Source organism: Neptuniibacter marinus (genome assembly GCF_965223595.1).
GTDB classification, from domain to species: domain Bacteria; phylum Pseudomonadota; class Gammaproteobacteria; order Pseudomonadales; family Balneatricaceae; genus Neptuniibacter; species Neptuniibacter marinus.
Genome location: NZ_OZ245004.1, coordinates 692,059 through 807,401 on the forward strand (window position 1 = coordinate 692,059; position 115,343 = coordinate 807,401).

The following is a 115,343-nucleotide window of genomic DNA, read 5'->3' on the forward strand; positions in this document are numbered from 1 at the left end:
GTCATCCTTGATATACCTGTGACTTTATCAATGGAAGTAGGTCAGACAGATATACCTATTAGTAATTTATTGCAGTTAAATCAGGGCTCTGTTATCGAGCTTGATCGGGTTGCTGGTGAGCCATTAGATGTGATGGTTAACGGGACTCTAATTGCACATGGTGAGGTTGTCGTAGTGAATGATCGCTATGGTATCAGGCTTACAGATGTTATTAGTCCGCAAGAACGTATTAAACGGCTGAAATAACGGGATATGCGGCCAATACTTTTCTTAGCGCTCCTGATGCTGCCAAGCTCTGTTTTTTCAGGGGATGCTGCATCCTCAGCAAATACTTCTATGCCCAGTTCTATACCTCCTGTGTTTAAGGAGCCTTTTTCTGGAGAGGCTTTGATTCAGCTTGTAGTAGGCTTGTGTGTTGTCGTTGCAATCATATTTATCTTGTCTTGGGTATTAAAGCGTTTCTCTGGCATATCTTCTATGACAAAAGATATGCGTGTCGTCGGTGTTTTGCCATTGAGTGCACGTGAAAAAGCAGTTTTAGTTAAGGTAGGTCAGCAACATTTATTGTTAGGTGTTGCGCCTGGGCGAGTGTCCCGTCTGCATGCATTTGATCAAGGTGAGATCGAGAACGCGAGTAGTAAGAAAACAGATAGTTTTTCCAATCGTTTAGCTGAGGTTGTGAAGCAGCGCGGAGTTTCTGAAGAGAAGAGCGGAGGTGGAGATGAATAAACTGTTTTCAGTACTTCTCTTTGTTGCTTTGGGATCGACTGCATTTGCAGTAGAGGCTGCAGATGTTGGTATACCTGCACTCACATTGACGACAGGTGAAGGCGGCGAAACAAACTATAGCGTAACACTACAAGTGCTTGCGTTGATGACTATGCTGACGTTCTTGCCAGCTATGTTCATCATGATGACTTCATTTGCGCGAATCATTATTGTGTTTTCCATCTTGCGTCAAGCGTTAGGGTTGCAGCAAACGCCATCGAACCAAATTATGGTAGGTATGGCGATGTTTCTTACGCTTTTCATTATGACGCCTGTTCTGGATAAAGTGTATGTTGAGGCGGTGCAGCCTTATGCAAATGAGGAGCTGCCAATGTTAGAAGCGTTTCAGAAAGCGAGTGTTCCTTTTCGTGACTTTATGATGCTGCAAACACGAGAGAGTGATCTGGGTCTTTTTATGAAGATATCAGCAACCCCTGAGGTTGCTAGTGCGGACGAGATTCCATTTACTGTTCTGGTGCCTGCGTTTGTTACGAGTGAGTTGAAAACGGCTTTTCAGATAGGGTTTATGTTGTTTATTCCTTTTCTGGTTATAGATCTTGTAGTGGCGAGTGTCTTAATGGCGATGGGTATGATGATGTTGTCGCCAGTCATTATTTCCCTTCCTTTCAAGATAATGTTATTTGTTCTTATAGATGGTTGGGCGCTGGTCATTGGTACTTTGGCGGCGAGTTTTGGAATTTAAAAGTGTAGAATCGGGACGTCGTCTATGACTCCAGAGGTTGTACTTAGTATATTTGGTGAGGCTTTTTGGCTAATTGTTCTTTTAGTCTCGGTGATTATTGTGCCGAGTTTGATTGTTGGTTTAATTGTTTCCACTTTTCAGGCTGCTACACAAATTAACGAGCAGACCTTGAGTTTTCTTCCTCGCTTATTGATGACGATTCTTGTCATTATGTGGGCGGGGCCTTGGATCCTGAATACCTTGATGGAGCATTTTTCAGGATTGATCAAAAATATTCCATATCTTATAGGTTAGCCCTTTGTTCGAGCTTAGTGTTCTACAGGTTGAACAGTGGATCTCTGCTTTCCTTATGCCCTTTTTTCGTATCGCATCATTTTTTATGGCTGTGCCTTTGCTGGGTAGTCAGTTAATTAATGCCCGCGTTCGGTTAATGCTTGCTCTGGCTGTCTCTATTGTTGTTGCGCCTTTGTTGCCGGATATGCCTCCACTTGATAGCTTGAGTGTTAACACCTACCTTGTTATCGGTCAGCAGATTTTAGTTGGTGCAATGCTGGGATTTCTGTTTCAGGTTTTTTACCAGGTTTTTGTGCTGGGCGGGCAGATTATCGCTATGCAGATGGGTTTAGGTTTCGCATCTATGACGGATCCCTCTAACGGTATATCTGTGGTTATGTTGGGGCAATTTTACCTAACGTTGATTATGATGATATTTATATCGCTCAATGGTCATTTGGTGATGATTGAGATTATTGTGCGAAGCTTTGATGTTGTACCGGTTAGCCTTTCAGCTTTAGATCGTGATGCTTATTGGAGGGTCGCTATGGCGGGTAGCTGGATGTTTTCTGCTGCAATGCTTATGGCGCTCCCGGCAGTAACTGCATTATTAGTGGTTAATATGGCGTTTGGTATTATGTCTAGGGCTGCACCTCAGTTGAATATCTTGGCGGTTGGCTTCCCTTTTACTATGGTGTTGGGGTTATTTATTAACTGGGTGAATTTGGGAGGGTTTCTTGATCAATATATGAGAATCTCTAGTTTTGTATTAGATTATATTGAGCAACTGTTTATTTAAGGGTGTTTAATGGCAGAAGATTCTGGTCAAGAGAAAACCGAAGACCCCACCCCCAAGCGAATACGTGAAGCCCGAGAAAAAGGCGATGTTCCGCGATCTAAGGAACTTGCGACAACCTTGGTTTTGATGGCCGCTGTTTTCTCAGTCATTATTTTTGGCTCTCAACTTGCTGAGCATATGCTTGGTATGATGGAGAGTAATTTTGTGCTTGATAGACAGGCTGTTTTTGATCCGAATAAAATGCTCGCCCACTTTGATCTGTCGGTATGGGATGCATTGCTGGGTTTAGCCGGTGTCTTCTTCTCTCTTCTTATCGCCTCTATTGTTGGCCCTATCGCTTTAGGCGGGTGGAACTTTAGTGCTGATTCTATTGCGCCAAAAGGTAGTCGCATTGACCCGTTGGCGGGTATTAAGCGCATGTTTTCCCTGAAGTCTTTAGTCGAGTTGTTCAAAGCTATAGCGAAATTCTCTTTGGTGGGTGGGTTTGCCATTCTTATTCTGTGGAATATAAGGGGAGATCTTTTGGCTTTGGCTACGTTCGAGCCTAGGCCGGCAATAGACTCTGCCTTAGAGATCATTATCTGGGTCTTTATGGCATTGAGCGCGGTGTTGATCTTGGTGGCTATGGTTGATGTGCCTTATCAGCTCTATGAATACACAGAAAAAATGAAAATGACCCTTCAAGAAGTTAAAGATGAGTTAAAAAATACGGAAGGTAAGCCTGAAGTTAAAGGGCGTATTCGGCAGTTGCAGCGTGAAATAGCGCAAAGGCAGATGATGAGTGCTGTGCCTGAGGCTGATGTTGTCATTACCAACCCGACCCACTATGCCGTCGCTCTTAAATATGAAGGCGATGATCGTAATGCGCCGATTATGGTGGCTAAAGGCGTAGATTTTGTTGCTCTCAAAATCAGGGAGATAGCTGAAGCCAATGATGTACCTATACTCTCTGCTCCGCCCTTGGCGCGTGCTATTTATAACTCTACTGAAATTAATGATGAGATCCCTTCTGGGCTATATATGGCTGTGGCTCAAGTGCTGGCTTATGTGTTTCAGCTTAAGCGTTTTAAAAGTCGACAAGCTGAGCGACCTACAGAGGTTAAGGTAGATGAGTTGCCTATTCCTGATGAGTTTAAAGATGATCTATAAATGGCTCGAAAATTGCATTTTCTTGCCATTGTGTGATTGTTCGTCAAAAAAACAGCGTATTTTTTGTTTGTCTGTGTAAGTATGTGCTGTGTTGGTCGAATGATACTTTTAAATGATGTTTTTTTGACGGTTTGGGGTTTGGGTGGATAAAGCGGTAATTCTCGATAATGTTCGCGGATTAAGTAAAGGCAATATAGGTGTGCCTTTGCTGCTGCTTGTTATCTTGGCGATGGTGACACTGCCCGTTCCGCCTTTTTTGTTAGATGTATTGTTTACGTTTAATATTGCTCTTTCTATTGTTGTTCTGCTGGTTTGTGTCTACTCCGATCGCCCCCTCGATTTTGCTATTTTTCCGACCATTATTCTGATTGCAACATTGATGCGCCTCTCTTTGAATGTCGCGTCAACCCGTGTGGTTCTCTTGGCTGGCCATGAGGGTGGTGATGCTGCCGGTAAGGTCATCGAAGCCTTTGGTGAGGTAGTTGTTGGCGGTAACTATGTGGTTGGTTTTGTTGTCTTCCTTATTCTGATTATTATTAACTTTGTTGTAGTGACTAAAGGTGCGGGGCGTATATCAGAAGTAAGTGCGAGATTTACATTGGATGCGATGCCCGGCAAGCAGATGGCGATCGATGCTGATTTGAATGCAGGTCTTATAGGTCAAGAGGAAGCGCGCGCACGTCGTCAAGATGTGACCCAAGAAGCAGATTTTTACGGATCAATGGATGGTGCCTCAAAGTTTGTTCGAGGCGATGCTGTTGCGGGTATTTTGATTCTAGTGATCAACTTGCTGGGCGGTTTGGGTATAGGGATGCTTCAGCATGACCTTGATTTTGAAACGGCTATGCGTTTCTATTCACTGCTGACCATTGGTGATGGCTTGGTTGCACAGATCCCGTCACTGTTATTGTCTACTGCGGCAGCGATCATGGTAACTCGACAAAATGTTTCCCATGATATGGGTAAACAGGTTATCTCGCAGATGTTTGCTTCGCCTAAGGCACTTGCAGTTTCTGCGGGGATTATGACCATTATGGGGATAATCCCCGGTATGCCCCATGTGGCGTTTTTGTCACTGGCTGCAGCTTCAGGCGGGGGAGCATGGTGGGTTATACAGCAAGAGAAAAAGAAAGCTTTAGCGGAAGCGCAGCAGGTAAAAGAACAAGCAGAGTTACCGCAAGAGGATGAGGCAGAGAAGAAAGACCTTGATTGGGATGATGTGATGCCTGTGGATATGATCGGCCTTGAGGTGGGATACCGTTTAATTCCTATGGTCGATAAGATGCAGGGAGGTCAGTTATTAAGCCGAATCAAGGGTGTTCGTAAAAAGCTATCGCAAGATCTTGGTTTTTTAGTCCCGTCGGTCCATATTCGAGATAATCTTGATCTTTTGCCCGGTGCGTATCGCATTACCTTAATGGGTGTTGTAGTGGGGGAATCTGAAGTTTATCCAGATAGAGAACTTGCGATAAACCCCGGTCAGGTCTTTGGTAAGTTGCAGGGGGTTGAAGTAAAAGATCCTGCTTTTGGTCTCGACGCGATCTGGATTGAACAGTCACAAAAAGAGCAGGCGCAATCTCTAGGTTACACGGTAGTTGATGCATCCACGGTCGTAGCTACACATTTAAATCAATTGCTTCAAGTGCATGCGCATGAGTTGTTGGGGCATGAAGAGGTGCAACAGCTGCTGGATATGTTGACCAAAACCTCACCTAAGTTAGTGGAAGAATTGGTCCCAGGAAAGCTCTCTTTCAGTGTGTTGCTGAAGGTATTGCAGAACTTGCTAATGGAACAGGTCCCTTTAAAAGATTTTCGAACGATTGCGGAATCTCTTGCTGATGCCGTGAGCCGTACTCAAGATCCCCTCGGATTAACAGCGGCAGTCCGAATCTCCTTAGCTCGTTTAATTGTTCAGAATATTAATGGTTCAGAACCTGAGCTGCCTGTTATTACTTTGGCTCCACAGCTGGAGCAACTATTGTTGAATTCTGTGCAGCAGGGGCAAGATAACGGTTTAGTTTTGGAGCCGGGTATGGCGGAGCGATTACAAACGTCTTTGTCTGAAACAGCTACACAGCAAGAGATGATGGGGCGTCCTTCAGTGCTATTGGTCGCAGCGCCTGTTCGACCGTTAATGTCCAAGTTTGTTCGTTATGGCGAGCATCAGATCCATGTGCTCTCCTATCAGGAAATTCCTGAAAATAAAAAGGTCACTATCGTTGCAACGGTGGGAGGTGAAGTTAATGGTTAAGTATATTTTAGCTGAGCCTTATTTGGCCGATAAGGAATTGATATGAAAGTAAAACGTTACTTCGCACCAGATATGCGCCAGGCCATGCGTAGGGTCCGGGATGAAATAGGTCCTGATGCCGTCATTGTATCGAACCATCGCGTTGCGGGTGGTGTTGAGGTTGTTGCTGCCCATGAAAATGATTATGAGGCGGCACAACACGAGTTTTCTCGTAAGAAGAAAGTAGAGCAAAAACGGCAAAGCCAAATTGACGTCTTAACTCATGGTCAAAAAGGGGATCTGGCAAGTGAATTGCAAAAGGCCCGAATGCAGATCGCTGAAGCTGAGATGGGGAGTGGTCAAAATTATGACACATCTGGCAAAGTTAACCGGCAGCTTGATAATGATGATGATGAGCTGCGCGCAATCTTAGCCTCACTTAAAGAGAGGCAGAAGAAGAAAGCGGATGCCGCTCACCGAAACTTCATGACAGGTTCGGTGCTTGATGATGCTGATCTTGGTCTTGATCTGCGTGAAGAACTATCAATCCCTCAGCCTGAAGAGGAGAGGGGAGGTAGCTTAATTAGATCAATGCAGAATGAAATTGAGCAGCTCAAAAATCTATTAAGTCAGCAGGCTTTATCAGGATCAAATGTTAATTCTGGTTTTTCAAAACCCCCATTACAGCGAAAGTTGGAAATGTTAGGTGTTAGTGAAAAATTATCAGCCCATCTTTTAGGTTCAATGGAGGTGGGGCTGCCGCCTAATAAAGCATGGAAAAATGCGTTGTCTCGCTTATCGGATTCTATTCCTGTACTAGGCGAGGATTTTATTGAACGTGGTGGTATGGTTGCATTTGTAGGGCCTACAGGTGTAGGTAAAACAACCACTATAGGTAAGCTAGCGGCGCGCTATGTATTGAAATATGGCAGTTCTAGCTTAGCCTTAGTGACAACTGATACCTTCCGTATAGCAGCCCATGAACAGTTGCGTACATTTGGGCGTATCTTGGATGTCCCCGTCAGGGTCGTTGATGCAGCAAATAGCTTAGATGATGTTCTACACTCTCTTAAGAATAAACGCCTCGTGCTGATTGATACGGCGGGATTGAATGCGCAAGAGCCGCATAGCGAGGCGCAGCTGGAAATGCTTGAAAGTGTCACTTTGCGATTAAAAAAACTATTAGTCGTTTCTTGTAGTAGTCAGCGCCGAGTCGTTGAACAAGCTTTTAATGTTTATAAAAACCTTGGGTTGAATGGTTGTGTCTTAAGCAAAATGGATGAGTCAGGTAGTTTGGGCGAGGCGATCTCGCTAATTGTGGAAAAACGCTTACCCGTGACTTATGTCACTGATGGGCAGCGAATACCTGATGATATCGATATTGCTCAAAAACATGAGCTTGTAAGTAGGGCTGTGATTACGGCGCAAAGAGCAATTGAAGCTGAAAAAAATGCGGTCGCGTTAGACTCAGCGTATAAAATGGGTTAGTGGTGAAATAATGATTGATCAACATAAGCCCGTTAAAGTAATTGCTGTGACAGGTGGGAAAGGCGGGGTTGGTAAAACAAATGTCTCTGTGAACTTAGCTATGGCGTTAAGCGACATGGGACATCGTACAGTGCTAATGGATGCCGACTTGGGCTTGGCTAATGTTGATGTGTTGCTTGGTTTGCGCCCGAAAAAAAATATTGCAGATGTTTTAAGTGGTGAGTGTGGGCTAAAAGAGGTCATGCTGGATGTCTGTGAAAATTTAAAAATTGTACCCGCTTGCTCCGGTACGCAGGAGATGACAGCGCTTTCCCCTCATGAGCATGCGGAGCTAATCCATGCTTTTAATGAGGTTTCTGATGATATTGATGCGTTAATCATTGACACCGCGGCAGGTATTTCGGATTCTGTGGTTAGTTTTGTGAAAGCTGCTCAGGAAGTGCTAGTTGTTGTATGTGATGAGCCTACGTCGATTACAGATGCTTACGCTTTAATTAAACTGTTAAATCGGGATTATAAAATGACGCGCTTTCGTGTCCTTGCCAATATGGTAAGAACGGACAATGAAGGTAGAAATATGTTTGGTAAGTTATTAACGGTTACTGATCGGTTTCTTGACGTCACGCTTCAATATGTGGGTTCAATCCCTTATGATGAAAATGTTCGTAAAGCGGTGCAACGCCAAGTCGCTGTTTTAAAAGCTTTTCCAAAGAGCAAAGTATCCTTGGCATATCGTCAATTAGCGAATAAAGTAAATGGGTGGCCAGTTCAAGCTGTGCCCCGAGGTCATTTAGAGTTTTTTGTTGAGCGGCTTGTACAAGGAGCTCGCCCATCGGATTGATAAAGAGGCAGTATGTACAACCAGCTGCAATTACAATCGAGTGATGAGTTAATTCAGCAGTATGCGCCGCTAGTTAAACGTATCGCCCATCACTTACTGGCTCGATTGCCAGCCACAGTGTTGCTCGATGACTTAATTCAAGCGGGTATGATTGGCCTGCTTGAAGCGGCTAAGCGATACGATGCTGCAAAAGGTGCTAGCTTTGAAACTTATGCAGGGATCCGCATTCGTGGCTCTATTATTGATGAGGTGCGCCGAGGAGATTGGACTCCGCGGTCAGTACACCGAAATAGTCGGCGAGTGACTGAGGCAATTCAGCAGATAGAATCGCGGACAGGCCGAGATGCTAGTGATGCTTCAGTAGCAAAAGAGTTGGGGATCTCTGTGGATGAATACCACAATTTGTTAAAAGATACTCTTGATAGTCGTTTGTTTAGCTTTGAAGAGATGATTAATCCTCAGCACGAAGGGCCAGGAGAGACATTTGCTAATGATGATCCCGGGCCAAATCAGCATTTTGAGCGAGAATCGTTTTTAAAAGCACTAAGTGGCGCTATAAGTAATTTGCCGGAACGGGAAAAATTAGTATTAGCGCTCTATTATGATGAAGAGCTTAATTTAAAAGAGATTGGTCAGGTTTTAGGGGTTAGTGAATCTAGGGTAAGCCAGATTCATAGTCAGGCAGCATTAAGATTGCGATCGCGATTAAGTGAATGGCAATAATAAGTTGCTAAGGCTCAACGTAATTGCGGTAATTTAGTGTAGACTCACTGGGTTGTGCAGAGTTAATTGGAGGCTGGTCTTGAATAAAGACATGAAGATTCTTGTAGTGGATGATTTCTCCACAATGAGACGAATTATAAAAAATTTACTACGTGACTTGGGCATGACAAATGTTCTTGAAGCGGATGATGGGCAGACTGCTTTGCCAATTCTGAAACAAGGCGGTATTGATTTCTTAGTGACTGACTGGAATATGCCAGGAATGACAGGGATCGATCTCTTGAAAGAGGTTCGTTCTGATCCTAACTTGGCCGCAATGCCAGTATTAATGGTTACTGCTGAAGCTAAAAAAGAGCAAATCATTGCTGCCGCTCAGGCTGGGGTGAATGGTTATGTTGTTAAACCGTTTACTGCTGCGGTACTTAAAGCAAAGATTGATAAAATCTTTGAGCGCCTGAGTTAAATAATAAAAGGTCAGTTTTAAATGATTTCAGAAACAGGCAATGGCTTAAGTCACTTTGAAATGGAATTGCAGTTGAAGGCGCAGGAACTTGTTTCTGTTCTCAACGAAGGTAAATTACCTGATGCGATGGAGATTATTCGCGAACTTCATGAGTTTCGTCACCAAACGTTTTTTAGTGAAGTAGGGCATTTGACACGTGGACTTCATGAAGCAATTAAATCGTTTTCAAGTGAACTTGGGCGTAGCCTAGAAATTGATGGCACTGCTCAGCCTGATACTGATGCAGCTGATCACTTGAACTATGTTATCGAAGTGACTGAAAAAAATGCCCACGAGACCATGGACCGAGTTGATAAAGCGCTTGTTCTGGTTGATAAATTAGATAAGCAAAGCGAGCGGTTTAAAGACTTATTGTTATTAGTTGGGCAGTTGGAAAAAGAGCATAAATCGCTTAATGGCGTTTACGATAGAACCTGTGCAGTCAAAGAAGAATCAGAACAAACAATCAGCACATTACGTGAAGAATTAACGGATATTGTTGTCTCTCAGAGTTACCAAGATATTACTGGCCAGTTGATTAGACGTGTGATCAATCTCGTCACTAATGTTGAAAGCCATCTTGTTGCATTGATGGGAATGGCGGCACAGGTGGAAAAAATATCGGGCGTCGACATGTCCACAGAGTCTGAAAATGAACAGACTAATAATAAGAATCCTATTCAGGCTGAAGGACCACAAATCAAGAAAGATAGCGCTGATGTAGTCAGTGATCAAGATGAAGTTGATGATTTGTTATCCAGTCTGGGTTTTTAAGAGGAGCGCCATATGAGTTTGGAAGTGGATCAGGAAATTCTTGAAGATTTTCTTGTTGAGGCAGGAGAGATCCTTGAGCAATTATCCGAACAGTTAGTCGATCTGGAACAACGTCCTGACGATAGTGATCTGCTCAATGCTATTTTCCGAGGTTTTCATACAGTTAAAGGCGGTGCTGGTTTTTTGCAATTAGAGCCTATGGTTGATTGCTGCCACAATGCTGAAAATCTGTTTGATATGCTGCGTAATGGCGATATTAAAGTTACCTCGGAACTCATGGATGTAGTGCTCCAAGCTTTAGATAGTGTCAATGTTATGTTTGAAGCTGTGCGCAATGGAGAGGAGCTCGAACCAGCCAATCCACAACTGATCCAAGCGTTGGTCGCCTTTACTAAGGGTGAAGCTCCTAAACCTGCTGCCGCTAAAACTGTCCCAACTCCAGACCCTGTTCCTGCACAGACATCTAGTGCGCCTAATACACAGGATCCTACAATTGATGAATTTGATATGCTGCTGGATGATCTTGGTGACTTGCCCGAGGTCGCTGCGGAAGTTAATGAAGCGCCTGTAGATGATAGCCTTATTACCGATGATGAATTTGATGCCTTGTTGGATGAATTGCATGGTCCAGGTAAAGGACCTGATGCAGCGGTAGCTACTAAAGAGCCGCCAGCTGTTGATGATTCTGCCGATCCAGAGCTAATTACAGACGATGAATTTGAAGCTTTATTAGATGAGCTACAAGCACAAGGTAAAGGCGCTTTTGTGGAAGCGCCTATTGTTGAAACAGTACATGAACCCGTCCCTGCTCCAGCGCCAGCCGCTGTTGTAACACCCGCCCCTGTTGCTGCTGTAGCGCCTACTCCAACGCCAGTGGCTGAGAAGAAAGATAACGCCGTTTCCGCCGTTGTTAAAGCGGATCATCCACAAGCCAAGCCACAGCCAGAAAGTAATGTACGTGTAGATACGCGCTTACTTGATAAAATTATGAATATGGTGGGTGAGCTAGTACTAGTTAGGAATCGGTTGGTCCGTTTAGGTGTTACCCGCGAAGATGAAGAGATGGCAAAAGCTCTCGGCACTTTAGATATGGTAACCGCTGATCTACAAATGTCGGTGATGAAAACGCGAATGCAGCCGGTGAAAAAAGTATTTGGCCGTTTTCCGCGTTTAATTCGAGATTTATCTCGAAATTTAAAGAAAGAGATTCGCCTTGAACTACGGGGTGAAGAGACAGATTTAGATAAAAATTTGGTTGAAGCTTTGGCAGATCCGCTTATTCACTTAGTACGTAATGCGGTTGACCATGGTATCGAAACGCCTGATATTAGGGAGGCTGCGGGTAAAGAGCGTGAAGGTCATGTACTTTTGTCTGCAGAGCAGGAAGGCGATCACATTCTGCTAACAATACAGGATGATGGTGCCGGAATGGATGCAGAAAAGCTACGAGAGCTCGCTATTGAGCGCGGTATGATGGATGCTGAAGCTGCTCGCAGACTGACTGAGCAAGAATGTTTTAACTTGATTTTTGCGGCAGGCTTCTCAACTAAGAAAGAGATTTCTGATGTGTCTGGCCGTGGTGTCGGCATGGATGTAGTTAAAACTAAGATTACCCAGCTGAATGGTACATTGAGTATTGATTCAGTGATCGGTCAAGGTTCACGTATAGCGATTCAGGTTCCTTTAACATTAGCTATTATGCCAACCTTAATGGTTATTTTGGAGGAGCAAGCCTTTGCTCTGCCTCTTGTAAATGTAAATGAAATATTCAATCTAGATTTAACAAAAACAAACGTAGTTGATGGACAGCAAGTAATTATCGTGCGTGATCAAGCGTTACCGCTTTTCCATCTAAAACGTTGGTTGATCGATGGTCTGCACAGTGCAGAGCTTCCTGAGCAAGGACATGTGGTTATTGTAACTGTAGGTACGCAACGAGTGGGTTTTATTGTCGATCAGCTGGTTGGTCAAGAAGAGGTAGTGATAAAACCATTAGGTACTATTCTACATGGCACTCCTGGACTTTCTGGTGCGACAATTACTGGCGATGGGCGGATTGCACTGATTATTGATATTCCCAACTTGCTTAAACATTACGCTTCTTAATAATTTCGATAGGAGCGTGATTTATGCCAGTTAAGGTGCTGATTGTTGATGATTCGGGCTTTTTTAGACATCGTATCAGCGATCTGCTTTCTGGGGATAGCCGGATAGAGGTTGTAGGCACCGCAAAAAATGGTAAAGAGGCTATAGAGCAAGCTAAGAGCTTGCGCCCTAACCTTATTACTATGGATGTTGAAATGCCGCAAATGAATGGTATTGAAGCCGTTCGAATCATAATGCGTGAATGCCCTACAAATATATTGATGCTATCATCATTAACATCTGAGGGGGCTCGAGTAACTATACAAGCGCTTGAAGCTGGAGCACTTGATTACCTTTCTAAGGATATGCGTGCATGGATGGCGCATTCCGATTCTTTAGAAAAGCAACTACGAGACAAGGTTGTAGAGCTAGGGCGCTCTCGGCATGCAGGCTTGCGGAGCCGTTTTTCTGATCCAAGTGCTAGCTCATCTAGAGTGTTTAAGTCCGAGCCGCTATTAGCATCCAAGTCACCTAGATCACCAACCTCCAGTAATCGCTTTTCATCTAATAGTGCTCAATCTGGACTGACAAAAGAGCCCGCGAAGACAGCCTCTCGTCTATCTCAAAGCTCTCATGGTAAAAAGGTCGTGCCTGATTGTAGAGTCGTTGTTATAGGCTCATCTACTGGAGGACCCGCTGCGCTACAGCAAATTTTGACACAGATTCCGGCTAACTTTCCCCATCCTATTTTACTGGTTCAGCATATGCCGAAAGCGTTTACATCAGTGTTTGCTACGCGCTTAGATCAACAGTGTGCTATTGCAGTAAAAGAAGCGGAAGATGGTGATTTGCTGAAGCCGGGTAGAGCGCTGCTTGCACCAGGCGGGTGTCAAATGATTATTGATCCGCGCGGTACTGATAAAATTAAGATCATGCTTGGTGATGATAGACTGACCTATAAGCCAAGTGTGGATGTTACTTATGCGTCTGTAGCAAAGAGCTTTGGTAAAAAAGTGTTAGCAATCATATTAACAGGCATGGGGGCAGATGGTTGTGATGGCGCAAGAATGTTAAAGCAACAGGGGGCAACAATTTGGGCTCAAAACAAAGAGAGTTGCACTATCTATGGAATGCCTCAGGCGGTTGTTAATGCGGGACTGGCAGATGCTGTTCTTGATCTAACCGAACTAGTTTCTATTCTCAGTAGTAAAAGGTCTTAATCTATGGACTTAACTGCAATACTTGGTGTTTTAATCGCTCTAGCTGCGGTACTTGGGGGTAATCTTCTTGAGGGAGGGCAGTTACAGGAATTATTGAACGTGCCAGCGGCAGTGATTGTTGTCGGGGGTACGTTAGCTGCAGCCATTATCCAGTCACCTAGTCAAGATGTTGCCAGAGCATTCAGGCTTGTCGGTTGGGCGTTTGGGCGTAACAAACAAGATCTAAGTCAGAATGTTGATAAAATTGTTAACTGGTGTGTTATTGCTAGACGAAAAGGTTTGTTAGCTTTAGAGACTGAAGCCGATAAAGAAAAAGATTCTTTTATAAAAGTAGGTTTGCTTTTGCTTGCTGATGGTAAAGGCCCCGACATTCTCCGTAGTACCTTAGAGGTTGAACTTGTCACTTTAGAACAACGAGATCTTCAGGGGGTAAAAGTGATTGAAAGCATGGGCGGGTATGCACCGACATTAGGTATTATTGGCGCTGTGTTGGGGTTGATTCATGTGATGAGTAACCTCTCAGATCCAGCTGCGTTAGGCGCCGGTATAGCTACTGCGTTTGTTGCTACAATATACGGTATTGGTATTGCGAACTTATTTTTGATCCCTGTTGCCAATAAAATTAAAAGTTTGGTGTTAATGCGTTACCAGCATCAAGAGATGATTTTGGATGGGTTGATGTCTATAGCAGAAGGGCAGAACCCAAAGGCAATTCAACAGCGTTTACAAGGGTATTTAGGTTAGATGCCTCGTCGACAAAAAATAGACAGCGGCCCAAGAAATGACCGATGGGTTATTTCTTATGCGGACTTTATTACCCTGCTGTTTGCTTTTTTTGTTGTTATGTACGCTATCTCTTCAGTCAATGAAGAAAAGTATAAACACTTAACAGAAGCGCTTTCTGGTGTGTTTGTTGGTCTGAATCAGGGTGAAGAGGCCAATAAAACCACGCCCGAAGGGAGTAGTAATAGTGGATTTGGTGTTTTTACGGGTGGAAAAACAGATGTGGATGCGCCTGAGGTAACGATTTCAGTACCGGATCAAAAAGAAACGAATGCTTTAAAGGCTTTACAAGAGGAGATGGAAGTCGATTTCTCCTCATTGGTCGACGATGGACAGATTAAAATTACAGGTAATGATCTTTGGCTTTCAATTGAATTGAGGTCAAATTACTTATTTCCCTCTGGTGGCGCATTACCTAATGCTGCAGCAGATGAATTACTAGATAAGATAGCGAAAATACTAAAGGGCAGGGAAAATCCTATCCATGTGGAAGGATTTACGGATAACCAAAAAATATCTACAGACGCATTTCCGTCAAATTGGGAACTCTCTGCTGCACGTGCAGCCGCTGTCGTCCGGTTGCTTGCGTATTTTGGTGTAGAACCTGAACGTATGGCCGCTGTAGGTTATGGTGAATTTCAGCCGGCTTACAGCAACAGAACAGCGGAAGGGCAAAGATTAAATCGCCGAGTGCTGATTGTTGTATCTCGAGATGAAAAAGTGCGGAGAACAGTCTCTTCATTTGGTAGTCAGCAAGTAAGTGCTGATGCTGTATCAACTGTTTTCGCTAATCCAGATAAAAAAGAGCTCCCAGTTATCGAGCAAATTGAAACCGGTGATGGCGAGGTCTTGTTCCGACGAGCAGAGCCTGATTCTTCACAGCAGGAAGAAAGATAAATGCATGTATGGTCTGTAGCCAATCAAAAAGGTGGGGTCGGTAAAACGACGACGGTTGTGACAGTAGCTGGGCTACTGGCCGAGGTCGGTTATCGCGTTTTATTAGTTGATCTAGACCCCCATGGTTCTTTAACAAGTTATTTCGGCTATGACCCAGATGAGTTGGAGCATAGTGTTTATGATCTGTTTGCGACCAAGAATAAAATTAATCGTGAAGGGGTTAAGCGTTTATTGTTGAAAAGTAGCCATGAGCGTATTGATCTGATTCCTGCGTCCACTGCTATGGCGACTTTAGAAAGGAAAGCAATAGGCGAGCAAGGTATGGGGCTGCAGGTGGCAAAAGCGTTGGCTCAAGTTCGTGATAGTTATGATTATGTACTGATTGATAGCCCACCTGTTTTAGGTGTATTGATGGTTAATGCTTTGGCTGCCTGTCAGCATTTATTAGTTCCCGTGCAGACAGAATTTTTAGCGTTAAAAGGCTTAGAACGTATGGTGCGTACTATTAGTATGATTAATAGGGCCCGCAGTAAAAATAAGAAACTATCATTTACGATTATTCCAACTTTTTATGATCGCCGTACCCAAGCCTCTGTTAGTAGTTTGCGTGAATTACATAATAAATACCCGAATGAAATATCCAACGCAGTCATACCAGTAGATACCAAGTTCCGTAATGCCAGTATCCGAGGACTTGTTCCCTCTGTTATGGATTCAAGCAGCCGAGGGGTTCATTCATATGCACGATTATTGCGTTCGTTGCTTGAGCGTCAAAAGCAGGAGGTTCTATGAGTAAGTCCAAAAAGAACCTAGAAACGTTGGATGAAGTTCAAGGTGTTCAGAAATTAGTTTTTGATTATTTAGAATCTCTTCTGTCGGATCCCGATGCAGGTATAGATACTGAAGCAGAGATTGCGGCCATAAATAGACAGATGGCGGCCGAAGAAAAAGAAAAGAATCAAGTTTCTGAGAGTATCGAAGAAACAGATGTTGTGATCGAAATGGCAGCTAAGGACAATACTGTAGAGCCAGAGCCAGAGCCAGAGCCAGAGCCAGAGCCAGAGCCAGAGCCAGAGCCAGAGCCAGAGCCAGAGCCAGAGCCAGAGCCAGAGCCAGAGCCAGAGCCAGAGCCAGAGCCAGAGCCAGAGCCAGAGCCAGAGCCAGAGCCAGAGCCAGAGCCAGAGCCAGAGCCAGAGCCAGAGCCAGAGCCAGAGCCAGAGCCAGAGCCAGAGCCAGAGCCAGAGCCAGAGCCAGAGCCAGAGCCAGAGCCAGAGCCAGAGCCAGAGCCAGAGCCAGAGCCAGAGCCAGAGCCAGAGCCAGAGCCAGAGCCAGAGCCAGAGCCAGAGCCAGAGCCAGAGCCAGAGCCAGAGCCAGAGCCAGAGCCAGAGCCAGAGCCAGAGCCAGAGCCAGAGCCAGAGCCAGAGCCAGAGCCAGAGCCAGAGCCAGAGCCAGAGCCAGAGCCAGAGCCAGAGCCAGAGCCAGAGCCAGAGCCAGAGCCAGAGCCAGAGCCAGAGCCAGAGCCAGAGCCAGAGCCAGAGCCAGAGCCAGAGCCAGAGCCAGAGCCAGAGCCAGAGCCAGAGCCAGAGCCAGAGCCAGAGCCAGAGCCAGAGCCACAAGCCGCAGCACGAGCACCGGAACATGCAGGTCTATCGGGTGCGACTAGCAGAGAGATCAACTGTGTCTTGGTGAAAATGCATGGGCTTAATTTGGCAATACCTTTTGATCATATAGAAGGTGCGGTGCATTTAAGTTCAGTAGCGCTGACTTTAGATGGTACTCATGATTGGTGTTTAGGACGTTTTGGTGGTGGCTTATCTGTTGAAACTAATGTTATAGATACTGCATTGTGGCTAATTCCGGAGCGCTACAAGCCGGAAATGGCAAAATACAGTGAGCTGATTATTTTACGAGGACGCCATTGGGCGCTAGCATGTGATGAACTGGTGAAGTCGGTTCGTATACCTGCAGATAAAGTGTCTTGGGCAAGTAGTGATAATCCACGCGCTTGGTTATGGGGAACATATATGGAAGAGCGTTGCGCTATTCTTGATATTCCAGAGCTTATGAAACAGTTTGATCAATCCTTTTGAATTGATAGTTAAAACAATGTTAGGGAAGCAATTAAAGTGTCTTGGTTGAGTATAGCGTCATTGATTGTTGCTATGGGAGCTTCTGCTGCCTGTTTCGTTTTATTTCGCCGTTTGCAGCAGCATGAACGTCGGCATCAAGCCCTTATTAATGTGCTCAGAAATGAGATACAAGCGATGACAAACAGCTCGATTGGTATGGGTCGCCGCTTAATTGGTGTCGAGCAGAAGCTTAATCTTACAGCGGATAAACAGCTAGAATTAGAGAATCGGGATCCAACCGCTTTAGCTTATAATCAAGCTACCCGTTTGATGGAGATGGGGGCTGATGTCGATGATCTCGTGCAGAATTGTGGTATTGGACGTCCAGAGGCTGAGTTAATGGCTCTTTTACATAAAGAGCTACACACTCCCCATCAATCTCTAGGGCGTGATGATTAGGTCCTAGGTTTATTTAATGTTCTGTTGAATTGCTTTGTTTATCATCTCTTGGTTGCCATGTTTTAGGCTGTAGGCAAATGCAATGACTTCAGCTATGGCGCGATACAGTGATTCAGGAATTTCATCTCCTAGTTCTAGCCTAATAAGAACTTCAACTAGCTCTGGGCTTTCGTGAATATGAATGTCGTTTTCTTCGGCTAATTTTATAATTTGTTCGGCAATATCTCCCATCCCTTTGGCAACGATGAGAGGGGCCTTTCCCGCACTTTGGTCATACTTTAGAGCGATGGCCTTCTTACGGTTTGTTTCGGAGTATTGATCGGACTTAGAAAATTTCATGTGTGTAGGTCCACAAGCTGTTTGTGGATAGTCTGTTTTTGTTCTGGCGCTGTTCCTTCGTGCCAGGTTACCTCTGTATTATCAAAACCACATTGGCGTAGGCGTGTAGAGAATTCTTCTGAGCGTTCGCGTAATTTGTCAGCAGTTTCTTTTAACTCACACCAAAATAGGGTGCTGATTTCATGGCCATCAGTTAGCCGTATCTCTGCATCCACTCCACCTTGCTCCTCTAAATCGAAATGTAAGCGTACGCGCCATACGGATATCATCTCTCCAGCTGCGTTGGTGCCTCCTTCTCTACTTAAACGCAACTCTAAATTATCCCACTGCTCCCCATTTTTGATCGGTAGGTCCAGTTGTAGTACACGTTCAAACCCACCATCCGGCATCTCTCGCCACTGCTGTAGGGAGTGGAGTTGTTGGCTGGTTACACGTGAATGTACACCCTGGAGTAACTGTTCTAAACGTTCTTTTTGCTCGGCAGGTAAAGAGTCCGCTAGCTTTTGAAGCTGTTGCAGTTGGCTTTTCATATCTTGAGGTTGCGGTGCTAAGCCTTTGCTTAAATTGTGCTCTGTGGATAACCCACCTAACTCAATGTTTTGTCTGATTTGATATGGCGCTTCTTGGCTTCCAGGTCGAACACCAAATAGCTGTAGCATCGATTGAACCACGCTGCTGATCTGTGTGGCTTGGCTTCCCTGTGCTTGGGCAGCGACTTGAGATAACTGGCTAAAAGCATCCGCTGTGGCTATTTGAGCAGGTAGAGCATTGCGTAAAGTCTCTTGTATTGCTGGTTTTTCTAAAGCGGAAGCGGGTGTGTTTTGTGGTTCTCTTATCTGCAATACTTGAGCTTCATTATTTGAAGTCTTAAATAATTGAAGTTGCGTGCCTTGTGGTAATGGACGGGGGGAAGTTAATTCCATCTTAGTACCGTCTGGCAGGGCGAGAGTTAATATGTGGTGTGATACAGATCCGGCTGAGCGGGTGATGTTATTAGCATTATTGGCAGATTTGGCATCAGAAGGAGCAACCGCTGTTTGTACCTCTTTAGGCGAATTTGGGTTTGTGCTTTTGTTATCTATAGGCAGTGGTGTTACTTGTGGTTCAATTTTACCAGATGTAACACCTACCGGTGGGGCTGTTTGAGTTGCAGTGTTTCCTTGAATAACTTGTTTAGGGCTCGTTGGGGGTGTATTCGTTGGGGTAGTATTTGTTGTGGCAGTATTGACGAGAGTTGATGTAGAGGCGTTTTGTGTTGTATTTGTCGCTACACTTTTTTGTCCTGCTATCTCTACGGTTTGGGTGTTCGCCGATAAGGTTGGTGTTAAGAGGGGCCCGCCGGTTGTTGGTTTAGGTACGCTATTGGCTGTCGTTGTTTGAGTGTTTTGCCCGTTATCGGTGTAAATAGGACGGCTACTAATCACCGCAGCAAGGGTTTTTATATCTATAGGCAGTTTTGCGCTGTTCTCTGGTGTTTGTATATTTAGCTTAAGGAGTTGCTCGTTTAAGCCTTTTTGTTGGGTGTTTGAGTTGGTTGAATTTATGTTTGCTTGATCTTGCTTGCTTGTGGTGTTTGGTTGATTGGGCAGTGTTATCTGAATTTGGCCATCGCTTTGGCGATTTACATTAATTTTCTGGCCGATAGGCAGTGCTTGAAATACTCCCATCTGAATTAATCGGTTGTTGACCTCTAACTTTAAACGAAAAATCTCAGGTTGAGTTTGATCTTTACTTACTGCAACAACAGTTGCGCTGACATTCCGGCCGACTGGCAAAAGCGTATTCAGATTACGGGATGAATCTGAACTAGCTTCGGTTGTTTGTAGCGGAATACCTGACAATTGAGGAAGCAAATTATAACCTATCTAAGTAATGGGCCGTCACATGATGAGCGTTAGGTATCAGAGTACATCTAAATGAGGAAGTGTTTCCAACTTTTAGAAAGCAATACAACAGTGCAGAGCTGTCTGATAATCGTATATAATCACTCGCTTATTAATCGGCCGATTTCAGTAAAAGTATAGTTTAAGGTGAAAATTTGCTCTGAAGTTTGGCTGTAGGTTGTTTATTATTTTGGAGAACGGTTTGAGTACAGCGCTGTTACATGTAGACAAACTTTATTGCGAGCGCGATGACCGTATTCTATTTGAGGATCTTAGCTTTTCAATTAATGCGGGCGAAGTGATCCAGGTCGAAGGGCAAAATGGTAGTGGGAAAACGACTCTTTTAAGAATTTTAAGTGGTCTTTCTAATCATTATGAAGGTGATATTTTTTGGAAAGGCGCTTTACTCTCAACAGTACAAGACGATTTTAGACGCGAGCTCCTATATTTTGGACATCACCCAGGTGTTAAGGCCGTTCTAACGCCAGAAGAAAATCTTCATTGGTATGCGGCAATGCATCCATCTATTGATGGTAAAAAGATTGCTATGGCATTGGAGCAAGTAGGCTTAAGAGGGTTTGAAGACTCGCCTTGTCATACATTGTCTGCAGGGCAAAATAGACGGGTCAGTTTAGCTCGGTTGTATCTGACCTCTGCAAAATTGTGGATTTTAGATGAGCCTTTTACTGCAATTGATAAAAAAGGTGTCGCACAGAAAGAACAATTGATCTTGGACCATGCAGCTAATGGTGGATCTGTTATTTTAACAACCCACCATGAATTAGCGATTAGCGAAAAGGTTCGTCGTTTTAATCTTGATGAATTAGCGGGAACTTAATGGGAATAATTGTGACAAATGAAAGCGCTAATTCTGAGGGTAGTTCTGTCTTGAGTCTTTTTGGGGCGGTTTTAAAGCGGGATTTAATGTTGGCCTATCGCAAGAAAAGCGATTTGTTTAACCCATTGATATTTTTTCTAATGGTGGCGACTTTATTCCCTCTCGGTGTAAGTCCTGAGCCAGACTTTCTTGCTCAGATTGCTCCTGGCGTTGTATGGGTCGCCGCATTATTAGCGACGTTACTCTCTATGGAGAGCGTGTTTAAGTCGGATTTTGAGGATGGGACATTAGAGCAAACGCTTTTAAGCCCTCAGCCTTTATTTGTTATTGTATTAGCTAAAGTGTTAGCCCATTGGATGATGAGTGGCTTACCATTAACATTATTAGCACCGTTATTGGCAGTAATGTTGTTTTTGCCTGCAGAGGGTATGTCGGGCTTGATGTTAAGTCTCTTGATAGGTACGCCCACGTTGAGCTTAGTGGGCGCTATTGGTGCTGCGTTAACGGTAGGGTTACGTAAAGGTGGGGTGTTGATCTCGTTGTTGGTTTTACCGCTTTATATTCCTGTACTGATTTTTGGTACGAGCGCGGTTCAAGCAGCGGTTACCGGATTGCCATTGGCAGGTTTCTTTGCTTTGTTGGGGGCTATATTAGCACTAGGTTTGGTTTTGGCACCTTTAGCTATTAGCGCAGCATTACGAATTTCCGTGAGTGGATAAGTTAAGGTTCTTATGAGTGAGAAAAAGAATTGGATGCCTCGTTGGTTCTATCAACTTGCATCACCACGTTGGTCTTATGAAATCATGGGTAAGCTATTACCTGGATTTGCGATAGCCGCATTCCTGCTTCTTATTGCAGGAACCGTTTGGGCGTTGCTGTTTGCACCATCCGATTATCAGCAAGGCAATAGTTTTCGCATAATTTATATTCATGTACCTTCCGCTCTTTTGGCCCAATCGTGCTATATGATGATGGCGATTGCGGGCGCCATTGGTTTGATTTGGAAAATGAAAGTGGCTGATATGGTGGCCAAATCTTGTGCTCCTATAGGTGCCACTATGGCTGTGTTAGCACTAGCAACAGGGGCTATTTGGGGTAAGCCTACCTGGGGATCTTGGTGGGTTTGGGATGCACGTTTAACCTCTATGTTGATTCTTCTTTTTCTTTATTTAGGTGTTATTGCTCTTTATTCAGCTATTGAGAATGAGGCCATGGCTGCAAAATCTGCGGCGGTGTTAGCGTTAGTTGGATTGGTGAATATCCCTATTATTAAATATTCAGTGGACTGGTGGAATACACTCCATCAGCCTGCCACGTTTAAATTAACAGAACGCCCAGCAATGGCCCCAGAGATGTGGCTGCCTTTATTGGTAATGGTAATCGGTTTTTACTGTTTTTTTGCTGTTTCGTTGATGATGAGAACGCGGAACGAAATTCTTGTACGTGAACGTCGTGCAAGTTGGGTAAAAGAATTAGTTGAAAAGCAGTGAGGAAAATTAAGTGAGTTTTGATAGCTTTTCGGATTTCATTGCGATGGGAGGGCACGGTTTTTATGTTTGGCTGAGTTATGCCATCGCATTAGTTGTAGTTGTAATTAATATTGTTAATCCGGCACTACAGAAGAAGAAAATTGTTTCTAATCTTGTACGTCGCCTGCGCAGGGAGAACAAATCTTTATGAACCCTAAACGCAAACAACGTTTGATCATTGTTTTGTTTATTGTATTTGGTGTTGGTATTGCTGTGGGGTTAACTATGTTTGCTCTCAGCCAAAATATTAACTTGTTTTATTCACCTACCCAGATTGCGGCAGGGGAAGCGCCTCATAATACTCGTATTCGCGCCGGTGGTATGGTGGTCGATGGTAGCGTCAATAGAGATCAGCAGAGCCTGAATGTCACGTTTGATATTACTGATTATGATCAAACAGTGACTGTTCATTATAACGGCATTTTGCCTGATCTTTTTCGTGAAGGTCAGGGCATTGTTGCACAAGGTGAACTTGATTCTAATAACGTATTGCAGGCATCAGAAGTGTTAGCTAAGCATGATGAAAACTATATGCCTCCTGAAGTGGCTGAAGCATTAGAGAAAAGTGGCAATATGCCTAAGCCTGAAGCCGAGGTTTATAACAAATGATTCCTGAATTAGGTCAATATGCACTTATTCTTGCTTTATGTATGTCAGCGTTACTGGCGGTTGTCCCTATTCTAGGAACCTATAGTAATAATGCGTTATGGATGGGCTACGCTCGGCCGCTTGCTACAGGGATGTTTGCGTTCTTATTAGTGAGCTTGATTTGCTTAGGTTATGCTTTTGTAACCGATGACTTTTCGGTCGTTTATGTTGCTACCAATTCAAATACGGCATTGCCGATTTATTATAAAGTGAGCGCGATCTGGGGGGGGCACGAAGGGTCTCTTCTACTTTGGGTCTTTATTCTTGGCGGTTGGACTTGGGCGGTTGCACTGAAAAGTGATAATTTGCCTCAGGATATCGTAGCTCGAGTGTTAGGTATAATGGGTATTATTGGGGTTGGTTTTATCCTCTTTACCTTGATGACCTCTAGTCCATTTGAACGTTATTTGCCAGACTACCCTGTGGAAGGTGGTGATCTTAACCCTCTATTACAAGATATTGGTCTGATTATTCATCCGCCTATGCTTTATATGGGTTATGTGGGATTCTCTGTTGCTTTTGCTTTCGCTATAGCTGCGCTATTAAGTGGTCGTTTAGATGCTGCTTGGGCACGTTGGTCCCGACCTTGGACTGTTGTGGCTTGGGCTTTTTTAACTTTAGGTATCGCGTTAGGTAGCTGGTGGGCATATTACGAGCTTGGTTGGGGCGGCTGGTGGTTCTGGGATCCTGTTGAGAATGCATCATTTATGCCTTGGTTAGTGGGCACTGCGCTTATTCATAGCTTGGCTGTAACAGAAAAGCGTGGTGTGTTTAAAAGCTGGACGGTGTTATTAGCTATTTTTGCTTTTTCGCTCAGTTTATTAGGCACGTTTTTGGTTCGTTCGGGGGTTTTGACGTCGGTTCATGCTTTTGCGACAGATCCTGAACGCGGTTACTTTATCTTAGCGTTATTGGCGATCACTATTGGTGGGTCTCTTTTACTTTATGCAATTAAAGCTGCCCATGTAAAAAGTGAATCACGTTTTGAGCTGATTTCCCGAGAAACATTGTTGTTAGGCAATAATATCCTATTGGTTATTGTGGCTTTGATGGTGTTGCTGGGCACGCTTTATCCTTTGTTGATTGATGCATTAGGCAAGGGGAAAATATCCGTAGGACCTCCTTACTTTAATGCTTTATTTGTTCCGTTAATGTCTGCTTTAGTGGTGTTAATGGGCGCAGGTATAGTGTCTCGCTGGAGACAAACTAAAGGCAGCTATATTGCCAAGCAATTACTGATCCCTATGCTGGTTAGTGTTGTCTTAGGTGCCAGTTTTTCTGTTGTCTATGGTGATCAGTTTGATTGGAGTGTGACGCTGGGAATGGTGCTTTCCTTCTGGGTTGTTTGTGTTTCCGTCAAAGATATTTGGAATAAGGTGTCTCATAAGGCTAACCCTTTCAAGGGGTTAAGAAATCTTTCAAGAAGTTATTATGCGATGGTTCTGGCACACATTGGTGTGGCTGTAGCTATTGTCGGGATGACCTTGGTGACGGTTTATAACGAGGAACGTGATTTAAGAATGGCACCTGGTGATACTTTAACCTTTAAACAGTATGAGTTTATCTTTGATGGTGCTCAGGTTGTTCAAGGGCCTAACTATCAGGCCGATCAAGCGCAGATTCGTGTACTTAAAAATGGCGAACCTTATGGTGCTTTACACCCTGAGAAGCGTTTTTATAAAGCGCGTGGCAATGTCATGACTGAAGCAGATATAGATCCAGGTTTAACTAGAGATCTCTATGTCGCATTGGGTGAGCCTTTAGATGGTGGAGCTTGGGCTGTCCGAATTCAGCATAAACCTTTTGTCCGTTGGTTATGGTTAGGTGGGTTGTTGATGACAGCCGGTGGTTTGTTGGCAGCTACAGATCCTCGATATCGTAAACAAGCTAAACGTAAAGTTAAAACTGTTTAATCGTTGGTTAGGGTTTTTATACCTGCGCTGTTTGGAGATTCATTGTGCGTCGATTTATTTTATTTATTCCGCTTGCCATTTTTGTTGGTATGGGGCTGTTTTTATGGAAGGGACTTCAGCTAGATCCTACTGAATTGCCGTCGGCGTTGCTTGATAAGCCACTGCCTGTCTTTGAATTGCCTTCGCTTTTAGATCCGGAGCGCAAAGTTACAGAAGCTGACCTGAAAGGCGAAGTTGCTTTGGTGAATGTGTGGGCGACTTGGTGTCCTTCATGTAAGGCGGAGCATGCGCAATTGAATCGTATTAAGGCAGAAGGTTATAAAGTTATTGGTATCAATTATAAGGATGAGCGTGAAAAAGCGGATACTTGGTTAAAGAAATACCTTAATCCATATGCCCTAAACATTTTTGATGATAAAGGTAGCTTAGGCTTAGATTTGGGGGTTTATGGTGCACCCGAAACTTATGTTATAGATGCTAATGGCATCATTCGATATAAGCATGTGGGTGTTGTAGATCAGCAGGTCTGGGGGACTTTAAAAGCCATTATGGATCAGCTTAAAAGCGATAAGCAGGTATTGTCACAATGAGATATATAGTAGCGCTGATCGTTATTTTTATTCCTCTAAGTGTGTTTGCGGCTATAGATACATTTGAGTTTAAAGATGATGCAACCCGAGATCGTTTTAATGAGTTAACCTTTGAACTGCGTTGCCCTAAGTGTCAGAACCAAAACCTTCAAGATTCTAACTCGCCGATTGCTGCCGACCTTAGAAATGAAGTTTATAAAATGGTTCAGGATGGTAAAGGTAATAATGAAATCAAAGATTTCTTAGTTGCCCGTTATGGGGAGTTTGTTCTTTATAACCCTCCTGTAAATGAGACAACTTACATTTTGTGGTATGGCCCATTTGGCTTAGTCGTCATCGGTATTATTGTTTTAATCGCTGTTTCGAGAAAGCGTAAGCGTAGTGATCAAAAGGATGACTCAGAAACTCACCTTAATAATGACGAGGCAGAAAGGTTGAACGATATTCTAGGTAAAGGTGAGCAAAAATGATCGAGTTATGGGGTGGAATTGCGGTTTTAACGGTAATTGCGGTCGCATTCGTTTTTCTTCCTTTTATTCGTGCTAAGCGCGTTGTAGAGGTTGAATCGGCAGAGAATCGCGGTCAACAGAATATAGAAATATTTCGTGAGCGCTTATCTGAGCTGGAAAATGAAAAGTCTGCTGGCAATCTAGATGAAACTGATTTTGTTACTTTAAAAACGGAATTAGAGAGAAATTTGTTGTCTGATGTGGAAGACGCAGGTTCAAGAGCCGGTAAGTTACAGCTGACAACTCAAACATTAGTGACGGTTACACTGCTCGCTATGTTGATTCCGGTGGCTGGCCTCGGTTTGTACTCTGTCTATGGTCGTTCAGCGGATTTAGATATAGCTTTGCATCAACCTAACGATCCTTTCAATGGGGAAAAACCTACTCTTGAGCAAGCCGTTGCTCAATTAGAGAGAGAGTTGCAGCAAAATCCTGATAATCCTGAAGGGTGGTTTTTACTATCGACTACCTATATGAACCAAGGGCGATACGCAGAAGGAGCGGAAGGTTTTAAAAAGATATTAGAGCTTCTACCGTCTGATGCGCCCCAGTATTCCAGCGTTAATGGTCAATATGCACAAGCATTGTTTTTTGCTGCTGATAGTAAAATAACAGATGAAGTTAGAGCGCAAATTGATAAAACATTAGCTATTGAACCATTGGAAATAACGGCTTTGGGGCTTTTGGGTATCGAAGCCTACGAAAAACAAGATTTCGAAGCGGCCATGGAGTATTGGTTGACGGCCCTACGAAACGCTGAAGGCGCTACAGCGGAATCTCTTCGTTCTGGTGTTCGTAAGGCTCGGGATGAATTGATTGCTCAAGGTAAAAACGTCCCCGATATTCCGGAGCTGCAAATTGCATCTGTGACCTTACAGGTTGATCTAAGCCCAGAGTTCAAAGAGCAAGTAACACCAGAGCAAACGATTTTTGTGTTTGCGAAAGAGATTGGTGGGCGAATACCATTGGCAGCGGTTAAGCTAATGGTGTCTGATCTACCTACTCAGGTAGTATTAGATGATACAATGGCAATGAATCCTCAAGTAACTTTATCATCGGTTGCTGAAGTTGAAGTGTCGGCCAGAATTTCTTTATCAGGTCAGCCGCAAGCTCAAAAGGGTGATTTGTACGGTATTATCTCGCCTGTAGAGGTGAGAGGGGGGGAACTACCATTGATGTTGGTTATCGATAAGGTTGTCGAATAAAACCAGCTCTTTTATAGTTGTATGATTATCGATAATTACAAAAGAAAGGGGCGCGACTAGGCACATGGAAATCGGTCTGCGTGAATGGCTGATTGTTGGCGGAGTAATATTAATCCTGCTGATAATTATAGACGGATGGCGACGCATGCAAAGCGGGCGTAATCGTCTAAAAATGAACATCGATAAAAACTTTGTTGATGCTCCTCCTGTTGAACCGCAGTCGTTTAATCCGGAGTTGCCTGGTGGTGGGGCTCGTCGGGTTTCATTAGACAGCGATCCTCTTTTTTCTGATCACCGGCCTGAACTTGCACCTGATAAGGATGGTGCATTTTCTGCACATACCGAAAATAATTCACCGCTCGATAAAAATGATCCCTGGGATGATAGCTTATCTTTAGATGAAGGGATTGTTAGCCCTGCAAGAAAAGTAGAATCAGAGCCGGTTGATGATATCAGTCTTCCAAATGATTTTATGGAGGAGGGCGTCTCTACTGTTGAAAAGGAGTCGTCAGACTTTGGTGCTTCTGATGATGGAATTTTAGGCCCTGCACGAGTGGTACCTGCACCCTCTATTGAACCAGAACCAGAACCAGAACCAGAACCAGAACCAGAACCAGAACCAGAACCAGAACCAGAACCAGAACCAGAACCAGAACCAGAACCAGAACCAGAACCAGAACCAGAACCAGAACCAGAACCAGAACCAGAACCAGAACCACCGTTATTAGTGGTAGATAGAGAACCTTCTGATTATGCAGAGGTCGTATCTGAAGATGAATACACAGACGCAAATGCTGTCGAGGCTTTTGATGTTGAAAAATTAGAGCAAAAGCCTGAACTTTTTGATGTTATTGACCAATTGGTGGAAGGCATTAAAACTGTTAAGCCAGAGCCAGAGCCAGAGCCAGAGCCAGAGCCAGAGCCAGAGCCAGAGCCAGAGCCAGAGCCAGAGCCAGAGCCAGAGCCAGAGCCAGAGCCAGAGCCAGAGCCAGAGCCAGAGCCAGAGCCAGAGCCAGAGCCAGAGCCAGAGCCAGAGCCAGAGCCAGAGCCAGAACTGAAGAAAACCGAATGGCAACCTACGCTTATCCCTGAAGTAGCGGAAGAAGAGATTGATTTTGAAAAACCTATCACTGTCCTTATGACAGAGATAGGAGATGAAACTAATTTGGATCACAAAGATGAGCATCAGGAACCGGATGCTTTTCCAGAGCTCGATTTAGCCGGTGTTGAGGATACAACGCCAGTAGAGAGCGATGCTGGCGAACAAGCAACACTGACATTTGAATTTCCCGAAGAGGCACCTGAAGCGCGAACTGATCCGTTTGCGGGTTTAACCTTAGGTTCTGCTTTAGATGATGGTTTAACAGAGCCTTCAGTGACTGAGGATAAGGGTACTTCTGTTAAGAATGAGCCGTCTGTTACTGATGCGCCTCAAACGGAATCTCAACGCGAGAAAGCAGAGCCCATTGAAAAGAGCAGTGCTGAAGAATCCCAACTTGATAAGGATCTTGCGTCAGTAGATCTACCTGAAAAAGAAGGGCCTTGGGAGTCGACTCCTATAGTTGGTCAGCCAGTTAAAGAGGCGCCTTCTAGACGCAAAGTATTAGAAAAAGAGCCGGATCCCGAAAATGTATTAATCATATCGGTTATTGCTAAATCGATAGATCAGTTTGATGGTGTTGTATTACAAAAGATCATCGATGCTTGTGGAATGAGTTTCGGTGAGATGTCTATCTATCATCGTTTTGAAGATGAGGAAGGGCTAAGTGCGGTTCAGTTTAGTATGGCTAATGCTTTACCGCCAGGTACCTTTGATCCTGATGATGCGCAGAGTTTAAGTACTAAGGCCGTGATGTTCTTTATGTCTATGGAAGAACCCCGAGATGTCATGGATGCTTTTGAGTGCATGTTGGCAACAGCAGAGACAGTCGCTAAGCATTTAGGAGGGGAGATGCTCGATGAAAATCGATCGGTCTTGCGGACCCAAACTATGGAACATTATCGCCAGCGTGTACGTGATTTTGAAATGAAAAATCTTAAAAAACGCGGCCGATAAGCCGCGTTTCTTCTTTCTTGAGTCGAGTTTTCATCGTGTCTATTGAGCAGCAGATAAAGCAGTTGCGAGAGCAGCTAAATAATCATAACTATCGCTATTATGTGCTAGATGATCCAGAAGTTCCTGATGCGGAATATGATCGCTTGTTTCAACAGCTCAAATCATTAGAAGCTGAAAATCCTAATTTAATTACTCCTGAATCCCCTACTCAAAGAGTAGGGGGTGCGCCTTTGGCTGCATTTAATCAAGTTAAGCATGAGTTACCTATGCTGTCTTTAGATAATGCGTTTAATGCTGAAGATATGGAGGAATTTAACCGTCGAATTGTTGAGCGATTAAATTACCCCGCTGATACAGAGATTGGCTATGCCTGTGAGCCTAAGTTAGATGGAATCGCCATTAGTTTGCTCTATGAAAACGGTTTGCTTATTAGAGGTTTGACGCGTGGAGACGGCTCAACGGGAGAAGATATCACTCTCAATGTGCGGACTATACCTACAATTCCTCTTAAACTCTCAGGATCTGATTATCCTCAGCGACTAGAAGTACGTGGAGAAATCTACATGCCAAAGGCGGGTTTTAACGCTTTAAATACCCGTGCAGAGCAGCGAGGGGAGAAGCCTTTTGTTAACCCCCGTAATGCAGCCGCTGGCAGTTTACGTCAGTTAAATCCGAGAATAACCGCATCACGCCCTTTAGAGATGTGCAGTTATAGCGTAGGGGTTGTTGAAGGGGGTGAGCTTGCAGATGGCCATGCAGCTATCCTACGTCAGCTAAAAACTTGGGGGTTTAAGTTAAATCCGCTGCTTGAAGAAGTTAAAGGCGTTCAGGGATGTCTAGATTACTACACTCGAGTAGCGGCGTTGCGAGACTCGCTTCCTTATGAGATCGATGGCGTTGTTTTTAAAGTCAATGATTTGGCATTACAGAAAACCTTAGGTTTTGTTTCTCGCGCGCCTCGTTGGGCGATCGCGCATAAGTTTCCTGCCCAAGAAGAGTTGACGGTTGTTCGAGCAATTGAGTTTCAGGTCGGTCGTACAGGTGCTGTGACACCTGTTGCTCGCCTTCAGCCCGTTTTTGTGGGTGGTGTTACAGTTTCTAATGCTACCTTGCACAATATGGATGAAGTTGAGCGCTTAGATGTGCGTGTAGGCGATAGTGTTATTATTCGTCGTGCCGGTGATGTGATTCCTCAGGTGGTTCGTGTGATCGAGGAAAGACGGCCTGATGACACAGTGCCTGTTGCTGCTCCAGAGGCTTGCCCTGTTTGTGGCTCTGATGTTGAACGTCTCGAAGGTGAAGCAGTAGCACGCTGTACCGGTGGGCTGTATTGCGCTGCTCAGCGGAAGGAAGCGTTGAAGCATTTTGCCTCCCGTAAAGCGATGGATATAGATGGCTTAGGTGATAAATTGATTGAGATGTTAGTCGATTTAGATCTGCTCCATAATCCCGCAGGGCTATATCAACTGAAGGTGGAGCAGTTATCAACACTTGAGCGGATGGGACCAAAGTCAGCTGAGAATTTAGTAAAAGCCATAAGTGCGAGTAAAGATACAGAGTTTTCCCGTTTTCTTTATTCGCTAGGTATTCGTGAAGTTGGCGAGGCTACCGCTAGAGCATTAGCAATGCATTTTGGTGATTTAGATCCTTTGATGGCTGCAACTGAAGAGGCGCTATTGGAAGTGTCTGATGTAGGCCCTATTGTTGCGAAACATATTATCGGCTTTTTTGCTGAACCTCATAATCGAGAGGTGATCGCAGATCTACTGGATAAAGAAAAAGCGGGGGTTCATTGGGATCCTATTGAGCCGATGGAACTGGAAGCGCTACCTTTAGCGGGTAAAACATGGGTATTAACTGGTAAGCTTGAACAGATGGGACGCAGTGATGCTAAAAAATATCTACTGGCATTAGGCGCAAAAGTGGCGGGCAGTGTTTCTGCTAAAACGGATTGTGTTGTTGCGGGTCCTGGGGCTGGTTCTAAATTAAAGAAAGCATCTGAATTGGGTATTGAAACAATGGATGAAGAGCAGTTTGTCGCCTTTCTCAAGCAACATGGAGTGGTTGAAGTATGATGATCTCTAAGAAGGCATTATTGACTCTGCCTATTTTAGTGTTTCTATTGAGTGGTTGCTTTGGTGCTTCGACTCAACCTGTACTAATGATTTGTGATGAGCTGGATGATAATGATGAGTGGGTCGAGCCTGCTGTACTGGCTGAGCAGAAATATGGCACGCCTATTTCTCTCTCCTTGGCGCTGCTCGAATTGCCTTTGTCTGATCTGGATAAAAAACATGTAAGGCCACGCAGTGCTGATTGGGAAGAGTATCGTATACGGAGTGAGCACTGGGATGCTTCGCCACAGATCCCTGATGATGCAGTTGATTTTATCGGTTGGTTCACTCAGCAAAGTGTCAAACGAAACCATATTGGCTGGCAAGATGCTGGTGAGCATTATCTTGCATTAAGGTTAGGGCATGGTGGTTATCATCGTTTTGAAGCCGATAAATATCCAGAGCTCGCACAGCAAGCTATAGGTATTCAGCTAAGGGCGCAACGTTGGTCAAATGAGTTACAAGCATGTAAAGGGCAGTGGCAAGGTGAAAGCTGGTTTAACAAGTTAAAACTTTGGTAACTGTGGATAAGTCCTTAATGATCATTCCTTATGAGCAGCTTGAACCCGATACGCTCAATGCTTTAATTGAAGAGTTTGTTAGCCGTGATGGCACTGATTATGGTGATAATGAGATATCCCTGTCAGCTAAAGTGGAGCAAGTTAGAGGTAAGTTGCGTTCAGGTGATGCCGTGATTTTGTTCAGCGAGAGTAAAGGCCTTTGTAATATAGTTCATAAAGATATGTTATGAACTGGGCCGGCCTGTAATAGTTTTTTCTGCTGAGCCTAATCAAAAAGAGGTCGTCAAATGGATCAGCTTGAGCAAACTATTAGCCTTATTGCACTGACAATGGGGGTTGGCTGGGCAAGTGGTATTAATCTTTATGCAACCATATTTATGTTGGGCATGCTCAATAATATGGGGCATATCGCATTGCCTGAAGAGCTACAAGTTGTTTCTGATCCGTTAGTTTTAATGGCTGCGGGTTTTATGTATTTTGTCGAGTTTTTTGCCGATAAGATTCCTGGCGTTGATACGGGTTGGGATGGGCTACATACCTTTATCCGAATACCTGCGGGGGCTGTACTAGCAGCGGGTGCTGTAGGTGATATGTCTGTACCTGTCGAATTAGCAGCAGCCCTTGTCGGTGGGACGTTAGCGGCGGGAAGCCATGCCGCTAAGGCGGGAAGTCGTGTTTTGATAAATACCTCTCCCGAACCTGTAACTAATTGGACTGCGTCTATAAGTGAAGATTTATTAGTGCTGGGTGGTTTATGGGCAGCACTTAATCATCCTATTTTGTTCTTGTTAGGGTTGGTCGTATTTGTCATCTTATTGATTTGGTTGTTGCCAAAACTTTGGCGAGGTATCAAAAAAGTATTCCGCTTTATAGCAGGGTTGTTTGGCGGTGGTAAAGATAAGGAGCAACCGCCTTTAACGTCCTTTCCGACTAAACCCAGCGCTCCAAATGAGCTCCGCTGACCAGGAGCCTTAATAAATCTGTGCGGCAAACAATGCCCACTATCTCATCGTTATTATTTACAACAGGAATAGAGTTTATTTCGTTGTCGATAAAGTTAATGGCAACACTTTGAACTAAGGTTTCAGGTGTTGCAGCGATCAGTTGTTTAGAATAAATGTCACTAATAAGAGTGAGCGAATCGGTTCCCGCCTCGATTAAATCTGTCTTCGATATTAAGCCTAATGGCCGTTTATCCTCTTCGGCAACGACTAAGTGGCTAATCTCTAAGCTGATCATCCTTTTCCATGCGGTACTGACGGTTACATTGGGAGATATTGTATGTACTGGGGATACCATAATTGTTGATACGGTAAGCTGAGCACTTTCGTTCTGGGGTTCAGCTTCTTCAGCATTAGCTGTATATGCAAGGGTGGCTGGATCTTTGTTTTGATTGGGTTTTCCGGGGCCGGGGATAATAAACTTTTCACCATCGGAGTGTAGCCGATCTTCCTTGTCTGCAGTTCGATGTATATGGCGGCTTTTCGATAGAGAGTCGACACCTTGTTTAGGAAAGAGGGCTTCCTTTGGTGTTTGTATGCGATAGCCGTGGTCGTATACATAAAGTGTCATAACCGCTCCACATCTGTGTTTGTTCAAATACTAACCGATCTGTGCTTTTTAGCTTAACATACATGCTCTTTACTTATATCGCCCGTCTTATCAAGTTCTTGATAATAAACCGCGCTGGGTTCACTGCATCTATTAGAGTCTTGGGGAGAGGTAAAGGTTCATTACAGATCATAGACGCTAATAGTTCAGCTGAGATCGGACAAGTAATTAGCCCTTTTGAGCCATGGCCGGTATTTAAGTATAGATTAGGGTGATGGTTAGCAGTGCAGCCGTCAAAACGCCAATTTTTATCTTTTCTCAGACGACCGAAGGTTTCAACAAAATCGCTATAGATTGGCGCTGGACCAACAACGGGCATGTAGTCTGGTGTGCTACAGCGAAAGGCTGTTCTTCCTGTGAGCAGCTCATTTTTACCGATAAGCGCGTTATGAAATTCTGGTAGAGCATCCTTCAGTTTTTCTAGATTCCTATTATGGTCGTATTGAGTAACGTCACGTTGTTTGCCCTTCAGATCGAATGTAGCGCCAAAGCAATATTTTCCTCCCTGTGCTGGAGAGATATAGCCTTCGCCACAAACAACCGTCCTTAGTTGCGGTAAATCTGCACTATCTTCAGTAATTGATACTTGTCCGCGAATAGCTTTTAACGGCAGATGTTCAGTTTGTTTAAATTGATTAGCTAATTCCGCATTGCAGATAATTAAGTGAGAGCAATGTAAGTGCTTACTATTGTTGGTGGTTAGATTCCATAAGTGATCGACCTGTTCGATATTTGTTATATCGTGTTGCTCAATAGAGATATTAGGGTGGGCGGCTAATAGATGACAGAAGTCTACAGGTGACACCCAGCCTGCTGTAGGAAAAAATAAACCGCTACTGGATACAACAGAACCACTAATCTCCGATAATTCGATGTCTGATTTATGTTGTACTAGGGAATCAGGATAATGGCCGTTATCAATTAATTCCTGTTGTCGTTTATTTTCGTTTTCTTTAGTCGCTAGTTGCGCTACGCCACACTGAGACCAAAAGGATTGCTCGGGGTCTTTCCGTTTAAGTAGATTAACCGTATGTAAAAAACCGGTTAGATGCAGTTCGCCTTGTTTCGTAGGGCTGACAGGTAGCTTGGCATAAAGCGCCCCTTGCCGATTACCCGATCCTGCTGTTGCTAAATGCTGCTCTTTCTCAATGAGTCTTACCTTAATCCCTCTCTGTGCAAGAGAGTAGGCCGTGGAGCAGCCAGAAAGCCCCCCGCCAATAATAGTAACTTCAGTAGGCTGTTCCGATTTTGGGATTGAAAACCAAGGTTTTGTATCGACTTGAGGAACGTTATTTTTGATAAAAGTGCCTAAACACATCTCACGCTTTTTACCAAACCCTGGCTGCTTTCTAACCTCAAAACCTACCGCTTTTAATCCTCTTCTGACAATGCCGGCGGAGGTGAAGGTTGAGAAGGTTGTGCCGGGTTTGCTTAAACGTGCAATTTCTCGAAAAAGTTCGGGGCTCCACATATCAGGGTTTTTTGATGGTGAAAACCCATCTAAATACCAGGCATCAATAGAGGCTTCGAGTTGTTTATAGCTATCTAAAGCATCTCCAAAAATCAGAGTTAATGTGATTCGTTCATCAGGAAAGGAAAGTCGATGGAAGCCTTGGCATGCTAAGGGGTATTGGTTTAATAGCTTTGATGATAAAGGTTCAAAGTCTTTCCATTGATGAAGGGCGCGTTTTAAATCCTTATGGCTTAGTGGTTGCTTTTCCACGGAGATAAAATGGAGTTGTTGTCTATTAGAGCTTCTATTCAACCATTGCTGCGCAGTAAGTAGAAAGTTTAACCCCGTTCCAAACCCTGTTTCAGCGATGGTCAATCGTTTTGGTACAGCGTTGAGTCGTGAAGGTAGGTTGTTAGCTTTTATATAAACATACAAGCTATCTTCAAAACTTTGTTCTGAATTGAAGTAGAAATCATCAAAACCTGTTGAATAAGGGGTGTCGTTTTTCCAAAAGATGTCAGCGCAAGTAATCACAATCGTAAGTTTAGGCTATAGGTAGTTATTAGGTTTGGGTGGCTGAATATGCCGTATTTATACTGTAAGTCTAGAGGTTAGTAGGGTTATAAGCTACAATTTGCTCCCGGATAGTTACAGTGTGTTTTATGGGATTGAGATAATTTATTTTATTGGTTAATTATCTCGTTACTTACCAAATAGACTGCGATTGAATTCTTTCCGTTTTAAGATCGAATTGCAAAATTCAAAAATAATTCTTCTTACTGTAGGTCGATAATGAAAGAGCTTAAAGATATCAAATTGGCGGTTATTGGGCTGGGCTATGTCGGATTGCCTTTAGCTGTAGAGTTCGGTAAATATCTAGATGTTGTTGGTTTTGATATTAATAAAGCAAGAGTTACAGAGTTAGAAAATGGACATGATTCTACATTAGAAGTAGAGGATGAAATGCTTAGGTTAGCAAGTCGTCTTTCTTATTCATCGGATGTGCCCGCGCTTAAAGAGTGTAATACCTATATAGTTACTGTTCCAACGCCAATCGATGATGCTAACGCACCTGATTTGTCTCCTCTAGAAAAAGCCTCAGAAATGTTAGGCGCTGTGATCAAGCAAGGTGATCTCGTGATCTTTGAATCTACGGTTTACCCCGGTGCAACAGAGGAAATTTGCGTCCCTATTATTGAGAGAAGCTCAGGATTAGTTTTTAACCACGGTTTTTTTGTTGGTTATAGCCCAGAGCGTATAAATCCTGGTGATAAAGTTAATACGCTGACTAAAATTTTAAAAATCACCTCCGGTTCTACACCGGAAATTGCTGAAGTGGTTGATGAGCTCTATGCCAGTATCATTACCGCGGGTACACATAAAGCGAGCTCTATTAAAGTGGCTGAAGCGGCTAAAGTCATCGAAAATACTCAGCGTGATCTAAATATAGCGATTATTAACGAGTTTGCGAAAATATTTAATCGCTTGGATATTGATACTCAAGAGGTGCTAAACGCTGCTGGCACTAAATGGAACTTTTTACCTTTCAAGCCAGGATTGGTGGGAGGCCACTGTATAAGTGTTGATCCTTATTATTTAACCTATAAAGCGAAAGAAGTGGGTTATCAACCTGAAGTGATTCTAGCTGGACGTAGAATTAATGACGGTATGGGGGCTTATGTTGCTACTGAATTGGTTAAAGCTGTAAGTAAAAAAAGAATCCATATTAATGAAGCAAGAGTACTTGTACTTGGCTTTACATTTAAAGGCGATTGCCCTGATGTGCGCAACACAAAAATTATCGACATGATCAAAGAGCTACAAAGTTTTAATATGCAAGTTGATGTATATGATAATTGGGCCGATGCAGAAGAAGTAAAGCATGAATACGGTGTAGAGCTAACTGAAACGTTAGAGCAGGGTGCTTATGATGCCATAGTACTTGCCGTTGATCATCGAGAGTTTAAACGTTGGGGTGAAGATAGAATTCGTGCACTGGGTAAGAAAAATCATCTACTGTACGATGTGAAATACGTATTACCAATGGGCTGTTCAGATTTACGTCTGTAATTGTTATCTATTGAGAGGTAAAGATGAAAAGATTCGGATTAATTGGTGCGGCAGGTTACATCGCCCCCCGCCACCTTAAGGCGATTAAAGAAACTGGTCACAACCTTGTTGTTGCAATGGATGTGAACGATTCAGTTGGCATAATGGATAGCCATTTTCCAAATGCCGAGTTTTTTACTGAGTTTGAACAGTTTTCTGGTTTTGTTGAAGATTTAAAACTACAAGGAGAGGGTTTAGATTACATCGCGGTTTGTTCTCCTAACTACCTGCATCTACCCCATATGAAGTTTGCATTACAAAATGGTATAGATGTGATTTGTGAAAAGCCATTAGTGCTCAATACTTCAGATTTACATGAACTTCATAAGTATGAAAAGGCATATGGAGCCAAAGTAAATTCCATACTTCAGCTTAGGTTACATCCCTCTATTATCGCGTTGAAGCATAAAGTGGAATCCGCGCCAGCAGACAAAGTATTTGACGTTGATTTAACCTACCTAACCTCGCGGGGAAAATGGTACCTTAAATCATGGAAAGGTTTTAATGAAAAATCAGGCGGTGTAGCAACCAATATAGGTGTGCATTTTTATGACATGCTGCACTTTATTTTTGGGGAGATTAAACATAATGAAGTGCATTACCGTGATGAAAAAACATCATCAGGTTTTTTGCAGTATGAACGTGCAAATGTGCGTTGGTTTTTATCAATAGATGCCAATCATCTACCGGAAAATGCTGTGCAGGGTGAAAAACTAACGTATCGCAGTATAGATATAGAAGGTGAAGAGCTAGAGTTTTCTGGAGGCTTTACCGATCTTCATACACAAAGCTATGAGCGGATTTTATCGGGCAAAGGTTATGGAGTTGAAGACAACCGCGCAGCTATTCAAACTGTCGATGTTATGCGTAAATCCCCAATAGTCGAAAACCCTACAACACCGCACCCTTTATTATCAAAGGTTAAGTGATATGAGCTTTTATCAGCATGACAGCGCTATTGTCGATGATGGTGCTCAAATAGGTGATGAATCTCGTATATGGCACTTTACACATGTTTGCGCCGGCGCAAAAATTGGCCAAGGCTGCTCGTTAGGACAAAATGTTTTTATTGGCAATAAAGTCAGCATTGGCAATGGCTGTAAAATCCAGAATAACGTATCGGTCTACGATAATGTACACCTTGAAGAAGGGGTGTTTTGTGGACCAAGCATGGTGTTTACTAATGTGTACAACCCACGTTCGTTGATTGATCGTAAAGATGAATATCGAAAGACTCTGGTTAAAAAAGGGGCAACCTTAGGTGCTAATTGCACCATTATTTGTGGAGTAACGATTGGTGAATTTGCGTTTATAGGTGCCGGTGCAGTAGTGAATAAAAGCGTACCTGCTTATGCGCTCATGGTTGGCGTACCAGCGAAGCAGGTTGGCTGGATGAGTGAATTTGGAGAGCAGCTTGAGTTGCCGGTGGTAGGGCAAGGAGAAGCAGTTTGTGCTCAAACGGGTGATAAATATCGTTTACAAGGCTCCGTCCTTCAGAGAGATGTTAACTAATGCAATTTATTGATCTTGCGACTCAGTATCAGCATTTAAAAACACGTATTGATAAGCGTATTCAAACTGTTTTAGACCATGGCCAATATATTATGGGGCCGGAAGTGCAAGAGCTAGAAGAGAAGTTGGCAGAATACGTGGGCGTTAAGCATGCAATTACTTGTGCAAATGGCACAGATGCATTGACTCTCGCGATGATGGTTTTAGACATTAAAGAAGGCGACGCTGTTTTTTGTCCAACCTTCACCTTTTTTGCGACAGCAGAAACCATAGCCTTTCAAAAAGCAACGCCAGTATTTGTAGATTCAGACGAAGCGACATTTAATATCTGTTCTATTGACCTAGAAAAACGCATAAGGCAAACGATTGCAGAGGGGAAGCTGAATCCAAAAGCGATTGTTGCCGTAGATCTATTTGGCTTGCCAGCTAACTACCCGGAATTAGAGCGGATAGCGGAAAAATATAACCTAAAGCTGATTGAAGATGCAGCCCAAGGCTTTGGTGGTTCAATTACCAACCAGCAAGGTACTAAAAGGTTTGCTGGTAGCTTTGGTGATATCGCCACAACCAGTTTCTTTCCTGCTAAGCCATTAGGTTGCTATGGCGACGGTGGTGCTGTTTTTACTAACAATGACGAATACGCAGAGTTATTAAAATCATTAAGGGTGCATGGTAAAGGCAGTGACAAATATGACAATGTTCGTATTGGGATGAATAGTCGCCTAGACACGATCCAGGCTGCGATTTTATTAGAAAAACTAGCAGAATTTCCACAAGAGTTAATAAATCGTAATAAAGTAGCAGCAAACTACGAAAAAACTCTGTCAAGTCAGTATAAAACACCTCAAGTACCGGAAGGTTATATTAGCTCTTGGGCACAATATACATTGGTTTCAGATAGTCGTGATGCTGAAATGAAAAAGTATAAAGAGCAAGGTGTCCCAACCATGATTTATTATGCGACTTGTATGCATCAGCAAACGGTTTTTAAAGGCTTGAACTATAAAACAGGTGATTTTTCTATAGCGGAGAAATTAGCAAAGAGTGTGTTTAGTTTACCTATGTATCCTTACCTAAGGCATGAAAAATCAGAGATGCGTGCATAGTGTAATTACCATGTAGTCGCAATACCTTTTAAACAATGTTGACAAATGATATTTAGTTTAAATATTAAGATATTCATAAAATAATAATATCCTGTGGGAATTAAATAATTTTAATCTAGATAATAACGTTAATGCATAATTAGATAGTTTATCGATCAAAATTTTTACAGTAGTAAATCTGAGTGATAGGACGTTATATTTAACGCCTGTAGTGGCATTAAAAATTGTACAAATTGTGTAAAAGGAGCTGTTGTTTTGATTAAGCAGATACAAAATGCGATAGCACTATGTTTAAGTAATTATTTTCCACGAATTGGATTTTTTAATCGTATTCGTTGGAAAATATTGAAAGCAGGAGGAGCAGGGATAGAAAATTCTCATATTTGGGCTCCTATTGATATTAGACCTTTTGGTTGTCTTAAAAACATTAAAATTGGTAGAGGAACATTTGTTAATACGGGTTTTAGGTGTGGTGTTCCTAATGGGGTAATAGTCGAAATTGGTGAAAATTGCGCTATTGGTCCCAGAGTCTCAATTGAGACAGTAAATCATAACTTGAGCTGGTCAGAAAAAGAAAAATGGGGCGTTAAAAAGAAATCGGTTAAAGTGGGTGATCGCGTTTGGATAGGCAGTGGCGTAATTGTTCTTCCTGGTGTCAATATTGGAAGTGATAGCGTGATAGCGGCAGGTGCGGTCGTGACAAAAAGTTTCCCTGAACGGTCAATTATTGCAGGAGTACCTGCACGGTTAATTAGAAGAAATGAAGTTGATTAATAAAGGAATTTTTAAACAATTTAAATTGTGGTTGTTGTTAAACCCCAGGCTGCAGCCTTTACTGTATAAAACTCGTTACCTTATTCAGGTTGCTTTTAGTGAAGATTGTTTTTGTGAAAATACCGAGCAATCAAAAAGGTTCCTTTTTATTGTAGGATGCGGAAGGTCAGGTAATACATTACTTAGACGTTTATTAATGGAAAGGTTTGATATTTACATACCGCCAGAAAGTTACGTTCTTCCTCGGCAGATTAACCAGTATTTAGTGAGTGGTCACCTTAAATGGGTAGAGAAAGTTGATGTTATTTTGAGTTTTATTGAAAACCATCCTGAATTTAATACGTTTGGTGTTAAGTCATTACGCGGTTTTAAAAAAGAAGCTAAAGAATGGAAGAGTAGCGAACAAACCTATTTAAATCTTATTGTAGGTTTATATCAGTGGTTAGCTATCAATAATAACTGTGATTCTTTGTGGGTTGGGGATAAAACCCCCTTAAATACGTTAAATTTAGGACTATTGAATAAGGCTTTCCCCAATGCAAAATTTATTTTTCTTGAGCGAGATCCTGTAGATGTAATTCAGTCTTATCTTGCATCTGGTATTTATGATAATGCAATAGATGCATCGTTGAGGTGGCAGAGGTCTTTAACGGCTTGGTTGAGATTTAAAAAAATAAAACATAAAAGTGATTTAATTGAGCTGCAGTATGAACGGCTTGTCACTAATCATGATTCCGTTTTAGAGGAAATAGGGAAGCAGTTCTTGTTACCTGAGCGGGATAGAGGGAAAGGTTTTGAGCTATCTAGTCTTGGTGATGTGTTATCCCGTTCTCATCATAGTAATGTCAAAAATGCACCGTCGACTGGTTCCATAGGCAAAGGTAGAGTAACTATTAAAGAGGGTGATTTAAAGAGTGCCCGCAAGGTATTAGGGAAGCTTCCTCAAAAAAGAGGGTACTCTTCATTATGAATCGCAGGCTAGATAGCAATAAGGTACATGTTCTCATTTTACCATCTTGGTACCCCCAAAATTCTAGGGATGTATCGGGGGTTTTCTTTAGGGATCAGGCTTTAGCCCTTTCTAATTATGGTCATAAAGTGGGTGTGGTTGCACCAGAGTTGAAATCATTTCGAACATTAGCCGGTAAGTTAAAAAGTAACGCTTCACCAATATTTGAACTAGATGAAAACGTCCCAACATATCGCAAGTCGAGCTATGCCTATTTTCCAAAGCTGCCTTATGGAAACTATTGGTTATTTAAACGGTTGGCGAAAAAACTGATTAACAAATATATCGTTGAGCAAGGGTGTCCGGAGATTATTCACGCCCATTCAGCTATTTTTGCCGGTGCTGTTGCTGCTGAATTATCAGACGAGTTACAAATTCCTTTTGTCATTACAGAGCATAGCACAGGTTTTGCACGAAAATTGTACGCACCTTGGCAAATGAAATTAGCTAAAAGAGCTTTTACTCAAGCAAGTACGTGTATTGCTGTTAGTCCGGAGCTGGGTAAATTACTGGATAATCAGATAGCGAGCGTTGGTGTTCAATGGACATGGGTACCAAATGTGGTTGCGGAGCGATTTCAAACTACTGTTGTCCACAATAAAAAAAATAAACCTGTTCGTTTTTTAAATCTTGCGCTAATGACAGAAAAAAAAGGCCAGCTAGACTTGTTGCGAGCATTTAAACTAGGAGTTGAGCAAGGGCTTCAAGCCGAACTTTGGTTTGGAGGTGATGGGGTGATGCGTTCAACACTTGAGCAGAGTGTATTGGATTTAGGGGTTTCAAAACACGTTCGTTTTCTTGGTATGGTTGAGCCGGATAATGTTCCTAAATTGTTAGAAGAGGTTGATGTATTGGTTGTGCCTAGCCATTATGAAACCTTTGGCGTTGTTGCGGCCGAAGCGTTAATGGTTGGAGTGCCGGTTATTGCAACGCGGTGTGGTGGTCCTGAATGTATAGTGACTGAAAAGGATGGGATATTAGTTGCTGTAAAAAAACCTCAAGAGCTTAGTCTTGCTATGATTCGACTTAGTCAAAATATTAATGCTTATAATTCTGCTAGAATCTCAAAATTTGCTAAAGAGAGGTTTTCTGGGAAGGCCGTTGCTGAGCAGTTAACTAAGGTATATCAGGAGGTGTTAAGCGATCATATTAATAATTAGATTCAACCAGAGTACAGTAAATGCTTAAAAAATTGGAGCGTTTTTCAGCTGGCTCACGTTTAAGGCGTAATATCAGCACGACTTTTGGTCGTCAAATGCTAGGGGCACTGGTTCAGTTTTTGATAATAATAATAATAGCAAGAGAGCTGGGGCCGGTAGGCAACGGTATTTATGCTTTAGTAATTTTATTACCTTCAATGCTGGTGTCTTTACTTAATTTAGGTGTTGCGCCAGCAACAGTTTTTTATGTAAGTCGTAAGGATTTTGATTCGGCTTATGTAGTGGTTGGTAATTTACGGATCGCGCTGGTTATTTCGCTTTTAGGTATTATTGTCATGTTACCTATTTTATGGTTTTGGGGGGGGCGTGTTTTTCCTAGTGTCCCAATAACTTTACTCTATATAGGTTTGTTTAGCTTTCCTCTTACTTTATTGCTGTCTTATTTAAATGCTGTTTTTCAAGGTCAGGAAAATTTTAAGGTTTTTAATTGTGTTGTTTTAATTCCTCCTTGTTTAAATTTGTTCTTTATTTCTTTTGCAATATATGTATTTGATTTTAGTCTTTCTGGTGCAATTTTATCCTACTTTTTATCCCAGTTGGCAGGCTTGGTTATAGTATTTGTTTTTTTGTGTCGTGATGGGTCTTTAATTAAAATAATAAAAAACAAATTACTTTTATCTCTTTATATTAGGGGGTCATTAAGTTATGGGTGTAAAATGCACCTTTCCAATGTTTTGGCATTTATTAATTATCGCGCTGATATTTTTTTTGTTAATATTTTTTTGAATCCGGCTGCAACAGGGGTATATGTAATTGCTGTCCAAATAGCTGAACGAATTTGGATGGTTTCTCAAGCGGCTAGTACGGTTTTGTTACCCAGGTTATCCGCCATGCAGGCTACCCCGAAAGCGCGCATGGCCTTAACTAATAAGGCATTTATTGTTGTTTCTTTGATGACAGCAGGCTTGAGTGGGTTGGTAACTATTGGATTATATTGGTTACTTGAACCTATTTTCGGTGATGCTTATGTAAATTCTTGGTTAGTATATATTTGGCTTTTGCCTGGTGTTATTGCTGGTGCGGGTGCTCGGATTTATTCAAATTGTATTGCTGCAGCTGGAAAACCCGAATGGAATATGTATGTTGCGTGTGTAGTGGTTTCTATTAATATAATAGGTAATATTTTGTTAATACCCGAGCATGGTATTATTGGTGCTGCGTGGGCTACAAGTATTGCCTATTGTTGTAATGCGATATTTAAAGTTTGGTTGGTTAAAAAAACACTATATGTTTGATTTTGTTTTTTAATAAATAAATGGTTTTATAATAATATATTTAATTATAACTTTTTTATTATTTTAGATTGTGCAGGATTTTAAATAGTGATTTTTAATGCAAAAAAATGCTGCTGATAGAAAAGGAAAAATTTATTAAAGAGGTTTGCAATGCCATTTAAATATAAAGTGGCCCATCTTACTTCTGCGCATCCTCGCTATGATACTCGTATTTTTTTGAAAGAATGCGTTTCGCTTGTAAGACATGGTTTGTTTGTTTCGTTGATTGTTGATGATACTGAGAAATATGGTGTTTATGTAGGCAAGAATAAAGCCGAAACCATCAAGATGAGAAATTAGTATTTTTGGCTTTATTTGCCTATGTTAGATTGTTATATGTTTTATTAATATGCCTAGGATTTTATATGAAGTTTATTGTTTTTGTGAATTCTAATCTTGAAAAGGGTCAACCTATTTATTCAAGAATTAAATCTTTTAGTGACTATTTTTTATCTAAAGGGTTCGGAATTGATTTTTCATTCAAAACTATTTTACTAGATAATACTAATTACCTTTTGATATCTATGCCTCCCTTTCGAAAGTTTTGGTTATTTTTTATACCTGGCTTGAATATTGTTCTAGATATTCGTGATGGATGGTCTATTGCACAGGAAACGGGTTATGGGGATATCAAAAGAAAAAAGACCTTCAAAGCAAAAATATCACGTTTAATTGAGAAGTTCGCTATTCGGCGCTCTTTTCTTGCTATTACTTGTACGCCTGGATTACAGCAATACCTATCTCGAGTTTCAGGTAGTGAGTTGATTTTAATTCCTAATGGTATTAATGATGATGACTTGGATTTAATTAACCAAGTAAAAAGTCATAAAAAAAAATATAAAGATAGTGATCAAGTTGTTTTCTGTTGCGCAGGTCAGTTTTCTGAGTATGGGCAAGATAAAGTTAAAAAATTGCTTCGAATTATTGCTTCTAGATACCAATATAAAAAACTAGTTATTTTGCTGATTGGAAGTAATGAAGATTCTAATAGTTGGGTAGAAGAGTTTTTTAGTCAGTTGACCTCAGGTAATGGAGAAGTGAAAATTATTCCACGGATGCATAAGAAAGAACTTTATATTACTATGTTTAATGCTGATTATGGGTTATCTATTATACGTGATCCAGACTATGAATTAGGTACAAAAGTGTATGACTATATTGCTTTAGGTTTACCTATTGTTAATTACTTCGATGAGCCTAATAATTTTACAAACTATTTTGATGCTTGCTTAGATGTTTCTTTTAATAAATGTGCAAAAATTCCAGAAATTCGTAGAAGCATCTTGATTAAGTCAGTTTTAGATGGCTTTTTTGATAAGGATTATCAGTGAAAGTTGTTCTTTTATCCGCTGCATTTTCGATTCATACAGCACGTTGGGCTAATGGTCTTGTGTCGCGTGGTGTTGAGGTGCATCTTATTTCGCTGCATGAGAATGCCCATGTGCTTGATTCTAAGGTATATCTGTACAAGCTTAAAAATAAAGCGCCGCTTGGTTATTTTTCGGCGGTGTTTGAAGTACGGAAATTATTAAAAGAAATTCAGCCTGATTTAGTGAACGCACATTATGCGACGGGTTATGGCTTGTTAGCGCGTTTAGTCGCGTTTAAACCCGTTTTACTTTCGGTGTGGGGAAGTGATGTTTACGACTTTCCTGAAAAGTCTGTTGTACATCGCTTGTTGTTAAAAGGCAATTTAAAATCGGCCACCTCTATTGCGTCGACTAGCCATTGTATGTCCAGCAAGACTAGAGAAACGTTTAAGCATAGTAAAGTATTTATCACGCCTTTTGGAATCGAAGAGTCGTTGTTTAAACCTTTACCTGCACTAGAGGGTAGAGGCTCTAATAAAATTGTTCTTGGTACTGTGAAGACTCTTAAAACAAAGTACGGGATTGATATTTTAATTAAAGCGTTTGCAAAAACCTGGTATGAGCTTGATAAAAATAGGGATCTATTTTTAGAAATTTCAGGAGGTGGGCCAGATTTGAATGTTTTACAACAGCTAGCCAAATCTTTAGGTGTTGATAAGCAAGTTGTTTTTCATGGACAGGTTGATCATGCTGATGTTCCTAATATATTAAATCGGTTAGATATATACTGTGCTTTTAGCCGAATTGAAAGCTTTGGTGTGGCTATATTGGAGGCGAGTGCTTGTGGAAAACCGGTCATAGTGTCAGATGCTGATGGCCCAGCTGAAGTGACTTTGGATGGGAAAACAGGTTTAGTTGTGCCTAAAGAGGATGTGGTTGCTTCTGCTGAGGCAATGATTCAATTGATTGAAAACGAGCAGCTTAGAAAAAAAATGGGCGACGCCGGTCGTCAACATGTTTTAGAGCATTATACTTGGGAAAAGTCTTTAGACTTGATGGTTGAGGCTTACCGGCAAACAATGTCCATGCGCTAGCATATATAGTGCAACTTGGTAGTGCTGGTTAGCGGAATCCTTGGATGATTATAAGAGTTTATCATGAAAATAATTACTATTTTAGGCGCCCGCCCGCAATTTATTAAAGCGGGTTCGGTCAGCCGTGAAATTATCCGTCAACGAGAAGCGGGTTGTGATATTCAAGAGGTAATTGTCCATACGGGTCAGCATTATGATGCGAATATGAGCGATGTGTTTTTTGAAGAAATGCAAATCCCTAAGCCTGATTACTTTCTTGGCATTGGTGGTAAAACGCACGGTGCTATGACGGGGCAAATGATTGAAAAGATCGAAAGTATTTTGGTGAAAGAAGAGCCGGATTGGGTGATGGTCTATGGTGATACCAATTCTACCTTGGCGGGGGCGATTGCAGCGTCTAAACTGCATATAAAAATAGCACATGTGGAAGCAGGTTTACGCTCGTTTAATATGCGTATGCCGGAAGAAGTGAATCGCATATTAACTGATCGCATTAGTTCGGTACTTTTTTGCCCCACTCAAGCTGCAGTGGACAACTTAACGAAGGAAGGAGTGGATAGTTGGCAAACGGATACCAGCGTGGTGTTATCGGGTGATGTAATGCAAGATGGTGCATTGTTTTATAAAGGCTTAGCACAAAAACCATCTAACCTGAATATTGCAGGTGATTGTGTGTTGTGCACTATTCATCGTGCTGAAAATACCGATGATCCGCAGCGTCTAAAACAAATTATTTCTGCATTGAATGAAATAGCGCAAACTCAGCAAGTGATTTTGCCGTTGCACCCACGGACGAAGAAGCTTCTGGAAATGGGCGAGTACGATACATCTAATCTCTCCATTATTGATCCAGTAGGTTATTTAAATATGGTCTGGTTGATTGATAATTGCAGTCTTGTAATGACTGATAGCGGGGGACTACAAAAAGAAGCCTATTTCTTTGGGGTACCCTGTATCACTATGCGAGATGAGACTGAGTGGGTGGAGCTGGTTGAGGCTGGCGCAAATGTGCTAGTAGGTGCAGATAAAAAGAGAATCCTAGACGCTTACCATAATACGAAAAGTTCTTCTGTGGTCGAAACACATAGTGAAGATTTGTACGGTGGTGGTAAAGCGAGTAAGCGAATTGTCAAGGTGTTGCTTAATGGCTGACGAAAACTCGAAAAAAACGTATTGGTTAATTAATCAATATGCGTCTACCCCGGAAAGTGGCATGGGGGGAAGGCATTACTATTTAGCTAAGGAGCTAGCAAAGCAAGGACATCGCGTTTATTTGATTGGTGCAGGCTTTACACATTTGTTACGTCAACCACCAAGGCTGGTAGAAGAGTTTACTGTGGAGCCTATTGCAGAAGGTTTTAATTTTGTTTGGATTAAAGTGCCTGAGTATTCAGGTGCCCATGATAAAAAACGGGTTTTAAATTGGATAAGGTTCGCGTGGAAGTTGCTTACACTTCCCAAAGTGATTGCCGATAAACCGGATGCTATTTTATATAGCTCTCCTGCTTTAATTCCCTTTCTTGGGGCTCAGCGTTTGGCTAAAAAGTTTAAAGCTAAACTGGCTTTTGAAGTGCGCGATATTTGGCCTTTATCTTTGGTTGAACTTGGCGGTTTTTCTAAGAAGCATCCTTTTATTCTATTGATGCAATGGATTGAATATTTTGCCTATGGCTCTGCTGATAAGGTTGTTTCAAACCTGAAGAATTCTGTAGAGCATATGGTTGAGCATGGAATGCGACGTCAGAAGTTTGTTTGGGTTCCAAATGGTTTTGCTATTTCTGAGGCTGAAAACAAAGAAGCATTGAATGCAGCTGTAAAAAGTAAACTACCTGACGGTAAATTTATAATTGGTTACACGGGGAGTATTGGTGTAGCAAATGCATTAAGTAATATTATTCAGGCAGCTGATATGCTTTCTGATCATGCTGATGTAGCTTTTGTTATTGTTGGCGGTGGGCAGGAGAGGGAGGCGTTAGAGAAATTGACAGCTGAGCTTCGATTGCAGAATGTTTTCTTTGTTAACCCAATACCTAAGAAGCAAATACAGTCGATGCTTGCTGTGTTTGATGTTTGTTTTATTGGTCTGACTAAAGATCCATTATTTCGATTTGGTGTGTCTCCTAATAAGTTATTTGATTATTTTTATTCAGGTAAGCCTTTATTATATGCAATTGAATCGGGTGAATATCATCCTGTTGATGATGCTGGTGCAGGAATTGAAGTGGCCGCTGAAGATCCGCAAGCTATTGCAGACGCAATTTTGAGTATTAAAAGCCTTACACCGGGTGAGCGCGAACAGATGGGCAAAAATGGTAGAGCTTATGCACTCGAACATCATGACTATGCAAAGCTCGCTAAAAAACTTGAACAGGCTTTGTCATAATATTTAAGTGATTTTCGCGTAATTTATGAGAAATATAATTGTTCCGGAGGCTGTTAATTACTCCCAACTAAATTAAGGTCAATGTTATCGGATGCAGGCAGCAGAACTTGAGCTGATCTTTTAGATAAAGTGGGAGTGCCATTGATTAGAAAAATACAAGGGTCTCGATTATGTCTTAAATTACTGAAGACAGTCGAATCTGCGTAGACAGTCTCCAGAGCCTTCTGGTTTTCTATCATGTCAGTTAACATCCTGTTTCGTGGAATAAGCCTAGCAGTGCAGCCTATACTTGGGTTCTGTATCAAGTTACTTCCCTCCAGTTGTCTATGGGTTATTTTAGCCTGCTATGCCGTTGGTGGTGTGTTAACATCCAATTTTTAAAAAGCTACTAGAGTGTTAGATTTTATACCTTAGTTTTTTGGGCTATGGGCTATCGTTGGTTATTATGACTAAGACTGTTAAGAATATTCTTGTTACCGGTGCTACTGGTTTTGTTGGCTCTTCTTTACTGAATCAATTAGCGAATGATGAACGCTTTTCTACCACCGCTATTACTAGAAGAAAGAAACTGAAAATTAGTGATAAAGTTCTTTTCAAGAAGTTAGATAATATAAATGGTTTGACTGACTGGAGTGGTTTTTTTGATGGCATTGATTGTATCCTTCATGTCGCGGGCGTTGCGCATGCTCATGAGCAGGAACAGGAACAGGAACAGCCTTCGCCTGACTCTATTGACCCTTTCAATGATGTGAATGTTGCTGGTACATTAAATTTAGCGAAGCAGGCAGCTGAATACGGAGTAAGTCGATTCGTATTTGTCAGTTCTATTGGTGTTTATGGTAGAAATAGTACAGCGCCTTTATCAGAAGAAAGTAGCCTATCTCCTCATTCCAAGTATGCCCAATCAAAAATTGATGCTGAAGTAGGGTTAAGGCAGCTTGCTCGGGATCTGTGTTTTGATTTAGTTATTATTAGACCTGTTTTGGTATATGGTCTGGGTGCCCCTGGAAGTTTTGGCAAGTTGACTAAGCTCGTTGATAAAACTCCTATGTTGCCTTTTGGACTCTGCCATAACCTTCGTAGCTTTATTTCTGTAGATAATCTGGCTGATTTCCTGTTGCTTTGTGCGGTGCATCCCTTAGCAGCCAATCAGGACTTTGTGATTTCTGATGGTGAAGATATTTCAATAAAGCAGTTTACAAACGAGATTGCTAGGGGGTTAGGTAAAAGCTTGATACAGCTACCTATTCCTCATTCACTTATGCGCTTAGTTGCTAGGCTGTTACGCAAAGATAAGTTAGCGGAACAAGTATTAGGAGACCTTCAGGTCGACTGTTCAAAAGCAAAAACGTTATTGGGCTGGCAGCCGTTAGAGACGATGAGCCAAGCTATGGCTAAGTTGGATTCTTCAAATTTTTGTAAGTGATTTAATTATGTATAGATTGTTAGATCTAGTTATCTCTTGTATAGCTTTATGTTGTTTATGGCCTTTAATGCTGATTGTTATTGGGATAGGGCTGTTTGATACTGGGGCGCCAGTTTTTATGCAGGAAAGGGTAGGTAAAAATCAAAAGAAATTTGTATTAATTAAATTTAGAACGATGTCAGTTGATACCAAGTCAGTGGCTTCTCATTTAGCTAGCTCGTCTTCCATTACGTGCTTTGGGCGATTTCTTCGTAAATCTAAAATAGATGAACTACCTCAACTAATTAATGTGCTTAAAGGGGATATGAGCTTGGTAGGGCCTAGACCTTGTCTCTTTAATCAGGAAGAGTTGATTAAAGAGCGTCAGGCTAAAGGTGTGTTTGATGTTCTTCCTGGCATAACTGGTCTTGCGCAAATTAATGCAATTGATATGTCTACTCCAGTGCTCTTGGCTGAATATGATCGAGAAATGATCCGGACAATGTCACTTGGAAAATACTTTAGGTATCTTATTTTAACTGGTTTGGGCAAAGGCGCTGGCGATCGTGTGGGATAACTGTTGTTCAACTATACTTCAAGGGGCTTTGTAATTGCTTAATCTGTTAATAGGTTCATCTCGTCGGTCGAAGAAAATATTCTTTCTAGTTTTTGACGCGATTGTGTTGCCTTTATGCTGTTGGTTGAGCTTTGCCCTTCGTTATGAGGATTTCACAGCAAAAAACTTTGCACATTGGCCTGCATACCTTTTAGCTCCTGCTGTTGCTATTCCGATATTTATTAAGCTTGGATTGTATAGGGCTGTTATTCGATATATTGGCTACAAAGCTCAATGGACTGTTATTAAAGCGGTCTCTTTTACCTTGTTGATTTGGGTATTATGTACATATTTATTGGGCCTTGAGCAAAGTACACCGCGCTCAGTTATCTTTATTTTTTGGTTTATTGCAGTGTTCGCTGTTGGCGGGAGCCGCATGATTGCGCGCTGGGTTGTGTTGCACCAGTTTCCCGGTGGGGAACAGAAGGCAAAAGCGGAAGCGCGTCGGGTTATCATATATGGAGCAGGCTCTTCTGGTCGGCAACTAGCTGATGCGTTATATCACTCTATCGAATTTAGCCCGGTTGCTTATGTTGATGATGATTTACGCCTTCAAGGTTTGGATATCAATGGTACGCGTGTTTATGGTGCTAATAAAATTGATGAGTTAATTGAACGGTTTGATGTTGATTCCATCTTGTTGGCTATTCCGTCGGCACCGACTCAGCGTAAAAAGGAAATCATTGACGAGCTATCGATCCATGAATTAAAGGTTATGACGCTACCAGGCTTATCGGATCTGGCTGATGGTAAAGTCAGTATTAGTGACGTTAGAGAGGTAGATATTGCGGACTTATTGGGGCGTGATGAAGTTGCACCGAATAAAGAGCTATTAGGCTCTTGTATCAGAGATCAGTCCGTAATAGTCACTGGCGCGGGAGGATCAATCGGTTCTGAGTTGTGTCGGCAGATTCTTAAGCAGCAACCTAATGTGTTGGTTCTTTTCGAGTTGTCAGAGTTTTTGCTTTATAGCATAGAAAAAGAGTTGTTAGCCTTGGGGGCTGGACAGACAGTAATTATTCCAGTTTTAGGCAGTGTGACAGATAAGGCTCATCTAGAAAAAATACTGCAATCTTATCAAGTGGATACTGTATATCATGCGGCGGCTTATAAGCATGTACCTATAGTTGAGTCCAATAATATAGCTGGCTTACAAAATAATATTTTGGGTACTTGGCAATGTGCCGAAGCTGCTATTTCTGCTGGTGTGAGAAATTTTGTTTTAATCTCGACAGACAAAGCGGTGCGACCCACTAATGTGATGGGGGCGAGCAAGCGTTTTGCTGAATTAGTGCTTCAAGGGCTTAGCAAGAGGGAGGAACATTGTTCTGATATCCGTTTTGCAATTGTTCGTTTTGGTAATGTGTTGGGCTCTTCGGGCTCGGTTATTCCTTTGTTTAAGGAACAAATTAGTCAGGGAGGACCTGTAACCGTTACCGATCCTGAGATTACGCGCTATTTTATGACGATTCCTGAGGCGGCCTCTTTGGTGATACAAGCAGGTTCTATGGGCGCTTCAGGGGATGTTTTTGTGCTAGATATGGGTGAACCAGTCAAAATTTTCGATTTAGCAAAACAGATGATTAATCTTACAGGATTGTCTGTTAGAAATGCTCAAAACCCATCAGGTGATATTGAGATTAATTTCACTGGGTTGAGAAATGGTGAAAAGTTATATGAAGAGTTACTAATTGGGGATGATGTTTTAAAAACGGATCACCCTATGATTATGCGTGCTCAAGAGGTGATGCTTCCTTGGGATCAGCTAGAACTTGTATTAGATAATTTGCAAATTGCATTAGAGTCATTTGATTATGATGCCATACGTGAGATTTTATTGCAGAATGTGAATGGCTATAATCCGCAGCATGAAATTCGTGATCTGTTGTATAATGCAAACGCGGTGTAAGCATTAGGTTTTGTTGGGTTGATACTGCGCAGAGCAGGCCTCTATTCCGCAGTCTCCTTAATTAGCCTAATTTATACGACGACCTTGGTTTTATAATTTACTGCTGATGATCGAAAAATCAACGCTGACTTCAAAGCCATCTTCTCGTCCCGTCGCGGGGGAGTTAAATGTCATCGTTGCGCCCACGCCCGTAACGATGGCATCGACAATGGCTAAGCCAAGCCCTAAGCCTTGCGCCTTGGTCTCTGATCTAACAAAACGCTGCTGCAGTCGTGCAAGCGTTTCGGCAGGAATCACCTGGGTATCATTAACAATATTTAATACCCCGTTGGCAGAAAAATTAACCTCGATCAGTTGGTTTGGGTTCCCATGTTTTATGGCATTGTCGATTAAATTGCGCACCAAAATAGCAAAGGCATCGGGATCTATAGTCGATTTAAATTCGCTGGGCGGTAGAGTTACCCTAATAGTTGCCGGGGGATTCGATCGCTGGCTGTCATCAATAATCAGCTGCAATAGATTTATGAGATCAGTCTGCTGCGTTGATAACAGACCGCCCCCTTCCGCCTTAGCTAACTGCATCAGTTTTTCTGACAAGCTGGATAAACCTTTTATGGTTGTTTCCACTTTCTGCACTTTATCTTTAAGGGGGCCTGCCGTGACGTCCTGTTGTAGATATTGAATCTGGGCCAGCGCCGTTGCAATGGGCGTACGTAACTCGTGGGCACTATTGGCGGTAAAGGATCGTTCCGATTCTAAAGCTCGGCGTAAGCGTTCCAATAAGTCATTTACCGAGGTAGCGATTGTGTGAAGCTCGGTTGGCAGGTCTTTGGTTTCGATCGGTGAAAGATCACCACTACCACGGGATTCAATGGCTTTTCTATAAACCAGTAGGTGACGCAAACTGTAACGCACAAAGGCCCAGGTCCCGATAAAGCAGAGCGGGATCAACAAGAGGAGTGGCCAGAGTAAGCTAGCGGCCATTGCAAAGATGGCTTTTCGCCTTTGAGTTAGAGGCTCGGCAACCTCGATGTGTAATGTATTTTGTACTGCCCACGCCCCATAGAATCGGTGATTTTCCGATGAACTAAAACCTTTTAATAACGTTTTATTGAACATCAGCGGATCCGCATTATGGGATTGCAATAAAATCGTGCCTGACGCATCACGTACAAGGTATACCAGCGGTTCATCGTGGGTTTCGAATGACATGATTTGTTGTAATTGCCCTGGCTCCTCTCGGTTGGTTATCTCAACTACCGCAAGGGGCATAATACGTTGAGCGGTTTCGGCCAATGCGCTATCGAAGAGGGTATTCAGTTTATTCTGTGATACATAAACGGTGCTCAATAGCGCCAATAACCAGAGTAAAGTCACACCCACGGTTAAGCCAATACCTAAGGTTTTTTGGAGGCTTTTTGGTGCCTTTATCTGCGTTGATCTCATGAGGACCTCATGCGATAGCCTAGTCCGCGCACCGTTTCTAACTGACCTTTATCCAGTTTTTTCCGTAGCCGACTGACATAAACTTCAATGGTATTACTTTCGATCTCGGCGCCAAAAGCATAAAGGTGGTCTTCCAGTTGTGACTTCGAGAGGACGTTGCCAGGATGTTGAATAAAGGCCTCAAACAACGCCCACTCACGGGCCGTTAAATTGATGGCCACACCCTCACGAGAAATAAAGTGCTTGTTGAGATCGACGTCTAATGTGCCAACCTTAATGATAGGATTCGGGTTGCCACTGTAACGCCGAGACACTGCCGCGATACGCGCGGAAAGCTCGGATAGATCAAAGGGTTTTACCAGATAATCATCTGCGCCGGCATTTAATCCTTCGATGCGATCAGATAGCTGATCTCGGGCGGTTAAAATAATAACGGGGGTCGTATCGCCTGATTCGCGTATCTTTTTTAACAGGTCAATACCGTTGCCATCCGGCAGCATTAGATCAAGTAGAATCAAATCATATTGAGTGACCTGTAAGCTAGCATCCGCATATGAAAGGTTTTTAACCCAATCGACCGCATGACCTTCATCGCTAATCTGATCCCGTATGACTTCGCCTAACCCCGCCGCATCCTCTACCAGTAATAATCGCATCTCTCATCCTTAGATCTTCGCAGCCTGACTAATCATAACCAAAAAACCTGACAATAAACTGAAAGCCCCCGTGATGAATGATATCAACACATAAACTCGCTTACAGCTTACGCCTTCCTGATTTATCGCGCCTATTGATTAATCAGGCTTTCAGCTGATTGTCAGAATTAGACAATAACATATGGGCTAAATGCAGCACTGGATAGTTAAGATGAAACCTAAAAAACTCAGCATTACCCTAGCACTGATCACCACCGTCACTCTTATTATCTGGGGCTGGAGCTATCAGATGAGCACGACAGTAAAGGCGTCACTCGCTTGGGAAATTTATGACAACGGCCTCTATCTGAGCGGTTTGTTATCCATCGCATTCATGTCAGTGACGATGATGCTGGCTACTCGTCCAGCTTGGTTAGAAACACCCTTTAATGGTCTCGATCAAATTTATCGCCTGCATAAATGGGCCGGTATTCTAGCGGTTGTTTTTGCCCTATCTCACTGGTTAATTGAGATGGGTGATGATCTCGTTAAAGCGCTCTTTGGCCGAGCAGGACGTTTGCCTGAGCAAGACTTTTCAGGTTTTACCCATATGATGAGAGAAGCGGCAGAAGGAATTGGCGAATGGGGTGTCTATCTGGTATTTGCCATGCTGATACTGACGCTCTGGAAACGCTTTCCTTACAATCTCTGGCACTCTATACACCGTGCTATGCCGTTTATTTATCTAGCACTCGTTTTCCATGCGGTCTGGCTAGCGCCTTTGGTTTGGTGGCAACAACCGATCGGTTGGCTGATGGGAGTATTACTCACAGGCGGAAGTGTCGCTAGCCTGTTATCGATCAAAGGGCAGATAGGAAAATCACGCCAGGTGCAGGGCACCATCACTTCCATCGTAACTTCAGCCATGGGTATCACCGAAGTGAAGTGTCAGTTGGAACGCCCATGGCAAGGTCACCGTGCCGGCCAGTTTGCGTTTGTGACCTTTGAGCCTAGCGAGGGTGCCCACCCTTTTACCATTGCCAGTGCGGATCATGGTAATGGTCAGATCACCTTTCACATTAAAGGGCTGGGCGACTATACGCGGCAGTTGGGTTATCGGTTAGCAATCGGCCACCCCATTACCGTTGAAGGGCCTTATGGTGAATTTAACTTCAAACAGCGGAAGCACAATGCAACACAAGTTTGGATCGCTGGCGGAATTGGCATCACCCCTTTTTTAGCATGGCTTGAAGTACTGCAAAATCAGCGGGAAGACTCTCTCGAAGCTGAACTGCATTATTCCACCCATGATGGCGCGACAGATCCTTTTGTTAAGCGACTAAAGGCAGCCTGTAACGGTTTAAGCGGCATCCAGCTGCAGATACATGACAGCAGTCAGGGCCACAAACTTACAGCGGAGCAGCTCCTCACGCTGCATCCGAAGGAAAAGGCGATGGAGGTCTGGTTTTGTGGTCCCTCAAGCTGGGCCAATACCTTAGAAAAAGAGCTACGGGAAAATTTACAAGGGTCTCTGTCGTTCCGACAGGAAGCATTTGAACTGCGCTAAACCTATAACACTGACCGCCTTCAGCTGAATGTCAGGAAAGCGGTTTAGGATAAACAATGAAGTCATTAGGAGGTACAACATGAAAAATACACTAATTACTGCCTTTTTAAGCACCTGTTTGATCAGTGGTGCCGCGCTAGCCAGCGATGATTGCACCGACCCTACCGTCGACTGGCAGCCAAAGGAGCGCCTTCGCCAAATGATGATAGACCATGGCTGGAAGGTAAAGCGCATCAAAGTAGACGATGGCTGTTATGAGCTCAAAGGAAGAGATCGCAAAGGTCATCGAGTTGAAGCGAAATTCTCACCCGCTTCACTAAGGATTATCGAACTTGAAATAAAATTTGATGATTCAGATGACGCATCCGACTACCTGAACTTAGGTAATCAAGCCCAACCATCATCAACTAGCGACTTAAACTCCGGTAGTAACACGCCAACAAACAAACCTAAAGTCACAATCGAATAAGGGAGATAAAACCATGAAACGTTTCGCAATAACCCTGTGTTTGATGGCTGCAGCTTTACTATCCTCGCAATCCTATGCACGTGACATCACCCTCACCACCGAGTTAAAAAATTATGGCGGTGATGGTGCCTATCTCGCTATTTATTTAACCAATGTTGGAGGTCAGTATCAAAAAACCTTATGGGTGGCAGGCAAGAAGTCAAAATATTACAAACACTTGAGCGGTTGGGCACGGGGGAGTGGTCAACGTAAAAGTGAATACGATGGACTGTCCGGTGCCAGCGTTACAGAGGGTAAGACATTAACGGTCACCCTTGATCTAGCCGACACCTATATTGATGCAGGATTTCAGCTCCACATTGATACCGCTGTCGAAGATATGCGAGACAACCGTAATGATGTTGTCGTGCCATTAACCAGTGAAGGGGTCGATAAACCCAATAATGGCCGCGGTTATGTCAAAACGTTCACCTACTCGTTTTAAATAACTGCCTAGGAATCCCGTCATGTTACGTCAGTTTCACTCCCTGTCTGGCTTGATAGCAACACTGTTCGTTGTATTGCTCACCATTTCCGGTGCTGTGCTCTCGCTTGATCCGATTTTAGAGCGCTCACAGGCTAAAATAGCGGGCACATCATCAATCAGCGTGGCGGAGCTAGCGGGTAAGCTTATCACTCGCTACCCTGGCACCGAGCAAATACAACGACATCCGTCAGGCAGTATCATTGTTTACTTTACTGACGGCGACCAAACAGGTGCGGATCTAATCAACCCGCTAACGGGGGCAACGATTGGCGCCTATTCCAGCTCACCCATTATGGTATGGATAAAAAACTTGCACCGTTCTTATCTGTTGGGGACTCCTGGACGAGTGGTGGCTGGGGTTGCCGCTTTCTTTATGCTGCTGTTAACCTTTTCCGGTGCCTCCATGTTGATCAATCGCCTCGGCGGTTGGCGCCATATTTTTCGACCGATTCAAGGGCCCTTTAAGCAACGACTACATACCGAAGTCGGTCGAGTGGCGGTACTGGGCCTGATATTATCAGCTTCTACCGGCCTGTATATGTCAGCCATGACTTTTGAGTTGATACCCGACTACTCATCGACTGAGCCCGATTTTCCAACCCATGTCGATGGCGGTGTGCCTGCACCCATTGATACCCTTTCGGCATTAAAAGCGATCCCGATTACCGAGTTCAGAGAGCTGGTTTATCCCTATCCAAACGACCTAATGGGCGTTTACTCAATTACCACCGATCAAGGAAGCGGCTTTGTTGATCAAGCAACCGGTGAGTGGCTCTCTTATCAAGCTTACGGTAACCCACAAAAACTCTATGAGTTTATCTACATGCTACACACCGGCGAAGGGTTATGGTGGCTTGGACTACTGCTTGGTCTAAGTGCGCTCACTGTGCCATTGATGGCATGGACCGGCATCCAGATCTGGTGGAAGCGTAAACAATCCGCCACAACCATTAACCATAATAGCGCTGCTCGCGTTGCCGATACCATCATTCTGGTTGGCAGTGAAAGTAACAGTACTTGGGGCTTTGCCAAAACCCTGCATGACGCCCTTTATCGCTTAGGATTTCAGGTTCACACCGCATCCATGAATCAGGTTGGCAACCATTATCCACAGGCAAAACGGATGTTTATGCTGACCGCCACCTATGGGGATGGTGACGCTCCGGCATCGGCGAATCATTTTCTGACACGACTGGCGAAAATGTCGAAGACACCCGATGTTCCTGTTGCCGTATTAGGTTTTGGTGATCGACAGTTCCCTGAGTTCTGCCAGTTTGCCAAAGAGGTTGAGGCCGCGCTCATCACCAAGGGCTGGCCGCAACTACTACCACTCGACACTATTCATCGACAATCGTCACAGGAGTTTGCCCGCTGGGGCCATGCTGTGGATAGCGTCATCAATAGGGAATTAACACTCGAGCATATCCCGGTTCATCCCGCTAGCACGACGTTAACGCTTGTCGAACGCGTCGATTACGGTGCAGCGGTGCAAGCACCAACGGCGGTATTACGCTTCAAGTCATCGGTAGAGCGTAATAACGGTCTGTTAAATCGTTTACTGAGACGCACCGGTTTACCGCATTTTGATGCAGGTGATCTTGTGGGTATCTTAGCCCCAGGCAGCAGTGTGCCGCGGTTTTATTCGTTAGCATCCGCATCGAAGAATGGCGTGCTCGAGATCTGCGTTCGTCATCATCCAGACGGTTTATGCTCAGGTTTTCTTCATGGATTATCCGTTGGTGACACCATTGAGGCTTTCATTAAGCTTAATCCGAGCTTTCGCCCAGCATCGGGCAAAGCACCGATAATACTGATCGGCGCGGGCACCGGCATTGGGCCGTTAGTCGGTTTTATCCGTAACAATAAAGCACATCACCCGATACACCTTTATTGGGGCGGTCGCTCTCCACAGTCTGATTTTCTCTATGAGACAGAGCTTAAGCGCTACTTAAAAGATCAGCGGTTAACTAAATTAAATCCGGTTTTCTCCCGTATCAGCCAAGGCGCATATGTGCAGAATAAGATTACTGAAGATGACGTGGTGCTGCGTCAATTGATCGAGGAGGGGGCGCAGTTTTTAATATGTGGCGGTCGTAACATGGCGAGTAGCGTAGCGGCGGCACTGGACAAGGTAATTGCCCCGCTGGGGATCGATGTGGCGACACTGAAAGCTCAGGGGCGCTACCGTGAAGATGTTTATTAACTGATCCATTGGATGGGTAGCTAAGCCAAGTTGTTTTCTGATGAGATCCTTTTTCGGCGATTAAGCGGATGGAAAAAGAATATTTTTCTATATCTAAGGAAGCTGTATTAACTATTAAGTATTAGTTATGTGTCTAAATGAAAAAGAGGAGGTTCTGAATAGATAGATTAAGCAGAACGCAGCCGAGTTATTTTAGATCGCTGCTTAACTGGTAAGAAATTGATTTAATTAAATAAAATGGTGGGCCTAGCAGGACTCGAACCTGCGACCGATCGATTATGAGTCGAGCGCTCTAACCAACTGAGCTATAGGCCCCCAGAAGCAAGAATTCTCTTGCGACACCAAAATAATACTTATCAAAACTGAGTTAATATCATTTGGTTTGAGGTTCTCCTAAAAGGAGAGGGCGCCAATAATACCTAGTCAGAATCATTGGCGCAATAGTTTGATTTAAAAGAATTTACTACTCGTCAATAAAGCCGCGTAGATGTTCTGAGCGGCTTGGGTGACGAAGCTTGCGAAGTGCTTTGGCTTCGATCTGACGAATACGTTCACGGGTTACATCAAACTGTTTACCAACCTCTTCAAGGGTGTGATCGGTATTCATCTCAATGCCGAAACGCATGCGCAGTACTTTAGATTCGCGCACTGTCAGCCCTGCTAGTACTTCACGTGTTGCTTCGCGTAGGCCTTCGCCGGTTGCAGAGTCTACAGGTGAAGAGATGGTGATATCTTCAATGAAATCGCCTAGGCTTGAGTCTTCGTCGTCACCGATCGGTGTTTCCATTGAGATTGGCTCTTTAGCAATCTTCAATACTTTACGTACTTTATCTTCAGGCATCTCCATGCGTTCAGCTAGCTCTTCCGGTGTCGCTTCACGACCCATCTCTTGTAGCATCTGGCGGGATATGCGGTTCAGCTTGTTGATCGTTTCGATCATATGAACTGGAATACGAATAGTACGCGCTTGGTCGGCAATTGATCGCGTAATCGCCTGACGAATCCACCAAGTAGCATAAGTCGAGAACTTATAACCGCGGCGATATTCAAATTTATCAACTGCTTTCATAAGACCGATGTTACCTTCTTGAATGAGATCCAAGAACTGTAAGCCACGGTTGGTGTATTTTTTGGCGATGGAGATTACAAGACGTAGGTTAGCTTCAACCATCTCTTTTTTCGCGCGGCGAGCACGTGCTTCGCCAATTGACATGGCGCGGTTGATCTCTTTGATCTCAGTTAAACTAATACCTGTCTCGTTTTCAGTTTGAATCAGTTTGCGTTGCGCGCGTTTAAGCTCAATCAAGTTTGTTTTGATTGCGCGAGCATAGTCATTTGATGACTCAATAACAGAGGTGAACCATTCAGGGTTCGTTTCGTTACCTGGGAATTCTTTTATAAACATTTTACGCGGCATTTTTGCGCGCTGTGTACAGATGCGCATAATGATGCGTTCTTGTCGGCGTACATTTTCTATTGTGGAGCGTACTCTATCAACAAGGGCTTCATAGTATCGAGGCGATAGCTTGATAGGTGAAAAGACTTCACCTAATGCGTCTTGCGCTTTACGGTACTCTTTAGTGCCACGACCATGTTTTTCTACTACATCTTTTAAGGCGATAAGGTGTTCACGAACCAAACTAAAGCGACGTGCGGCTTCTTCTGGATCTGGGCCTTTTTCTTTCTCTTCCTCATCGTCGTCATCGTCTTCACTTGATGCAACAGGGCCTGGTGGAGGTATAACATCATCGTCATCAGCATCTATATAGCCACTAAAGATATCGCTTAGGCGACCTTCTTCGGCAATAGTTAAGTCATAGGCTTCGATAATTGCATCAACGGTGCCGGGGAAGCATGCTACAGCAGACATAACTTCGCGCAGGCCTTCCTCGATGCGTTTTGCAATGCTGATCTCGCCTTCTCGGGTCAGCAGCTCAACAGTACCCATTTCACGCATGTACATGCGGACGGGATCTGTTGTGCGGCCAGCGTCTGATTCTACGGCTGCTAATGCTGCAACGGCTTCTTCATCGGCTTCTACCTCGGCTGAATCGCCCTCGGTCATTAGAAGTGTTTCTGCATCCGGAGCTTCTTCTGACACGGAGATACCCATGTCATTAATCATACGGATGATATCTTCTACTTGATCCGGATCGGCAATGTCCTGAGGTAGGTGGTCATTGACTTCAGAGTAGGTAAGGTAGCCTTGTTCCTTACCACGCGCGATCAATTCCTTGAGGCGAGACTGCTGTTGCTGAGAAGTATCGGACATAAGACCCTGTGACTTGAAAAAATGGATGAAAATTTGAGCAGGCCATTATAACGATGAAGTATCTAATTTGCTAGGGGAAAGGCCATGCTTGTTTTATTGAATTACCTGTTAAAAATAGACTATATTCAGCAACTTGCTGTAAAAATCCTGTAATTCGTTAACTAATATGGTGCCGGTGAGAGGTTTTTTCAAGGGCGGTGGGGTTAATCTTTTACGATATTTTTCAACTGATGAGTCTTTTGCAGCTTCTGCGCGAGTAGTAGTTTTTCTTCTTTGCTAAGCTGGTGTTTTTTCTGGATGGCTGAGATCTCAAGTTCCAGTGCCTTTAGCTCTAATCCGTGTTGAGAGTCCTTTAAGTATAGACGTGCATCGTTTTCTGAATGTATTTCTAAAGAGGTAGATATCTCGTAAAGGTTGATGATGGTTTGTGAGAGCTTCTCATCTTCTCGCCAGTCCACGGCTAATTGCCCAAGTGTGGCGTTTGGGTTGGAAGAGTAGTAGTCGATAAGCTGAATCAGTAGTTTTATATCTTGTTCTTCAGATAGTTTTAACCCTTCGGGGAACTGGTGAGCGCTGGCAAGTTGTGGGTAATGTAGCAGTAGAGCAATTAATTTAGCAGCAAAAGATAGCTCGGTGTTACTTGGACGTTGTTGATATGGCCTTAAGCTTTTTTTAACGTTATTGCTGTTGAATTCATCCCTGTTATGGGGTGAGTAAGTATTTACTGTATCGTAATCATGCCTTTCGCTATCGGCGTAGTGTGCATGATCGTTTGGCTGATAATCATATTCACTGTATGTGCTTTCAGTCTGAACTGACGGGCTTGTTTGAGGGGTGCTGGGTGTGATGGCTTCATGGAAGTTGACGGTGGTTTGTAATTGTTCGAGGGATAGGTTGGTCAACTCGCATATTCGATCCAGCATCATCTGTTGCAGTAGACTAGGTCGCATTGAGTTTATGGTCGGTAATACTTCTGTGCTAAATCGCGCGCGCCCATCCATGCTATCTAAATCCGCATTTTCTGAGTAGCTTTTAAAAAAGAATTCCGACAAAGGTTGTGCTTTTGAGAGTCTCTCGCTAAATGCAACTTCACCTTCCTGCCTGACTAAGCTATCAGGGTCTTCACCTTCAGGTAAGAAGAGAAAACGAGCCTCTTTACCATCTTCGATTACGGGCATAGTTGTTTTAAGTGCGCGTACTGCAGCTTCACGCCCTGCGTTATCCCCATCAAAGCAAAAGATGATTTCGGGGACAATTTTAAAGAGTCGCTCTAGGTGTTGATCCGTTGTTGCTGTGCCTAGAGTCGCTACGGCATAGTGGATCCCATATTGTGCTAAGCCGACAACATCCATGTAACCTTCAACAATGATCAGTCTATCTAGTTTGCTGTTATGTTTTCGAGCTTCATAAAGACCGTAAAGCTCTCGGCTTTTATGGAAGGTTGGTGTCTCGGGTGAGTTAAGGTATTTAGGTTTATCATCTCCGAGTACGCGTCCACCAAAACCGATTGTTCTGCCCCGTTGATCTCTAATTGGGAACATAATGCGATTGCGGAATCGATCGTAGCGGCTATCTCTCTCCTCATTGTGGATAAGCATGCCGGCTTCTTCTAGTTGCTTTGCTTTCTCTAAATCGCCATCGGTTAGGTGGGTAAGTAGATTATCCCAACCGGAAGGTGCGAAGCCGATAGAAAAGGCTTTGGCTGCTTGTCCGCTCAGTCCGCGAGATTTGAGGTAGTTTACTGCATCTGTGCGGGTGTCGTTGTTGCGGAGTTGTTCTTCATAATAGGTGGTAGCAGCGTCAAGAAGTGTGTATAGCGTTTTTAGTTGCTGGTCTTTTTCGCGTTGGTGAGGCGAGTCGTCGCGGGGTACTTCCATTCCGGCGGTTTTTGCGAGTTCTTCAACCGCTTCTGGGAAACTGATGTTCTCGTAATCCATAAGAAACCCAAGGGCGTTGCCGCCTGCGCCACAGCCAAAACAGTAGTAAAACTGTTTTTCTTGATTGGCTGAAAAGGAGGGGGTTTTTTCTTTATGGAATGGACAAAGTCCTGAGTAGTTTTTTCCAGCTCGTTTTAGCTTTTGGACACGTCCATCTAACACGTCAATGATGTTAACGCGTGCTAAAAGGTCATCAATAAAACTTTGTGGAATGCGTCCGGCCATATTATTAGCTGCTGAATATATTCAGCGGCAGTTTAGCTGGATAATTGCGATTTGACGAGCTTGGAGATAATTCCCATATCGGCGCGACCTTGTACCTGAGGCTTGATGAGCCCCATTACTTTACCCATGTCTTGCATGGATTGTGCGCCAGATTCTTCCGCAGCTTTTTTGACAATAGCTGCTACTTCTTCTTCGGTAAGCGGTTGCGGCAGGAAAGTTTTAATCACCTCCAACTCCCGTCGCTCAGCATCTACAAGATCCATGCGTGCCGCTTCTTCAAATTGCGAGATAGAGTCGCGGCGCTGTTTAGACATTTTGTCTAGCACCGTAAGAACTCGGGTATCATCCAGCTCAATGCGTTCATCAATTTCGATGCGTTTGAGTTCGGCTAACATCATGCGAATAGTGCTTAAGCGTTCCTTATCTTTGGCACGCATTGCAGCTTTCATCTCGGTAGTGATTTGCTGCTTAAGCTCTGACATGACTCACCTCTAATTACCTGAATGGGATCTAATGTATATCTCGTGTATTAGTACAAGCGTACGCGACGTGCGTTTTCGCGAGATACTTTTTTAGCGTGACGTTTAACAGCTGCTGCTGCTTTACGTTTACGTACAGATGTTGGCTTCTCGTAGAATTCACGACGACGAACTTCAGCTAATACACCTGCTTTTTCGCAAGAACGTTTGAAGCGACGTAGAGCTACATCAAATGGCTCGTTTTCTTTAACTTTTACAGCTGGCATGTTTTAACAAACCCTATAAATTGTTGAGTTAAATGCAATAAAAATTGCCATAAAACAGACGGTTTTATGGCAAGGCGCAAAATTCTATTCCTTTCGCTAAGTTAAGTAAAGCAGTTAATGCCGCTTTGCGCTATTTTATGTGCAGGTCGTGGATGGCAAGGGTATAATGCGCGCAAACCTCTATTGGTCTTAAGGTGAGTGAGTCCAGAATGCGCGTATTGGGAATTGAAACATCTTGTGATGAAACGGGTGTTGCTATTTATGATAGTGAACAAGGGTTGTTAGGAGATGTCTTATATAGCCAAGTAAAAATGCATGCTGAGTATGGTGGTGTAGTACCTGAATTGGCGTCCCGGGATCATGTGCGTAAGCTGTTACCTCTACTTGATGAAGTGTTTCAAAAAGCGGGCGTAAAAAAAGGCGATGTTGATGCAATTGCTTATACATCAGGTCCTGGGCTGATCGGAGCACTGATGGTAGGGGCATCAACAGGACGAGCTTTGGCGTTGGCTTGGGGTATACCTGCTATAGGTGTACATCATATGGAAGGGCACCTGTTGGCGCCTATGCTTGAAGAAACGCCACCATCTTTTCCTTTTGTAGCTTTGCTCGTGTCAGGAGGCCATACCCAACTAGTTCAAGTGGATGGTATAGGTCAATACTCCCTGCTTGGAGAGTCTTTAGATGATGCTGCCGGTGAGGCTTTTGATAAGGCAGCTAAAATGCTTGGACTTGATTATCCTGGTGGCCCTTTGGTTGCCAAGCATGCCTTGCGGGGTGACCGCACGCGTTTTCGTTTTCCCCGACCAATGGTTGATCGCCCCGGTATGGATATGAGTTTTTCAGGACTTAAAACGTATACGTTGAATACCAGTAATGATCATCGCGATGAGAATGGATATATTGACGAACAAACTATCTGTGATATTGCATCAGCTTTTGAAGAGGCAGTGGTCGATACGTTAGCGATTAAATGTAAACGGGCTCTGCAGCATACGGGCTTTAAACAACTGATTATTGCGGGTGGTGTTAGTGCTAATCAGCGATTGCGTGAACGACTGGAAGAGATGGTGCTGAAAGAACGAGCTGAATTATTTTATGCGCGTCCTGAGTTTTGTACTGATAATGGTGCAATGATCGCTTATGCAGGTTGTCAACGATTAATGGCAGGACAGCAGAGTGGCTTGGAAATAATTACCAAACCCCGTTGGCCATTAGATACGCTTGCTGCGTTATAGGTAGGATCTTAGCTTGCACCTAAAAACGAGGTTCTTTACCTTGTAGCAAGTTTCTTATATTTCTTCGGTGACTGAGTAAAAGTAAGACTGAGATCACTAATATCACGGGAAGGTAGGCTGGTGCGGCCAGCCAAACGAGTATAGGGGTGACTAGGACGGTAGCAATTGACCCCATTGAGGCTGTTCGGCTTAGAGCGAAAATGAGGCACCACACAAATGTTTGCAGTATGGCGATTGGCCAAAATAGGCTTACGCATACCCCAAGTGCTGTGGCTATGCCTTTGCCTCCCCGAAATGAAGAAAACAAAGGGAATAGGTGCCCTATTACAGCGGCTAGGGCACATAATGATTGTTCAGTGCTAGGTAGTTGTAAAATGGAGCAAGGTAAAAGTGCTAAGATGCCTTTGCCTACGTCGCCTGCAAGAGTGGCGAGTGCCCCTTTACGTGAGCCTATACGGAGTACATTGGTTGTTCCAGGATTGCCTGAGCCCTGTTTTCGAGGGTCGGAAATATTTAATGCGTGACAAACAAGTACGGCTGTGGGGATAGAGCCCCAAAGATAGGCTAAAAAAACTAGTCCAATGGTGATTAAGCCAGTATCGGTCATTATCAGTCCAAGAGTAGAGTTATGGATTTAGTGTACATTCGAGAGTTAGAAGTGGAAACAGTTATAGGTATTTATGACTGGGAGCGCGAAATTCGTCAGCGAGTTAATCTCGATTTGGAGATGGGCACGGATATCCGTCAAGCAGCGAATACCGAGGATGTAGAGAATACGCTTAACTATAAATCGGTTTCTGATCGTTTAATTGAGTTTATTGAGCAAAGTGAATTTTTGCTGGTTGAAACTATGGCAGAACAGATTGCAGACATTGTGATCAATGAATTTTCTGTTAAATGGTTGCGTTTGCGCTTAGGTAAGCCGGGAGCTGTACCGAAAGCTGCTGATGTAGGTGTAATTATTGAGCGTGGAGAGCGGTTTTAATGGCTCAGGTTTTTGTGAGTGTTGGTAGTAATACTGATAGAGAGCGTTACACCCGTTCTGCGCTGGATGCGCTTCAACAGCATTTTGGATCATTGTTGATCTCCTCTGTTTATGAAAGTGAAGCGGTTGGTTTTGAGGGGGATAACTTTCTTAATCTTGTCGCTGAATTTGAAACGGAGCTCTCCGTTTCTGAATTATCTAAGCGATTGAAGCGTATTGAAGATGATAATGGGCGCTGCCGAAAAGGGCCGAAGTTTAGTGGTCGTACTTTAGATATTGATATTTTAACTTATGATCAATATGTTGGAGTGTTTTCGGGTGTTCAGTTACCTAGAGACGAAGTGACAAAAAATGCATTTGTGTTGCAGCCGTTAGCAGAGATTGCACCCGATATAAAACACCCTGAATTAGATATGACCTATGCTGAGTTGTGGGGTTCTTCTCAAAACCAGCAGAAGCTTTGGACGGTTGAGTTTGAGTGGGCAGGGCATCAGCTTCCTTGTCGTACTTAAACTCAGAATTAATGGCTATAAAGTGATTTTCCACCGTCTACTGCGAGTATTTGGCCGGTAATATAGTCTGCATTGGCTAAAAAGTAGACGGCTTCTGCTAGATCTTCTGCATCACCTGTTTTTCCTAGTAATGTTTTATCTAAAATAGCCGTTTGTTGTGCCTGAGATAAGCCTACATCGGGCCATAAAATAGCCCCGGGTGATACGCCGTTAACGCGAACTTCTGGCCCCAGTTCTTTGGCAAGGCTTTTAGTCATCATCTCTAGTCCTGCTTTGGCAATCGAATAAATAGGATGACCTGGTAGCCCTCGTTGTGCGTGTATATCAATCATATTGATAATGCAGCCGTTGTTTTGACGAAGGGTTTGGCTTAATGCGGCGCTTAGAAAGTAGGGTGCGCGTAAATTGGAGTTTACTAGATTATCCCACTGCTCTTGTGTACTTGTGTTTAGAGGTGTGGGATAGAAGGCTGATGCGTTGTTGATTAGTAGATTAATGCGTCCCCATTTATTAAGACTGCTATTTGCTAGTTGCTCGACCTCGTGCATTATATTTAGGTCAGCTTGAAGTATGTCAGCGCTACCTGGGCGGATATTATTGAGCTTGTTTGCAAGAGCCTCTGCTTCATTAAGGGATGCGTTGTAATGAATTATAACTGAGTAGCCTTGGGCGTGAAGGTGTGCGGCGATAGTTGAGCCAACTCTTTTGGCTGCACCTGTAATTAAGGCTACTTTATTCATTATGTCTCCTGATTGAATTGTTGGCAGATAGATAGGCGGCGGTTGTTGATCGCTTCTCCCAATGCGGGCCCCGTAAATCCTTCAGCCATAAGTTGCTTAGGTTGAATTAGGGCTATCTGCTCTAGAATAGGGGGCAGGCTATCGAGCTGTACGGTATCGTGGAGCGTATCTAAGCACAGACGTAATTGCGGCAGACGCTGTGGGCGTCGAATCAGATCTAATTGCAGCAAAGTGTTTAGCTTTGTTTGTGCATCTAGGTGATCGAATTGGGCGAGCTGCTGGTGGTGTTTTTTGCATTGCAGAGCAAGGTCTTTGTAACTGTTAGGTGCGCGTAAACGATCACAAAAACTTAGGGTGTTGATGTTTTTTGCTAAGGACAGTAGGCCGGCGAAACGAATAATAGCGCTCTCATTTTTATGGCAGAGCGTGGCAAAGTTCTTGCAAAAATCAGGGTCATTAAGGGTGTCTGTGAACTCAGGCAGTACTTTTGTGATGGCGCCCGCTTGATGCAGCACCTGCAAAAAAATTTCCGGTGATCGTTCAGTTAATGCACGCTCAAATTCCTTCCAGACTCGTTCTGCGGTCAGATGTTCTAATTCATCCGTTTGTGACAACTGGTGCATAAGTGTCAGAGTTTCATCTGCGACACTGAAGCCTAAGTGGGCGTACCGTGCGGCGAAGCGGGCTACGCGTAGTACTCTTAATGGATCTTCTGAAAATGCAGGTGATACATGGCGTAGTAACTTTTTTTGTAGATCTTCTTGGCCATTGTAGGGGTCAATCAGTTGCTTATCTGGGCCTAATGCCATTGCATTAATTGTTAAATCTCGCCTGAGTAGATCCTCTTCTAGTGTCACAGAGGGATCGGCATGATAGTTGAAGCCGGTATAACCTTTGCCAGACTTACGTTCTGTTCTGGCAAGTGCGTATTCTTCGCCTGTTGTTGGGTGGATAAAGACAGGAAAATCTTGGCCTACAGGCTGATAGCCCTGAGATAGCATCTCTTCTGCCGTAGCACCGACAACAACCCAGTCTTTATCAAATGCAGGGTAACCTAAGAGGTGATCTCTAACCGCACCACCTACCAGATAAATTTGCATTAGCTTTGCTCACATAGCGTTGGCTGTTCTGCACGCCATGCTTCATAACCGCCGTTGATGCTGTAAACGCGGTCAAATCCTTGTTCAGCTAAGAACTGGGCAGCGGATTGGCTACTAATACCATGGTAGCAACAGACTAATAAGGGTTTATCCATGTCGGCATCATGCATGAATTGGTGCATGTTTTCATTGCTAAGGTTGAACGAGCCTGAAATGTGGCCTTGTGTAAAGCTTTGAGGGTCACGTATATCAACGACTTCTGCGCCGTCTTCTAGCAGAGCAACTGCTTGGGTGGAGTCTATACATTGGAATTCACTCATTCGGTTACCTTTGTATCGTTATTGGTTTCAGGTGAAGGTGGTTTTGCCGTGATGGACGGTGTACTAAATAATTGCATATCATCTAAACGTAATGCTGTGAGTTTTCCGCCCCACACGCACCCTGTATCTAAGGCAAAGACATTCTCGGCTTTTGCCTCCCCTTCTAATGCAGCCCAGTGACCAAAAAGAATACGTATATCTTGCTCATTTGGATCTTTGCGCGGAAATTGAAACCAAGGTTTATGACCGTGAGGCTGCGAAGCTAAATCACCTTTTGCTGAAAAGTCTAATTTACCCTCTACTGTACAGAAACGCATGCGTGTAAAGTAATTAGTAATGAGTCTTAAGCGGTTCCAGCCTTGATGATGGGGTGACCAGGTATTGGGTTGGTTACCATACATGTGGTTAAAAAATTCACCTGCAAGCGTGCTGTCGAGTACTTTTTCGACTTCCTTTGCGCGTTTTTGTGCTTTGCTAATGCTCCAGCATGGGGGGATGCCGGCATGGACCATAGCGACCTTTGCATGTTGATCGTAAACCATGAGTTTTTGTTTACGTAGCCATGTGAGCAATTCGTGTTTATCGGGCGCTTGAAGAATGGGTGTCAGTGTGTCGCTGCGTTTATGACGGGTTGCACCAAAATACACGGCTAAAAGGTGTAGATCGTGATTGCCCAGTACGCAGGTGGCTCTAGGCCCTAAGGCTTTGATAAACCTTAAGGTTTCTAAAGACTGGGGGCCGCGATTAACTAAGTCGCCTGCGACCCATAGTTGGTCACTCTCGGAGAATTGAACTTGTTGTAAGAGAAGTCTGAGCTCTTGATAACAGCCCTGGATATCCCCAACCGCATATATAGCCATAAAGTGCGACTCTGATCGTGTTAATTAGTGTAATGCGTTTGGACTGGCTAAAGTAAATGGGGTGATGGGCGCTTTAAACAGTTCGCCTTCATCGGTGCTCATTTCATAATGCCCTTGCATGCTTCCTACGCTAGTGGTGAGCACTGAACCACTAGTATAAGTGTAGCTTGAGTTGGGCTTTATAACAGGCTGTTCACCTACGACACCTTCCCCTTGGACTTCTTGAATGTGTTGATTTCCATCGGTAATTAACCAATATCTATTTAGAAGCTGTACTGGAATGGGATTGTGATTGGTAATTGTAATTTGGTAAGAAAACACGTAACGCTTGCTATCGGGGTCAGATTGCTTATCCAGATAGGCTGTGTTGACTTCTATAGTTATTTTATCCCCAAGCGACATATTATCCATTAATTTTTTCTTTGCCTTTGTGTTGAGTAAGGTAGTTGCTTATAGTGACAAAATCAGCAACTGATAATCGTTCTGGACGTAGTGTTGGATCAATTCCAATGCTCTCGAGTGCTTCGGCACTGAGTAATGGCTTTAGATTGTTACGTAAAGTTTTGCGGCGCATATTGAATGCAGTTCTTACGACCACTTGGAATTGCTCGATATCTTCGGCGGTATAGGGTAATTCATGATATGGCGTTAAGCGTATGATCGCTGAATCTACTTTTGGGGCAGGGTTAAAAGCACCGGGTGGTACTTTAAATAGCGATTCCACATTACAGTAATATTGCGCCATAATTCCCAGTCGACCGTAGTTATTTTCACCAGGCCCAGCGGCCATTCTATCAACCACCTCTTTTTGTAGCATAAAGTGCATGTCTTCCACATTGTCTGAATGGCTAAGTAGGTGGAAGATTAATTGGGTTGATATGTTATAAGGTAGGTTTCCGACTATACGTAGGCGCTTTTCGTTTTTGCGAAGTTGTGAGAAATCAAATTTCATTGCATCCGCTTCATGAATACGAAATTTGTCCCCATACATAAAAAACTTAGTACGTAAGATGGGTGGAAGGTCTCTATCGAGCTCTACTGCATCTAACTCACCTGCTTCAGATAACAGTTCTTCAGTTAAGGCACCTAACCCGGGCCCAATTTCAACAATTTGGTCTGATTCATGAGGTGAAATTGCACGGATAATACGGCGAATAACGCCGTGATCATGCAGGAAGTTTTGCCCAAAACGTTTTCGGGCTTTATGTGCTATTGGTTTTTTGCTCATGAATTAGTTCGCGAGTTGGCTACGATGGCGAGACATTTCGCCAGCATAATCTATTGCTGTTAATAGGCTTCCTAGATCTGCAGTTCCTGTGCCTGCTAAATCGAGTGCTGTGCCATGATCGACCGACGTACGGATAATGGGCATGCCTAAGGTAATATTTACTGCTTTGCCGAAACCTTTGTATTTTAGCACGGGAAGGCCTTGGTCGTGGTACATAGCTAATACGGCATCAGCGGTTTGTAGGTATTTCTCGGTAAATAAGGTATCGGCGGGGAGGGGGCCGATTAGATTAATCCCTTTAGCTTTTAATTTTCCCAGAGTAGGTTCAATAACTTCAATCTCTTCCATACCTAAATGGCCGCCTTCGCCTGCATGGGGATTAAGAGCTGTGACCAATATTTTAGGCGACTTAATTCCAAAACTGGATTTTAGATCCTGATTGAGGACTTCAATCACTTCGGTCAGTAAGGCGGGTGTGATCGCATCGGCTATTTCTCGAAGTGGTAAATGGGTGGTGGCTAAAGCAACACGTAGCCCTTCGGTTGCTAACATCATGACCACTTTACTTGTCTTTGTTAATGCTTCGAGAAATTCTGTGTGGCCACTGAAGGGTATGCCGGCGTCATTGATTACACCTTTATGAACCGGTGCTGTAATAAGTGCAGAGAAAGTACCATCTAAGCAGCCGTTAGCTGCTAGGGATAATGTAGCTAAAACATATTCCGCATTTGCGGTATTGAGCTTTCCGGGGATGGCGTCTGCTTTCAGCGGAACGGGAATTACTTTTAATGTTCTGGCTGGTGTTGGTGATGCGGGTTGAGTGGGGTCGAATTGCTCAATGTTGAGCGGAAGTTGCAATTGCTTCGCCCGTTGACGAAGAAGCTCTGGGTCAGCAATGACAACTAACTCATCAATGTGCCCTAACTGTGCAATTTGAATGCACAAGTCAGGGCCAATTCCCGAAGGTTCACCTGGTGTAATGACAAGGCGGTTCGTCCCCAAGCTGATTACTCCTTGATGTCTACATAAGCTTGTGAACGTATCTCGCGTAACCAATTAGTTAGTTCTTCATTGAACTTACGTTTTTGGATAACGGCTCGTGCACGGTTTTCTTGCATCTCTTCGCCTAGATCTTGGGTGCGTTTATCTAGGACGGTTAGGATATGCCAGCCAAAGCGTGATTCAAAAGGTGCTGATACTTGCCCTGTAGGTGTATTGTTCATCACCTCTTCAAATTCAGGGACCATCTGTCCATCTTGAGTCCAGCCGAGAGACCCGCCTTCTGAACCGCTCGCAGGATCATCACTAAACTCTTTTGCTAATGATGCAAATGATTCGCCGTTATCGATTCGTTTTTTGATATCCATTATTTGTTGTTGCGCCTGAGCGGACGTTCTAATTTCACTTGGTTTAAGTAATATGTGGCTTACAAGGCGTTGCTCTACTAATTGTACTGAACCGCCGCGTTTATCCTTCATTAGAATGATATGGAAGCCGCTTGATGAGCGTATAGGTTTGCTGAATTCTGAGGGGGAAAGTTGGCGCGCTGCATTCCCTAAAGTTTCAGGTAATTCTGCGGCCTTTCTCCAGCCTAGGTCGCCACCATTAAGTGCGTTAGGTGCGTTGGAAAATTCCACGGCGAGCTTGGAGAAGTCCTCTCCATTTTCGAGTTTAGTGTGAATATCTTTAGCAATTCTTTCTGCTCGTTGAATCATCTCTGGTGATGCTTGAGAGGGGGTAGCAATCAAAATATGCCCTAAGGAATATTCTGCAGACAGCTGGCTTTGGCCTGTTTCGGATTTCAAAAAGTTGTCGAGCTCTTGTTCTGATACGCGAATACGTCGGTTGACCATATTTTGCTGGACACTGTTAAGTAGTAATTCGCCGCGAATTTGCTCTCTGACTTGGGCGTAGTTCCGTCCTTCGGCGATCAATGCTTCGCGGAACTGCTCTAATGATAAGCCGTTTTGTGAGGCGATGCCGTTTAAGGTGTTGTTGAGCTGGCTATCAGAGATACGAATCCCTTGCTGTAGAGCAAGCTGTTTTTGAATGCTTTCCAATATTAATCGATCTAGAACCTGCTTGCGGAAGATATTATCGGGAGGTAACTTTGTGTTGCGGGCGGATAGTTGTTCACGAGTTATCGCAACGCGTTGATCAAGCTCGCTTTGCATAACAATGCCGTCATTAACCACGGCGGCCACTCGGTCGAGCGGAACTGCGTCCGCCAGTGCTGAGTGAGTGGGGATTAGCAGAGTTAATGCTGTGATTGAAAATATTTTTCTGAGCTTAGTCTTCATTTTGCTCTTCACGCTCTTCATAGCCGATTATGTCATCCATGAAGCTGCTATCGCCGCTTCCGAATGAGCCGAGTCCTTTAAGGGTAAATTTAAGGAAAATGCCTGTATCAAATTCATCTGTGTCATCAAGCCAGCGGCGCCCTGCAAAGCTAACTTTCCAACAGCAGCTTTCATACTCGACACCCAGGGCTGTTTCAAGACTGTCGCTGTCTTGGATGTCATATAACCAACGTCCCATACCTGTCCAGTTATTGGCAAGTGGCCAGATGAATGATAAATCAGTTTGTTCCCTTGTTGTATCTTTGAAGCGATAACTAAAGTTGAATCGATGATTGGAGTCGCTGTTATAACGTAATCTGGCGCTAGATTCTGAAACTTTGTAATCGCTGTTATCTAAAATGGTATCTAAGCTGACCCTAAAATTGGGAGATAAGTTCCAGGCGGCTTGTGTTGCTATATCGCTTTGACCGCTAGTTTCGTCGGGGTCGGTGTTATCGAGTTGGATTTTTCTGTCAGCAAAATAGTAGGCCTGGCCTATGCTGAAACTTGCTTGTTCAAAGCCGCTTTCTGTGTAAATCCTAGTACTAATACCTAACGATAGTTGTTCGGCATCTCCGATTCTATCCGAACCACTGAAACGATTAGTGCGGAACAGTGAGCTGTAATCAAATGTTAGCTCAGAGGTGTCGAAGTTGGGTATGCTGTCTTGGTCTTCTTCAGGTACATATAAAGCGAAGAACCTTGGTTCTAAGGTTTGGATGCCGCCATTAGACATAGGGCGTTCAAAAAAGAGTCCACTATCTACGCTGAGGATCGGAACGTTAATACTTGGGTCTGAGTCATATCCTGAAACTTGATTTTCCAGTGAATATGAAGAGCTCCAAAGCCCTAGTTGAGGTTTTAGGTATCCCCAAGGGTTTTGCCATCTATAATTTAACGTAGGTTGTATAAATCGTCGTTCACCTATTATCCGATCACTTCCAGTGAGCCCCGTTAAATTACGATCAAACTGGGTGTATTCAGTTAAGTACTTAAATTCCCCGCCTGCGCCGAAGTTTTCAGCGCCGGTTAGTCTTAACTGAGGCAGGCGTTTATAAGGTGCATCACTGCTGGTGTCGATTGTTTGGAAATCATGAACTCTGGCTCTAAATTGCCAGTTTTCTTTAATATAGGAGAGATCAGCCCGTTTATCTAAATGGTTCTGGCGAGATATTTCTAAATTGGTATCTAGGTCATCGAAGTAATCGTCATCACTTACTGCGGTGTAATCTACATTTGTGTGCCAGTTATCAGCAAAGTGGCCAGTGTGCTCTATACCTAGTAGCCAGCGGTTGTCATCGATAACATCGTCGTTATTAATGTAAGCTGTATTGATGGTGTTTTTTGACCAACTATTCATATACCGGAGCTCGTTTTCTAGCATAAGCCCGCGATCCGTTATTAGCCTAGTCGTTAATGTGTCATCTAGATTTGGTGCAATGTTGAAATAATAAGGTACAGAAACATCGAAACCACTGTCGCCGCTATAGCCTAGGCTGGGCGATAAGAAACCTGATTTGCGACGATCATCAATAGGGAAGGTAAAGTAGGGGGTGTAAAATATAGGGACACCAGCGACGCGTAGTACAGCATCCTCTGCTTCACCGTATCCCTCTTGTTTGTTAATAACTATGCTATCGGCATGGAGTTGCCACGCTTCGCTGTAAGGAGGGCAGTAGGTGTAATCGCCATTTTCCATACGCAAGCGCTCATCTTCTAAACGGATAATCCGATCTGCCCTACCTCTTAGTCCTTCCTCATGCATAACATAGTGAGTATTACTGAAGATAGCTTCAGAAGTGACTGTATCAACTTGAGCATTGTCGCTGAGTAGTAGTAAGCCTGGCTCTCTATATTGTACGTTGCCATCAAAGCGGGCTTTGTTGGTTACTTGATCGAGTTCAGCATTACTTGAATTTAAGCGTCGCTGGCCCTGCCGCATTTGAACGCCGCCTGATAGTTGGCTTAGTCCACCTATAATGGTGGAGGATGTATCAGCTTCAAAATATAACGGTGGATTATCAAGCTTTTCATCACCTGTGATTGGATATTTTGGTTCTAGATAACGTCCTGCACACTGTTGCCCAACAGGGTTTCTGTAATAGGCCCAATCTAAGTGAGAGTATGGGTTTTCTGTGATATAAGTTGGAGTTGATGGACCTTTATTTTTATATCCGCTAGGGACTGAAAGAGCGTGGATATTTACTTTGCTACAATCCCAATCGCCACTGGCAGATGTACTGCATTGCCACTCATTTCCGATAACTTCAGCCGTTGTTATTGGTTGTGTGTTTACCGCAGCTGGTGCGGTTTGTACTGGTTTTGGTTGGGCGTTTTTAATTGCTGGTTGGGATGCGATCGCTTGAGTGCTTCCTTCCTCTCCATTACATACCCACTCACCTGCTTGGTTCGCTACGCAATCCCAAACACCATTTGATGTTGGCTTGACCGCAACAGCAGGTGGTTTTGTCATTGGTTCGCGCTTCTTCTGCGAGTTTGTTTGTTGAGGTTTCTCGGGACGGACTGTTGTAATGGGTGCAGCAATGGCTGTTGGTGCCGGCTGAATGTCAACCGAATCTGCTGCTTTGCTAGTGTCTTGGGCTGTATTTGATGTTGTTTCAGATCTACTTTGTACCGGCTCTGCTTCTTCAACAGTGTTGACGGCTTCTTCGTCAGCGGAGCAATCCCATTCACCATCTTTAGTCATATTACAGCTCCAGGCCATCTCTTGGTCTGGAGTCGTCGCTTCCGCAGCTGCATAGCTAGAAAGTAATGCAGCACTGATAGCAATTGTTAGCGTATATGTTGAACGTTTGGCGAAGGGCATCTATTAACTAAATCCGTTTCAGCAGTTTCCGGAGAATCCGGTAATTGCCCGAACCTCTGTTAAACAAAGTATAAAGCGGAGAATGATAAATCATTCTCCGCGGCGAGTGTAGCATTCGCTTGTTTTTTATGTGGATTGTTCGGTTCTTTATACTTATATCGAGTGATGTTGTACCCATTTAAGGGGGTGGAGTGTAATAATAGGCGAAAAATAAGCTTAAGATATAGGGCGAAACAGTTTAATGGATCAGCGATATACGCAGTTGAAGCAATGGTTAGGGCGTGAGCTATTGGCGTTCAATCTGTTTGATGTTAGTGAATGGCAACTACTACCTGTCTCTGGAGATGCGAGTTTTCGACGTTATTTTCGTGCAAAATCTAATGGTGCGAGTTGGATCGCTGTGGATGCACCACCGGAAAAAGAAGATAGCCGCCCTTTTGTCTCAATTGCTGCTGAGTTGGAAAAAATAGCTGTTTCAGTACCTCACGTGCATAGATATGATTTGCAGCAAGGCTTTATGCTGTTGGAGGATTTTGGCGATGATCTTTATTTAAATAAATTAAATAAGTCTTCTGTTGAGCAGCTTTATGCTGATGCATTAGATAGTTTATTGATTATACAAAGCTGCAAGCCTGCGGTACTACCTCTTTATGACCGCACCCTTCTGGATAGAGAGGTGGAGTTGTTCCGAGAGTGGTTTTTACAGAAGCTTTTAGGGATTGAATTAGATGTCGATGAACAGCAGATGCTTAGGTTTCTATTTAACTATGTGATCGATTCTGCGCTAGAGCAGCCATTAGTGTTTGTGCATAGAGATTTCCATTCTAGGAACTTAATGTGCCGAGAGGGTAAAGCACCCGGTGTAATTGATTTTCAAGATGCGGTTGAGGGGCCGGTCACTTACGATCTTGCTTCTATATTGCGTGATTGCTATATCAGCTGGCCTGATGATCAGGTGTATCGTTGGGTAGAACAGTATCGCCTAAGTTTGATTGAGAACGGGCAGATGATGCCAGATCAGGCTCATTTTGTTCGCTGGTTTGATCTTATGGGTGCTCAGCGTCATTTAAAAGCCATTGGGATTTTTGCTCGATTAAATATCCGTGATGGTAAATCAGGTTATTTGTCTGATATTCCTCGTACTATGAACTATTTGATTGCAGTGGCAGCAAAAACAGAAGAACTGAAGCCCATTGCTGGCTGGTTAGTGCAAAAAGTGGTGCCTCGTATGCAGAAAAGTCAGTATTTTGATGCTGATGTATTGAATAATTGGGTTGTTGAATGAAAGCAATGATTTTGGCTGCTGGTATGGGGAAACGGATGAGACCGCTTACGCTGATAACCCCTAAGCCTCTTTTGGAAATAGCTGGCGTTCCTTTGATTGAATATCATGTTCGGCGTTTAGTGGCTGCAGGCTTTAGTGATATTGTCGTTAATCACGCCTGGTTAGGTGATCAGATTGAAGCTTATCTAGGTGATGGCAGACGGTTTGGTGCTAATATCGTCTTCTCTCGAGAAGCGGAGCCATTAGAAACTGCGGGTGGTATTAGAAAAGCGTTGCCGCTGCTTGAATCTAAAGATGAAACCTCATTTATCTTAGTTAATGGTGATGTTTTTACGGACTTTCCTTACTCTTCGCTCAATCAGTTGGCTGATAAATCACCTTATTTGGTGCTAGTGCCTAATCCGGCCCATAATCCAGAAGGGGATTTTTGTTTGAATGAAGGGCGGTTGTATGCGGATCGTGGGGAGAAATACACTTTTAGTGGTGTTAGTGTATTGCCACTAGAGATGTTTGCCGATTTGGTGGAGGGGGAGGTTACTGCGTTGGGACCTATTCTGCGAGAAGCTATTGTCAAAGGCGAGGCTCGTGGGGCTGTGTATGACGGTTTTTGGGCCGATGTCGGCACTCCGGAGCGCTTGCGACAGATTGATTATTTAGTACAGGAGCAAAAAATAGATGGCTTTTGATCCACAGCAAAAAGGCGCAGAGCTGGGCTCAGTCTTTAAAAAGTATTCTACGTCAATCCTGTTGGGGGCGGCGGTTGGTTTGTTTACCGGCGGATTGTGGGGGATAGTTTTTGGCGGTTTTGTAGGCTTTTTGGTTGGTAGAGCCCTTAAAGGTGCAGCGGCTGCAGTGAACCCTCAGGAGGCTTTTTTTAAAGCAACCTTTATCGTAATGGGGAGGATAGCGAAGGCAGATGGTCGAGTGACTGAAGATGAAATTCAGTACGCACGAAATGTAATGGTCCAGATGCGTTTGGATGAGTCTCGTAAATTGCAGGCGATGTCTTTCTTTTCAGAAGGGAAAGATCCTGAGTTCGATTTAAGTAAAGTCCTTAAACCTCTATCTATTATGCTGAGATCTAGGCCCACCGTAAAACTCATGTTCGTAGAGATTCAGCTGCAAGCTGCTATGGCTGATGGTGAAGTGAGTGAAGCTGAGCTTAAGGTAATTGATGCTGTGTGTCAGTTGTTGGATTTTGGTGTTGATTCCGTAGAAGAAGTAATATCACGGGTTAAAGCAGAACGTGATTTCTATCGTCATGGGCATGATGGTGTCGATAGTGGTGTGATGCTTGAAGATGCTTACGCTGTTTTGGGTGTTCGTAGTGATGCAAGTGATGCGGAAGTGAAGAAGGCTTATCGCCGTCATATGAGTCAGCATCACCCAGATAAGCTAGTTTCTAAGGGCTTACCTGAAGAGATGATTGAGATAGCTAAAGAAAAGTGCCAAGAGATTCAGGCAGCTTATGAGCGGATTAAAAATGCACGTGATTCGTAACGCTTGATCTCTTGTTATGTTAATTGAGGTTTAAAGGAATTATTGCCCAGGCGCTTGTTCGTTGTTGGGTATTTTGTTGTTGAGCTTTATAGCGCGCTCGGCTTCTTCAGCTTTTATTACATAAGTATTTATTGTGCCGCGTACATGCTTTAGCAGCCAAGAGTTATTTCGCTTCCAGTTATCAGTCATAGCAGGCATTCTGCTCTGATGGAAATTATTCATTTTATTATGGCGAGCTAGCCGTAATCGGCTGTTCGGGGCGTTTTGTGTTAGGTTTATCGCGGATGATCTGGGTGAGCTGTGGTGCAGGTCAATAATTGTATCTTTGATCTCCGGAAGTATGGTAGAGAGGCTGGGTAGCGAGTTGTCTGCTGGAGACTTAGCGTCAACCATTAGAAGTCTAAGATCTTGCTCCTCTTGAAATTTATTAACGTACTGTGCGGCCCAAGTGGCTCCGGTTCCTACGCCAATAATGATGAATCGGTCTAAATTCTCGCGGCTTTCCATGTAGCTAATAGCTGTTTTACCTAGGCGGAAAATAGTCTCTTCGTAGGGCTCTTTCGGAGTATCGGTAGCTTCGTCTTTTGGGGTGTCTGTCGTCGGGGTGGAGGTTATCTCTTTGGCTGAAGGTGCATTATTGGCTGGTTCCGAGTCTTCACTTTCCCTCGAAGGGTTTGTTGGGGTGAGGTTGGATAATGTAGGTAGTGTTCTTTCTGGAATGGGTAGTCTTGCTGGTTGCGGTAGATAGATAGCTAATGTATACCATCCAAATTCAGATAATCCTTCACTTAGGTATTTTAGGTTGTCTGGCCATGCCATATGAGTGTTCTGGTCAGGAAATATAATAATACCGCCTTGAGTGATACCGCTACCTTCCGTGCGGTAAAAACCAATAAGTTTTTCGTCGGCTTTGCCTGTATCTAATTGAAGTAGTTCTGTTTCTTCAGGTGTGTTCTTTACTAATTCTTGAATTCTATTTTCATCTAAACTAGGTTCGATTCGAGATTTTTGAGCCGCTGGGGATAGCGGTGCTGTGGCCTCCGGTGGGGCAGCGGTCGAATCCTCATTGTCAGCCGCGTAACTGAGTGAGGTGAATGTAAATAGAGAGGCTAAAATAGGCAGTATAAGTTTCATATTTCTGATTATGAGTAAGATGTAGGCTGACAGCAAGATGCTTGCTCCGTTAAAATGGGTTAACTCTATACTTTTTGGATCAAAAATATGCCTGATTTTAAGATCGCCCCTTCGATATTGTCTGCTGATTTCGCGCGTTTAGGTGAAGAGGTTGAGAATGTATTAACTGCGGGGGCGGATATTGTTCATTTTGATGTTATGGATAATCACTACGTACCTAATCTTACAATTGGGCCAATGGTGTGTAGCGCATTACGTAAACACGGTATTAAAGCGCCTATAGATGTGCATTTGATGGTAAAGCCTGTTGATCGTCTTATTGGTGACTTTATTGAAGCAGGCGCGAGTTATATCACTTTTCATCCTGAAGGTTCAGAGCATGTGGATCGTTCTCTGCAGATGATTAAAGATGCGGGCTGTAAGTCGGGCCTTGTATTTAACCCTGCGACGCCGTTGAGTCATTTAGAGTATGTTCTGGATAAGGTTGATATGGTGTTGCTGATGTCGGTTAATCCAGGTTTTGGTGGACAAAAGTTTATTCCAAGAACACTGGATAAGCTTCGTCAGGCACGTGAAATTATTGATAAAAGTGGTTTAGATATTCGTTTAGAGGTTGATGGGGGCGTTGGTGTGGGTAACATCAGAGAGATTGCTGAAGCAGGCGCAGACACTTTTGTGGCAGGGTCTGCCATCTTTAATACGGATGATTATGCGGCAACGATTCAGCAAATGCGTGAACAATTAGCATTGGTAGGTCGTTGATTGTGCGTCAGCTTTTTGGTGGGCAGTATCCGGATCTTGTTATGTTTGATTTGGATGGGACGCTAGTTGATAGTGTTCCCGATCTCGCTTGTGCTATTGATAAAATGCTACTTGCTCTAGGTTTGCCTGAAGCCGGTGTGGATAAAGTGATTGGTTGGGTAGGTAAAGGTGCCGCGGCTCTAGTACGACGTGCTTTGCTGGATGCTTCTCATGCTTCTCATGCTGCGATGGTTGATGAAAGCTTATTTGAACAGGCGTATGCTTTATTTTTGCGTTTTTACGGTGAAGCTACTGCGGACCAAAGTCAGCTCTATCCCGGTGCTCTGGAATGTTTAGAAGGCTTAGTGGAGCAAGATATTAAGCTAGGCCTTGTAACGAATAAGCCGATAGACTTTACCCACTCAATGTTAACTGGATTTGGGTTGGAGCGGTTTTTTAGTGTCGTATTAGGGGGCGATAGCTTGGCTAAGAAAAAGCCAGATCCTTTGCCGTTGTTGGATGCTATGCGTCGATGTGATGTCACAGCTGAAAATTCATTAATGGTGGGCGATTCTATTAATGATGTTAGCGCAGCAAGAGCTGCAGGTTGTCCTGTTGTATGCGTGCCTTATGGTTATAACCATGGCGAAGCTATATCTCTCGCTAAGCCGGATTTGATTGTGGATAGGTTAGATCTGCTTTTGTGAGTGTGTTGTGGAAGCGTTTCGTAAAAAGTGATTGTTCTTGATATTAAAGTCGACTTTTTTGTTGTTTTTTGATTGGGTAGCATAGGCGTACTTTCAAGCTGTAGGCGGTTTTTTGGCTTGGAGTTTTAGTTTTTTATTGTTCGAGACCTAAGTTAGAAACAAGGCTAGATTTTATCACAGCACTTATTTATGCCTCGGTTATCCGAGGCTTTTTTTTGCTACTTCCTTAATAACCTTGCTGGTGATTCTCGCGGCTGCTGGTATAGAAAAACTGATTTAGTTATATTTCCTGCTGATGGTGGTTGATTCAAATTAGTTGCTGCTATATGGTTTATCTCTCTTTAACTTAAATCTAAGCCTGACGTAATGTTACTTACTACAGCTATGCTAATGAAAATTACGGTACGTGTTTATTTCGCTGCTCTTCGAGAGTCATGGCGATGGCGTGTCTGAAGTTTTTACATAAGCAGACGTTAGTTTAGGCAGGCTTGATATCCTTTAATCTCAACTTTATATATCAAACAGAGTTGTGGATTTCATATCCCAGTTTTATTACTGTACCTACCTCTATATTGTGCTGCTCAGTACGTCTTAAAATACAGTTTATCGGCATTGTGAGAGACCTATCATGACACCAGAACAGTTCGCGGAACTGTCCGCGCAGAATTTTAATCGTATCCCTGTTACGCGTGAGGTATTGGCGGACTTAGATACCCCTCTTTCTACTTACAAAAAGTTAGCGAATGCACCTTATAGCTATTTGCTGGAGTCTGTTGAGGGCGGTGAGACGTGGGGGCGTTATTCTATTATTGGTCTGCCTAGTCGAACAGTTTTAAAGATATTCGGTGAGAATGTTTCTATTTTTGAGGAAGATGAGCTAATCGAGAGCCATCAAGTAGATGATCCGCTCGATTTTGTAGAAAGTTTTCAGGCACGTTATCGCGTTCCTGAAATAGAGGGTTTACCTCGCTTTAACGGTGGTCTAGTTGGATATTTTGGTTATGACTGTGTTCGGTATGTGGAAAAACGTTTAAAAGATAGTTGTCCTGAGGATGTTTTAGGTACGCCTGATATTCTTTTAATGCTTTCAGATGAGTTGGTTGTATTTGATAATCTTGCTGGGAAATTAGTGCTGATTTGTCATGCTGATCCTGCAGAAGCTAATGCATATGAGAAAGCGCAGAGTCGCCTTGATGAGCTTGTACTCCAGCTAAGGTCCGCAACACCTTATGGTGATAAGTCGTCTGGGCAGCAACGAATTGTCAATGAATCCGAATTTAAATCTAGTTTCGGAGAGCAGGCATTTATCGAAGCTGTGGATAAAATTAAAGAATACGTTTTGGATGGTGACATTATGCAGTGTGTCATTTCCCAACGTATGTCCATTCCTTTTAGTAGTAAACCGTTGGATCTATATCGAGCATTGCGGTGTTTAAATCCTTCACCGTATATGTATGTTCTTAATCTGGATGATTTTCATGTTGTGGGGTCGTCACCAGAAATTCTTGCTCGAGTTGAAGAAGGGCAGGTAAGTGTGCGTCCTATTGCTGGAACGCGTAAGAGAGGAGCGACTCCGGAAGAAGATCTTGCTATGGAGAAGGAGCTGCTTGCCGATCCTAAAGAGATTGCTGAACATCTAATGTTAATCGATTTAGGGCGCAATGATGTAGGTCGAGTTGCTGAGATCGGTGCGGTAGAGCTTACCGATAAGATGGTGATTGAACGTTACTCCCATGTTATGCATATAGTCTCCAATGTGAATGCAAAGTTGAAACCTGATGTGTCAGCGATGGATGTTTTGCGTGCAACGTTGCCTGCAGGTACGTTGAGTGGCGCGCCTAAAGTACGGGCTATGGAAATTATTGATGAGATGGAATCGGTTAAGCGCGGTGTTTATGGTGGTGCGGTAGGGTATCTATCTTGGAATGGCAATATGGATACGGCTATAGCGATCAGAACTGCTGTTATTAAAGATAATGTATTGCATATTCAGGCAGGTGCTGGAATTGTGGCTGATTCAGTTCCGCGACTAGAGTGGAAAGAAACAATGAATAAGGGGCGGGCTATCTTTAGTGCCGTGGCTATGGTTGAGCGGGGTTTAGATAATCTGGCCAATTCCGAAACCTAGAAGCTAGGTATTGCTTATTGAAACACTCGATGACAATGTCGAGTGTTTTTTATTTTTTGTTGAGAGGAAAATGTTTAGAAGCTGTTATCCGTGTTTGATAAGCCCTTTGTTAAATGCCTTTCTGTTCCATATTGCGCGATTCTTTGTTTTACCTTCCCTTGTTTGGCTTTTTATAGCTAAAACCTCTATATCATCTCTTCTTTTTTATCTAACGTTTCCTTTGGAGAGCGTTATTTAATCTCTTTAATTTTTAATCGAGTCAGCTAAAGTTTTTTAACTTTAAGGGCTGTTATATTGCGTGAGATTAATTTTCTGCTCTTTTTTAGTGCGATATTTGAACTATTGTTCTGTCTCTTGAATGTCATACTTTACCGTTAATATTTTTTTGCTGCGCTGCAAAAGGCTTGTTGTGTATGTTTGTTGTTTTTATTAAACTGCAGAGAGCTATAATTTTTTGTTGTATATTTTGCCTTGTTTTTATTGATTTTTATCTTGATTGATTATAAAAAAAACAGCGTTAGTGAAATTTCGATAAAATTTTAATAAAATTTAAGGTAGATGTGTTTGTTTGTGGGAATGCACTATCTTATAGATAAAACCTCTATTGATGAATGGATTAATTGTAGTGCTTTGATGGCATTGATTTTGCTGTTTGGTTTAGATTGCTAGCTTAAATTTGAGGCAGGGAAGATTGCATGAACGAATTCAAGAAATTTGTATACACTCCAGCGGGATATAATGATGCTTCGTTGGCTATAGCTGCTTGCAGGGCTGGAGGTATAGGGATATTAAATGCTGAATTGAGTTCAGATGCTGACAAATTACTTGAACAGTTCGCACTACTGTCTGTACATGCTAAAAACTCATACGGTATCAAAGTTGATACTCCTCAGTCAGAGCTTATTGCATTTGCGGCCACTAAAGTTGATCAAGGTTTTAGTTATCTTATAGTTGATGAATTGTTGCTGGCTACGCTAGCGGCAGATATCAAAAAAATGCGTAAGCTAGGGGTCACAGTCCTAGTTGAAGTGACGGATGCACATACCGATGCAGCGGCGCTTGAAAAACAGATCGATGGTTTTATGATTAAAGGTCATGAAGCCGGTGGTTTTGTTGGTGAAGGCAGTAGCTTTATTTTGTTACAAAAGTGGTCTTCAAAAACAAATCTACCTATTTTTGTTCGAGGTGGTATTACTCCTCATGTTGCTGCTGCCTGTCATGCTGTTGGCGCAAAAGGTGGTGTGCTTGAAAGCCAAGTTTTATTGTTAAAAGACTCACCTTTATCGGAGAGTTTATTCTCATTTGTAGGAAACTTGTCAGGTAATGAAACTGTAGCTGTTGGTGATGAAGAACTGGGTTCTTATTTTAGGGTATTGGTTCGCCCGGGTTACAGAGAAGCTCAAGCATTTAATTCTAAAGTGTCGGGCCAGTTGGTTAAGCCTGAAGATGTCTTAGGTAAGATAGATTGGGATTCGCCGCAAAAAGGATTGTTGCCTTTAGGGCAGGATGTTTGTTTTGCCAAAGCTTGGCGTGAAAAATATGGTTACCTTTCTGATGTTTTTTCAGCCATTGATCAAACTATCCATGACTCGATTCAAGCTGCTATTCAACATAAACCTCTAGCTGAAAATGCTCCATTGGCTAAAGCGCTAGGTGTGCGTTTTCCATTGGTCCAAGGTCCGATGAGTCGTGTTTCTGACAGTGCTGAGTTCGCTGGAGCAGTGGCTGATGGTGGTGCGCTACCTATGCTGGCTTTTGCTTTATTGAAAGGCGCCGCGTTAGATAAATTGCTTGCTGATACAGATGAACGCCTTGGTGATAAACCTTGGGGGATTGGTTTGTTGGGCTTTGCGCCGCAGTCACTGTTGGATGAACAGATTGCACTGGCTCAAAAGTATAAACCGCCTTATGCGATTATTGCTGGTGGACGACCAGATCAGGCCGTTAAATTAGAGCAAGAGGGTATTAAGTCTTTCTTGCATGTTCCATCCGCCAACTTGATTCCGCTTTTTCTGCAAGAGGGTGCGCGTCGTTTTATTTTTGAAGGGCGTGAGTGCGGTGGTCATATAGGGCCTTTGAGTAGTTTCGTTTTATGGAGCTCAATGGTTGATCGGCTTCTGGAAGAGTTGGAATCAGGAAAAACTAAAGGCGAAGGTATACAGTTATTATTCGCTGGTGGGATACATGATGCTGCATCTGCAGCTATGGTTCAGGTGTTGGCTGCGCCTCTATTGGATAAAGGCGTTCAAGTCGGCGCGTTGATGGGGAGTAGTTACCTCTTCACCAAGGAGATAGTTGAATCAGGGGCTATTGTTCCAGCATTTCAGAAAGAAGTGGTTGAATGTGAACATACGGTTAGCCTGGAGTCCGGCCCAGGTCATGCGAGTCGTTGCGCTTATACGCCATTTGCGAAGATGTTTTTTAATAAACGTCGAGAGATGATAGAGCAGGGGGTACCTGTTGATGAAGCTCGGGCTACCTTGGATGACCTTATTATGGGGCGGCTTCGCATTGCTTCCAAAGGGTGTGCACGACTAGGTGAAAATGCAAAATTAACGGCGCTAGATGAAGCAACACAGCATGCTGATGGTATGTATATGTTAGGTCAAGTTGCTACTTTGCGTACTGAGCTTATTGATGTTGAGACTCTGCATGCTCAAGTAACTGAAGATAGCCATGCTTTATTAATTGCGAATTCGATGGATTTAGCTCAGGAGGATGAAGCTGATTCCGCACCTGTTGATATAGCTATTGTTGGTATATCAGGTCTATTCCCTCAAGCGAATTCAACTGAAGAGTATTGGTCAAATATATTAGATAAAGTTGATGCGATTACTGAAATTCCATCCCATCGGTGGGACTGGAGGTTGTATTTTGATGAGGATCGTTACTCCAAAGATAAAATTTACTCCCGTTGGGGTGGCTTTATTGATGATTTGGTATTTGATCCAACGAAATATGGGATGCCGCCTAAGTCGGTAGAAGCTGTAGATCCAATGCAACTGATGGCATTGGAGGTGGCATCAAGAACTTTAGCTGATGCGGGCTATGATAAACGTGATTTTGATCGTGAAAATGCTTCTGTAATCATCGGTGCCAGTGGTGGTGCGGGTGATGTAGGTATGCAATATGGCTTGCGTGCAGAAATGCCGCGTTTTAAAGGTGATCTACCTGATCATATAGCGGATATTTTGCCGGAATGGACGGAAGACTCATTTGCTGGCATTTTGATTAACGTAATGGCTGGACGTATTGCCAATAGGTTAAACTTCGGCGGTGTTAATTTTACGACTGATGCCGCCTGTGCATCCTCTCTAACGGCTATCTATCAAGGTATTTCTGAGCTTTCTGCTGGGCGCAGTAATATGGTGCTGGCAGGTGGTGTAGATACGGTTCAGGGGCCTTTTGGCTACCTCTGCTTTAGTAAAACCCAAGCTCTTTCTCCACGTGGACGCTGCCGGACGTTTGATGCTTCTGGTGACGGTATCGTGATTTCTGAAGGAATAGCGATGGTTGCTATGAAACGACTTGCTGATGCAGAGCGTGATGGCGATCAAATTTATGCAGTAATCAAAGGTGCCGGTGGTAGCAGTGATGGTAAGGCGAAAGGTTTAACCGCGCCTCTACCTCAAGGGCAGCTTCGTGCTATGCGTCGAGCTTACAAGCAGGCGGGCTTTGGTCCTGAAACTGTAGGTTTGTTTGAGGCTCATGGTACAGGTACTGTGGCAGGAGATACTGCTGAGCTGGAAAGTACCATAAGCTTATTGAAAGAGGCTGGAGCAGGTGCGCATCAGGCCGTAGTTGGATCAGTTAAAACAATGGTTGGCCATACGAAAGCGGCGGCTGGTGTAGCGGGTCTTATTAAGGCTTGTTTAGCATTAAAACATCAGACTTTGCCACCCCATTATGGCGTGACGCAGCCTAATAATGTACTGATGGGTGAAGATTGCCCGCTATATTTGGTGGATGAGGCTCGGCCTTGGATTAAAAATGACCAGCCTAGACGTGCAGCTTGTAGTGCATTTGGTTTTGGTGGAACCAACTTCCATATTGTTATGGAGGAGTATCAAGGTGAGTATCGCCCTTGGATGAAAAAAGCGGTAAGAGCAAGCGGCCCTGCGGAACTTCTGATCTGGAGTGAGGAAACGACAGAAAAGTTAATCGCTAAACTTTCGAATACAGCCAAAGAGTTGGCGTCAGTTACAGATTTGGATCTTAAAAAGCTCTCTTTTAATCTGATTAATAAGCGCAAAAAAGATATGGCGACAGTTGTTCTTGTTGTGCGAGATCAAGCTGATTTTGCTGAGAAACTTGTTGGTACGCTTGGTTATTTAAAAGATGAAATATCTGCTTTGCCTGAAGGTGCTTATTATGGTGATGGTCAGAAAGCAGAAGGTAAAGTGGCAGCTATCTTCCCAGGGCAGGGTGCACAATATACTCAGATGGCTCGAGAGTTAGCTTATACCTACCCTGTTGTAGGTGATGCTTTGGCAGAAGCTGATGGCTTATTAAAAGAGGCTTTTGGTAAGAGGTTTTCGGGCCGCAGGTTAAGTGATTTTATCTATCCGCGTGGTGTCTATACGTCGGAGCAGAAAGCAGAGGCTAGTCAAGCGTTAACAAGTACTGATGTTACTCAGCCAGCATTAGGGGCAGTGGAGACCGGTTTGTGGCGTATGCTGAAAACGCTTGGGTTTAATGCAGATATGTTTGCTGGCCATAGCTACGGTGAGTTTGTTGCATTACATGCTGCTGGAGTATTTGATTATGAAACCTTGGTGTCTTTATCAGAAGCGCGTGGCCGCTTTATTGTCGATGAGGCAAAGAATGCCGGAGATGAGCTAGGCACAATGGCTGCGGTGCAAGCCACTCGCGATAAAGTTGAGGATGCTATTAAAAGTATCGATGGGGTTATCGTTGCAAATCATAATGCGCCAATGCAATGTATTATTTCAGGCTCTAAGGCTGGTATAGCGCAAGCGATTGAAGCGTTATCTAAGTCGGATATTATGGCAACTCCAATACCTGTTGCCGCTGCGTTCCACTCAGCTTTTGTGAAACCTGCACAGTCTCATTTGTCTAAACTGATTGATAGTACTCAATGGACATCTCCTGAATTACCTGTTTATTCCAATAGTGCCGGTGATGTGCATGATGCTGAAGTTGCTCAGCTTAAATCCTCTATGGCTGCTCATTTAGTTAAACCGGTCGAATTTGTTGCTGAAATTGAGGCAATGTATAGAGATGGCGCGCGGGTGTTTGTTGAAATTGGACCTAAATCAATTCTTTCTCGTTTAACTAAGCAGATTTTAGGCGACCGTCCGCATACAACAATTACTCTAGATAACGATCAAGAAGGCGTTTATGGCCTTTTAAGTGCCTTAGCTAATTTGGTTAGCGAAGGTGTGGAGCTTGATTTATTACCATTGCTGGCAGGTATTCAGAGTAAAATAGAGTCGTCTGATGCGCTAACTAGTTACGAAAGTGCTGAGCCTATTTCAAAACATGCTTGGATTCTTAATGGTAGTGGCGCAAGACGCTCTTCTGAGCCTGTTCGACAGATTGGGGTCACGCTTGAGCAAGTGATTGCACAAAATAGTGTCACGAAAACCGTATTGAAAGAGGAGGGGGTTGTGACAGCTCCTTCTTCGCAATTAAACACAAATATTTCTTATGATGGACATCATTTTAAGCATAACAAGGAGCGAAAGATGGATGGGCGCAGGCAAGCACCAAATGCTGGTGGTCCGGCAGTAATGGCAGAATACTTTGATATGATGCGTCAATTCCTGGAAAGTCAGGAAAATGTTATGTCAATGTATCTAGGTGGTACTTCGGTACCCCGTTCAGGTGAAACGCGACCACAGCGTCTCCCTAAAGCAGCCCCTCAAATGGCTGAATTATCGATGGAAGTTCCTGCCGTCGCCGCACCTGTTGCTGCGCCTGCTGTTGCTCCTGTTTCGGCCCCAGCACCAGCACCTGCTCCGGTAGCTGCTGTTGCTCCAGTAGCGGCGCCAGAACCTACTGCGCCAGCCGCACCGGTTGCTGCGGTTGAATCTGCCGCAAGTGATACGCTTGATCGCGACAAAATTACGCAGATGTTGCTGGAGATTGTCGAAGATAAAACAGGTTATCCGAGTGATATGGTTGGCCTTGATCAAAAACTTGAGGCTGATTTGGGTATCGATTCCATTAAGCGTATCGAGATTGTTGGTTCGTTATTAAAAACGCTTCCTGCAGCTTATGGTGATGCTTTAGGTGAAAACCGTGGTGAGCTGAATACACAGGAAAATCTGACGGGTATGTTAGATCTTTTATGTGATTTGCCGGTGGGAGCGGCGACAAGCCCTTTTAAAGTAGCCGGGATGGGAACTGAGGTTTCGAACAAGTTTTCGGACTCCTCATTCCGGCATATAGTTGTACCTTCACCTGCTCCGATTGAGGTGAATGCTAAACGTGCTCTAAATATTGGGCATTATGTTATTACTCGAGATGCAGCAGATATAGCAGGTCAATTGGCTACACTGCTGACAGATCGAGGTTGCACTGTGCAGATTGTTGAGCCATCCATTCTGGAAAGCGAAGAACAGATACTCAATTTTTCTGCAAAAGTGTGTGCAGAAAAAACCGATCTAGCGGGCGTTGTTCACTTAGCTGAGATCGGTAGTCCTGCCTTAATGAGTGAGAGTTCTGTTGTTGATTTTAAAGCTGTATTAAACAGTAATGAAAAGTCATTTTTTCTCTTGCTTAAAGGATTAAGTCCTGTGTTTTCTGAAGCGGCACATATAGTTGCTGCCAGTGGACTAGGTGGAACTTTTGGCCGTACGAATGCAGTTTTTAATGGTTTGTCTTTACAATCAGGCTTTGTTGGTTGCTTAAAATCGGTATCTGAAGAACGCCCTGCGCTACGCATTAAGGCAATTGATCTGGATGCTGAGCAATCAGTAGCCGATCTGGCGAGTATTCTGCTGGACGAAATGATGCTTTGCGGTGGTCGTCAAGAGGTAGGCTATCCAGCAGGTAAGCGAACAATATTTAAAACGGTTGCGGAGTTGTCTCCTCAGTCGTCTGAGAATGCTACGTTAGAAGGTTTAACCATATTGGCTACAGGCGGCTTGCGTGGGATTACAGCTGAAGTTTTACGCGAAGTTGCGTTACCCGGTAATACCTTATTGTTAACTGGGCGTAGTCCTTTGCCTGAAGCTGAAACGGCTGATACTGCGACATTGAAAACTGAGGCAGAACTAAGACAGTTCTTTATAACTCAGGTGCGTGATGGCGTCCTTTCTCTGACTCCAGCTGAGGTTATGAAAAAAGTTGCTGGCGTTGTTGGTGCTCGAGAGATGTTGAGTAATCTTCAGGATTTCCAGCAGCGTGGTGCCAAGGTTGAATATTTTGCTGTTGATGTGACTGATGAAAGTTCAATGAAGGGGCTTTTAGATACAATTTACGATAAGTATGGTGCGCTGCATGGCGTAGTTCATGGCGCAGGAATTATTGAAGATAAACTCTTACAAGACAAAACAAGTGAAAGCTGGTCACGTGTTGTGGAAACTAAAGTCCTTGGCTTGTTCCATATCCAAAAATATCTAAGACCTGAATCCTTGCGTTTTCTAACAGTTTTCAGTTCGGTAGCTGGTCGATACGGTAATAGTGGTCAGTTAGATTACGCTACAGCTAATGAATTGCTAAACCGTCTATGTAGTCAGTTAAATCAGCTATGGAAAAATAAAGTAGTTGTCCGCTCTCTTTGCTGGGGGCCTTGGGGGCCTACAGCGTTTGGTGAAGGCATGGTGACTGCTGAAACTGAGGCTAAATTTGCCGAAAAAGGCGTGGCTTTGGTAACCGCTGAAGCTGGCCGAAAGGTGTTCCGTGAGGAGATTCTACAGCAGCCATCGGAAAACGTTGAGGTGATCTGCGGTGTTGGTCCTTGGGAAAAGCATGAGGCAACGATTGGTCGTGTTGAGTTTGATGAGAGTATCCCTCGTGTAACGGGTGCTTTGTTAGATAATGCGAGCGTTACTGCGATGCCTAAAGGGGATCAGGTGGTCGAATTCTATCTTAGTGATCGCCATGAATACCTACAGCAACACCGTATCGATAATATTCCCGTGTTGCCTGCTGCAGTTGCTTTGGAAATTATGTCGGAAACTGCAACCGCGCTATGGCCAGGATGGCATGTAGTAGAAGCTCGTGACAGTCGTTTACTGAAAGGATTGCAATTAGATGATCTTAATCAGAAGTTGAAAGTGGTTGTAAATCCACCACCTTATGGCAGTAGTGATGGCTTCGACGTAACGGTAAGTCTTCAATCGGAAAAACGGATGCACTACAAGGTTGTTTTACGTTTGGAGCAAACTTATCCGGATAGTTTTTCTTATGAGCCTGAGAAGCATTCAGATAAAGAGTTGTCAGTCGAAACTGCTTATAACGAATGGTTGTTTCATGGGCCCTGTTTTCAAGTAATCAAGAATATCTCTGGTTTGTCTCAGCAAGGTTCAGTCTCTGATGTTGAAACGAGTAACCCTGCAGGGTGGTTAAGTACGACAGAGGTAGGTGATGGCTGGATTTTTGATCCTGCTATGACCGATGCAGCAGCTCAAATGGCTCTTCTCTGGGGGCGTACGTTTAATGATCAATCTGCTTTGCCTGCGCGTTTTGGTAAGGTGATGAGGTTTCAAGAGAAACTACCGAAAAAACTCAAAATGTGTTTTGCACGTAAAGACAGTGAGCAGCCAAATATGATTGTCTCTGATGTTTATTTTATTGATGAACAAAATAATGTTGTGTTGTTAATTGAAGACCTTGAGTGTATTTCTAGTATGGAATTGAACCGTCTTGGTGGAACAGAAAAGCTGGCTAATTAAGTGATAGTTGTGGGCGGAAATAGCAGTGGAGATTCGCTGTTTTTGAAGGCTGAAAATCTATTTCTAGTATGGAACTGGACCGTTTAGGCGGAACAGAAAAACTTGCCCTTTGAGTGGTAGTTAAGGACGGAATCAGTAGTGAAGAGTAAAAGAGAAAGCTCAGAACCTATTGCTATAATAGGTATGGCCTGTGTGTTTCCTGAAGCACCTGACCTTAAAACGTTTTGGCAGAATATTATTCAGTGTGTAGATGCTGTCGGTGAGCCGCAAGCAGCATGGGAAGCCGAACGTTATTTGGAATCGGGCCGTATCAATACTCCTTATGGTGGTTACTTAAAAGATCTGTTCCGTTTTGACCCTCGTGAGTTTGGTATTATGCCAAACTCGGTGGATGGCGGAGAGCCCGATCAATTTCTAGCGTTACGTGTTGCTCGTGATGCGCTGCTTGATGCTGGCTATTTAGATGATGGATATGATCATACTAATACCGGCATTATTCTAGGTCATAGTACTTATCTTCATAGAGGTCAGGGTAACCATGTACAGCACCATATAGTGCTGGATCAGACCATGGATATCCTTGCTGCGGTTTCACCCTCTTTATCGGATGATAAGCTCACTCAAATACGCAAACTACTGATAGATAAACTACCTCAATCTAATGCAGATATAGCTGCGGGCTTAGTACCTAATGTTATGACGGGGCGTATTGCGAACCGTCTTAATTTGAAAGGTCCAAACTATATTCTTGATGCGGCGTGTTCATCCTCTTTGCTTGCGGTTGGTGCCGCGATGGATGAACTGCGTAATCATCGCAGTAATTTAATGTTAGCAGGGGGGGTGAATGCATCACTACCTGCTGAAGTATCGGTCATTTTTACCCAGCTTGGTGCTTTAAGTGAACGAGGTAAAGTACGTCCTTTCTCTAAAGGCAGCGATGGAACATTATTAGGTGAAGGTTTAGGTACGGTTGTGCTTAAACGATTATCTGATGCTGAAGCTGACGGTGATAAGATTTATGCGGTGATCCGCGGAATCGGACAAGCGAGTGATGGTCGTGGGCATGGTTTATTAGCGCCAAGCTCTGAGGGTGAAGCCTTAGCTATTCAACGTGCTTATGAAGATAGTGGTGTTGATCCATCGACTATTGGGTTGATCGAAGCTCATGGTACAGGTATCCCACTGGGTGATCAGACCGAAGTTTCTGCTTTAGGGTCGGTATTTGGTGAGCGACAAGGACAGCTAGGGAATGTGGCTTTAGGCTCTGTGAAGTCAATGATTAGTCATTGTATTCCAGCTGCTGGTATAGCGGGTTTAATAAAAACGTCACTGGCGTTGCACCATAAAGTATTACCGCCAACGTTATGTGATGAAGTTAATCCAGATTTAGCAATTGAAAAAACTCCGCTTTATGTTAACACCGCTTTACGGCCTTGGTTTACATCAAAAGATGTGCCACGTCGTGCGGGTGTTAACTCGTTTGGTTTTGGTGGTATCAATACCCATGCGATTTTAGAAGAAGCTCCCTCCCAAGCTAAAAAACCGTTGTATTACAGTAATCGTCCAGCAGAGCTTTTTGTACTTTCGGCAGATTCTAAAACTGCATTAGCCGATAAAATTCGCCAACTACAACCATTGGCTGAAGCTGAAAATTACAGTATCGCTGAGATCGCGGCTGAAGTGTGTCGTCAAGATAAAGCTGAAGAGCAACGTATCGCCTTTGTTGTAAAAGATCATAGGGATTTGGCGAAGAAGCTAGCGCAGTCGCTTAAAAAATTAGAAGCAGATAAAAAAGGCCGTTGGTCTACACGTAATGGTGTTGCCTTTAGTGATGAGCCTCTGCCGGGTAAATTAGCGTTTATCTTCCCTGGAGAAGGGTCGCAATATCTTAGCATGCTTGAAGAGTTGTCTTTAAACTTCCCGGAAGTGCGTGGATGGTTTGATTTTTGGCGAGGTTTGTATGGCGATGATCAGCAGGGTAGCAGTCGAACTGATTTAGTTTTTCCGCCAGAAATAGAGTTAACGCCAGAGATTAAAAAGTCTTTAGAACTACGTCTACATGATATGGATATAGGCTCTGAAGCCGTATTTGTTGGTAGTCAGGCCATGAACGGCTTATTAAAAGCCTTTGGCGTTGAGCCGGATGCCATGTTAGGCCATAGTACAGGAGAATCGTCCGCATTAGTGGCCTCAGGAGCTATTGATAATGCCGATTTGGATCAGTTAGCTAAGTTTATTCGTGAACTGAATTTAGTTTATCAGCAGGTATTAGAGAGTGGTGGTATTCATACTGGCGCCCTACTGACCGTTGGTGCTTTAGATTCCGCTATTATTGATCAGCATATTGCTGAACTTTCGTCCACTGTGTATGTGGCAATGGATAATTGTGCTAATCAGAAAGTTCTCTTTGGTGATAAAGAGGCGATCGCTAGTCTGCAAAAATCCTTAAGCGAGGCGGGCGGTATTTGTGTGCCATTGCCTTTTGATCGTGGTTATCACACGCCTTTATTTTCTGCTGTGACCACAGCATTCCAGAAGTACTATGCGGATGTAGGTATTAAAAAGCCTCAGTTGCCTCTTTATTCCTGTGCTTCTGCCGGACTTTTCCCAGCTAAGCAAGCGGACGTTGTTGACTTGGCTGCAAGTCAGTGGTCAAAAACAGTTCGTTTTGCCGATACTATCACAGCTATGCATGATGATGGCATTCAATACTTTATTGAAGTTGGGCCTTCAGGCAATCTTACTGCGTTTGTAAATGAGATATTGTCGGATAAAGAGTACTTATCCATCGCGAGTAATATCCGTAAAAAGAGCAGCGTAGAACAATTTTTGATATTACTTGGTCAGTTATATGTCAATCAGAAAACGGTAGATATAGGACGATTGTTTGTCGGTAGAACTCTAGACTCGGTTGATTTGAGTAGTTCTGCACCCCGTCGAGTTTCGGGTATGTTGCTTGATAATACGATGCCCGTATTACATTTAACGGATGATGATCGAACATTATTGCAAGCAATGGCTCCGATTCATACAGATGCCGCACCGGGAATAAAAAATGAGCCAATTCAAGCACAACCTGAGCCTACTGACTCAGAAGGGGTTGCGCTTTATGCTGAGACCAAACAGCCTGAAGCCGTGAGTGATGGAGTCATGGCTGACTATTTTGATTTGATGCGAGGTTTTTTGTCGCAGCAAGAAACTTTATTCTCATCGACAGCTCTTGCTGAATCTCAGTTGGAGGGAGCAAATGAATATACTGAAGCAGCACCTTTTCCGTTTCTGAGCGAGATTCTTGAGCATACGGAACAGTTTCTACGCGCCCGTTGTGACTTGAATGTATATCAAGATAGATTTTTACAAGATCACATCCTGTCAGGTACGGTCTCAGAACAAGATCCAGAACGTATGGGCTTGTCTTGCGTACCTATGATGGTTAGCTTGGAAATTATGGCTGAAGCCGTTGCAGCACTGGCCGGTAACGTTTCGATAACCACTATTGAAAATGTTAAGTCATATGATTGGATTGCTCTGGATGATATGTCTATTGAACTGGATGTATCTGCGAAAGCTCTAGAAGGATATAGCGGACGCTTTAGTGCAGCTATCCACAGTAAGGGGACGCTAATTGTTGAAGCTGAACTTACGTTAGCGGCAGCAATGACTCAGTCTCGTTTACCTGATTTGGAAGCTGTAAATGCGTACCGCTGGGGTAATGATGAGCTCTATAGTACAGGTATGTTCCATGGTCCCATTTTCCAAAGTATGCGTGGCATTGATGGTTGGAACGAGCAAGGGATTGATGCGGTACTTAGTGATGTTAGCTTGCAAGGCTTTTTTACTGAGGGGAAGCGTGCCAATTTAGTTCTCAACCCTGTTTTATTGGATGCTTTAGGTCAGTTGGCCGCTTATTGGATTGCACAGCAAGTAGGTACTGATTTTAATAGCTTCCCTTCATCAATAGAAAAAATTGAGTTCCCTGTTACCTGCCCAGAAGGATTGCCTGAGCTACGATTACGTGGGCGTCAGCATCCTGTGGACCCGAAAGCGAGCTCTGTTGAGAGTCCCCGTGCTTGGCAGTTTGAGTGTGTTGATGCAGCAGGGCAAGTTTTGTTAAGTGCTCGTAACTTAGTGAACATTTTTTTCCCAGTCCCGAACCGTTTTTATAATGTTAGACGGGATCCTTTAAATGGGTGGTTAGGATCAGGATCCGTTATCTCTGATAAGAATGTGCTTCTATGGCATCTCCCTCATTTTGATGAAGCTTTCTGCGCTCAGTCCGGTGGTGTCTTCATGCGGATATTAGCTCATATATTACTGAGTTATGACGAGCTGAATGAGTGGCGCGCATTGACTGGAAATGTTCGATATAAACGTCAATGGCTGTTGGGACGTGGGGCTTTGAAAGAGGCCGTGCGGTACTGGATTTACCAGCAAACCTCAACGCTATTATATCCCGCTGATATTGATGTTGTGCATGATGAATTAGGTGCGCCTTATGTGACGGGTTGGTGGGTTGATAGTTTAATTCCTGCACCAGCCGTATCATTGAGTCATGATAATCAGCAGAGCGTTGCTGCGGTTTCAGCAGAGTCCCCATCTATTGGTCTAGATATAGAGCAGCAAGTTAGTAATAAAGATTATGACTTTTTACTTGCTGTGTTATCCCCGGGAGAAAAGGCTGTATTGGAACAGTTTCCAGAACAGGCTAAGCATGATTATTTACTCCACACTTGGTGCGCTAAAGAAGCCGCTGCGAAATGTTTGCGTGTAGGTCTACAGGGCCAACCTGAACTATTTGAAGTCTCCTTCTTAGATCAATCTTTAGCGCAGGCAGATGTCCTCTATCAGGGACATAGAGTAGAAATTAAGTTATTAAATAATAATGACCTAATTACGGCACTGGCTTTTTAAGGCATATGAATGGAATGGTGATTTTATTGAGTAGTATGGAGATCGGCAATGCCTGCAGTTGAGGTAAACGGCACTAAGATAAATTACCTGCAATTAGATAGTGATGCAGGACCTGATGCAGAACATCTGGTGATGGTGCACGGTCTCGCCACAAATATGGCTTTTTGGTATATCCGTCATGCACCTGAGTTTGCAAAACGCTATCAAGTTACTTTATTTGATTTGCGTGGACATGGCCGTTCACGTGTGACACCAGATGGTTATACCCCGGCAAATATGGCTGCTGATATGTTGGGTTTGATGGACCATCTGGCTATACCTAAAGCGCACTTAATGGCGCATAGTTTTGGTGGTGTAGTTGCGTTAAATTTTGCTTGTAGTGCACCAGAAAGAGTTGAGAGCTTGATGTTAATTGACTCGCATATCAGCGCAATTCGTAAACTCGAGAAAGTTGAGGGCTGGGATTACGGTGATAAATTACAAGTGCTTCTACATGATCAAGGTATAGATATTAATGTTAGGGAACCCTATTTTGGCTATCGTCTTTTAGCTGAAGTCGCTCTATTGCAAGAACAAAAGGTTGAGATATCACCTGAACTGAAAGAGATTGTTACACCTATTGTAGGTAACTACGGTAATCGTACCGCTAAATTATGGTTGAAATTACTTAATACGACAGCAGCAGAGAAAGAGTTGATGGGGGATGATGGTTTAGCACTGGATATGCTAAAGCAACTTAAATTTCCTATTTTGGCCGTGTACGGCGAGTATTCTCAATCGATGCTGACGGGTAGGCATTTACTTGAAGTATGGCCTCATGCTGATTTCAGGAAAATGTTGCGCGCAGGGCATTTTTTTCCAACTACACGCCCTGAAGAACTTATATCGACGTGTGAACAGTTTTGGCATGGTGCGATGGTGTCAGGTGTTAGTACACGGGATGGGGATAAAAAGCGTCATTTCCGTAGTGAACGGTTTTCGCAGCGGGATGATGGTTGGTATTTTTCTACAAGGGATGGTGAAGAGGGGCCTTTTGAAACAGTTGAAGAAGCTCAAGATATGTTGTCTTTTTATATTACCCAAGCAAAAGACAGTAAGGTGGCCCAAGCGTGAGTGCTAACCGGTTGGGGATCCATAAAGGTAATAATGCGACCGATTTTAAATTGATTGCCAAGGGCGGCTTTGGGGATGGGGTAAACGCCTATGCTCATTCTATGGCATGGTTTAATGGTTATTTATATGTGGCGACTACACGGGGTAACTTTCCATTAATGAAGGCTCGTCTGCCAATTGGTTTAAACCCTTGGCCGGTTGAATGCCCTGAAAATCCGTTTGATCTTGATCTTCATGCTGAAATTTGGCGCTTTGATCCTCGTGAAGAAAGTTGGGAACGTGTTTTTAAAGCTCCCACTATAATTGGCAGTCATGGGAAACCTATACCGCGGGAATTAGGATATAGAGGTATGTTGGTTTACCGACCAGATAACGGCGATGATCCCGTTTTGTTGGTTAGCACATGGTCGCCAGCAAAAGGCCCAGGCCCGCTTATCTTAATGTCTCGTGATGGCCGAACATTTGAACCCTCTTGTGAGCCTGGTTTGATCGGACTACCTGTGACGACCATTAGAACGATGGCTCAGTTTAAAGGTCGTTTATATACTACACCGGCGGGTTCAAGGGGAGGAAACCCTAATGTATCAGCCCACTCTATAGTGTATGAGAGTAAAGACCCGACAAAAGGAGGCTGGGAGCCTGTAAGTGATTTTGGTTTTGGTGACTCCGGTAATAAAACTGTTTTTGAGATGGCCGCTTTTGGCGATCATCTATATGTGGGGACCTTCAATTTAGAAGGATTTCAAATTTGGCGTACAGATGCTGAAGGTGAAGCTCCCTACCATTGGGAACGAGTGATTGAGAAGGGCGCTTATCGTGGCGCCTTTAATCAGAGCGTATTGAGCATGTACCCTTTCAAAGGGGCGCTGTATGTAGGTGGTGCGATTCAAGGTGGTGGTATTGATAGGCAAAATAAAATAGGCCCAGCGCCACCAGAGCTTATTCGTATTTTCCCCGACGGTGATTGGGATCTACTTGTGGGTGAAGCAAGGGATACCCCAGATGGCTTTAAGGCACCTTTGTCAGGTTATTTACCCGGCTTTGATAACTTTTTTAATGGTTACTTTTGGCGCATGTGTGAACATGATGGCTGGTTATATGTCTCCACGTTTGATTGGAGCACCATCATTGGATATGCACAGCAGAGTACTTGGCCCGAAGCATTTAAAAATATTGTGGGTGAGCTGGGTGCACAGTTTGTAATGGATAATCACGGCGGTTGTGACTTGTATCGCAGTTATGATGGCGAGAACTGGGTACCTGTTACAACAAGTGGAATGGGTAACCCATACAATATTGGTATGCGTACTATGGCGTCTACGCCTTATGGGTTTTTTATCGGTACTGCTAACCCATTTGGTCCAAAAGTAATACCAATTGGTGGGGATCGTTATATCCCTAACCCTAGAGGCGGCTGTGAAGTCTTTTTCGCGCCTGATGTTTAACAGTTTGTCGTTTGTATAGCATGAGTTAATTCAAACGAACATTAGAATACTATGGATGGAGAAGACCACAGTGAGTAATGAGGCCCAAAAGGTTGCGCTACCTGCATTTTTAAAGAAGAGGCTGCATGCCTTTCGCATTGGGCAGGGCGCTGAGCAGTCCTATCTGATTAAAGACCCTCAAGAGGATCAAGTTCATCAGTTGGAAACTTGGCAGTTTTTCCTGCTTGAAGTTCTTCCTGGCTGTGAAGATATGCCCAAGCTTAGAGGCGTTTTTGAGGATCGTTTTGGTCATCCTATTACGGATGAGCAGATTGAAGAGTTATTCACGTTAATTGCCGATAAAAGCTTATTTGGCATTACCGCGCTCTCCAACCCTATTCTTAAAGCGTTTCAGAAAAAGCGTGCGGCAGAAGGTAAAGGACGCGCTGCACCTAAGGCAGAAGCCACAGCACAGGTTGAAGAAAAATCGAATGTTAAGGAGCCACTACCACCCGGGATTGAAGATGTTATTGGGCTTGATACGTCCATTAAACAGGCCGGCTGGAAGTTATTTAATCCTAAACGGTTGATTAAGTTTACTAGTCCTATTGTTAAACCGATTAGTTATTTGATGTATGCGATACCGCTGATGCTTATTGCAGCATTATTTCTGCTGGGTCGATATTTCACTGTAATGGAAGAAGATATAACGCTTTTGTTATCAGGTGTGAGCATTATTGAACATGCATTGTTCAGTATGTTAACGGTTAATCTATCTGTTACCTTTCTTATTATGTACGTGGCTCATTCGTTTAGGGCCAGTGTTAATGGATTAGGGATTGTTTTTTATCTAGGATTTTTCCCTAGATTTTGTCCGTTTATTGGAAACTTGGATCAACTGTCTCGCCGTGAACGGATGTGGCTGCATGCAGCACCGTTGATTTTTAGATTAGGTTTGTTTAGTACCGCGATTCTAATGTGGTTTAACACACGTGATATGGGTGGGGTGATCGCTCCTTTCTCTCTTGTGGTGGCCGTAGCGAGTGCATTGTCGTTCCTGATAACAGTTAACCCACTAGTTAAAAGTAGTGGTTATCACTTAGTTGCTACTATTTTGGATGAACCTCAGCTACGTAAGAAAGCTTACGGTGCGCTGATGAACAAGCTGAAAGGGGATAGATACAAAGAAGCCAACGGTCGTTTGTTAGCAGCATATGCATTAGCTTCAACTGTTTTCATGATTGTTCTTTTTGGATTAATTTTACTGCTATTAGGCAAGTTCTTGAAAATCCATCTAGGTGGTGCGGGTGTTATTCTGACATTTTTTGTCGCTGCAATTTTTGCGTATCGAATGTTCGTTAGTTTTGCTCGTATTAATCAATCTTATGATCGTGCATCTCAGTTCAAAAAATGGCGCGACCGTACGTTGGTTTCAAAAGAGACTGAGGAACAACAGGGATCAGAGGCCGCCCCTAAAAAAGGAAGCTATGTTCGTCGTGCTCTTTTAATCATACTTGTGGGTGGTCTATTTTTGCCTTATGCCTATGAACCCGGTGGCTCGTTTGTCTTGCTGCCAAACCAGCAGCAGGAGATTACCTCTGATCTATCAGGACTGGTTGATTGGGTTAAATATGATGGCGGTGAAGAACTTAAAAAAGGCGAAGCAATTGCCGCCTTATGGCAGGGTGATTACAGCGCTAAAGTAAAAGTCTATGAAGCATTAATGAAAGAGCAGCAAGCGGTTATTGACGAGCTTGAATCTAGGCCGAGAAAGGAAGATGTAATACTTGCTGAACGTGCACTTGAGACTGAAGAAACACGTACCCAATTTAGTTTGTCTAAGTTGAGCCGTTTAGAAAAACTCTACAAGTCACGTACAGTTTCTTATGAAGAGTTAGATGATGCTCGCCGTGAGTACCGTATTGATCTGGCTCAAGTCGCAGAAAGTAAAGCTGATCTTGAAGTGACTAAGCTGGGTGCGACGCCAGATCAGATCGCTGCTGCGCAAGCGAAGCTTGAAGGTTATGAGGAAGAGTATAAGTACTATAGCGAGAAGGTGAAATTATCAACCTTGCATATGCCATTTGATGGTCGTTTAGTCTCTATGCATCTACGCCAGAAGGTTGGTAGCTACCTTGCACCAGGTGAGCCGTTTGCAATTGCAGAAAATACATCAAAGGTACTCGCAGAGATCGAGATCCCTGAAGCGGATATTCCTTATGTTAAAAAAGGAGCGTCAGTCAGGGTTCGTCCGCAAGCGTATCACTCAGCCGATTTTATAGGCACCGTGTTATCGATTGATTCTAATGTAACGGAAGAGCGTTACGGACGTGTTATCAAGGTAATCACTATTTTGGATAACGGTGACCAGCGTTTGAAAACTGGGATGACGGGCTATGCAAAAATTGAAAGTGAAACTTTACCTGTATGGGAAGTGCTTTCAATGGCAATAGTGCGTTTTGTTGAAGTCGAAGTGTGGTCATGGTTGCCTTAATTTGTTAACGATTTATCAGCCTGATTAGAGACTGATTGGGATCAATTAAGGCTGATAAAGATACAAGTTGAAGTGTATTGTCTTGAAATACTGAAAATCAGATAGTGATATATGGCAGCTCCACTGTTCTTATTAGCACCACCGAGATCGTATACATCACTGATCAACGCAATGATTGGTCAGCACCCCGAAGCATTCGGTTTGCCAGAATTGAATTTGTTCAATGTTCAGCAGACTAAGGATCTTTGGCGAAATGTATCTGATGATATCGGAGACGATAACAACCGCAGACAAGGCTTGCTTCGTGCTGTTGCAGAAATATATGCCGGCGAGCAAACCCGTGATGCAGTTGTGATGGCCCAACACTGGGCTTCCGCCCGTGAAAACATGATGACGGGTGATGTGTTTATTGAGCTTGTGAACAAAATTGATCCATTGATAGCCGTGGAAAAAAGCCCCGCTTATACGATCTCTGTTGATCGTATGAAACGTATTTATGAGGCATTTCCTGATGCTAAGTTTATTCACTTAGTGAGGCATCCAATACCGCAAAGTAAATCGGTTATGGGATTGAACGATGGGATTTTTGCATTGTTTGTTAATGCGATTGACTTTCAGACAGATCGAGCCATTCTGGATCCACAAATCGCATGGCATGATATTAATATCAATATCTTGAACTTTTTAGATATTGTGCCTGCTGAAAATCAAATGCGTATTCGTGGTGAATTGATAATGGAGAATCCCCGCGAAGAGTTAGCAGGCATTTGCCGTTGGCTAGGTATACGTGATGATGAAGAGGCGGTGGATGATATGATGCACCCCGAAGCATCTCCGTTTGCTTGTTTTGGGCCAGTAAATGCACTGTTTGGGAATGACCCTAATTTTCTTCGTGGCTCTAAATTTCGCCCGCATAAACCGAGACTTCCAGAAATGGATGCAGAGTTACCTTGGCGAGATGATGGTGTGAGATTGCGACCTGAAGTTGTAGCGCTTGCTAGAGAGTTTGGATACGAATGAGTATGAATATAATTGAGGTACTTCTGTGAGCCAGGATAGTGAAAAGAATAAACCGGGAAGCAGAAAAGGTATTGGCCAAGTTACGACCGAGCCGAAAAGTATCAAATCTGAACCGCCAGAACTAACGCCTCAGCAACAGGCGTTACGCCAAGCGGTTATTACTGAATTTAGATCTAAGAAAATTAAAGCTTTTGTTGCGAAGCAAGTTAAGCATATTAATGCGAATAGACAAGTTGCTGATGGCATTCGCTTTCTGTTTGATGAGAATGGTTTACCTCCTGCGAACGCGCCCTTAGAGGATATTATTTCAGAGCGCAAAAAAATTGAGTCTGAAATTCGTTGGTTCGAGGCGATGGCAAACGAGATGCGAGGTCGTTTAGTGCAGATCAAAGAGATTGAAGAACTTGCGTTAGAGATGATTGAAAATCCGCCGGTTGATGAATAGGTAAGTTAATGAACATAGCTAAGTATCTTAAAAAACGGTTATTTTGGGCTATGTTTCCAGTTGCCTTTTCAACGCTGTTGTTTGCAGCTAATGAAGAGGTTGAGCATCAAATTCTTATAAGCGGTGATAAGCGTACGGCCTTAATTCACTTTCCTTTGATGCATGACACTGACAAGTTACCTGCTCTGATTGTGTTACACGGTGGATTAGGCAATGCTGAACATGTTCAAGACACAACAGGCATAGATGCTTTAGGGGAAACCGAAGGTTTTTTAACCGTATACCCTAATGGTACAGGTTTACGCTTTTTTAAAAATCGTAGAACTTGGAATGCAGGGCGTTGTTGCGGGCCTGCGGCTAAAAAGACTGTAGATGATGTCGGCTTTCTAAGTCAATTGATTGATGATCTTGTATCGGATTATCAGGCAGACCCTAAAAAGATTTATATAACAGGTTTTTCGAATGGAGCCATGATGGCATACCGCTTAGCCTGTGAAATACCTGAAAAAATAGCAGCTATTGTGCCTGTTTCAGGCACTTTAGCTGTGGATAATTGCCAATCTGCTACAGCGGTACCTGTGCTGCATATACATGGTGAAGCGGATGATAATGTTCCCGTTCTAGGTGGGGAAGGTTCACGTAGTGTTGCCGGTGTTAAACATCGATCAGTACAAGATTCACTCAATATTATGATGAGGGAACGCAACTGTGGCACCGCTCAGAAAGAGCCGTTTGCTAATTATGAAAGGGTAACTTATGTCTGCACGAAAGGTGCAAACGTACAGTTCATCATGATTAAGAACAGCGGGCATGTTTGGCCTGAAAAGATTCAAGCTAATCGAACTGTTTGGAGTTTCGTTAGCCAGTTTGTAAAGAAATAAGGGGATGGAGATTAAGCTTCGGCGGGAACTCCAATTAAATTTTTAAAATCACAGGTCAATGGATGTGATAGCTTCTAAACGAAAAATTCAGTATACAGCCGGTTTACGAAAAGTATCCCAAAAGGCAACACTTGTGGCTTGTTTGCTTAGCTTAGCAGGGTGTTCCTCTGTTGAGGTTTTTCAGCCACCCGAGGTTGAAATTAAGCAGAGCTGGCGAGTGGATTATGACTCATCCGTAGAGCTTGCAAATACGGCATGGTGGGAATCGTTCAATGACCCTGTATTGAATAGCCTTATTGAAACTGCGCTTCAGAATAATAATGACCTGATGTTAGCTGCTGCACGAATTGATGAAGTTGCAGGCCGGTATAAAATTCAACGCTCTAACCTTTACCCTCAAATTGGTTATGGTGCGAATGCGGGTGGATCTCAGCGTAGTTATGAGCAGCCTTTATCATTTCCTAATTTGGGCGAACGAACCAATGAAGAGTATAGCGTTGGATTGAATATTGGTTGGGAATTAGATCTTTGGGGGCGTTGGCTCAAGCAAACGACGCCGCTAGAGCTGATCTTATGGCTGCAGAGGAAAATCGTCAGGCTGTAATTATGTCGCTGGTGTCTGCGGTTGCAGTGGAATACATAGAGTTACTTAATATAGATAAAAAGTTACATATAGCTAAATTAACTTTGGAAGAACGAAGAGACTCTGTTGATCTATTTGAAAAGAAATTTAAAGGTGGGCAGATATCTGAATTAGAACTGGCTCAGGTTCGTTCTGCCTATCAACAGGCGGCCTCACAAATACCTGTGATTGAGCTAGATGCGCTCTTACAAGAAAATAGACTGTCATTGTTGTTGGGTAAAAATCCAGGCCCAATTAAACGTAGTGCAAACATAGAGTCTTTAACTATGTTGCAGCTGCCCTCAGGTTTGCCTTCGGATCTTCTTGTACGCAGACCTGATATTCGTCAAGCAGTACAGAAGCTAGCATCCGCTAATGCTAAGGTTAATATAGCTGAAACAGAATATTTACCTAGTATCTCTTTGACGGGCTTACTTGGGTACGCAAGTGATAATATCTCTAATCTGTTTGATGGCTCTGCTGGATTATGGGAAGCTGCGCTCGGTGCTGCAGGCCCAATTTTTACAGGTGGTCGAATTGAAGGTAATGAGCAGCAGGCTGAAGCGATCAGGCAACAGTTGGTTTTTGAGTATAAAAATACAGTTCAACGGGCTCTTAAAGAAGTCGATGATGGCTTAGTGACCCTAGAGAAATTAAGAGTTTTGCAGAAGATTCAAGAGCGCCATGTTGCTGTATTAGAAGACTATGTCGAATATGCAATCAGTAGACATGATGCAGGCTACTCCCGTTATATGGAAGTACTGGATGCGCAACGTAATTTGTATGCTACTCAGATTAATCTAGCGACAACAGAGAAAAGTATTTTTACCACCTTGGTTGATATATACAAAGCAATGGGCGGTGGTTGGGTCCAGTTAGCAGATGAAAAATATGCTAAGCCTCTCATGCAGATAGAGCCAGCAACACCATCAGCTGTAGTAGATGAATCATAACTATTCGTTAAAAATTTAAATTGTAATCCGGTCATGGAATATTGAAGGTTTTTCAGATGCCTATAGAACAAACGGAAGTCCAAGCTAAGATTATGCAGGTTTTAGACACCATCACTGAAGAGTGGGATGACGACCTGGATGAAGAAGTAACGTTAACATCTAAGCTAGTTGAAGATGTTGGCTTTGCCTCCATAGACTTTGTACAGTTTGCAGTGGCAATTGAATCTGAATTTAAACAAAAACTGGGTTTCCAGGCTTTGTTAATGCAGGATGGCGCCTACGTAGATGATCTAAGTTTGCAGCAAGTTGTTGATTTTGTTTTTACTCGCCTTAATGCTGATCCTGTTGCGGAAGCACCAGTACCAAATGCAGCGCCAAAAGAGAGTAATGTTCAGCGTATTGAATCTGTTGAGGATCCAGTCACTGCTGAAATGGTCGAAGAGTTTCGTAAAATCATCCGTCCTTGCGCGCCTCACAGTGTACCGAGTAAGAAGAATAAGCCGGCTGTTTTTATTCTCTCTCCTCCACGTTCTGGTTCAACGCTGTTACGTATAATGCTGGCGGGCTGTCCAGAGCTGTTTGTGCCGCCAGAGTTACATTTGTTGTCATACGTCGATATGAAAGAGCGTTTGGCTGCACTGGATGATGAGCATAACCGTCACCTCCTGGAAGGCACCATCCGTGCGCTTATGCAGTTGAAAAACTGGTCAGGTGAGGAGGCACGAAAGTTTTCCAAAGCCTGCGAAGAAAATGGCATGAGCTGTCAGGCATTTTATAATATTTTACAAATCGCAGCGGGTGATCGTTTATTAGTCGATAAAACACCCACCTATGCGGTGAATTTAGATATTCTTAAAAATGCAGAAAACGATTTTGAAAATGCTAAGTATATCCACTTACAGCGTCACCCTTGTGGCACTATTCGTTCATACGAAGAGTCAAAGTTGACACGCATGATGCCGTTGATGAAAGATAGTGAGTTTTCTAGCCGCGCCTTGGCTGAGATGACGTGGCTCACTTGCCATCAAAATACATTGAAATTTGCTGAACAGGTACCTTCAGATCGAATCCTTGCGGTTCAATATGAAAATTTAGTTAAACAGCCTGAAGTTGAGATGCGTCGGATTTGTGAGTTTTTGGGCGTGGAGTTCAACCCAGAGATGCTAAATCCTTATAAAGATCAGGATCAGCGTATGACGGATGGGGTGGATGTGGCGTCTAAAATGAGTGGTGATCTTAAATTTCATCTACATCAGAATATTGATCCAGCAGCTGCAGATCGTTGGCGTCAGTTTTATTCTGAAGAGATTTTAGGTGATGTGACTAAAGACGTTGCTAAGCGTTGTGGTTACGATATCTAATTTTTGAAATGCGGCGTAACAAAACGGAGGTTGTGTTTCACGCCTCCGTTTTTTTATATCTAAACGGCTTTAAACTGAATATAGATATTAGACGTTTACTTAGCCAGCGGAACATTTCTTCTAGTCTATAGATCTCAGCTATGGGGTGGGTTTAGAAAAGTATGATAGGATCACAACCTGATATTATTATGCTATTCCGGTATGCGCAGGGCACATTTTCGGTAAAAACATCAAGAATGGAACGGACATTTTATGTTACTAATGATCGATAACTACGACTCTTTTACTTACAACGTAGTGCAGTACTTCGGTGAGCTGGGTGCAGATGTCCAAGTCTATCGTAATGATGAAATTACGGTGGAGGAGGTTGAAGCATTGAATCCTGACCATCTTGTAATCTCACCAGGTCCTTGTACACCGAATGAAGCAGGCGTGTCGGTCGCTGCCATTAACTACTTTAAAGGCAAGTTACCTATTTTGGGTATTTGTTTAGGGCATCAAAGTATTGGCCAAGCGTTTGGCGGTAGCATAGTACGTGCTAAGCAAGTGATGCATGGAAAAATTTCACCTGTTTATCATAATGATATTGGTGTATTTGTAGGATTAAATAACCCAGTCGAGGTGACTCGTTATCATTCCTTGGTTATTGATCACAAAACATTGCCAGATTGTTTAGAAGTAACCTCATGGACCCAAGATGAAGAAGGTCATCTTGATGAAATTATGGGTGTTCGTCATAAAGAGTTTGATATTGAAGGCGTACAATTTCACCCGGAATCAATTTTGAGCGATCAGGGTCATGAGTTATTGGCTAACTTTTTAAAACGAACTAAATAACTGGTGCTATTAAGGATACTTCTATGGATATAAAACAAGCACTGGCTGTAATTGTTGAGCGCCAGAATCTATTAGAATCAGAAATGCAGTCAGTGATGAAACAGATCATGACAGGCAATGCGACAGATGCACAAATTGGTGGCCTATTGATTGCGCTGCGAATGAAAGGCGAAAGTGTTGCTGAGATTATTGGTGCTGCCAATGTGATGCGTGAATTAATGATCCCTGTTTCGATATCCAAGCCTAATGCTGTTGATATCGTTGGAACCGGTGGTGACAGTGCCAATCTTTTTAATGTCTCAAGTGCTTGTTCTTTTGTTGTGGCAGCCGCTGGTGGAACTGTAGCGAAACATGGTAATCGGTCGGTTTCTTCTAACACGGGTTCTGCTGATTTGTTAGAAACAGCGGGTATTAATTTAGAACTAAACCCAGAGCAGATTGCGCAGTGTATTGAGCAGATCGGACTTGGTTTTATGTTTGCCCCTCAGCATCATACAGCGATGAAATATGCAGTTGGGCCTCGTAAGGAAATGGGTTTGCGCACGTTGTTTAATATCGTAGGGCCGCTCACAAATCCCGCAGGCGTAAAACATTATTTGCTCGGTGTTTTTGATAAGACCTTATGTAAACCGATGGTTGAGGCGTTGAAATCTTTAGGTGCTGTACACGCCATGGTTGTTCATGCCGCGGAAGGTTTAGATGAAATTAGCTTGGCAGGTGACACTTTTGTCGCTGAGCTGAAAGATGGTGAAATTTCAGAATATACGATTACAGCGGAAGATGCAGGTTTAAATATCCAATCCCTTGAAGGTCTGCAAGTGGCTAATTCGACGGAAAGCTTAGCGTTAATTGAATCTGCCTTTAGCGGTCAGAATGAGAAAGCAATTGATATGATCTCCCTTAATGCTGGAGCAGCACTCTACGTTGCGGAACAGGCGCCAGATCTTAAAGCGGGCGTTGCTATGGCTAAGCAGGCTATTTTAAATGGTGGTGCTGCTGCTAAAGTTAAAGAATTGGCCGATTTTAGCCAAGCATTTAAGGGATAACTGATGTCTGATACTCCAACAGTTTTAAAGAAAATTTTGGCGCGTAAAGTCGAAGAGGTGGCTGAACGCCAGCCTAAAGTTTCTATTAGTGATTTGCAAAGTAAAATTGCTGATCAGAAAGGCTCTGACTTTGACCCTCGAGGCTTTGTCGCTCATATGGCTCAGAGTATTGCGGATGGCAGGTCAGCCGTCATTGCTGAGGCTAAACGTCATAGTCCGTCTAAAGGTTTACTGCGTGATCCATTTGTGCCTGCGGAAATAGCTAAGTCTTATGAACTTGGCGGTGCAAGTTGTCTATCAGTCTTAACAGATAAAGACTATTTTCAGGGCTGCGAAGACTATTTAATGCAAGCTAGAGCTGCGTGCTCGTTACCTGTTATCCGTAAAGATTTTATTGTAGATCCTTACCAAGTTTATGAAGCAAGAGCCATAGGCGCCGATTGTATTTTATTGATTGCAGCTGCATTGAGCGATCAGCAGATCGCTGATCTCAATGGGCTGGCCCATGAATTAGGTATGGATGTGCTTATTGAGGTTCACGGTGAAGAGGAGTTGCATAGAGTCTTGCCTTTAAATACTCGATTGATTGGTATCAATAACCGTAATTTACATACTTTCGAAGTGACGTTGAATAATACCTATGACCTTTTAGATGCTATTCCTGATGATAGAATCGTTGTTACTGAAAGTGGTATCCATTGCATTGACGATGTACACGCCATGCGTGAACATAATGTACATGCTTTTCTCGTGGGAGAAGCATTTATGCGTGCTGAAAACCCAGGTCAAAAGCTTAAAGAATTGTTTGTATAAGGTAGTGGCTGAATGAGTATGAGCGCCAAAGTTAAATGGGACGGTGATGTCCGTTTTAAAGGTACAACCGGTTCCGGTTTTGATGTGATGATTGATGGTGAGCTTCAGAAAGGACCTCGCCCTATGGAATTAATCTTATTAGGGTTAGGTGGTTGTACTAGTTATGATGTTGTTGGCATATTGAAGAAAACACGCCAAGACGTTATCGATTGTGTGGCTGAAATTGAGGCCGAAAGAGCTGAAACGGTTCCATCTGTATTTACCAAAATTCATGTTAAGTTTGTGGTGAGTGGACGTGGCCTCAATGCTAAAAAAGTAGAGCGTGCCGTGAGTTTGTCTGCTGAACAGTATTGCTCCGCTTCTATTATGCTGGAAAAGGGTGGAGTTGAGATAACCCACAGTTTTGAAATTATTGAAGTAACAGAATGATGAACGGTTTTGTTGCATGACGGATAACGGGCGCTCTCAAAGGTGCTCGTTTTTTGGTTTAAAGCTGGAGTAAAATTAAATATAAGATATAGTGTGTGGCAATTAGTTACTGCTTACTTATTGATTTTATTGAATGTTTGTTCGGTATTTCATGGGTTTTATAAGAGAGGCTAAAAACAAATAAGGATGATGGAATAGATGCGCTTATCAATATCAAAAGCATTGGCACTAGGGATTGTTGCGCTGCAAGTGATCACTGTTTGCGTTATTTTAGCCTCCTCATACTTAAGCACTGAACAAGTCCTAATAGGACATGCCCAGCAACTGATGAGAAATCTCTCTCGAGAAGTGATTGATCGATCAGAAGAGTTTTTAGCTCCTGCCCGTTCGGCGGTTAGTTTGACTGGACGCTTAGCTCATCATCAGGTTGTTAGTTCTGAAAAACCGGATGAAATGGAGCAGTATTTCTTTGATCAGTTGATTTTGCACCCTCATATAGCTGGTATTTATTATGGTAACTTAGAGGGTGGCTTCCATTTTGTTCGTCGCTCTACCGATGAGGCTGCATATCAGATTAAAAGGGTGGTGGAAGGCCCACAAGGGCGTTTGGTTTCAAATCGCTGGTTCGGAGATGACCATCGTTTAATAAAAGCAGAGGAAGATCCAAGTGACCTTTACGACCCCCGTACGCGCCCTTGGTTTAAAAAAGCGATAGCTGAACGACAACAGATTTGGACAGACCCTTACCTCTTTTTTACGTCAAATACCCCAGGCATTACTGTAGCGAGTCCAGTCATTTCCAAAAATGGCGAAATGCTCGGTGTCGTGGGTGTTGATATAGACCTTTCTGCACTTTCCGATTTTCTAGGTTTCCTTGAGTTAAGCGAGCATGCGTCTGCATTAATTTTAAATAACAATGGTGACGTGATTGCGCATCGGCGTAATGGACAGCTTTATATAGAAGATCCAGATTCGGGTGTGAGACGGCTCATGCATATTGATGAAGTCAAAAGTGATGCGGCACGTGCAGCTGTTAAATCGCTGGGGAAACAGCCCGGATGGTATGTGTTAAATACGGCGATGAATACAAGTTTTAAGCATGATGGCAAAGTGTATCAGACAGTCTTTACACCGTTCTCGGATAACTGGCCTTGGTTATTGGGTATCTATGTGCCAGAGGATGATTTTTTAACTGAGATTAAAGCAAACCGCAAACTTAACATATTGCTGGCGTTAGCAATTACATTTGTTAGTGTCATTATCGGGGTTATGTTTGCCCGCTCGCTTTCTCGACCGATTCTGTCTCTGCAGAAAAGTGTGAATGCGGTAAGGAATGGCGAATTAGAAGTTGATATTGATAAACCTAACAGCATGTTTAGTGATATTGAAGAAACGACTACCGCTTTCTCAAATATGATCGCGTTTTTGAAAGATAATCAAGAAAGAAACCATCAATTAAAAAAACAGCTGTCACAGCAGGGGCATTTTATGGAGGCAGTGTTGGCTGCCATTGATGATGGTGTGGTTGTATGTGATGTTGATGGGAAACTGATCTACTCAAGTAGAGTTGTGATGCGTTTAAGAGGCTTGTCAGAAGATGAACGGTTAGAACGGTTTGATGATGTCCCTTTTAAATTGTTTGCTGCTGACGGTAAAACCCTATTGTCAAAGAATGAATGGCCTATTTATAGGGCTTTAGCGGAAGAGATGATTAGCCAGGAGGAGGTTGTTATTGAATCAGCTTCAGGTGTTCGCAAGCATTTATTGATTAGTGGTAAAGCTATCTTTGATACAAATGGTGAGAAACTGGGCGCTTATATTTCTATGCATCCACAAAAATAATTCGTCTGATTCGCGACTTTGTTGCTCTATTTTTAGGGCAAACAAAGAGGACGATATTGAATAGATTCATTCCCCTAAATCTAGTACTTGCATAAGGCTTGTCAGGTGCGTAATATTACGCGTCCTTTGGAGAACTATTTCCAATCTCCTTGCTGCCGGTCCACATGGTGTGTTCTGGGGGCTATTAACCCGAAAGGAGCTAAAATGCGTCATTATGAAATCGTATTTCTGGTTCATCCGAATCAGAGTGAGCAGGTTTCTGCGATGGTTGAGCGTTACACCTCTCTTATTGAAGGTGCAGAAGGCACAATTCATCGTCTAGAAGATTGGGGTCGTCGTCAGTTGGCTTACCCAATCAACAATGCTCACAAAGCACACTACATCCTGATGAACATCGAATGTAATCAGGAAACACTAGACGAGCTGGAAAATCTATTCCGTTACAACGATGCAGTTCTGCGTAACATGATTATCCGTCGTAAAGAAGCGATCACTGAGATCTCTCCAATCAAAGCTGCAGAATCTCGCGATGAGCGTAAGCCTCGTCGTGAAGAAAAGCCAGCTGAAAAGCCAGCTGAAGAAGCTGCTCCGGCATCAGCACCAGCTGTTGAAGCTGAAGCATCTGAAGAAGCAGCTGAGTAATTTAATTTCTGAGGAGAGATACAATGGCTCGTTTTTTCCGCCGTCGTAAATTCTGCCGTTTTACGGCTGAAGGTGTTCAAGAGATCGATTATAAAGATCTGGACACATTAAAAGGTTATGTAACCGAAACTGGTAAGATCGTACCTAGCCGCATCACAGGTACTAAAGCTCGTTACCAGCGTCAGTTGGCAACTGCTATTAAGCGCGCACGTTTTGTTGCGTTACTGCCTTACACTGATAGTCATCAGTAAGAGGTAGGAGAGTCGCATGCGAGCCTTGGCCGAATGGGTCATGAAGGGCCGTAAACAAGCGGCTTTAGTGGCAGTTATTGCCGCCTTGCTACCACTGCTCTATTGGGCAAGTGCAGCAGTCATCGCTTTGGTTACTTTAAGACAGGGACCAAAAGATGGAGCCGGAGTTCTGGTTTGGGCTTTTTTGCCTGCCGGAGCTTGGGCATACAGTGGAGATCCGACACCACTGACTGTGATACTAGGAGTTTTTCTTCTCGCTATCGCATTAAGAGTGATAACAAGCTGGCCGCAAGTGCTTATGTTAGCGCTTCCTGTTGGTGCTGTTGTTGGTTTAGCATTAGAAACAGTGTTAGATGATCTTTTAGGTCAAGTAATAGAAGCAACAGAACAGTTTCTATTACAGTCGGCGAGTCAATCGACTGAGAGTTTAACGCTCGATAAAGAGCGCTTAAAATTACTTATGTTAGGTGGATTGGCATCAGTGCATACAGCAACAATGTTGCTGTGTCTGATACTGGCGCGTTCGTGGCAATCAGGGTTGTATAATCCTGGGGGCTTTCGGCAGGAGTTTCATCAATTGAGACTACCTCTGAAATATACAGGTGTGCTTGTAGCGGCTTTATTAGTTTGTGCTCAGTTAGAGCTGGACTTTATGCGCTGGTTACCATTGTTGTTGCTTCCTTGGATCTTTGCGGGTTTCGCATTGGTGCATGGTAGTTTGGCTAAACGTGATTTAGGCAGGTCCTGGCTGATAGTGTTTTATCTTTCAGTTATTTTTATGGGACCTTATGTGATTACGCTGCTGGTTTTTGCGGCTGCTATCGATTCTTTAGTTGATATCAGGTCACGCATACCAGCCACGAACTAGGACTGCATTAATTTGCAGAACAGAAGAGGTTTACGAGATGGAAGTTATTCTGCTCGAGAAAATTGGTAAGCTAGGTAACCTCGGTGACAAAGTTTCCGTAAAAAGCGGTTTCGGTCGCAACTACCTAGTACCGCAGGGCAAAGCTGTTCCTGCAACTACAGCTAA

102 protein-coding genes, 1 tRNA gene and 1 pseudogene (2 of these 104 only partly in view) are annotated in these 115,343 nt (G+C 43.4%); 81 read left to right on the plus strand and 23 right to left on the minus strand.

Annotated features, from left to right (window positions below):
• The 17 genes from fliN to ACOQOE_RS03300 all read left to right on the plus strand — a co-directional run.
• Positions 1-246: the 3' portion of a flagellar motor switch protein FliN gene (fliN, locus tag ACOQOE_RS03220; RefSeq protein ID WP_067866484.1), read on the plus strand. Its footprint begins 195 nt before the window's first position; the window shows 246 of its 441 coding nt (coding positions 196-441); the start codon falls outside the window, past its left edge; it ends in the stop codon at positions 244-246.
• 36 nt (positions 247-282) lie between these two features.
• A complete protein-coding gene (gene fliO, locus ACOQOE_RS03225) occupies positions 283-729 on the plus strand; it encodes a flagellar biosynthetic protein FliO (RefSeq protein ID WP_420554876.1) in 447 nt (148 codons plus the stop codon).
• Complete coding sequence (gene fliP, locus ACOQOE_RS03230; protein ID WP_067866479.1) at positions 722-1,471, plus strand: flagellar type III secretion system pore protein FliP; 750 nt, start codon at positions 722-724, stop codon at positions 1,469-1,471. Before fliO ends, fliP begins: the two co-directional genes overlap by 8 nt.
• A gap of 24 nt (positions 1,472-1,495) precedes the next feature.
• The gene (gene fliQ, locus ACOQOE_RS03235) at positions 1,496-1,765 is read left to right on the plus strand and encodes a flagellar biosynthesis protein FliQ (protein ID WP_067866477.1); all 270 of its coding nucleotides are present in this window, start codon (positions 1,496-1,498) and stop codon (positions 1,763-1,765) included.
• A gap of 4 nt (positions 1,766-1,769) precedes the next feature.
• Complete coding sequence (gene fliR / locus ACOQOE_RS03240; protein WP_067866476.1) at positions 1,770-2,543, plus strand: flagellar biosynthetic protein FliR; 774 nt, start codon at positions 1,770-1,772, stop codon at positions 2,541-2,543.
• Positions 2,544-2,552: 9 nt separating this feature from the next.
• Positions 2,553-3,692 (plus strand): flagellar biosynthesis protein FlhB, encoded by a 1,140-nt coding sequence (flhB, locus tag ACOQOE_RS03245; protein WP_067866474.1) that lies wholly within the window; start codon positions 2,553-2,555, stop codon positions 3,690-3,692.
• 142 nt (positions 3,693-3,834) lie between these two features.
• Positions 3,835-5,943, plus strand: a complete 2,109-nt coding sequence (gene flhA / locus ACOQOE_RS03250; protein WP_067866472.1) for a flagellar biosynthesis protein FlhA — start codon at positions 3,835-3,837, stop codon at positions 5,941-5,943.
• A 42-nt stretch (positions 5,944-5,985) separates the two neighbouring features.
• Positions 5,986-7,410, plus strand: a complete 1,425-nt coding sequence (flhF, locus tag ACOQOE_RS03255; RefSeq protein ID WP_067866470.1) for a flagellar biosynthesis protein FlhF — start codon at positions 5,986-5,988, stop codon at positions 7,408-7,410.
• Positions 7,411-7,423: 13 nt separating this feature from the next.
• Positions 7,424-8,251, plus strand: a complete 828-nt coding sequence (locus ACOQOE_RS03260; protein ID WP_407937493.1) for a MinD/ParA family protein — start codon at positions 7,424-7,426, stop codon at positions 8,249-8,251.
• A 12-nt stretch (positions 8,252-8,263) separates the two neighbouring features.
• The gene (locus ACOQOE_RS03265) at positions 8,264-8,974 is read left to right on the plus strand and encodes an RNA polymerase sigma factor FliA (RefSeq protein ID WP_067866466.1); all 711 of its coding nucleotides are present in this window, start codon (positions 8,264-8,266) and stop codon (positions 8,972-8,974) included.
• A gap of 91 nt (positions 8,975-9,065) precedes the next feature.
• Positions 9,066-9,437: a chemotaxis response regulator CheY gene (locus ACOQOE_RS03270; RefSeq protein WP_067866463.1), complete on the plus strand. Its 372-nt coding sequence runs from the start codon at positions 9,066-9,068 to the stop codon at positions 9,435-9,437.
• 21 nt (positions 9,438-9,458) lie between these two features.
• Positions 9,459-10,250 carry a protein phosphatase CheZ gene (locus tag ACOQOE_RS03275; RefSeq protein ID WP_067866461.1) on the plus strand — a complete coding sequence of 264 codons (792 nt, stop codon included), beginning with the start codon at positions 9,459-9,461 and terminating at the stop codon, positions 10,248-10,250.
• Between the two features lie 12 nt (positions 10,251-10,262).
• Positions 10,263-12,356, plus strand: coding sequence for a chemotaxis protein CheA (locus ACOQOE_RS03280; protein WP_067866459.1), 2,094 nt, complete (start codon positions 10,263-10,265; stop codon positions 12,354-12,356).
• Between the two features lie 23 nt (positions 12,357-12,379).
• Positions 12,380-13,555, plus strand: coding sequence for a protein-glutamate methylesterase/protein-glutamine glutaminase (locus ACOQOE_RS03285; RefSeq protein ID WP_067866457.1), 1,176 nt, complete (start codon positions 12,380-12,382; stop codon positions 13,553-13,555).
• A gap of 3 nt (positions 13,556-13,558) precedes the next feature.
• The gene (locus tag ACOQOE_RS03290; protein WP_067866454.1) at positions 13,559-14,299 is read left to right on the plus strand and encodes a flagellar motor protein; all 741 of its coding nucleotides are present in this window, start codon (positions 13,559-13,561) and stop codon (positions 14,297-14,299) included.
• Entirely contained in the window at positions 14,300-15,235 is a 936-nt protein-coding gene (motD, locus tag ACOQOE_RS03295; protein ID WP_067866452.1) for a flagellar motor protein MotD, read from the plus strand. It begins immediately after the preceding gene.
• Positions 15,236-16,027 (plus strand): ParA family protein, encoded by a 792-nt coding sequence (locus tag ACOQOE_RS03300; protein ID WP_067866450.1) that lies wholly within the window; start codon positions 15,236-15,238, stop codon positions 16,025-16,027.
• A gap of 68 nt (positions 16,028-16,095) precedes the next feature.
• On the opposite strand, the gene ACOQOE_RS03305 is transcribed toward ACOQOE_RS03300, so the two are convergent.
• Entirely contained in the window at positions 16,096-16,875 is a 780-nt protein-coding gene (locus ACOQOE_RS03305) for a hypothetical protein (RefSeq protein ID WP_420554877.1), read from the minus strand.
• Between the two features lie 66 nt (positions 16,876-16,941).
• On the opposite strand from ACOQOE_RS03305, the gene ACOQOE_RS03310 reads away from it, so the two are divergent.
• Together ACOQOE_RS03310 and ACOQOE_RS03315 are read left to right on the plus strand one after the other, a co-directional pair.
• Positions 16,942-17,325, plus strand: coding sequence for a hypothetical protein (locus ACOQOE_RS03310; protein ID WP_420554878.1), 384 nt, complete (start codon positions 16,942-16,944; stop codon positions 17,323-17,325).
• 36 nt (positions 17,326-17,361) lie between these two features.
• Positions 17,362-17,763, plus strand: a complete 402-nt coding sequence (locus ACOQOE_RS03315) for a DUF2802 domain-containing protein (RefSeq protein WP_231867957.1) — start codon at positions 17,362-17,364, stop codon at positions 17,761-17,763.
• A 9-nt stretch (positions 17,764-17,772) separates the two neighbouring features.
• On the opposite strand, the gene ACOQOE_RS03320 is transcribed toward ACOQOE_RS03315, so the two are convergent.
• Positions 17,773-18,102: an EscU/YscU/HrcU family type III secretion system export apparatus switch protein gene (locus ACOQOE_RS03320; protein ID WP_067865005.1), complete on the minus strand. Its 330-nt coding sequence runs from the start codon at positions 18,100-18,102 to the stop codon at positions 17,773-17,775.
• Complete coding sequence (locus tag ACOQOE_RS03325; protein WP_420554879.1) at positions 18,099-19,955, minus strand: flagellar hook-length control protein FliK; 1,857 nt, start codon at positions 19,953-19,955, stop codon at positions 18,099-18,101. The genes ACOQOE_RS03320 and ACOQOE_RS03325 overlap by 4 nt, the downstream gene beginning before the upstream one ends.
• Positions 19,956-20,187: 232 nt before the next feature.
• On the opposite strand from ACOQOE_RS03325, the gene ccmA reads away from it, so the two are divergent.
• From ccmA to ACOQOE_RS03395, 14 genes are all read left to right on the plus strand, one after another.
• A complete protein-coding gene (gene ccmA / locus ACOQOE_RS03330; RefSeq protein ID WP_420554880.1) occupies positions 20,188-20,823 on the plus strand; it encodes a cytochrome c biogenesis heme-transporting ATPase CcmA in 636 nt (211 codons plus the stop codon).
• A complete protein-coding gene (ccmB, locus tag ACOQOE_RS03335) occupies positions 20,823-21,542 on the plus strand; it encodes a heme exporter protein CcmB (protein WP_067865012.1) in 720 nt (239 codons plus the stop codon). The genes ccmA and ccmB overlap by 1 nt, the downstream gene beginning before the upstream one ends.
• 12 nt (positions 21,543-21,554) lie before the next feature.
• Complete coding sequence (locus ACOQOE_RS03340; protein WP_067865015.1) at positions 21,555-22,313, plus strand: heme ABC transporter permease; 759 nt, start codon at positions 21,555-21,557, stop codon at positions 22,311-22,313.
• 10 nt (positions 22,314-22,323) lie between these two features.
• Positions 22,324-22,503: a heme exporter protein CcmD gene (gene ccmD, locus ACOQOE_RS03345; protein ID WP_067865018.1), complete on the plus strand. Its 180-nt coding sequence runs from the start codon at positions 22,324-22,326 to the stop codon at positions 22,501-22,503.
• Positions 22,500-22,961 carry a cytochrome c maturation protein CcmE gene (gene ccmE / locus ACOQOE_RS03350; RefSeq protein WP_067865021.1) on the plus strand — a complete coding sequence of 154 codons (462 nt, stop codon included), beginning with the start codon at positions 22,500-22,502 and terminating at the stop codon, positions 22,959-22,961. Before ccmD ends, ccmE begins: the two co-directional genes overlap by 4 nt.
• Complete coding sequence (locus ACOQOE_RS03355; RefSeq protein ID WP_067865023.1) at positions 22,958-24,913, plus strand: heme lyase CcmF/NrfE family subunit; 1,956 nt, start codon at positions 22,958-22,960, stop codon at positions 24,911-24,913. Before ccmE ends, ACOQOE_RS03355 begins: the two co-directional genes overlap by 4 nt.
• Before the next feature lie 44 nt (positions 24,914-24,957).
• Entirely contained in the window at positions 24,958-25,503 is a 546-nt protein-coding gene (locus ACOQOE_RS03360; RefSeq protein ID WP_067865026.1) for a DsbE family thiol:disulfide interchange protein, read from the plus strand.
• Positions 25,500-25,973 carry a cytochrome c-type biogenesis protein gene (locus ACOQOE_RS03365; RefSeq protein ID WP_067865028.1) on the plus strand — a complete coding sequence of 158 codons (474 nt, stop codon included), beginning with the start codon at positions 25,500-25,502 and terminating at the stop codon, positions 25,971-25,973. The genes ACOQOE_RS03360 and ACOQOE_RS03365 overlap by 4 nt, the downstream gene beginning before the upstream one ends.
• On the plus strand, positions 25,970-27,217 hold the full coding sequence (ccmI, locus tag ACOQOE_RS03370) for a c-type cytochrome biogenesis protein CcmI (protein WP_067865036.1): 1,248 nt from the start codon (positions 25,970-25,972) through the stop codon (positions 27,215-27,217). The genes ACOQOE_RS03365 and ccmI overlap by 4 nt, the downstream gene beginning before the upstream one ends.
• Positions 27,218-27,281: 64 nt before the next feature.
• Positions 27,282-29,273 (plus strand): cell division protein ZipA, encoded by a 1,992-nt coding sequence (gene zipA, locus ACOQOE_RS03375; protein ID WP_420554881.1) that lies wholly within the window; start codon positions 27,282-27,284, stop codon positions 29,271-29,273.
• A 35-nt stretch (positions 29,274-29,308) separates the two neighbouring features.
• Positions 29,309-31,348, plus strand: a complete 2,040-nt coding sequence (ligA, locus tag ACOQOE_RS03380) for an NAD-dependent DNA ligase LigA (protein ID WP_082792377.1) — start codon at positions 29,309-29,311, stop codon at positions 31,346-31,348.
• Positions 31,345-31,908: a hypothetical protein gene (locus tag ACOQOE_RS03385; RefSeq protein WP_067865053.1), complete on the plus strand. Its 564-nt coding sequence runs from the start codon at positions 31,345-31,347 to the stop codon at positions 31,906-31,908. Before ligA ends, ACOQOE_RS03385 begins: the two co-directional genes overlap by 4 nt.
• A 17-nt stretch (positions 31,909-31,925) precedes the next feature.
• Positions 31,926-32,138, plus strand: coding sequence for a YheU family protein (locus ACOQOE_RS03390; protein ID WP_067865067.1), 213 nt, complete (start codon positions 31,926-31,928; stop codon positions 32,136-32,138).
• Between the two features lie 57 nt (positions 32,139-32,195).
• Positions 32,196-32,870 carry a DUF4126 domain-containing protein gene (locus ACOQOE_RS03395; protein ID WP_067865069.1) on the plus strand — a complete coding sequence of 225 codons (675 nt, stop codon included), beginning with the start codon at positions 32,196-32,198 and terminating at the stop codon, positions 32,868-32,870.
• Here the strand turns inward: ACOQOE_RS03395 and ACOQOE_RS03400 are convergent.
• Positions 32,839-33,480: an HPP family protein gene (locus ACOQOE_RS03400; RefSeq protein WP_067865071.1), complete on the minus strand. Its 642-nt coding sequence runs from the start codon at positions 33,478-33,480 to the stop codon at positions 32,839-32,841. The genes ACOQOE_RS03395 and ACOQOE_RS03400 overlap by 32 nt on opposite strands.
• 73 nt (positions 33,481-33,553) lie before the next feature.
• Positions 33,554-35,506, minus strand: a complete 1,953-nt coding sequence (gene mnmC / locus ACOQOE_RS03405) for a bifunctional tRNA (5-methylaminomethyl-2-thiouridine)(34)-methyltransferase MnmD/FAD-dependent 5-carboxymethylaminomethyl-2-thiouridine(34) oxidoreductase MnmC (RefSeq protein WP_420554882.1) — start codon at positions 35,504-35,506, stop codon at positions 33,554-33,556.
• Between the two features lie 258 nt (positions 35,507-35,764).
• Here mnmC and tviB point away from each other — a divergent pair, with 258 nt between their 5' ends.
• From tviB to ACOQOE_RS03485, 16 genes are all read left to right on the plus strand, one after another.
• Positions 35,765-37,042, plus strand: coding sequence for a Vi polysaccharide biosynthesis UDP-N-acetylglucosamine C-6 dehydrogenase TviB (gene tviB, locus ACOQOE_RS03410; RefSeq protein WP_420554883.1), 1,278 nt, complete (start codon positions 35,765-35,767; stop codon positions 37,040-37,042).
• 23 nt (positions 37,043-37,065) lie between these two features.
• Positions 37,066-38,010, plus strand: coding sequence for a Gfo/Idh/MocA family protein (locus ACOQOE_RS03415; protein ID WP_420554884.1), 945 nt, complete (start codon positions 37,066-37,068; stop codon positions 38,008-38,010).
• A gap of 1 nt (position 38,011) precedes the next feature.
• Positions 38,012-38,593 carry an acyltransferase gene (locus tag ACOQOE_RS03420; RefSeq protein ID WP_420554885.1) on the plus strand — a complete coding sequence of 194 codons (582 nt, stop codon included), beginning with the start codon at positions 38,012-38,014 and terminating at the stop codon, positions 38,591-38,593.
• The gene (locus ACOQOE_RS03425; RefSeq protein ID WP_420554886.1) at positions 38,593-39,699 is read left to right on the plus strand and encodes a DegT/DnrJ/EryC1/StrS family aminotransferase; all 1,107 of its coding nucleotides are present in this window, start codon (positions 38,593-38,595) and stop codon (positions 39,697-39,699) included. Before ACOQOE_RS03420 ends, ACOQOE_RS03425 begins: the two co-directional genes overlap by 1 nt.
• 255 nt (positions 39,700-39,954) lie before the next feature.
• Positions 39,955-40,473, plus strand: coding sequence for a DapH/DapD/GlmU-related protein (locus ACOQOE_RS03430; protein WP_420554887.1), 519 nt, complete (start codon positions 39,955-39,957; stop codon positions 40,471-40,473).
• On the plus strand, positions 40,460-41,443 hold the full coding sequence (locus ACOQOE_RS03435; RefSeq protein WP_420554888.1) for a sulfotransferase family protein: 984 nt from the start codon (positions 40,460-40,462) through the stop codon (positions 41,441-41,443). Before ACOQOE_RS03430 ends, ACOQOE_RS03435 begins: the two co-directional genes overlap by 14 nt.
• Positions 41,440-42,642: a glycosyltransferase gene (locus ACOQOE_RS03440; protein ID WP_420554889.1), complete on the plus strand. Its 1,203-nt coding sequence runs from the start codon at positions 41,440-41,442 to the stop codon at positions 42,640-42,642. The genes ACOQOE_RS03435 and ACOQOE_RS03440 overlap by 4 nt, the downstream gene beginning before the upstream one ends.
• A 20-nt stretch (positions 42,643-42,662) precedes the next feature.
• Positions 42,663-43,937: a polysaccharide biosynthesis C-terminal domain-containing protein gene (locus tag ACOQOE_RS03445; RefSeq protein WP_420554890.1), complete on the plus strand. Its 1,275-nt coding sequence runs from the start codon at positions 42,663-42,665 to the stop codon at positions 43,935-43,937.
• Positions 43,938-44,087: 150 nt separating this feature from the next.
• Positions 44,088-44,276 (plus strand): hypothetical protein, encoded by a 189-nt coding sequence (locus ACOQOE_RS03450; protein WP_420554891.1) that lies wholly within the window; start codon positions 44,088-44,090, stop codon positions 44,274-44,276.
• Between the two features lie 65 nt (positions 44,277-44,341).
• Positions 44,342-45,307: a hypothetical protein gene (locus ACOQOE_RS03455; RefSeq protein WP_420554892.1), complete on the plus strand. Its 966-nt coding sequence runs from the start codon at positions 44,342-44,344 to the stop codon at positions 45,305-45,307.
• Positions 45,304-46,380 carry a glycosyltransferase gene (locus tag ACOQOE_RS03460; protein WP_420554893.1) on the plus strand — a complete coding sequence of 359 codons (1,077 nt, stop codon included), beginning with the start codon at positions 45,304-45,306 and terminating at the stop codon, positions 46,378-46,380. The genes ACOQOE_RS03455 and ACOQOE_RS03460 overlap by 4 nt, the downstream gene beginning before the upstream one ends.
• 63 nt (positions 46,381-46,443) lie before the next feature.
• Complete coding sequence (gene wecB / locus ACOQOE_RS03465; protein WP_420554894.1) at positions 46,444-47,532, plus strand: non-hydrolyzing UDP-N-acetylglucosamine 2-epimerase; 1,089 nt, start codon at positions 46,444-46,446, stop codon at positions 47,530-47,532.
• A complete protein-coding gene (locus ACOQOE_RS03470; RefSeq protein ID WP_067865124.1) occupies positions 47,525-48,763 on the plus strand; it encodes a glycosyltransferase family 4 protein in 1,239 nt (412 codons plus the stop codon). Before wecB ends, ACOQOE_RS03470 begins: the two co-directional genes overlap by 8 nt.
• Before the next feature lie 445 nt (positions 48,764-49,208).
• Complete coding sequence (locus ACOQOE_RS03475) at positions 49,209-50,189, plus strand: NAD-dependent epimerase/dehydratase family protein (RefSeq protein ID WP_420554895.1); 981 nt, start codon at positions 49,209-49,211, stop codon at positions 50,187-50,189.
• 7 nt (positions 50,190-50,196) lie between these two features.
• Positions 50,197-50,745 carry a sugar transferase gene (locus tag ACOQOE_RS03480; RefSeq protein WP_420554896.1) on the plus strand — a complete coding sequence of 183 codons (549 nt, stop codon included), beginning with the start codon at positions 50,197-50,199 and terminating at the stop codon, positions 50,743-50,745.
• 34 nt (positions 50,746-50,779) lie between these two features.
• Positions 50,780-52,693: a polysaccharide biosynthesis protein gene (locus ACOQOE_RS03485; protein ID WP_420554897.1), complete on the plus strand. Its 1,914-nt coding sequence runs from the start codon at positions 50,780-50,782 to the stop codon at positions 52,691-52,693.
• A 90-nt stretch (positions 52,694-52,783) separates the two neighbouring features.
• Here the strand turns inward: ACOQOE_RS03485 and ACOQOE_RS03490 are convergent, their stop codons facing one another.
• Together ACOQOE_RS03490 and ACOQOE_RS03495 are read right to left on the minus strand one after the other, a co-directional pair.
• Positions 52,784-54,139: a sensor histidine kinase gene (locus tag ACOQOE_RS03490; RefSeq protein ID WP_067865136.1), complete on the minus strand. Its 1,356-nt coding sequence runs from the start codon at positions 54,137-54,139 to the stop codon at positions 52,784-52,786.
• Complete coding sequence (locus tag ACOQOE_RS03495) at positions 54,136-54,795, minus strand: response regulator transcription factor (RefSeq protein ID WP_067865139.1); 660 nt, start codon at positions 54,793-54,795, stop codon at positions 54,136-54,138. Before ACOQOE_RS03495 ends, ACOQOE_RS03490 begins: the two co-directional genes overlap by 4 nt.
• 211 nt (positions 54,796-55,006) lie before the next feature.
• Here ACOQOE_RS03495 and ACOQOE_RS03500 point away from each other — a divergent pair, with 211 nt between their 5' ends.
• The 4 genes from ACOQOE_RS03500 to ACOQOE_RS03515 all read left to right on the plus strand — a co-directional run bounded on the left by ACOQOE_RS03500 (position 55,007) and on the right by ACOQOE_RS03515 (position 59,539).
• Positions 55,007-56,341 (plus strand): ferric reductase-like transmembrane domain-containing protein, encoded by a 1,335-nt coding sequence (locus tag ACOQOE_RS03500; protein ID WP_067865145.1) that lies wholly within the window; start codon positions 55,007-55,009, stop codon positions 56,339-56,341.
• A gap of 79 nt (positions 56,342-56,420) precedes the next feature.
• Positions 56,421-56,810 (plus strand): PepSY domain-containing protein, encoded by a 390-nt coding sequence (locus ACOQOE_RS03505; protein WP_075107922.1) that lies wholly within the window; start codon positions 56,421-56,423, stop codon positions 56,808-56,810.
• A 13-nt stretch (positions 56,811-56,823) separates the two neighbouring features.
• Complete coding sequence (locus ACOQOE_RS03510; protein ID WP_067865148.1) at positions 56,824-57,294, plus strand: DUF2271 domain-containing protein; 471 nt, start codon at positions 56,824-56,826, stop codon at positions 57,292-57,294.
• 22 nt (positions 57,295-57,316) lie between these two features.
• Positions 57,317-59,539, plus strand: a complete 2,223-nt coding sequence (locus tag ACOQOE_RS03515) for a PepSY domain-containing protein (protein WP_420554898.1) — start codon at positions 57,317-57,319, stop codon at positions 59,537-59,539.
• Positions 59,540-59,777: 238 nt separating this feature from the next.
• Here the strand turns inward: ACOQOE_RS03515 and ACOQOE_RS03520 are convergent.
• The 5 genes from ACOQOE_RS03520 to rpsU all read right to left on the minus strand — a co-directional run bounded on the left by ACOQOE_RS03520 (position 59,778) and on the right by rpsU (position 64,718).
• Positions 59,778-59,854: transfer RNA gene (locus tag ACOQOE_RS03520), tRNA-Ile, on the minus strand.
• Positions 59,855-60,002: 148 nt separating this feature from the next.
• Positions 60,003-61,811 carry an RNA polymerase sigma factor RpoD gene (gene rpoD, locus ACOQOE_RS03525; protein ID WP_420554899.1) on the minus strand — a complete coding sequence of 603 codons (1,809 nt, stop codon included), beginning with the start codon at positions 61,809-61,811 and terminating at the stop codon, positions 60,003-60,005.
• 203 nt (positions 61,812-62,014) lie between these two features.
• Positions 62,015-63,973, minus strand: coding sequence for a DNA primase (gene dnaG / locus ACOQOE_RS03530; RefSeq protein ID WP_420554900.1), 1,959 nt, complete (start codon positions 63,971-63,973; stop codon positions 62,015-62,017).
• Between the two features lie 32 nt (positions 63,974-64,005).
• Entirely contained in the window at positions 64,006-64,455 is a 450-nt protein-coding gene (locus ACOQOE_RS03535) for a GatB/YqeY domain-containing protein (protein WP_067865195.1), read from the minus strand.
• A 47-nt stretch (positions 64,456-64,502) separates the two neighbouring features.
• Complete coding sequence (rpsU, locus tag ACOQOE_RS03540; RefSeq protein ID WP_067865199.1) at positions 64,503-64,718, minus strand: 30S ribosomal protein S21; 216 nt, start codon at positions 64,716-64,718, stop codon at positions 64,503-64,505.
• Between the two features lie 209 nt (positions 64,719-64,927).
• Between rpsU and tsaD the strand changes: the two genes are divergently transcribed.
• Positions 64,928-65,956, plus strand: coding sequence for a tRNA (adenosine(37)-N6)-threonylcarbamoyltransferase complex transferase subunit TsaD (tsaD, locus tag ACOQOE_RS03545; RefSeq protein WP_067865202.1), 1,029 nt, complete (start codon positions 64,928-64,930; stop codon positions 65,954-65,956).
• A gap of 19 nt (positions 65,957-65,975) precedes the next feature.
• Here the strand turns inward: tsaD and plsY are convergent, their stop codons facing one another.
• Entirely contained in the window at positions 65,976-66,563 is a 588-nt protein-coding gene (gene plsY, locus ACOQOE_RS03550) for a glycerol-3-phosphate 1-O-acyltransferase PlsY (protein WP_067865205.1), read from the minus strand.
• 21 nt (positions 66,564-66,584) lie between these two features.
• On the opposite strand from plsY, the gene folB reads away from it, so the two are divergent.
• Both folB and folK read left to right on the plus strand, forming a co-directional pair.
• Positions 66,585-66,941: a dihydroneopterin aldolase gene (gene folB, locus ACOQOE_RS03555; RefSeq protein ID WP_067865222.1), complete on the plus strand. Its 357-nt coding sequence runs from the start codon at positions 66,585-66,587 to the stop codon at positions 66,939-66,941.
• Positions 66,941-67,453 (plus strand): 2-amino-4-hydroxy-6-hydroxymethyldihydropteridine diphosphokinase, encoded by a 513-nt coding sequence (folK, locus tag ACOQOE_RS03560; protein ID WP_420554901.1) that lies wholly within the window; start codon positions 66,941-66,943, stop codon positions 67,451-67,453. Before folB ends, folK begins: the two co-directional genes overlap by 1 nt.
• Before the next feature lie 8 nt (positions 67,454-67,461).
• Here the strand turns inward: folK and ACOQOE_RS03565 are convergent, their stop codons facing one another.
• Genes ACOQOE_RS03565 through ACOQOE_RS03605 form a run of 9 tightly spaced genes read right to left on the minus strand, consistent with a single transcriptional unit; the run spans position 67,462 to position 76,867 of the window.
• Complete coding sequence (locus ACOQOE_RS03565) at positions 67,462-68,193, minus strand: pteridine reductase (RefSeq protein ID WP_420554902.1); 732 nt, start codon at positions 68,191-68,193, stop codon at positions 67,462-67,464.
• Positions 68,193-69,293: a hypothetical protein gene (locus tag ACOQOE_RS03570; protein WP_420554903.1), complete on the minus strand. Its 1,101-nt coding sequence runs from the start codon at positions 69,291-69,293 to the stop codon at positions 68,193-68,195. The genes ACOQOE_RS03565 and ACOQOE_RS03570 overlap by 1 nt, the downstream gene beginning before the upstream one ends.
• Complete coding sequence (gene glpE / locus ACOQOE_RS03575) at positions 69,293-69,613, minus strand: thiosulfate sulfurtransferase GlpE (protein WP_067865234.1); 321 nt, start codon at positions 69,611-69,613, stop codon at positions 69,293-69,295. The genes ACOQOE_RS03570 and glpE overlap by 1 nt, the downstream gene beginning before the upstream one ends.
• Complete coding sequence (locus tag ACOQOE_RS03580) at positions 69,610-70,473, minus strand: symmetrical bis(5'-nucleosyl)-tetraphosphatase (RefSeq protein ID WP_420554904.1); 864 nt, start codon at positions 70,471-70,473, stop codon at positions 69,610-69,612. Before ACOQOE_RS03580 ends, glpE begins: the two co-directional genes overlap by 4 nt.
• Positions 70,474-70,497: 24 nt before the next feature.
• Positions 70,498-70,884 (minus strand): Co2+/Mg2+ efflux protein ApaG, encoded by a 387-nt coding sequence (gene apaG, locus ACOQOE_RS03585; protein WP_420554905.1) that lies wholly within the window; start codon positions 70,882-70,884, stop codon positions 70,498-70,500.
• Entirely contained in the window at positions 70,877-71,701 is an 825-nt protein-coding gene (gene rsmA / locus ACOQOE_RS03590) for a 16S rRNA (adenine(1518)-N(6)/adenine(1519)-N(6))-dimethyltransferase RsmA (protein ID WP_067865243.1), read from the minus strand. Before rsmA ends, apaG begins: the two co-directional genes overlap by 8 nt.
• A 3-nt stretch (positions 71,702-71,704) precedes the next feature.
• Positions 71,705-72,703: a 4-hydroxythreonine-4-phosphate dehydrogenase PdxA gene (gene pdxA / locus ACOQOE_RS03595; protein WP_420554906.1), complete on the minus strand. Its 999-nt coding sequence runs from the start codon at positions 72,701-72,703 to the stop codon at positions 71,705-71,707.
• A 5-nt stretch (positions 72,704-72,708) separates the two neighbouring features.
• Entirely contained in the window at positions 72,709-74,001 is a 1,293-nt protein-coding gene (locus ACOQOE_RS03600; RefSeq protein ID WP_420554907.1) for a peptidylprolyl isomerase, read from the minus strand.
• Positions 73,991-76,867: an LPS-assembly protein LptD gene (locus tag ACOQOE_RS03605; protein ID WP_420554908.1), complete on the minus strand. Its 2,877-nt coding sequence runs from the start codon at positions 76,865-76,867 to the stop codon at positions 73,991-73,993. The genes ACOQOE_RS03600 and ACOQOE_RS03605 overlap by 11 nt, the downstream gene beginning before the upstream one ends.
• Before the next feature lie 241 nt (positions 76,868-77,108).
• Here ACOQOE_RS03605 and ACOQOE_RS03610 point away from each other — a divergent pair, with 241 nt between their 5' ends.
• Genes ACOQOE_RS03610 through djlA form a run of 3 tightly spaced genes read left to right on the plus strand, consistent with a single transcriptional unit; the run spans position 77,109 to position 79,652 of the window.
• Complete coding sequence (locus ACOQOE_RS03610; RefSeq protein ID WP_067865255.1) at positions 77,109-78,152, plus strand: aminoglycoside phosphotransferase family protein; 1,044 nt, start codon at positions 77,109-77,111, stop codon at positions 78,150-78,152.
• Complete coding sequence (gene murU / locus ACOQOE_RS03615; protein WP_420554909.1) at positions 78,149-78,838, plus strand: N-acetylmuramate alpha-1-phosphate uridylyltransferase MurU; 690 nt, start codon at positions 78,149-78,151, stop codon at positions 78,836-78,838. Before ACOQOE_RS03610 ends, murU begins: the two co-directional genes overlap by 4 nt.
• Positions 78,828-79,652 carry a co-chaperone DjlA gene (gene djlA / locus ACOQOE_RS03620; protein WP_067865262.1) on the plus strand — a complete coding sequence of 275 codons (825 nt, stop codon included), beginning with the start codon at positions 78,828-78,830 and terminating at the stop codon, positions 79,650-79,652. The genes murU and djlA overlap by 11 nt, the downstream gene beginning before the upstream one ends.
• A gap of 39 nt (positions 79,653-79,691) precedes the next feature.
• Here djlA and ACOQOE_RS03625 read toward each other — a convergent pair whose 3' ends face one another.
• Positions 79,692-80,786, minus strand: a complete 1,095-nt coding sequence (locus tag ACOQOE_RS03625) for a DUF3530 family protein (RefSeq protein ID WP_420554910.1) — start codon at positions 80,784-80,786, stop codon at positions 79,692-79,694.
• Between the two features lie 87 nt (positions 80,787-80,873).
• Here ACOQOE_RS03625 and rpe point away from each other — a divergent pair, with 87 nt between their 5' ends.
• From rpe to rplI, 22 genes and pseudogenes are all read left to right on the plus strand, one after another.
• Positions 80,874-81,548, plus strand: coding sequence for a ribulose-phosphate 3-epimerase (gene rpe, locus ACOQOE_RS03630; protein ID WP_067865268.1), 675 nt, complete (start codon positions 80,874-80,876; stop codon positions 81,546-81,548).
• A gap of 2 nt (positions 81,549-81,550) precedes the next feature.
• Positions 81,551-82,234, plus strand: a complete 684-nt coding sequence (locus tag ACOQOE_RS03635; protein ID WP_420554911.1) for a phosphoglycolate phosphatase — start codon at positions 81,551-81,553, stop codon at positions 82,232-82,234.
• Positions 82,235-82,862: 628 nt separating this feature from the next.
• Positions 82,863-84,362 (plus strand): anthranilate synthase component I, encoded by a 1,500-nt coding sequence (gene trpE, locus ACOQOE_RS03640; protein WP_420554912.1) that lies wholly within the window; start codon positions 82,863-82,865, stop codon positions 84,360-84,362.
• A 695-nt stretch (positions 84,363-85,057) separates the two neighbouring features.
• Positions 85,058-93,226 (plus strand): SDR family NAD(P)-dependent oxidoreductase, encoded by an 8,169-nt coding sequence (locus ACOQOE_RS03645; protein ID WP_420554913.1) that lies wholly within the window; start codon positions 85,058-85,060, stop codon positions 93,224-93,226.
• Positions 93,227-93,364: 138 nt separating this feature from the next.
• Positions 93,365-98,137 carry a beta-ketoacyl synthase N-terminal-like domain-containing protein gene (locus tag ACOQOE_RS03650; protein WP_420554914.1) on the plus strand — a complete coding sequence of 1,591 codons (4,773 nt, stop codon included), beginning with the start codon at positions 93,365-93,367 and terminating at the stop codon, positions 98,135-98,137.
• 48 nt (positions 98,138-98,185) lie between these two features.
• Positions 98,186-99,250, plus strand: a complete 1,065-nt coding sequence (locus tag ACOQOE_RS03655; protein ID WP_067865296.1) for an alpha/beta fold hydrolase — start codon at positions 98,186-98,188, stop codon at positions 99,248-99,250.
• Positions 99,247-100,695: a hypothetical protein gene (locus tag ACOQOE_RS03660; RefSeq protein WP_420554915.1), complete on the plus strand. Its 1,449-nt coding sequence runs from the start codon at positions 99,247-99,249 to the stop codon at positions 100,693-100,695. The genes ACOQOE_RS03655 and ACOQOE_RS03660 overlap by 4 nt, the downstream gene beginning before the upstream one ends.
• A gap of 70 nt (positions 100,696-100,765) precedes the next feature.
• Complete coding sequence (locus ACOQOE_RS03665) at positions 100,766-103,168, plus strand: HlyD family secretion protein (protein ID WP_075107924.1); 2,403 nt, start codon at positions 100,766-100,768, stop codon at positions 103,166-103,168.
• A gap of 111 nt (positions 103,169-103,279) precedes the next feature.
• Complete coding sequence (locus tag ACOQOE_RS03670) at positions 103,280-104,188, plus strand: sulfotransferase family protein (RefSeq protein WP_420554916.1); 909 nt, start codon at positions 103,280-103,282, stop codon at positions 104,186-104,188.
• A 25-nt stretch (positions 104,189-104,213) separates the two neighbouring features.
• On the plus strand, positions 104,214-104,633 hold the full coding sequence (locus ACOQOE_RS03675) for a hypothetical protein (protein ID WP_067865308.1): 420 nt from the start codon (positions 104,214-104,216) through the stop codon (positions 104,631-104,633).
• An 8-nt stretch (positions 104,634-104,641) separates the two neighbouring features.
• Complete coding sequence (locus ACOQOE_RS03680; protein ID WP_067865311.1) at positions 104,642-105,514, plus strand: alpha/beta hydrolase family esterase; 873 nt, start codon at positions 104,642-104,644, stop codon at positions 105,512-105,514.
• Positions 105,515-105,842: 328 nt separating this feature from the next.
• Positions 105,843-107,089, plus strand: a pseudogene (locus ACOQOE_RS03685) (efflux transporter outer membrane subunit).
• Between the two features lie 56 nt (positions 107,090-107,145).
• Positions 107,146-108,450, plus strand: a complete 1,305-nt coding sequence (locus ACOQOE_RS03690) for a sulfotransferase (RefSeq protein WP_420554917.1) — start codon at positions 107,146-107,148, stop codon at positions 108,448-108,450.
• Between the two features lie 252 nt (positions 108,451-108,702).
• Positions 108,703-109,287 (plus strand): anthranilate synthase component II, encoded by a 585-nt coding sequence (locus ACOQOE_RS03695; RefSeq protein WP_067865319.1) that lies wholly within the window; start codon positions 108,703-108,705, stop codon positions 109,285-109,287.
• A gap of 23 nt (positions 109,288-109,310) precedes the next feature.
• Entirely contained in the window at positions 109,311-110,333 is a 1,023-nt protein-coding gene (gene trpD, locus ACOQOE_RS03700) for an anthranilate phosphoribosyltransferase (RefSeq protein WP_067865322.1), read from the plus strand.
• A gap of 3 nt (positions 110,334-110,336) precedes the next feature.
• On the plus strand, positions 110,337-111,146 hold the full coding sequence (gene trpC / locus ACOQOE_RS03705) for an indole-3-glycerol phosphate synthase TrpC (protein ID WP_067865325.1): 810 nt from the start codon (positions 110,337-110,339) through the stop codon (positions 111,144-111,146).
• Positions 111,147-111,164: 18 nt separating this feature from the next.
• On the plus strand, positions 111,165-111,575 hold the full coding sequence (locus tag ACOQOE_RS03710; RefSeq protein ID WP_067865372.1) for an OsmC family protein: 411 nt from the start codon (positions 111,165-111,167) through the stop codon (positions 111,573-111,575).
• Between the two features lie 198 nt (positions 111,576-111,773).
• Positions 111,774-113,417 carry a cache domain-containing protein gene (locus ACOQOE_RS03715; RefSeq protein ID WP_067865329.1) on the plus strand — a complete coding sequence of 548 codons (1,644 nt, stop codon included), beginning with the start codon at positions 111,774-111,776 and terminating at the stop codon, positions 113,415-113,417.
• Positions 113,418-113,621: 204 nt separating this feature from the next.
• Positions 113,622-114,059 (plus strand): 30S ribosomal protein S6, encoded by a 438-nt coding sequence (rpsF, locus tag ACOQOE_RS03720; protein WP_067865332.1) that lies wholly within the window; start codon positions 113,622-113,624, stop codon positions 114,057-114,059.
• Positions 114,060-114,082: 23 nt separating this feature from the next.
• Positions 114,083-114,310, plus strand: a complete 228-nt coding sequence (gene rpsR / locus ACOQOE_RS03725; protein WP_067865336.1) for a 30S ribosomal protein S18 — start codon at positions 114,083-114,085, stop codon at positions 114,308-114,310.
• Between the two features lie 16 nt (positions 114,311-114,326).
• Positions 114,327-115,178: a hypothetical protein gene (locus ACOQOE_RS03730; protein ID WP_420554918.1), complete on the plus strand. Its 852-nt coding sequence runs from the start codon at positions 114,327-114,329 to the stop codon at positions 115,176-115,178.
• Positions 115,179-115,215: 37 nt separating this feature from the next.
• Positions 115,216-115,343, plus strand: partial view of a 50S ribosomal protein L9 gene (rplI, locus tag ACOQOE_RS03735; RefSeq protein WP_067865342.1) — the 5' portion only. It continues 319 nt past the right edge of the window; the window shows 128 of its 447 coding nt (coding positions 1-128); the start codon lies at positions 115,216-115,218; its stop codon lies beyond the right edge, outside the window.

Excerpts from the sequence above, each read along its gene's own strand:
- fliO (WP_420554876.1), top strand. The coding sequence starts at position 283 with ATGCTGCCAAGCTCTGTTTTTTCAGGGGATGCTGCATCCTCAGCAAAT.
- fliP (WP_067866479.1), top strand. The coding sequence starts at position 722 with ATGAATAAACTGTTTTCAGTACTTCTCTTTGTTGCTTTGGGATCGACT.
- fliQ (WP_067866477.1), top strand. The coding sequence starts at position 1,496 with ATGACTCCAGAGGTTGTACTTAGTATATTTGGTGAGGCTTTTTGGCTA.
- flhB (WP_067866474.1), top strand. The coding sequence starts at position 2,553 with ATGGCAGAAGATTCTGGTCAAGAGAAAACCGAAGACCCCACCCCCAAG.
- flhF (WP_067866470.1), top strand. The coding sequence starts at position 5,986 with ATGAAAGTAAAACGTTACTTCGCACCAGATATGCGCCAGGCCATGCGT.
- ACOQOE_RS03265 (WP_067866466.1), top strand. The coding sequence starts at position 8,264 with ATGTACAACCAGCTGCAATTACAATCGAGTGATGAGTTAATTCAGCAG.
- ACOQOE_RS03270 (WP_067866463.1), top strand. The coding sequence starts at position 9,066 with ATGAAGATTCTTGTAGTGGATGATTTCTCCACAATGAGACGAATTATA.
- ACOQOE_RS03275 (WP_067866461.1), top strand. The coding sequence starts at position 9,459 with ATGATTTCAGAAACAGGCAATGGCTTAAGTCACTTTGAAATGGAATTG.
- ACOQOE_RS03280 (WP_067866459.1), top strand. The coding sequence starts at position 10,263 with ATGAGTTTGGAAGTGGATCAGGAAATTCTTGAAGATTTTCTTGTTGAG.
- ACOQOE_RS03285 (WP_067866457.1), top strand. The coding sequence starts at position 12,380 with ATGCCAGTTAAGGTGCTGATTGTTGATGATTCGGGCTTTTTTAGACAT.
- ACOQOE_RS03290 (WP_067866454.1), top strand. The coding sequence starts at position 13,559 with ATGGACTTAACTGCAATACTTGGTGTTTTAATCGCTCTAGCTGCGGTA.
- motD (WP_067866452.1), top strand. The coding sequence starts at position 14,300 with ATGCCTCGTCGACAAAAAATAGACAGCGGCCCAAGAAATGACCGATGG.
- ACOQOE_RS03300 (WP_067866450.1), top strand. The coding sequence starts at position 15,236 with ATGCATGTATGGTCTGTAGCCAATCAAAAAGGTGGGGTCGGTAAAACG.
- ACOQOE_RS03305 (WP_420554877.1), bottom strand. The coding sequence starts at position 16,875 with ATGTTCCGGTGCTCGTGCTGCGGCTTGTGGCTCTGGCTCTGGCTCTGG.
- ACOQOE_RS03320 (WP_067865005.1), bottom strand. The coding sequence starts at position 18,102 with ATGAAATTTTCTAAGTCCGATCAATACTCCGAAACAAACCGTAAGAAG.
- ccmB (WP_067865012.1), top strand. The coding sequence starts at position 20,823 with ATGGGAATAATTGTGACAAATGAAAGCGCTAATTCTGAGGGTAGTTCT.
- ACOQOE_RS03340 (WP_067865015.1), top strand. The coding sequence starts at position 21,555 with ATGAGTGAGAAAAAGAATTGGATGCCTCGTTGGTTCTATCAACTTGCA.
- ccmE (WP_067865021.1), top strand. The coding sequence starts at position 22,500 with ATGAACCCTAAACGCAAACAACGTTTGATCATTGTTTTGTTTATTGTA.
- ACOQOE_RS03355 (WP_067865023.1), top strand. The coding sequence starts at position 22,958 with ATGATTCCTGAATTAGGTCAATATGCACTTATTCTTGCTTTATGTATG.
- ACOQOE_RS03365 (WP_067865028.1), top strand. The coding sequence starts at position 25,500 with ATGAGATATATAGTAGCGCTGATCGTTATTTTTATTCCTCTAAGTGTG.
- ccmI (WP_067865036.1), top strand. The coding sequence starts at position 25,970 with ATGATCGAGTTATGGGGTGGAATTGCGGTTTTAACGGTAATTGCGGTC.
- zipA (WP_420554881.1), top strand. The coding sequence starts at position 27,282 with ATGGAAATCGGTCTGCGTGAATGGCTGATTGTTGGCGGAGTAATATTA.
- ACOQOE_RS03385 (WP_067865053.1), top strand. The coding sequence starts at position 31,345 with ATGATGATCTCTAAGAAGGCATTATTGACTCTGCCTATTTTAGTGTTT.
- ACOQOE_RS03390 (WP_067865067.1), top strand. The coding sequence starts at position 31,926 with ATGATCATTCCTTATGAGCAGCTTGAACCCGATACGCTCAATGCTTTA.
- ACOQOE_RS03395 (WP_067865069.1), top strand. The coding sequence starts at position 32,196 with ATGGATCAGCTTGAGCAAACTATTAGCCTTATTGCACTGACAATGGGG.
- ACOQOE_RS03400 (WP_067865071.1), bottom strand. The coding sequence starts at position 33,480 with ATGACACTTTATGTATACGACCACGGCTATCGCATACAAACACCAAAG.
- tviB (WP_420554883.1), top strand. The coding sequence starts at position 35,765 with ATGAAAGAGCTTAAAGATATCAAATTGGCGGTTATTGGGCTGGGCTAT.
- ACOQOE_RS03415 (WP_420554884.1), top strand. The coding sequence starts at position 37,066 with ATGAAAAGATTCGGATTAATTGGTGCGGCAGGTTACATCGCCCCCCGC.
- ACOQOE_RS03420 (WP_420554885.1), top strand. The coding sequence starts at position 38,012 with ATGAGCTTTTATCAGCATGACAGCGCTATTGTCGATGATGGTGCTCAA.
- ACOQOE_RS03425 (WP_420554886.1), top strand. The coding sequence starts at position 38,593 with ATGCAATTTATTGATCTTGCGACTCAGTATCAGCATTTAAAAACACGT.
- ACOQOE_RS03435 (WP_420554888.1), top strand. The coding sequence starts at position 40,460 with ATGAAGTTGATTAATAAAGGAATTTTTAAACAATTTAAATTGTGGTTG.
- ACOQOE_RS03440 (WP_420554889.1), top strand. The coding sequence starts at position 41,440 with ATGAATCGCAGGCTAGATAGCAATAAGGTACATGTTCTCATTTTACCA.
- ACOQOE_RS03445 (WP_420554890.1), top strand. The coding sequence starts at position 42,663 with ATGCTTAAAAAATTGGAGCGTTTTTCAGCTGGCTCACGTTTAAGGCGT.
- ACOQOE_RS03450 (WP_420554891.1), top strand. The coding sequence starts at position 44,088 with ATGCCATTTAAATATAAAGTGGCCCATCTTACTTCTGCGCATCCTCGC.
- ACOQOE_RS03455 (WP_420554892.1), top strand. The coding sequence starts at position 44,342 with ATGAAGTTTATTGTTTTTGTGAATTCTAATCTTGAAAAGGGTCAACCT.
- wecB (WP_420554894.1), top strand. The coding sequence starts at position 46,444 with ATGAAAATAATTACTATTTTAGGCGCCCGCCCGCAATTTATTAAAGCG.
- ACOQOE_RS03470 (WP_067865124.1), top strand. The coding sequence starts at position 47,525 with ATGGCTGACGAAAACTCGAAAAAAACGTATTGGTTAATTAATCAATAT.
- ACOQOE_RS03475 (WP_420554895.1), top strand. The coding sequence starts at position 49,209 with ATGACTAAGACTGTTAAGAATATTCTTGTTACCGGTGCTACTGGTTTT.
- ACOQOE_RS03480 (WP_420554896.1), top strand. The coding sequence starts at position 50,197 with ATGTATAGATTGTTAGATCTAGTTATCTCTTGTATAGCTTTATGTTGT.
- ACOQOE_RS03490 (WP_067865136.1), bottom strand. The coding sequence starts at position 54,139 with ATGAGATCAACGCAGATAAAGGCACCAAAAAGCCTCCAAAAAACCTTA.
- ACOQOE_RS03495 (WP_067865139.1), bottom strand. The coding sequence starts at position 54,795 with ATGCGATTATTACTGGTAGAGGATGCGGCGGGGTTAGGCGAAGTCATA.
- ACOQOE_RS03500 (WP_067865145.1), top strand. The coding sequence starts at position 55,007 with ATGAAACCTAAAAAACTCAGCATTACCCTAGCACTGATCACCACCGTC.
- ACOQOE_RS03505 (WP_075107922.1), top strand. The coding sequence starts at position 56,421 with ATGAAAAATACACTAATTACTGCCTTTTTAAGCACCTGTTTGATCAGT.
- ACOQOE_RS03510 (WP_067865148.1), top strand. The coding sequence starts at position 56,824 with ATGAAACGTTTCGCAATAACCCTGTGTTTGATGGCTGCAGCTTTACTA.
- ACOQOE_RS03515 (WP_420554898.1), top strand. The coding sequence starts at position 57,317 with ATGTTACGTCAGTTTCACTCCCTGTCTGGCTTGATAGCAACACTGTTC.
- rpoD (WP_420554899.1), bottom strand. The coding sequence starts at position 61,811 with ATGTCCGATACTTCTCAGCAACAGCAGTCTCGCCTCAAGGAATTGATC.
- dnaG (WP_420554900.1), bottom strand. The coding sequence starts at position 63,973 with ATGGCCGGACGCATTCCACAAAGTTTTATTGATGACCTTTTAGCACGC.
- ACOQOE_RS03535 (WP_067865195.1), bottom strand. The coding sequence starts at position 64,455 with ATGTCAGAGCTTAAGCAGCAAATCACTACCGAGATGAAAGCTGCAATG.
- rpsU (WP_067865199.1), bottom strand. The coding sequence starts at position 64,718 with ATGCCAGCTGTAAAAGTTAAAGAAAACGAGCCATTTGATGTAGCTCTA.
- tsaD (WP_067865202.1), top strand. The coding sequence starts at position 64,928 with ATGCGCGTATTGGGAATTGAAACATCTTGTGATGAAACGGGTGTTGCT.
- plsY (WP_067865205.1), bottom strand. The coding sequence starts at position 66,563 with ATGACCGATACTGGCTTAATCACCATTGGACTAGTTTTTTTAGCCTAT.
- folB (WP_067865222.1), top strand. The coding sequence starts at position 66,585 with ATGGATTTAGTGTACATTCGAGAGTTAGAAGTGGAAACAGTTATAGGT.
- folK (WP_420554901.1), top strand. The coding sequence starts at position 66,941 with ATGGCTCAGGTTTTTGTGAGTGTTGGTAGTAATACTGATAGAGAGCGT.
- ACOQOE_RS03565 (WP_420554902.1), bottom strand. The coding sequence starts at position 68,193 with ATGAATAAAGTAGCCTTAATTACAGGTGCAGCCAAAAGAGTTGGCTCA.
- ACOQOE_RS03570 (WP_420554903.1), bottom strand. The coding sequence starts at position 69,293 with ATGCAAATTTATCTGGTAGGTGGTGCGGTTAGAGATCACCTCTTAGGT.
- glpE (WP_067865234.1), bottom strand. The coding sequence starts at position 69,613 with ATGAGTGAATTCCAATGTATAGACTCCACCCAAGCAGTTGCTCTGCTA.
- ACOQOE_RS03580 (WP_420554904.1), bottom strand. The coding sequence starts at position 70,473 with ATGGCTATATATGCGGTTGGGGATATCCAGGGCTGTTATCAAGAGCTC.
- apaG (WP_420554905.1), bottom strand. The coding sequence starts at position 70,884 with ATGGATAATATGTCGCTTGGGGATAAAATAACTATAGAAGTCAACACA.
- rsmA (WP_067865243.1), bottom strand. The coding sequence starts at position 71,701 with ATGAGCAAAAAACCAATAGCACATAAAGCCCGAAAACGTTTTGGGCAA.
- ACOQOE_RS03600 (WP_420554907.1), bottom strand. The coding sequence starts at position 74,001 with ATGAAGACTAAGCTCAGAAAAATATTTTCAATCACAGCATTAACTCTG.
- ACOQOE_RS03605 (WP_420554908.1), bottom strand. The coding sequence starts at position 76,867 with ATGCCCTTCGCCAAACGTTCAACATATACGCTAACAATTGCTATCAGT.
- ACOQOE_RS03610 (WP_067865255.1), top strand. The coding sequence starts at position 77,109 with ATGGATCAGCGATATACGCAGTTGAAGCAATGGTTAGGGCGTGAGCTA.
- murU (WP_420554909.1), top strand. The coding sequence starts at position 78,149 with ATGAAAGCAATGATTTTGGCTGCTGGTATGGGGAAACGGATGAGACCG.
- djlA (WP_067865262.1), top strand. The coding sequence starts at position 78,828 with ATGGCTTTTGATCCACAGCAAAAAGGCGCAGAGCTGGGCTCAGTCTTT.
- ACOQOE_RS03625 (WP_420554910.1), bottom strand. The coding sequence starts at position 80,786 with ATGAAACTTATACTGCCTATTTTAGCCTCTCTATTTACATTCACCTCA.
- rpe (WP_067865268.1), top strand. The coding sequence starts at position 80,874 with ATGCCTGATTTTAAGATCGCCCCTTCGATATTGTCTGCTGATTTCGCG.
- trpE (WP_420554912.1), top strand. The coding sequence starts at position 82,863 with ATGACACCAGAACAGTTCGCGGAACTGTCCGCGCAGAATTTTAATCGT.
- ACOQOE_RS03645 (WP_420554913.1), top strand. The coding sequence starts at position 85,058 with ATGAACGAATTCAAGAAATTTGTATACACTCCAGCGGGATATAATGAT.
- ACOQOE_RS03655 (WP_067865296.1), top strand. The coding sequence starts at position 98,186 with ATGCCTGCAGTTGAGGTAAACGGCACTAAGATAAATTACCTGCAATTA.
- ACOQOE_RS03670 (WP_420554916.1), top strand. The coding sequence starts at position 103,280 with ATGGCAGCTCCACTGTTCTTATTAGCACCACCGAGATCGTATACATCA.
- ACOQOE_RS03680 (WP_067865311.1), top strand. The coding sequence starts at position 104,642 with ATGAACATAGCTAAGTATCTTAAAAAACGGTTATTTTGGGCTATGTTT.
- ACOQOE_RS03690 (WP_420554917.1), top strand. The coding sequence starts at position 107,146 with ATGCCTATAGAACAAACGGAAGTCCAAGCTAAGATTATGCAGGTTTTA.
- ACOQOE_RS03695 (WP_067865319.1), top strand. The coding sequence starts at position 108,703 with ATGTTACTAATGATCGATAACTACGACTCTTTTACTTACAACGTAGTG.
- trpD (WP_067865322.1), top strand. The coding sequence starts at position 109,311 with ATGGATATAAAACAAGCACTGGCTGTAATTGTTGAGCGCCAGAATCTA.
- trpC (WP_067865325.1), top strand. The coding sequence starts at position 110,337 with ATGTCTGATACTCCAACAGTTTTAAAGAAAATTTTGGCGCGTAAAGTC.
- ACOQOE_RS03710 (WP_067865372.1), top strand. The coding sequence starts at position 111,165 with ATGAGCGCCAAAGTTAAATGGGACGGTGATGTCCGTTTTAAAGGTACA.
- ACOQOE_RS03715 (WP_067865329.1), top strand. The coding sequence starts at position 111,774 with ATGCGCTTATCAATATCAAAAGCATTGGCACTAGGGATTGTTGCGCTG.
- rpsF (WP_067865332.1), top strand. The coding sequence starts at position 113,622 with ATGCGTCATTATGAAATCGTATTTCTGGTTCATCCGAATCAGAGTGAG.
- rpsR (WP_067865336.1), top strand. The coding sequence starts at position 114,083 with ATGGCTCGTTTTTTCCGCCGTCGTAAATTCTGCCGTTTTACGGCTGAA.
- ACOQOE_RS03730 (WP_420554918.1), top strand. The coding sequence starts at position 114,327 with ATGCGAGCCTTGGCCGAATGGGTCATGAAGGGCCGTAAACAAGCGGCT.